We start from the raw sequence: 115,343 nt of genomic DNA, 5'->3' as shown, positions 1-115,343 counted from the left end.
ACGCTCTCTTAAATATTCATGTTCAGTTAGAATTCAGGGGATGCCTACACCCGCTTAATACCAAAAAGCAGGAAGCCTCTAGTTGGATATAGCAAGAAGCTCTACCAGTATCAATATGCATGCATAAACCTCCGAGGTTTTTTCAGACTCTAAGAGGTTCATGCATCTTTTTGATTGTTAACAATTAGTCTAAGCGTAGGCTCGATCTCCTTAAGTTTAAGTGAACCTTTATCCATGGTACAAAGCATTTCGATAAACTCTCGCGGTACACCACTTTCATTGATAATTTGCAGCTCATTTTTAAAATTATCCTGTAGTAACATCTTTATGCCTTTATTCAACAGAATAGGCTTAGGAACCGGAATCACATCATCTAACGGTTCTTTTGATCTCATCTTGTGAATGGACATTTGCTTCAATAAAGAAGTATATCTGCTCTGATCAATTATCCCTAATTCTTGAGCTCGATATAACATAGCTGCGATTGATACTTTCCAATATTTTTTCAACTCTATAAAGTGAATCAACTTTGTAGAAGTAACTGTCTTTGCAAATGCCTTTGCAGGTAATAGTAATGCGGATGCAAAGCGATTCGCCTGATTCTCAATGATCTTGAATTCCTCTCTTGAGAGGATATCCTGGTTGTGAATATGATTGTGCATCAAGCGATGGCCAATTTCATGAGCCGCATCAAATTGTCTTCTTGCAGCAGACTCCTTATCATTCCCTAAGAAAATATATGGACGCCCTTTTCTGGATTGACAGAACGCGTCTACTTTCAAACTCTCCATATCAATAGAAAAAACAGCAATACCGTTTCGTTCCATAAGATTAACTATATTATTGATAGGATTTTCTCCAAGTCCCCAAAACTGTCTGACATTCTCCGTGAGAATCTCTATAGAATCATCATCCCAATCAGCTTGATCAAATGAAGATAGATCAGGTAAGTTCAGCTCAGGGAATTCAATGTACTTTTGCAGATAATCATATATATATCCTGCAAGCTTTGATTTATTGTATTGAATTTCCTTGTTTTTCTTCGTTGCTGCTGCAGATGCCCTAAAGAAAGTATTACCTATGATATGTTCTTCATAAGTCTTATAGAAAAAACTCTTAGGGAAATCCAACTCCCGTATAATCCCCATCATCGTACCAGGTTTTGGTTCGTTTTCTCCCAGCTCATATTGAGATATAGCTTGTTTAGAAAGGCCTACTCTAGACGCGAGTTCATTAATACTTAGACCTCTTACTAAACGAGCCTCTTTAAGTCTAGCTGGGATGATTCTCTGATCTTCCTTAATCATAATACTTTCCTACTTTCATACTGACGGATCAAATTTCAGCTTTAGAGGGATATCCTCGTCAGTTTGATGCGCTGTCTCCTTAAACGGTATCTTGATATCCTCACTGTTCTCATAAACATTAATCGGCTTAACATTGTCTAAACTATTACTTAATACCATACTCGTAGTATCCTCTAAAAATATCCAGTCCGTATGATCAGGCAGTAACGCACCTTCTCTGATTGAACCATCATGAGGATCATATACAACAATTAGCCCAAAGGGATAATTCTCCGTACCCAACGGATGTATTGCCCGCTGGTATTGAATATCAATATCCGGAGAATCTTCAGGTAATCCTTCCTCAATTAACCTTGGGATATTAGAGACAGAAAAATTCATTCTGTACGTACTGGCACTGTCAAACATGTCTTTTTTAGTTGCTAATGGTAAGACAAGAACAGATATATTCCTTAGCTTTTCTCTTAATACTATGTAAGGATGGAATCCAGACTTTTTCTTCTCAATCTCGATTTGCATGTGCGGATGTTTCTTAATAGAATTAATTACTTCCGTGTTAACAAGGTCATAACGGTTTTTGGGATTCGAAGTATCTGTTTCTATATCAGAAAATAGTTCTAGGTATAGCTGATGTCTCTTAAATCCTGCTTTAATACCATCACATATAACTGTTCTCTGCTCTAAAAGTAGCATACATTTTTGATATATATCCATACTCATAAAAATTGCCCCCCTCGTTAATGTCCTGACTACTAAGATATACCAAAACCATGTTTTTGTCTAGTTATGGTTATATTTATTTTAATTTGTAAAGTTAGAGCTTATTTTATAGTTGATTGTCAACCCATTATGACCAATTCTACATTGCAGTATTACCAAAAAGAGCAGGATATAACTCACCAAGGAGTTCAACCTGCTCTTGAATAAAACCTCTTCGGTTTCCGAATTGTCTTAACTATTACACAGAATCTACAGGTTGGATTGGTATCTCAGCAATAAAAAGTCTCATTCTTTATTACGTAGATACTGTTGTTTTATACACAAATACAGTTTATTCATCTCTACCTTGCATCATCTTTTTAACCCAATTGGTCAGTCTACCTGATTTATTTTCGGCAGCATACCACTTACCGTTAACAGTAACAACCGCACACTGATCAGTCAACAAATAAAATGTATTTTTTTCAAAATTAGTCAGTCTCTTTTCAGAAAGACTCTTAATAAGATCTTCTAGTTTTGCGCCTTTTTGATCCAACCATTTTTGGAATTCCAGTTCCTCTGTATTAAGCTCTTGATGTAAGCAAAGCCAATTGATTATGAACCATTCTACCTCGTCAAGTTCCGCGGGCTTCCACTCCCAAAATAAAGGCTCATGATCTAGTCCTTCTTTCGGGATATAAATATAATTTGTCTCCCAACCTATTTTATCATCGCTTCTTTTAGCCTTAGTCCGCAGAAAAGGATGGAAAGCTTCAAAATCAAGATCTTCGCCAAAGATATCATCGCTAAGGTTATATCTATAGCTCAGCTTTGTCCAAATAAACTCTAGAAGTATTAAAAACGGATTATGTGTTGTTGAACCATAGAAATTCCAGTTACCTTCCCTATCCAGAGGGCTTATATAAGGCATAGCATCCAACTTTGCTAAAACACTGTTATTACATATAATAAGATCGGGAAAGATAGTTGGACTAAATCCCCTAATACCAGAGTTCTTTTCTATATATTTATTAAATGCTTCTCTTAGGGCAAATTCAGACGAATATCCATAATAACCAAATACTATTCTAACCGGCATCATTTCTTCTATTAACAAACTGTGATAAATCATTTGTTCATGCAAAGGCAGTTCTGTCACTTCTTCATAGTCAGGGAGTTCTTTCTGTACTATATGTCTAAATGCATCTCTAAACGCCTTCATATTTAGCAATTCATTGCTAGGGTCAGTAATTGAGTATATTTGCTTCATTTTATTGTAGGCATCTATTAGGTCATCTTGATACAAGTTTTTTTTAACTTCTAGAACTGCAATTACTTGAGAGAGATCATATATAAACTTGCCTGTATACGGAATGGCTTCGCCTTCTCCCTCTACTATCATACAGTCTATTTCATTACTAAAGGTGCCTTCTTCATTTCGTATTTTGCCAGACACAATTCGTATATCTAATCCTTCAAATATAGCTTTATTCAGGAGACTCGCAGTAAGTCCTTCGTACATATCGCCAATTGTAGGACCATGCTTGATTATGCTGTATTTTTTCAATAATTCTTTCTCCTTGTTCATAAGAGAATTCAATAGATCGGCTACTGTTGTAATCAATTTAAATCCACCTCTCAACTGCATTTTTCTTCCAGTATAATATAAAGAGAGAGCGTATGTTTGCTGTGCTAATAATAATATTCTTATACTTTTTAATAGTTTTTGTCGTGCTAAAAAATGCTTAAATTTTAGCTTTCCTGGAACCACCTCTTCTTCTTCGGTGCTCTCTTTTAAGAGTACTCTCACTTAATCCCGATAATTTCAACAACTTTTCTCGTTGTGTGTGTCCTTAGCATCTCAATTGCAGTATCCATTTGTAGCGTAGTATAATTTATTTGTCCACCCTCTATACTCCGATTGTTGTCTTCCTCCCTTCAACGTCTCTTGCGTTTTTGAGATTAAAAACTCAATTTTTTATTCCATGATTTCAAATCCTATTTCATTAAATTTCTTCATCAGTTGAGAAGAAAATCCTTCAATTTTAGATCTGTCAATAAATACTGATAAATTCCTACGTGCACGGGAACATCCAACATAAAACAAACGATAAGCACTTAATGGGCCATACACTTGGCTTTCTTTAAAACACTTTTTTGCAGTTGTAACAATAGAGTTATCTAAATACGCTTTATATTCACTCGAACATAAACTGTTAAAATACTCGTTATTTTCAAAGTGTTTAAGTAGTTGATTAATTCTAGATTTTAAGTATCCCTGGTGTTCTTTATGCAAAGCACTATTAATTTCAGGTAATTTAAATCCTAAATAAGAAATTGTCTCATTTATCCACTCAACATATTCGTAATAGAAGGATTCAAAATCATTTAGTGACACTTCCATACTGCTCCACATTTTAAAGAACCGATACATATGAACTAATGGCTTTTTATTATTATCCTCAGCTATAAAAAAAACTGTGTTATAACTCTCTCCCTTTACGCCATGTTGTGTTGATACATTTGGTGTTTTTAAATACTGAGCAAGAAAGCGAAACTCTTCTATTTTGACATCTAAAACTAAAGAGTAGTCTTCGTCATCAATAATTGAGCTTATACACTCTGGTCTAACCAGTTCAGTTTCCAAAAGAACATTTAATACTGAGTTTATGCTATATATTCGATCAGTATCATTATATAGCTCCGAAATTTTTCGCAAGAAATTATCCAGCCTACGCTTATCTTCATGTTTTTTTACTGTAAATACGCTATCATTAAATATTTTAGGATTTCTTTTGAACAACTGAACTATATTCCTAAGCTCTTGGCACGATAATCCTCTGCAATTTGGTTAACCATGAATAATAATTTAACTAAAATATCTGGATTATCCAGCGAATCATTTATAAGCACATCAACGGCGCTATATTGTTGTATAAATGAATATCGTTCCATATTGTTGTATTTTCTATAAAGATCCCCTGCTCCAATAGAGTCAAATCGTTTTTGATTAAGCAAGAATAATAATAACGCATCTGGGTAATTCTGTTTCTCTATCCTAAGCTTCTCCGACACATCGTCACATAGCACAATTCGAGGCAAGTGATTAACTGATGTATTCAAACTTTTTTCTGCAGGCGCTTGCTTGTATAAGCTATTATTATATAATTTGTTTAAGATATTAATAACTGAAGGCACTGATCTATAATTGGTGGTCAATTTGATTGATTTGTTTAGGGTTAATAGTTTATCCTCAAATGATCCATCATAATTCCTATATATTTGTTGCATTTTATCTCCCAGAAAATATAGCTCTGTCGATGTAGCATGAACTGCTTGATAAAATAATTTTAATACATTCGCGGATGAGTCTTGATACTCATCAATGAAAATAAGTTGATATTTTTTCGTCAATCTTCTGTTAATTACAGGAAACTTCTCGAAAACTAATTTAGAAAACGTTATTAAATCATCATGAGATAAACCACCATAATATAAAGAGTTAAATTGAGATTCATTGTAGTGAATGGTCTTAAGATTTGCCTTAATAACATCAAGTGACAAACTTCCATTTTTCTCAATATATCTCTCATTACTTCTGATTATCGTTGCATCCCCATCGTCATTGGAAATTCTCCTCATTATTTCAGGACCGTATATCTCAAAGTACAAATTGATTATCTGTTCATGTGAAAAATAAATTTTTAAAAAATTGTGTAAAAACGAATGGATAGTTGAAAAATGAACTCTATTACTATCCATGTCCTTACCCAATTCTTCTGCAGCCCGGTTTGTGTATGTTATACAAAGAATATTGTCATTGGGATATTCAACTAGATGCTTTAAAATCATTGATTTAATTGTTGTTGTCTTCCCACTACCAGCTGGGGCATTAACCAAATATATATTTTCTGTTATTCCTTCAACCATGCCAGCCCCTCCTCAATATAATCTGGCAGCATATCTTTAGTTAAACTGTTTAGAATTACTGAATACATAAAATCTGTTTTTCCTTTTGAACTATGCTCAACAATATCCCTGATTGTATACTGTCCCTGTTCTTGAGGAACAGTAAACTTCAACTCATCATCATTTCTTAATTTGATCCAATCTTCCCGGTTTTTCTCTTCAAATGCCGTTAGATTATAATACTTAGCAAGCATTGCTTCCTCTAACGTACGAGCAAAGCCGTCCTTTTCCCCTTGATAATTTAGATATGCACACCCATCAAATAATATGTTCTCCTTATTTTTTTTCCACTCATATAAGTCTGTTACAGTTGGTTTGGCTTCTGGATATGTTACTTTGTAGAAATTATTAATTGTTGCATTTGTTGTTTCCGAGACTCTTATAAGGCTTTCGATGTTTGCTGATTTAGCATAATCAAGATCCGTCAATATAAGTGTTTTTATTCCCATAAACTCTATGAGCGTTCTATAGTTGTGAGCATATGCCCCTCCAACTTGAACAAATGCAATATATAATTGGTTTAATACTGTAAACTCATCCAATGTAAAGAGTTTTCTAATTAGCATTCTCTCTGTATCACCTTCATAAATAATGACTCTGTCAGCAAAAACTATATCAGAGAATCCAATTTCATAAAACCAATCATAGAAATTATCAAGTATAGGGTCCTTACTCACACTTTCTTTAAAAGATGAAAAATCGAAAATATTGCTTATGAAAGGAGTTATTGGTCGTGCAACTCTAAGATTTTTCATCTCAGTTACTCTGACCATCTCGCTAGAATGAGTAGTTATTATCCCTTGAATCTTTTTTTCTTGATAGTATTTTTTCAGAAATTTCCCAAAAACATTCTGCATTTGTGGATGCATGTGTGACTCAGGCTCTTCAATAATAAAAATGTTAACTAGAAATGGGTCGATATTCCGTTTGTATCTTTCAAGCTGCAAAAGAATAAAAATCATATTACTGTATCCCAATCCTTGTGATGTTTCATTGAGATAATGTCCCTCTAGATCATACTTGGCATGGGTAATTTGGTTTATAAGAGAGCTAATCGTTTCCTCCGATATCTCCAAATCAAGCATTATACTTCCTGTATTCCCCCCATTAGCCTGTGCTATTGATGAAATTGTCTCGGTAAGTCCATCAACCGAAACCTTTCTTACAATGTCTGTTATCCCTAGATCTTCAATAGGTTGAAGTATTTTGTCTGGTAATGCTCCTAGAAATGCTTTCCATGCATCATCTTGATGTGCAAGATCAAGCACATTTTTGCTTATACTTTTTGAGTGACCTATATTCTGATCCTCTAATGGTCTCCCCGCATAAATATTGTATAGATTGAATAACTTACGAAAATGAGAAAGTTCCATTTCATTTTTATTTTGAAATTGCCTATCAGAAAAATAACACTTCTCAATAATACTAGAAACGTATGTACCTAATATTTTTTCTTTGAAGAAACCAACCTTTGTAATTTTATCCCTTTCTTCAGAGAGCTTTTCATATCTACTTCTCAACTTCTCAAAGTCCTTGTCCAGTGACTGGCTAAAAGTAGCAGAAGTTACCTCAAATGAGTATTCAAAATATATTGAACATTGATCAGGATCGAAATCCATAATGTAATCGGCAAAATTTCTTATATCTTCATCGACTTCATAATCAACCCTTATTTTAACTACTGTAGGTGAAACAAGAAGTTTGTCTTTCCCCGGAACTGCATCTAAACAAAAAAGATCATTTACTATTGCTTGAATCGTCTTCTCCCTATCTTCATTTCTTTCGAAATGTTTAATAAAAATAGAATAAGCTTGGTCAACCCATTCTTTTGAGAGAGCCACAGGTATATCAGAAACACAATATTCCGTTTTCGCGGTATTTAGGATATTTTCTAAGAGCTCAATTAAGGATGTTTTTCCACTGTTGTTGGCACCAGCCAACAAAGTGACGTCATCAGCTAATGACAGCGATGTATCTAAGAATCTTCTGTAATTTTGAATCGAAACTTCTTTTAGCTTCACAAAAATCCCCCCGTAGACATGAAATAATGTTGCTATTAGTACCATAAGACTACTACATGTCTATAGTACCATAACAGTAGTGAAAACATTGGAATAAATGTGTGGTATTTGTATTTATATGAAATAAAAAAACGCCCAATTAAAGGCGCTTTCTTGGAAGTTCTATCTCATAATTCTTGACTATCATCCACTATCCATCCGCGTGTCTACACACTCGACGTCAAACCAAGGTCCAGCACGACCGAAACCTCGATTTTGTCTTTCAGCACCTTATTTTTGAAATCTGCACCATCCTTCGTGAAGACCATAAAACCCGTAAATTGTTGAAATCAAAGGAATTCTACGTATCTATTCGTTGCATTCCTAATACGACATCCACATGTGTAAAGACTGGGGAAGGGACTTCCAAAACTACTCGCTCTCATCTATAACAAACTGTCAACTCTACCCGATTCCCTTCCTGGTTATACACAATCCGCTCCACCAGCTTCTTCAACGCCCTATTCTTTTCCTCACTCGACAATGCTAAATCCCACAACTCCCTAAACTCGCCTATACGCTCATATATCTGCTCCACAGTCGGATAATTCCCTTCATCTACTACAACCTTACTCAAATCCTCCAACTTCTGTATCTGCCTTGCTCTTACAGCTTTACGCTCCAAAAATAACTGCTTCGTTATCATGTCCTCTTCATACGATTCATGCAGCTTGTCCAGCGCCCGCCTCTGTTTCTTCAATTCCTGTTCCTTCACCTCAATGATCGTCTTTGTATCATTGTAACGACTGCCATGCATTTCAATCTCCCGCAAAATATTTGGGTCTACATAGATAATTCGATCATACAGAGCATTGAAAAAATCAACATCCATTACCTTGCCTCGCTGCTCAAATTTGCTGCCATCTTTGAACTGGTGATAGCACAATGCACTCCAGTGCTGCCCCTGCTTCTTATTCTCACCTACTCGAAACCTCATCCGCGAACCGCATTTTTCACAATAAAGCAAGCCTGACAAAGGAAAAATGTTACGTCTTGAATTGGAATTCAACATGCGATTCTTAAGCAGCCGCTCCATAATGACTTCATGAGAGCTGGTCTTCACCATGCCGAAGTAACTTCTGCATTTCCTTACGGGACTCTATCTTTTCACCAGAGGCCACTTCTTCATATAGACTATAGGTCCAATTTCGATTCTCGGCCAAGGTCAGAAGGGTATCCCTATGCTTCGAGAGAACGTCTTCAAACTCACCATCGTCCCGTGATTTTCTTAAATAAACCGCTACGTGTTTAATGGTTTTGCATTCCATAATAGCTTCTACTCCAAACTTGTTAAATTTTTGCCGCCATCCAAGTAGAATGTTGAGCATTTTTGATGACACATCATCGAATGTGACAACTGTTAAATTTTGGAGGCGTAATTCATGAAGAAATGTGAATATGTAATCAAAGAAGTTAATCAGCCATCTGGCAAAGCGTTGCGGCAATTTCATGAGCATGTGGCCCGGATATTGAGCCAAACTGTCCAAGCCGAGGCCGATACCTCTCCCCAAAGTGCATCATTCTACGCAAGACAGTCAGAAAAATTAACAAAATAAAAACAAGCCGGAGCACATGACCAATCCATGCTCCGACTTGTTCTATTTCAGGTTATTTTGAATGAATTCCCGTTCCGACTTTTTCAGATACCTTAGAGAATTCTCGAAGGAATACAGGTACATGGAGCGAAGCATCCTCAGCTTTTCGACTGAGCCATCCCCAATCACTTGCTTAATGGCCGGGATCATTTGGCTGTTCGTTACTCCGAATTTTCCCGGCTTTACAATATCTTCAATGGCAATTGGCCGCTCTTCTTTGCCATCATTTAGTTCTTGCTGCAAAGGGTTACTTGAAGGATACGACTGATTCCGCTTCCTGCTTCTAAACTACTACAGGACCAAGGGGCGTAAGTCCCGCAGCGTGAATATTATGTTATGTGATGTTAGGTTCTTCTATGAAATTACCTTCTAGGTCAACCAAATAATAAACCCATGCTTAATCTATCTTTAGATTATTATTTTTTTTGTGAAGTAATTCGACTCCAATAATTGTTCGTGAATTTTTGCCATGTCAGCACTACGAACAGCTCTTAAAGCATTAATGAACGGTATACCAGTATTAAGTGTCATTATTCTTGCAGAATGCAAAAAATTTTCATAGCCTTCAAGAACAGGATTACTGGACAATTCCCTCAAAGAAAATCGAGCAGTAAAAGGAGAAGGTTCGGTTGATGTTAATAAATTTATTATTTCATAACTCTCTTTTTTTGCTCTTAACTGTCCGGCAATGCTACCAGAAACAGCATTCCAAGGAGGAAGAGACCCTCTGTTCATTCTGAAAGTTTCAATCAAAATTCCTTCAAGAATTTTAAGTTGTTCTCTAAAACCGTCTCTACCAAAGTCCCGAACTTTAACTTCAGCAGGATCGTATCCAAACCATTCGTAAATATTCCTCCTTGTAACCGCTTGACTTAACGGCGATTGAACAAAAATTGAAAATCCTATTTTATCATAATTATTAAAATACTCATTTATTTTTTCATATTTACAGCTAGAAGGATCTACAGGAATTAATCCATTATGTTGTTTAAAACGTTCAGTTAAATCTACAGCTAAACCAATATAGTATAATTCTTGTGTATAGTAGTTCCAAAAGCAATATATACCAGAAGATGCCCAACCATAACTATCATTTGGTGAGCATAAATCATCAAGAGCCTCTGCTATTTGACGCACTTCGTTACGATGATATGCGTCCATTATTATAGTTCCAAACATATTTCTTCTCCTTGTTCTCTACTAAAATTGTTAGCTTTAAGATATTAGCTCTAAAGAAAAATCAACTATGAACTATCATTTCATTTTAAGCCCTAATTTCACATAACGTAATATTTACGAAGTTCGCCAATCTACAGAGTACATTTAAATATACGAATAAACCGGGACTCAATTGTATCAATAAACTCTCCTCATATTATACTATGAATTGGAAGAATTTCACGAACATTGCTCTTATACTTCAAACAAAAAAACTCCTGCATAAAGCAAGAGCTTCTATAGAAATTGATTCAAACAAACATCCCATCAATGACAGGTATGTGTAAATCAACAACTAGCTATACTATCAAAAAATCGATAGCCATACATAGAAAATTATGACTTAAATCCGTAATTTCACATGTCAATATTCACGACTTCTTGCTCAATTTTTCTGCTTATATTTATGAAGTAACCGAATAACATTTTGAAACATAGCGAATTCACTTTCCCAAAAAAGGGAAAGTGAATTACCGTATTCAACAAACTTGAAATCTTGGGGTCCATCTAAATGGGTGTACAGAAATCACCTTGTTCTTCTCTTTCATCGCAGCGCTTTACAACTACCCTAAAACTAACCAACTAACTCATACTACCTAAACAATTTATTTCCAGTTTTATGGCTGCAATATAGCTAACCCTGCCTCCATCTCCCTCCCCCCCATAAAACACCCTCACACGCCCACTCTCATTCCCCTTCACCCTTGCCTCAACCAACTTCCCATGCTCCCAGCTCAAATCCACCTCAATATTCCCTTTCGCCTTCAGCCCTTTCACACTCCCAGTCGGCCACATGGCCGGCAGCGCAGGCAGAAGATGAATCTCGCCTTCGTGGCTTTGCAGCAGCATCTCCGCAATCGCGGCGGTGCCGCCGAAGTTGCCGTCGATGACAAAGATATTGGCCTCGGCACCGGCTACGCCGGATTTGGAGTAGGTGAACATGTTGTCGAAGCATAACTCCCCGATCAGGTGGGCGATATGCTGAACGGCTTGGTTGCCGTCATGCAAACGGGCATAGTAGAGTCCGAATAGGGCGGCGGTGAATTCGATATCTTCCAGGTCAACCCGACTGTTGCGATTCTCCAAAGTTACTCGGGCAGCCGCACTCAGTTCCGGCGTATGGTGCGGCGTGATCTGGCTGCCTGGATACAAGGCAAACATATGCGCCAGATGGCGATGCTCCGGCTGTGCTTCCTCATAGTCCTCCAGCCATTCCTGCAGCTGTCCTTGCTTGCCAATCATCAGCGGGGGAAGCTGATTCAGCGCAGTCCGCCACTTCTGCTGAAGCTCCTCATCCACGCCCAGCGTCTGCGCGGCTTTCACGCAGAACTCCAGCAAATCCCGAACCAGGACCTGGTCCATCGTCGGGCCCATGGACAGATGCTGATGCCCTTCCTCCCGATTACCGGTAAAGAAGCTGTTCTCCGGCGAATTCGACGGTCCCGTCACCAGCCAGCCATGTTTCGGATGTACGGTCATGTAATCCATGAAAAATGCCGCCGCTTCCTTCAAGACGGGATAAGCCAGTTCCTCCAAGAACGTCTCATCGCCGCTGTATGCATAGTGCTCCATCATATGCGTCGCGATCCACAGCCCACCCGTCACGTTCAGGCCCCAGGAGGTCTCCCAACCCGGTGACGCGAATCCCCAGGCATTGGAGAATACATGGGCTACCCAGCCGTCGGCATCATAGTAATGGCGGGCTGCCGAGCGGCCAGATTCGGACAACTGCTGAATATACTGCATCAGCGGCTTATGGCTCTCGCTTAAGTTCACGACCTCCGTCGGAAAATAATTCATCTGGGTGTTCATGTCCAGGTGATAATCGCAGCTCCAGGCCATCTTGTTGGCCTCGCCGTCGTTCCAAATCCCTTGTAGATGCATCGGCAGGACAGAGCCTTCCCGGGAACCGCTGATCGTCAAATACCTGCCATATTGGAAAAACAGCGCAAACAACGCCGGGTCATCCAGCTGACCTTGCTTGAACCTGACGATCCGCTCGTCCGTGGGCAGACTGGAATACTCCGATTTACCCAGATCCAAATTCACGCGTGCATACAGCGTTTGATAATCCGCTAGGTGATCTGCACGAAGCGTCTCGTATCCCTTCAGGGTAGCCTGATCCAACTGCAACGCGCTTTTCGCTCGCCAGCCCTCGCCTTCTTGACGGTAATCCGTATTCACCGCAAAATAGATCGCCACCTCATCCGCCCCGATGACGGTAATGGTATCTTCCGTGCAGCTCAACTGCCCGCCTTCCGCTGCTACACGAAGCATGCCATGGCAGGAAGCGCCGCACTCTCCATTGCTATGTATGCCTTCCAGTGCTTGTCCCTCGAATTCGATCGTGTCCTTCCCTGCAACAGCCGTTTGAAACGGACCATTCTCGCCCTGAATCGAAATGCGGAATGACACGCCTAACGAGCCATGACTGCGTATCCGGGATACGATCACCTGATCGACATGGGAAGCGAACACCTCCCGCGTCATCTCCAATCCTGCCGTCTCGCAAGTGGAGCGCACAACCGCCTCGTCCAGATCCAGTTCGCGGTGGAACAGGGATTCAACGCTTTCATCCGAATACCGGCCAGCGGCTGGACTCGCGATATGGTCAAAATCCAGAATGACTTGGCACAGCCCTAAGTTCGTACCAAAATTTCTTTTTTCCGGCTGCAGATGCTCCTTAGCCAGTCGATCTCCCCCGGCATAGTCTCCTTGGAAGAAGAGCTTCCTCATCTGCTCCAAATCACGTTTGTTATTGCTTCGCCCTTGGACCGGTTCCGGCTGCCCGGACCAGTAGGTGGTTTCGGTTATATTCCATACCTCCCGATGGGGAGCAGATCGGACCACATTCCCCATTCGGCCATTGCCGATCGGCAGCCCTTGTGACCAGTCTTGAGCCGGTTTCTTATACCACAGTTTCATATTGGACATGTTGCATTCTCCTCTTTATGTGAAATTCCACTTCTTATGTGACTGCATTACGCTCCCGTGCATAAGCAAGAAATCGCGATTCCCGTGATGAAGCCGGAGAATCGCGATGAACTTGTATTCATACATGATGAAACCTATGACTTCTTGTTATGGATTGCGAACGATCTTCAAGAGCTTGGATTCAGCCGCTTTTAGAGTCACATCCAGCGAAGAGCCTGTAACCGTCCGCGTTTGACCGCTCCACAGATCCGTCACCGTATACGTTGCCCCTGCTTCGGTCGAAATGCCTGCACGCGCCAGATCTACGGTGTGTTGCGCCGGGTCTTGCGTATAGTTAAACACGGTTAGATAGTGAGTATCCTCATCTGCTAGTACAAACACATTCGTTGCCTGCGTGCCAGTGTTGCCTTCTACAGGTCTAAACGCCTTGCCTTTCAGCGCAAGCTCATTCACTTCCGGGTTGGTCAGCAGCGTCTCCATGTATTGCTGTGCCGTCGCATCGGATACGTCATCCGAATTCATAAAGACAGTTCCCGAGATGACAGATGCGTTGACCTTGGATTGCGCTCCTTCCAACGAACCACCCTTGGTCAAGTGCATGTAATCCGGATCGGTATAATGATAGATCGTTCCGTTCTGCCACCAGCCGTACGTAAGATTGTTCAATTGATATTCCGTGCTGCCAAGGCTACCGTCGATATCACAAGAGATGCGGCGGCTATGCGCATATTGGCTTGGGAACAGCGGCGCGATGGAAGCACTGATGAACATCGAGCCATCCAGTACCTCATTCAGGTATGCCATTCCTTGATTGTATGCCTGTATGCCGGTTTGAATCTTGGGATCATAATGCTTGCCTTCCATGGCCCCGTGGCTTAGAAAATCGATTTTGATATACTCAAAGCCCTTGCTCTTGAAGTTGTTCATGTAATAATCGATCCGCTGCTTCACGCCAGGATGCGTCGGATCCACGGCAAATGCACCATCCAGCGTCGGCAGCACATTACCTTCCAGGTCACGCAGCACAATGTCACCGTACTTATACTGACCATTCGTCCCTTCCACTTCTTGCTCCATATTGTCGCCCCAATACACAAATGGCGAATAATAGATGCCAGCCTTCTGTCCATTGTCATGAATCACCTGAACCAGATCGCCCAGCTGTTGATCGGTCATGTTATCCCAGTAAGAATCCATATTGATGTAGATATCGCCTTCATTGTTAAAGGACTTATCTTGAATGTGTTCTTTGAAATAGTTGGAGACCGAAACCGCCTTATCGTAACTCAGACGACTGTCATAAGCTCCCCAGCTGTTCCACCCTACAGGTACGCCTTGCGGAATGTCCTCGCCAAAGGCTAACGGAGGCTGGATCGCTGCATTCACATGGCCAAACTCCTCAAGCCCGGTCCGGTAATCCTCGAAAAAGCCGACCATGATCCTTGGCGAAACAATCTGCTTGCCCGTTACCTTACCATGTGAAATCGTATCCCACGTGGAAGTGGATGACGTAAATCCGCCATATACGCGTAATTTGTTCAATTTATCATTCGAACCGCTCCAATAGACGCCGGTCTTCCACGTGTCATGCGTCACCGAGCCGATGACCAGGCCGTTCCGGCTCGTATTGTCATAGATGGCCGTTAGCTCCGAGCTGATGTACAGCTCGTTGTTGAGGCCCGTATTCATCGTCTTCGCTTGATATCTGGACCAAGCGTCATTATCAAATGGAACGACGAGGACCCGGTTGTCATCATAACTGCCGATATCGATCCCGCCTCTGGCTTCCATCACGATGGGTGCTATATTCGCTGTAGATAGCTCCGTATTGTTGTGTGAGGCTACGGTTTCCGTAAGTAAATACGGTCCGTCATTATAGATGTAATAGATTTGACTAAGCGATGGCAATCCGCCGTGCTCATTCACAACCGTCACCTTGATGCCTTCACCGGTGGCATCCTGAAACGGGACAACCTGATTTTTATAAAACTTGTGATGTTTGTAATCTGTACTCGCAACCATCTGGTCGAGCTCAATCTCACTGTATAACCCCTTAGCAACCGCCTGGCCGTTCCAATTGTATTGCGATAACCCGGTGGAGGTATTGTAGAGCAGCTCATACGTTGGGTTAGATACTTTGAAGCCATTGGCATACTCGGTTAAGGTGATCGAACCGTAGTGGGTGGTTTGTTTTTGGTTACCCAAATCCCCAATGTTTCCATCGTTGCCTGAGCCGTCATCGCCCGCAGAATGATAAGTTAGCTCAATCTTGTCAAAATCAGGAGAGTAACCGCCTGCATCATCGAACAGGATCGTGTTGCTGCCCTGATTTAAATAGACTTGAATCTGATACGTGCCAACCGTGTTCCAGTCCGCTGTTTTCGGAAAACTGAAATTCTCATTCTCTGCTCCGTTCACGGAGATCGACGCCGCGCGGGAATCCCCGGAGATATAGAACATATTCATATTGTAGACACCGGCCGTGTCAACTTGGACGTCATTAAACTTCAGCGTGGAGCCGCCATACAGATTGCCGACTTTTTTCCCGCCTGAACAAAATCCGCAATCCGCAACCTCTGCGTTACCGGTGAGCGTATTGTTAGCTGACTCGGCCTCGTAAGAAAGAACACTGCCGGCTGCTGCCGTATCCAGTTGCTCCTCTGCTGCAGCGATTGAGCTCCCTAGCGTAGACCCCATAAGTAGAATCGATAAGAACAATACGAATGACCTTCGGAAGAACCTGTATGTTTGGATATTCACTGAACTTCTCCTCCTCTTCTTTATTAATTTCGGATTAACTTCAGGATTTTCGACTCGGCTGGCGCCAGTTCCACAGTGAGTGTACCCTCCGCTTCGCTTACCGTACCTTCCCATAAATCCAGCACCTTGTAAGGAGCATGCGCATCGAGCCCACAGCGTTCCAAGGAAACCGACTTCTGTACGGACTCGGCCGCGTCAAAGTTAAATACGGCAAGATAAGCCGCTTGCGCTTCGCTCGGATGTGTCAGCACGAACGTATCCGCCGCCTGTTTTCCTCGATTCCCTTCAACAGGCACAAAGGTTTTGCCCAATCTGGCAACCTCGATAATCTCCTCATTCCCCAGCCAGTTCTTGGCACGCCACGCTGCTTCTTCATTCCGGAAGTCATCGCCGAGCAGCAGCACCGTTCCCGAGATAACGGACGCGGTCAGACGGCTTCGCCCTTCGTGACGGGTCGTCGAATCCTGATTGAAACTCTTATAGATCACCGCATGATCCGGATCGTTGAAACGGTAGAGCGCATCGTTCATCCACCAGCCATGCGTCAGCGAGTTCAGCAAATACTCCGTATCCTGTATCGTTCCGAACACATCGCAGGAGATTCGGCGGCTGTGCGCATAGGAATAAGGGAACAGTGGCGCGATCGACAGATTGATGAAGAACGGTCTGCCGATTCGCTCAGGAGAGAGCTTCTCTACCAAGTACGACAGGCCATAGTTGTAGGCGGCGATTCCCGTTGTAATATCCGGGTTGTGATGCTTCCCTTCCAGAGCCCCATGGGCCATGAAATCCAGCTTGATGTACTCAAAGCCCTCGGAGACGAATTTATCCATGTACCAATCGATTCGGGCCAGGTTCCCGGGATGCGTCGGATCAATGGCCAGCCCTCCGGCAATATCCGGCAGAATCTCACCATGAGGGTCGCGAAGCAATATATCCGCATACGTATATTTGCCGTTCGTCCCTTCCACGGCTTGACCAAACTGAGCCGGGCTTCCCCAGAATGCAAACGGCGTCCAGTATGTACCGGGTCTGTGTCCGTTCTCGCGGACCCTTCTCAAGGCATCCTCCATTTCGGCTGGCGTAAGACTGTCCCAGAATGCATCGAAATTAATGTACAATGTGTTCTCATTGTGGAAGCCCTGCGGCTGAACCTCTTGCTTCAAAAAATCACTGGTTGCCGTATACAACTCATAATCCAGCGTGCTCATCGCTGCCGACCAGCTGTTCCAGCCCATCGGAACGCCGCCTTCCCATGCCAGAGCTGGAGCTACCTTCGTGTTCGCTTCCCCATACGCCTCAAGCCCTGTCCGGTAATCGCCATAATCCCCTACCATAACTAGCGGCGATTCGATGCGCGTTCCGATTACGTGGCCATGCGGCTGGGAATCGCGGGTCATGATATCCGCTGCGCCCGCGTACAACTCCAGTTCATCGAGCTTGCCTTCCGTCTCTCCCTTGACGCGAATCCCCGTCTTCCACACATCATGACTGATCGAGCCTAAGATCAATCCGTTGCGGCTATCCGGCTGGAACAAGGCCGTCACTTCATAACTTTCCGTCTCCAGTGGGGAAGTCTCCGTAAGATAGCGCACCCATTTGTCATTATCATATGGCACGCGGAGCACATGCAGCGCTTCTCCTGGAGCCGTCTCGCTCCCACTCGATACGGCTTGGGTACTCACAACGGCGATGCGGTTGACCTTGATTTCCTCCTGCCCCGTGATGACGATCCGGGTGATGAAGAAGGGAGAGCCCTCGTAGACATAGAAATGCTGTTCCAGCACTGGAAGCAGGTCGGATTCATGCTGGATCACGGCATGCACGCCTGTTCCGAATTCATCCTCAATCTTCTCCGGCTGTCCAGCCAATACGTGGCGGTCATATTGCCCCGTGTGATATTCCCGGCCATGCCAGCGGAAGCCGCTGCGCACATCTCGCAGAGCAAACCCCTCGCTGCCTGCGTATGCATACTCGCCCTTTTCCAAGTTCACCTCAAGGGACATCAAGCCATTCGTTACCCGAACGTGAGTCTCGGCATTCACCCCCACTTTCACGGCCATATCGCTATTCGTTATCACCTGTAGATTGCCTCCTTTACACTTGCGTCTGCGCTGCATGATCGGCCTTTAATGAAAAAACCTTTCTCAGCTTGCTACCATTATAGAAGCGTAATAAAGCGCTTACTATACAACGATCTTCCGATCCATATCGGGATGTAACGTTTCTTGAGCGCTGCCGTTGTTAAAATGCAATATGACCCTTTCCGCTGCAGAATACCCAAACAAAAAGGCTACCCGAGAGCCATACATCGGTCGGGGTAACCTTCGTGATCGCAACTGCTATATGGTTTTAGTCCAACCCTTCTATTCACGTGACATAATAAAACTCTTCATGCCATCAGGACCCATGAAGCTGGCAAATTGACCGACCCCAGGCTTATCCTGAATCTCGGTAATGGAATGCGCACCAAGCGTCCGGGCTTTGATTAAACTTCGTCCACAGTCTTGAGCGGTGTAATAAACATTCCATTCCGATCTGGCTGTTCCATGATCAGGAGCAACGACGGACATGCCGCTTTCATCTTGGCCACGATTCTGGAAAACAATCGTTGAATCCTGTTTTCGGTATTCGAGTTTCCAATCGAACAGCTTCGAATAGAATTCTCCCGATACTGCTACATCGGTTGTTGTTAGTTCCAGCCAGCCCGGCAACCCTTCTGTTGTCATATCCGATCTCACATTATGGGCCTCCTTAGTTGATTGCAAAGTGATCACGGCGCCCATCGGATCCTGAATGGTAGATAAACGCAAGTTCATGACATCAAAAGGTTCTACCAGCACCGTTCCACCCAAAAGCCTTACCCTTTCAACGGAAGCATCCAGATGCTCAACATGGACATACAGGCTGGTGTGGGGCTTAGCTCCCTTAGGTATGATAGGCGAATCAAGTGAAGTCAGGCTGCCCCATTCTTGTTCGCCTGATCGCATTTTGGTCATGACTCTTCCCGGCAGGAACTCCTCCTTAAATCTCCAGCTGAACAATTCTCCATAGAACGCCTTTGTCTTATCGATACTCGGTGTCTTTAAGTCCACCCAGCCAATCGGCCCGTGGCTTGGTTAGGGACCATTGAATTTCCTCCTCCAAGCGCAAAAAAGCGCACACTCCTCCAAAGGAATGTGCGCGTGTGCGCTAAATGATATTTATTTCATATGTAGAGGATACCATGGCACAACATGTAATTCAATTGTATGTGCAACATTAAGCGTGCTCCCACCAGATCTCCGCGCACTTCGGCAACCTACTCACTCTCTTTGACCTCTCTTTTCCAACTCACTCAACAACTTGACTTCCGTTTCTGACTCCATGTATCCATCTGTACAAGAAACACAATAGTAGGGAGAAGGCCACCATCATGAAGTACGTGTTCAAATTGAAAAATTGATTGTTCATATGGATCGATAAAATACCGGACGTAATGGATTCGATATAATGCCAGTCCACTTCGCCCCACCTCAATTCGATTGCCTCGGCTTGGATCTCTCTATAAATGTCGAGTTTATGAAGCTGATATACATAACCCGCTATGATATAGCCAGCCAGAGCTAAGACCATCTGGGGCAATAATTTAAGTGAAAGGGTCATTGCTTTGAAGATTCTTATCCATTGGAAGACCATCACGACAAACAAAATACATAGGGGGATGAGCAGTAATATCGCAGGATTGCCATTGCCGGAACTCTGGCCAGGTTCTGGTGTCATGGCATTTCCGAAAAGAACTAATAGAGCAATGACCATTGCGTTTATAATTAACCTAACGACCGGTCTAACTTGCAATGCTTCTCTCCCCCTCCCATTGTCAATCCTTGCAAAATGCCATGATCTCGCCATGAATGATGTCCGGCATCTCATGGTTGATGGCATGGCCTGCATTCTTCACGATTCTATGCTCCATTCCATACGCTCTTAATCTAGCCAGCGCCTTCGGATAGTGGCTCAATATATCTTGATCACCAACTAGAAAGAGTGCCTTATCTTGGATGGCTTGAAAGTCCACCTTAGAATAGATCTTGATCGTATGTTTCATCATGGAACGGTTATTGAAGAACTTCAGCAAATAGCTCCAATGCTGCATCAGATCGGGATGATTCTCGAATGCATCCGAATTCGTGCCGCACAACCTCCTCAGCAGCTTGCGCACATTGCGGTCCGATGGGAATAACGCCTCCGGCAGAAATGCCTCATCATTTTGCTCATGACTTCAAACGAGCTTCCATGGATGCTGCCAGCCATGCATACGATTTTTCGGACCCGATCCGGTCTGGCCATCGCATAATGATACGCTAGGTAAGCTCCGTACGAAACGCCCGCAATGTATACGGATGACATGTTTAAGGATTCGAGGATCTCGTCCAGCCACTTGGTTTTGTCGAAAGACTGAGCATACTGGCCATTGGGTTCGCTTTTTCCCGACCCTCCGATATGATCAACAGCAATAAAAAGTAGTGATTCGACAGCTCCCTTGCGTTATATATCCACATCAACGCAGAGTTATCCGCCGTACCGTGCAGCAATAGCAGTGGTGGCCGATCAGGTGAGCCCGCCGTAATGATGTGGGTAGTACCATAGGTTGTATGAATATCTTGTTCCGTATAAGCCACGTTCCAACCGCCCAACAGTCGATCATAAGAAGCATAAACGTACTGCCTTCCAACATCCAATTTAAAACGCTTCAATCCGTACTTCCCCTCCACTTCGTCTACTAAACCTCACCTAACTTTAATCTCATAGCGATCAACATGCCCTTGATCATCAAAATAAATATAGAGCGTTTCATCGTGTACTGCCATTACAGCACGCGCCGTACCCAAATTGTAAACCGCTTGTCTGGAATTATCCCCAGCGAACATCCCATTGTCATCCGCCCCGAGCCGCTCCATCACTTCCGTTTCATTCAACCCGATTAAGTCCTGTTTCCGCAGAAAATCATCAACCATCAACGCGCGCTGCTCCGGATATCACACCCAGCGATCATAATCAAAGAACTGCTGCGAATGGTTAGATCCTATCTCGTAAAGCGAAAAACCCAGAATCATGATGCCAATGATAACGGTTTGCCACACATGAAAGCTCGTTAGCTTGATCCAGGGCATTTTGGTTAAAGCAATGGTTATCAGGATCAACAACAGTACAGGAAAAATGAGAAGCGATATGGACATGAAGGACATTATGACATGAAATTTAACCAACAACGGGATAACGACTCCCGCATAAACCACGAGATATACCAGCACAACAACACCTAGAATGGCAGCGTGTGCGTTCCAGCGGAACGCGATTTCTCTATTGAACAACCGGATCCCCCCTTAGCACGCCGATCTTTCCACAGGACGTAAAGCTCCAAATCACGATGCAGGTGGATATACCATTCATCTCCATCGTGACAGAGATAATAGGGCTGTTCAGGATATCTCACAACCCATGCATCCCACCTTCATCCCGAGTTATGAACAATCGCACACCGTGAACCTCTATATGCTTGCTCTATGGAAATCAGCAGCCTCTCCACCAAATCGTGTAAAGATTGACTTCGGGTACGATACGGCGGTGGGCGGCAGATCATCTTCGGCAAAAAAAGCCAGCTCGCACATCTCCTCATTCTCTACATCAAGCTCGCCGGACAACACCTTGCACTCGAACACGATCGTCAAATACTCGACCTGATGTCCATTGCTGTATGTATAACGTTTCTCCTTGCCGCCATATACGCCGAGAATGCCTACCGGATCGACCGTAAGTCCGGTCTCTTCCTTCGCTTCTCGAATCATCGCTTCCGCTGGAGTTTCACCTAGCTCGATCGCCCCCGCTACCAGCCCCCATAACGTCTCGTTATGCTTCCTGCAGAACAGGATACGATCCTCTTCATTACGAATGATCGCCGCCACCGAGGGCATGAAGATCAACTGATCGCCAATCTTCTCCCGTAAATCCCTGTAATAATCCGACATTCCCATTACATATCTCCCTTTCTCTTCACCGCTGATATTACTTGCGCGATATGGTGATGGTTATGCCACACGAACCGCTGTAAGGCAACATCGAGTGTAATGACGCCGAGCGCTTGCGTACTCATCGTCCTCCGGAACATCTCCGGTGTCATATCCTTGAGCAGCATCAAAAAGCGGAAGTGCAGCGTCTCCAGCAGCGTCAGCGAATTCTCGATCGGCACCTCGCGATAATCACTCAGAGCCGCCCAGAGATCCTCGCGATATGAACTGGTCTTCGGTTCGTCTTCGGTCAGCGCCCGTTTGAATCGAAGATAAGCGTTCATGTCGTTATCCGCGAGATGATGAACGATCTGCTGAATACTCCAGCCCCCGTCACGATAAGAGCATTCCAGGTCATCAGGACGCAGGCTCAGAATAATCTGCCGCAAGTGCTGCGTAATGGCCGGAATCTGTTCAATCAACAGCTTCCGCTCCTGTACGGTTGGTTCAGCGATAGGCTCGAAGGAACCTATCGGATAACGGCTGCTATCCACGATTCGTCTCCTCCTCGTCAATAATTTCCCCCTCTATTTCTCACGCATAATCATCCAGCTTCTACCGAAAGGGTCTGTCAAATCCATGAACCAGGCAAAACCTTCATCTCTCACCCGCAGCACCGACGCCCCAGCATCTTCAATGTAGCTACGCAGTTCCTCGATCTCACGCTGTGTGCTGAAGATAAAGGATGCTTCCTGCCCCAGTGACTCCGAAGAAGAGGGTTTCTCCGTACACTCGAGGATGAGGTTCGGACTATTATATAGCGTCAGCATATAGAAGTATTCTTCCTCTATCAGCGCCTTGAATCCTAAGTAATGAATGTACCATCTCGCTGCTGGCTGTAGATCTTGCTTATGAAAGGTCATTCGGATATCGTCCAGGCCGTTCAGTACGGGAATTGGCACGACCTCGGCTTCTTCGGGTGAAGCCAGGACAGGCACCGGTTTATAACCGTGCTCCAAATAAAGGGCCCGTACTTCTTCCTTATGAATGGCCCGATTATAGATGCGCAGATCGTCAATGCTCCCGTTAAAATAAAAATACGGCTCCTCGGTAGATTTTCTCCCGATATAGAGCGGCTCTTCCGGGTAAGGAGTATAACTGCCCTTTCGCTCTGCAACCATCTCTCCGTCCACGTATAAACGATATTGCCCGTCGGCATATATTACAACTACATGGTACCAATGCAGCATCTCAAGGCTCGCATCCATGGAGAGGTCGGGCTCGTGTAAAAAGCCGTGCAGTGTCAGTCGTTTGTCTCTCGTACTTAACTGGATCGATCGTTGCTCATGATGACCATCCTGAGATACGATGGCGCTATGCCAGCCGCGCAGGATCGTCTGCGGATCGTAGCAGCACCAGACGGAGAGCGTATAGGCCTCCTCAAGGACGGGCGGCGGATCGATTACGACGTACCCGTCCCTACCGTTCAGCGCGAGCGACCTGCCAGCCAGACCGAATCGGTCAACGCCATACGCTGCGCCTACCATTCGCCCATGGTGCTCTTCGCCGTTGCGGTCGCGTACATCACCATCGAACAACAACTCCAGCACGAGTCCAGACCTCAGGTCGACCTGATTCCCCGACCGACCGAAAATCTCGTCAATTGTGATGCCGAACAGATCAGCCAAGCCCGGCATGAGCATAAGATCCGGGCACGATTGCCCGTTCTCCCACTTGCTTACCGCCTGATAGGTCACGCCCAAGCGATTAGCCAACTGTTCCTGGGTCATGCCTAATCGCTTGCGATGCAAGCTGATATTTTGACGGATTGGATGATTCATTTCATTCATTGTGATCACCACACTTTCCTTTGATGCCTTTACTATAAACAATCTATGATCGGAAAGTTATCACGCTGTAGTAGAGTATGTAAGCCGTGTGCTCAACCTGTGGTTGAACGTGTTCGTCCATGTAATGATCTCATCATCAGCACGCCAGCTACAACACATAGCAGCAAATGGGTCTCTGACATCAACAGCATGTTCATCATGAAGGAATCTCTCAGACCCAGCCACTCCACCCAATAAGGACCAGGTATAAACACTAGAATCGTTAATAGAACTGCGGGTAATAACATGCCGTTGATCCGCAAGGAATCTGTCAACACGGCACGTATTGACCGCCACTCCAGCAGAACCCCTACCAGGAATCCCCATAGGTTCAGTTTCAACAAGGGCACCAATAGGTCTGTTAGCCGCTCCCTCGCAATCCGGATCTCTTCGATCGTTACCGTCATCAAATAGAACAGCACGGCCATCGCGATCACGACAACGCTTGCGGTAATGACTTTGGTTAAGCTCATTCTCATGTCGCTCCCCCCACATTCTACGCATATATATTCCTCACACGCCTATCCATATCCTCCCATCAAAGCCAAAATGACTGCATTCATGACCAACGATTCGACATCTAAAGATAAGGCTACAATCCATAATATTGTTAATATGCATCACGCCAGATCATACGATATGATATGGACGAATCAGGAAGGGAGGCATGTGCACTTCCACTTCGAGATTGGCAATCCGACACACAACACAAGGAGGATATGTAATGAGAATGAAGAAAATGACCAGCCTGATTATGATGCTAACCTTTTTGTCAGCAGCATCCTTGTCCCCTTCGGGCGAGCGGACTAATACCGCGGAAGCTTCATCCGGCCCGTTAAAGATCATGAGCTTCAACCTGCGGTATGCCGCCAACGACAGTCACCCTTGGGAGACGAGGCGTCCGCTCGCGAAGAACCTCATCCTGGACAAGCAACCTGACGCGATCGGAACCCAGGAAGGGCTCCATCGTCAGATCATGGATCTGGATCAGGACTTACCCGGTTATGATTGGATTGGCGTCGGCCGTGAAGGTGGGGCGTTAGGAGAGTATATGGCGATATTCTATCGGACGGATCGTCTAAAGCCGCTCGAGCAATCCCACTTCTGGTTATCCGACACGCCGCAGATCATCAGTTCGACCATCTGGGGCAACAACATTCCGCGCATGGCAACTTGGGTGCGCTTTCAAGATCTGCAGACCGGCAATACCTTCTACATGGTCAACACCCACCTCGACCACCAATCCGCGGTCGCCCGGCAGAACAGCGCGGAGTTGATCACGAACCAGATCCAGTCCTTCGCGCCGAATACGCCGATCGTGCTGACAGGCGATTTCAATGCCAGACCGGGAAGCTTGCCGCATGCCTATTTTACGGAGAATGGCCTTTCGGACAGCTTTGACACGGCTGAGCAGCGGATCAACGAAAATCTGGGCACGTTCCATAACTACGGAGATCCTACGGGGGGCGGCAGCAACAATCGGATCGACTGGATCATGCACAACCCAGGCTGGAACATGCTCAGACACGAGATCGTGAATACCCAATTCAACGGCCAGTATCCAAGCGACCATTATCCGGTCCTGATCGAGGGCAATTTGCTCGATGATAACACGGACACGGGTGAAACCGTGCCGAATACTCCCTTGACGACCCTGCTTCAGGTCACCGAGATCGTTGGAAATTCGAGCGACTCGGGAAATTATAATTACGTCGAGATCTATAATCCGACCGATCGGGAGATCGACTTGGAAGGATATCAGGTCTATTACTATTATGACGCCGCGCTACCGTTCGACAAATCCAAGTCCAACCGCTGGGTGATCACGAAAGATACTTACAGTACGGATTCGATCATCCGACCGCAAGAGACGAAAGTGATCTGGATCAAAAAGCAGCCCTGTTGTTATCAGCGCGGGATGAACGATTTCCTGAACAACTACAGTTTGACCACCAATGACCTGCCGGCTTCGAAGCTGCTCGCAGTCTTCACGCCGGGAACGAATCAAGGACTTAACGGCACCTCCACCACCGGCCGCTCGCTCGGCATCGTATCCCCTGGCGGCGCTCATCTCGTAGGCGTACAGTACAATCAAGGACAGCTGGACTTCGGGCAGAATCAATCGGTGACTTATCGGGAACCGGAGCCGCTGAGCAGCATCATGATGAAAGGGACGACGCACCAAGTCCCTTCACCGGGACAACCATAAGCTGCCCGGAAACATACCTGGAACAGAATGATTACGCCTTCCACAATCCTCGTTCAAATCGAGGTCTGTGGAAGGTTTCTTTGATTTCGGGAGAAACAGCATAATTTATATTACATAATACGTTATATTAAATTACATATATATTGTTTCATTTCTATTACATCTAGTATAATGACTGAAACCTATAATATAATCATAGAAACGAGGTAGATTTCATGACATCAAATCATCGTAAACCCCGTTTTAACATGCTGACAGCTGCCCTTTGCAGTCTCACTCTGCTGGGTGCTGTCCCCGTGCAGGCGGCATCCACGTCCTTTCCCATCCTGCAAGCGACAAGTTCCGGCGAAGTCAAAGCCGATTATTACATCCCCAGTACGGTGGACAACATAAGCTGGGGCTTCCTTCCAAACCGGGACAGCCGGCCGATCATGACCGTGCCTTCCGGCAGCACCATTACCTTCGATACCATATCGCACGAAGGCCTTCTGGAGGATCAAGGACGCAACCCGGAGGAATACTTCGGCTCTTTCGGGATCCGTCCCGACCAGGTATTGAACGATGCCAAGGCGATTGCCGCCTCGGAGCTTCCTCATGATTTCGATAAGGATGGACCGCATGTCGTCACCGGCCCCGTTGCGATCCGGGGCGCCGCGCCAGGTGACGTTCTGAAAGTCGAAGTACTCTCCTTGATTCCGCGCGTACCTTACGGTGTCATCTCCAACCGCCATTACAAAGGAGCTCTTCCTGGCGAATTCCCTGAGAACGACGGCTCTCTGGAAGGCGCCAGCGCCGCACATCCCGAACGCTACCAAAACGTCTCCACCTTCACGCCGGTGGAGGAAATCAACGGCAAGCTGTACGGCGTGCTGCCGATTGAATCTGGGGGCCGCGTACGCTTTCCGCTCAAACCGTTCATGGGCTTGATGGGCGTCGCACCCGATACCAGCGAGAAAGTCAGTAGCGTCCCTCCGATCGAGACGGGCGGCAATATCGATATTAACGAACTGGGCGTCGGCTCTACGCTCTATTTGCCCATCCAAGTGGAAGGCGGGTTGTTCTACACCGGGGATCCGCATTTCGCGCAAGGGGACGGAGAAGTTGCGCTGACGGCCATGGAAGCTTCGCTTCGCGGAACCTTCCGGCTGACCTTGCTCAAGAAGGGAGACCCTTCGCTTCCACGGAACGAATTGACGCAGCCGTTCGGCGAAACCGAAGATTACTGGATTCCGGTCGGATTGGATCCCGACTTGGATGAGGCCATGAAGGAAGCCGTCAGGGAGGCGCTCGGCTTCCTCAATGAGAAGCTGGGGATGGACCGCGCCACGGCGTATGCTACATGAGCGCGGCCACCGATTACGAGGTCTCCCAGGTGGTGGACCGAACCAAGGGAATTCACGCCCTCATTGATAAACGGCATTTCATCGAGAATCTGAAGCTTTCTGTTGTCATGAACGGCAAAATCATAGAGTCGCATATTATGGATGATCAATTCTACGTACCGGCTCGTACGCTAGTGGAAAGCCTGGGTTATGAAGTTCGCTGGGATCCGAAGCAACGCGCGGCGATCGCCACTGCCGCCGGGAACGCCGTCACGATACCTATCGGACAGCCGATTTATACGATAGGAGACAAAGCCGTGTATAACAAAGACAGCTCCATTTTGAAAGACGGCGTCACCATGATTCCCGTCAAGACGATCCCGGCCCTGTTCGGCGCTCACGTCAACTGGACGACCAAAGGCAGCCTTCTGCAAGCGTACATTACCCCTTCGTTGAACTAAGCCGAATGCCATAAATAGCGGTGCACTTAGACTTTCCAGGTCTTGGTGCACCGCTATTTTCTTGGTACATTGACTTCGACACATCCATAAAGTGTGATTTGTATAACAAAACATACTTTACTGACTTAGAAGACAAATCATATTTATGGAGGCTCATGATGAAACATCCTAAAGGCAAATATGCGTGGACAGCGAAAATTGGCGAAAAAGGACAGATTGTTATTCCGAAGGAAGCAAGAGAGCTGTTTGGGTTCAAACCAGGTGATACCTTGCTCCTGCTGGGTGATGAAGCTCAAGGCATAGCCATTGTGAAGAATGATATGTTCACGGAGCTGGCAAACAAAGTATTTGGCCCCCCGGGCAAGGAGGAGACCGAATGAGTGCAGTTACCATCAAGAAACTAACGAAGAGATTTAAGAAGAGAACCGCCGTTGACGGAATCGATCTGAAGATCCGGGAAGGCGAATTCTTTGCTCTGCTTGGTACCAACGGCGCCGGCAAAACAACAACGATCAAAATGCTTTCCTGCCTGCTGGAGCCCACGAGCGGAGACGCTGAGCTGATGGGTAACAGCATTATGAAGCATTCGCATGCCGTCAAACCAATCATCAATGTATCGCCGCAAGAGACCGCCATCGCTTCGAAATTATCGGTACTCGAGAATTTAGAACTGATCGCTAGAATCTATGGTTCTTCTGCCTTGGAAGCGACTAGGAAGGCTCATGAAATGCTTCAAACTTTTCGATTGACCGAACGGGCCAAAGACAGAGCGGCCTCTCTATCCGGCGGTATGCAGCGTCGATTGAGCATTGCGATGGCATTGATAACGAAGCCGCAAATCCTCTTCCTCGATGAGCCAACGCTGGGGCTTGACGTGCACGCCAGACGCGATCTGTGGAATACGATTCGGGAATTGAAGGGGAAAATTACGATTATATTGACCACGCACTATCTTGAAGAAGCCGAATCCTTGGCAGATCGAATCGGTATTATGCACCGAGGAAAGATGGAGATGGTGGGAACCGCTGCGGAAATAACGAACGCAACCGGCACGAATAATTTGGAAGAGGCATTTCTCTCTATCGAAGATAAGGAGGTCGTGTAAATGGGAGCGATCGCATTTGGAGTACGCAATCGGAAGGAAATCTTGAGAGACCCCTTAAGCATGGTGTTTGGACTTGGATTTCCCGTCGTTCTGATTCTCTTGCTAACGTTTATGAAACAAAGCATTCCGGGAATGTCGGAGATATTCGCCATCGAGAACTTCGCGCCAGGTATGGCCGTCTTCGGGTTATCTTTTATCGCATTATTTACAGGGATGCTGATCGCAGGCGACCGGAGCAGCTCCTACTTAATGAGACTGTTCGCCTCGCCTCTGAAAGGGTCCGATTATATTATCGGGTATACCTATCCATTATTGCCGCTCGCCATCCTGCAGACGTTGGTCTGCTTCGCCACGGCCATCCTGGTGGGACTGACGGCGAGTATAAATATTCTGTTTGCCATTCTTGCGCTTATTCCTGTTGCTGTGCTCTTCATCAGCATCGGATTACTAATGGGAAGCATGTTAAACCGCAATCAGATGAACGGTGCAGGCGCGATTCTCACCAACGGCTCATTATGGCTAAGCGGAATACTATTCCCACTGGATATGATCAGCGGAGCATTTAAGGTTGTATGCTACTCTCTTCCGTTTGCTCACGCCGTTGACTTAACGAAAGCGGCGCTATCCGGCCATTACGCGGCGATTCTGCCGCATCTAGGTTGGGTCATCGGGTATGCAACCGTCATCTTGGTTATCGCGGTTATTTTGTTTAAGGGCAAAATAAAGGGCTGATTGAACATCTGATCATGCGGAGCAGTAACGGACATGAACATCGCTGCTCCGCGGATGATCCTTGATTGTAATGAAATGACGTCTATCAAATTGAGGTGGACTTATACTTCTCTTGCAGGTTTTGCTTCGCAATGTAGAAGATTTGCCCCATATGTTCAGAGTAGTGGGTGGCGCATTGATGCAGAATCTCGAGGTTGGATTTGTCATTGCCGCGGACACTCTGCGTCTCTTCGAACGCTTCCGTGGACATGGAGTGAATTGTATCAATAACGAACTGCAGCCGATCAATCACGATCCGCATCAAATCATCACGGCTTACAAAGATTTGCGTCAATTCTTCTTCCCGGTTCCGCTGAATGTCGTGGCGAAGAATCCCTTTGGCTACCCGTTCCTTGATATTGCCTTCGATATGTCGAACCAGCGTTGAAATACTGAAGCTCGATTCATGCGGCTGCCAGTTCACCTGCTCATCATTCAATTGCTCCAGCACGTTGAGTGTGCGACGACGAATCTCCTCGAACTTGTGAATGAGCCATTGTCGATTAAAATCCAATTCCATACTTAGTCCCCCCTGTATTCTTAGTATCTGCCGCTCAAGGCTTCCTTGCCGACCAAATAAACTTCTGCTCCCTTACAGCCAGCCTGCCGTCAATTTGATTCTCTTTGACCTTGGCTTCAAGTTCTTGCTTCCGTTCCGATACCGTATAATCCGGATTCCCCGGGATATCTGACAAAAATATCGCGAATTGTTCCGGATCCGGAAACAGCCACATCGACTCGTTGTACTCTTCGATAACGATATGCATCAAGTGCTGCTCCGCTAATCGACGCTTCACGGCTGTAACATCCGTATGTATACCCATGATGATCCCGCCTGAGGTCAATATTCGCGGATGATCAATAATGGAGGTTGGTCCTCTGCGGTCATAGATCAAGTCAAACTGACCATCATGGAATGGCAATTCGGATTTAGTTGTTGCGTAGACGAACTCCACATTCTCTGCCTGGCTCGATTGAAGCAAGGATTGTGCAATTCCGATCATCTCCCTGGAATTATCGAAGCCGATGATTCGCTCAGCATGCCCGGCCATGTTCAATGTAAATTCGCCATGCCCACAGCCTGCATCCAGCACGGATCGAGATCGTTTCAGTTTCTCTACCAATCGCTCCTCGAATATCTCTTCTGCCGATCTTCCAACAACCGTGAATTGCGCCCTTCCCTTGTATCCGCCGTTCCTGCGCGCGATCATGTCATACCATTCAATTCCCATAGAAGCCCTCCGCATCATAAGTAAGTCATATGATATTCCAGAGATATTCTAACAGTATTTTCCTGATATTAGTATAAAATTTGCGGATATTTCTAGATATATTTTATAAACCCGCGCTTCGCTCCGGCAAAACCAAGGTTTTCATAGAACCGATGGGCTTCGATTCGTTCGTTGCTCGATGCAAGAATCAAGTAATTACACTCATGTGTCCGCCCAAAATCCTCTAGAGCCTGCATGAGCTTTTTTCCAATTCCTACTCCTTGATGAAACGGGGAGACCACAACGTTCTCGATCAGCAGAAAAGGCCTTCCATTCCCCACCAAATCGATGCAGGCGATCCCCATCGCGGTGCCGATTAACTCCTGATCACGATATGCGCCAGCTACATAATATTCCTGTCTTGACCTGAGCAGCTCCAGTTGTTCTCTCATCGTCGTTACATCGGAATCTTTGCCTATAAACTCTGTGAATAATGCGGATAGCGCTTCCGCATCATCGGTGGTTACCTTTCGAATCTCGATTGTCATCTTCATATCTCCAGACGGATTAATTTAATTGGTTAATACAGGGTTCAACAAGAATAACCATGACGCGTTCTCATCGGTGGGAAGCAGTATAATGGGACGTCTCTTGTCGGCAAATCTGATGCGAATACAATCGCTCTCCATGCTGCGCAGCGTGCTTATGAGATATTTCCCGTTAACGGTGATGCGAAAATCTTCTCCGCTCCTGGACTCCCAAGCCAATCCATCGCACATATCTCCGATCTCGGACGTATCCGCCGATAAGACCAATCTAGGTTCTGAAGCTTGCAGTGTAATTAAACGCTGCTCGGCTAGCACGGATACACGATCCACCGTCTGTCTGAGTATGCTCAGATTCACCGTAACTTCAGAAATATACCCGCTAGGAACGAGATCTCGGGTAGGGGGATATTTCCCTTCGATTAAGGCCGATTGCATGCAGAGACGATTCGTCGAGAAGTAAATCTGATGAGGATAGAACTGAATGGTTACCGGTTCATCACCATCCTCGCCAAGTAATCTGGATATCTCCAATAGATTCGTACCGGGCACGATCACACTCGCAGACACGCCTGCTTCGTTCTTAATAGCAACGGTGCGAGTCGCCATCCGAACGATGCCGTCCGTGGCAATCATCGTAAGTCGCTCTCCCTGGATAACAAGCGACACTCCCGTTAGAATCGGTCTGCTCTCGGATGTAGAGACCGCAACGACAACCTGTTGAATGACTGAGATTAATAAACGGCTTGGCACTTGGACGGTAGGATACAACGCGACTGATACTGGCGGAACGATGGATGGGAACTCCTCCGCTTGGGACATTCCACTCAACCGAACGAACGTACCCCCAGCAGAAATATGTAACATGGATTGTGACTTAGCCTCCAGAATCACGTCGTCATCGTTCATTTTTCGAACCAATTCATAGAGATATTTGGCATGGCAGACTATGCTTCCCGATCTAACCACATGCACTGAACCATCCTGTATATCGACCTTATATTGAAGCGTAAGGCTTGTATTACTTCCCCTGAACACGATGCCCTCACTGTCGGCGTGGATGTATAGGCCGGATAATAAGGAATTCGGACTGTGACTGGGAACCGCTCGATACACCTGCTGCAGCGCCTTAACCAGAACGGACTTGGATATATGCACCAGCAACCGACTCACCCGTCCTTTTCATTATAGTAATGCGATTCAATGATCGTCCTGAACAAAGCAGATCGCGAAATCTCGCCCTTCTCGCACTCCCGGTCAATCTCCTCCCAAATCTCCGCTGTCAATGTTAAAGAAACTTTCTTTGTCACCCCTATTCCTTTTCGACCAGCTCCTTCACGGTGACCACCACGCGTGAACATGAAACCGAGTTGTCCTTCTTTATTAGAGAGTCCGATCTTAATATTCTCATCGTCCATTCGTCATCAACACCTCAATATTGATTTAAGTAACCAATATCAAATTTGTTTATATTAATTCTAGCATGATAATATCGCACTTACAATCTAACAGAGACATATATACTAAAAAAAGAAACAGCTCTCTCATCAAGTGCTGTTTCTATTCTTTGCTTTATATGATTATCATCATTTTCCTTCTTCCCGGTGTTAATTCCTCAACACCGCTGCGACACCGCTACGCAAATCCTCAAAAACCGGCCTCTGCACCGAACTGATCTCCTCTAATGCAATCTCATGAAGTGCCTTGAATTCCAGTTGTAACGATTCTTTGTTTGCGTCTTGGACAATCAGTATTCTGCCTTCGTCCTCTGTTTTTCCTTCCAGATCGAAATCCCCTCTCTGTCTTGTGAAATTATTGGATACGATACTGCGCTACTACTTCTCCCTCTGACCAAGAGGTGATCCCGATTTCCTCGAAACCGGCTTTGGCATAGATCTGTCTGCCAAGCTCATTGCCGGGCTCGTAGCTCAGCATCATCATATCTGTTCGGTCCGGTTTGTTGCGTATCGCTTCCATAACGAGTTGCAGCGCTTGTTTGCCATACCCTTTGCCTTGGTAATCGGCATCGATCATGAACCGATACATCCAGTAATGGCCATCATCCGAATCTTTGCCATACATCGTGAAGCCAACCATCGTTGTATCATCATAAATCGCCATGGCTTCAAAGTTATCCAGAAATTGAACCTGGGCAATGGAGTACAGATTAGGAGCTATGAAGCTTTGTTGTTCGGTCTTAGCTTTCAATCGTATACTTTGAGTCCAATTGTCTTTATCGATAGGTTGTAAAGTTATCATGGGTATATCGTCTCCATTTCGGTTATCAGTAGGCTTATACGTTCATATTCGAGTCTATGATTTTGAATGTACTACTAGCTTACTATGCAGACAACTTAAACATAAGGAGCTAAACGGATAAACTCAAATTATTCTCCGATATAAAGATCTAAATACTGCAAATACCGTCCATAATACCTCGAATTACAAATACTGGATATTGCAATTGTCGAATTCCTCCTACTATTGGCCTGCACATTTTTCTTCTTCATTACATCTAATATAGTGAATCTATTACTTGTAAAGAGGTGATCTTTATGGCCCAAGTAAATGCAGTGCCTTCACCTGACTTAGTATTAATCTACTGGTCTCGTAACCCCCTGGTTTCAGGCTCAGCACGAAGAATCGTATCCGCAAGGGTAATTGGAAGCTCTGAGCCGTGCAGACGAAACCTGCGAGAAGGTCGTTTGCTCAGCACGGCCTTAGCCTGCTTGCTTGATCATGATGTGGGTTTCGAAATTGTATTCAGTAAAAGAACAACTAGCATAAGCGGATACTTGTTGTTACAGCGCCATCCGTAACGATGATGATCAAGAGTAGCAAAATTTGCTGTTCCTTCTTATCGACTTCAGCCGACCATATATGTCGAATTACCCAGGAAATAATTGCCCACAAAACTTCCAATAATGCAAAAAGCTTGCAGGATTGATTTGATCCTGCAAGCTTTTTCATACCTAACTCATATCTCCATATTCTCTATTTATTTTAATTGAGCAACGCTGACGGCAACTTGCTCCAACTGCGTCTTTGTCAGACTATGGTCCGGTGAACTGATGGTCACGAACCGATCGTCGAGTTTGAAGGTCAGCATATCCGTACCATCAGGTGTATACCACTTGGCTTTGACACCATTCGTTAGGGTTACCGGCTGACTATCGTAGCTGTAGGAATAATCGCGTGGGGACACGTTAACGGTCATGTGTTTAAAAATCAGGTTCACTCCGTCACTGGACGCGGCCGCCTTCTCATAAGAATCACCCTTCACCATCTGATTGACGACATAAGGCGTTTTGAATCCATCAAATTGAGCATAAGCAGCCTTGATTTGCTTCAGCTGTGCTTCACTATACTTCACGGATACACGCTCAGATACCTCGCCCTGGCCAGGAGGCGTGCCGATGATGACCTGATTGTACTTGGGATCGTAACGCAGCGGCACATCTAATACGTCAGCCAGGGCACGCACCGGCAAATAGGTCGAATTCTTATACGTAATCGGCGTTACGTCTTTGCCCTTGTCATAGATCGAGCCATCAACCGAAATACTAATGCCATGGTTCAGATATGCCGAGATTTTCTCCAGATTTGCGCCGGCGTAGACTCCAGCTGCTCCGGTTAAGGTCATGCCAAGTACGGAGAGGGCTACCATCGATTTTTTCCATTGTTTCATATCCTTCATTCCCTTCATTTTATATCATGACTGAAATTCAATAACCTGTGTTACCATCAGTGCTTTCTCATCATCAATCGTTATACCAAGTTTCTTGCCAGATGGACTCCAGCTTAAAGGATAAGTAGGATGGGCAGCAGGATGAACCGTTGAATAGTACGGCGCCATCCAGCTTACCTTGCCGGATGCCGTATCAAAGACATAGACCCCGTTCATACCACTCTCTTTCTCGGTGTAGACATCAAACCCTAATTTGGAGGAATCCGGTGCCCAGGAAAGATACGAGATCAGATCTCCCTTACCGACCAGCGACCCCTGAAGACTGCCGGCAGCGTCATAAATCAATAGCTCGCTCCCTTGTTCTCCACCCGATTTGGTCGCCGTGGATACGGCGATATATTCACTGTTCGGGGAAATTTCGAAGCTCCAGACGTTGTCGATCAGGTGTACCGGCTTCGATAGCCCGGGTTCTACAACCTTCAACACATGATGTTTATCCGTGTAGTAGATCCGTCCCTTGCTTGCCCCGAACTGGGTGTAATACTCCACGTCTTCATCGTCGATGTCCAGAGTCGTATAGGTTCCGTCCACGTGAATCAAGCGGATGTCCCCTTTACCGTTCATTGAACCAGCCGCAAGAACATACGTGTTCGAATCTAACCAACCGCCAATCTGCATGTAGTTATCCCCTGTTACCGGGATCAACTCACCAGTATTTAGGTTCTGGATGGCATTATCCGCCGTGTACTTATCTCTCCATGTCTGAATGAAGCTGTGTTGTCCATCTGGTGACAGCGTTTCTTGCACAAGATGCTCAGGCCGCTGACTCTCTTCATTCGTTAGCTGACGACGTTTACCCGTACTTAGTACCACGACCTCCGAGGTATACCGAAATTCTGGTTCCTCGGTGTCCGTTGCTTCTTTCAGCATGTCAATCGTCGTAACCCGGACTTCATTCTCCGAGAGCCACTCCTCAATGTTCGAAGAAACGATACCCCGTGCCTGATTAACCACTAATTCCCTTGGCGCCTTCCCAGATGGCTGATCCACCACCGTGAGCTTACGCTCACCCGTTTCACCCCCCGCATTCGATGCAGGCTGCTGCTCCGTCCCACCCTCAGATTCTACCACCGTCAATCTCTCCTGTGATTGGCACGCGGTTACAACTATAGCGAGCAGCACCAAAGCCCCTACCCGCAGTCCTTGCTGCAAGATCCTCCGTCTCATGAACAGGTCCTCCTTACCCTTCATCCCCCAAGGAGTTCATGACAGCAGCCTTCCCCTCGCTGCCAGCTCACCTTTCCCTGTTGAACTCAGTATATAAAACACATATCTCGATCATTTATCGGGCTTGTAACGAACTTGTAAACAATGTGCATCGCATTGTAAACAAAAAACTCAGACTTCTCCTCAAAGTCTGAGCTGCTAGCGGTGATTTTAATCATGCGCGATATTCGGATCGCGAACCGGCAAGGTAATGACGAAGAGCGAACCGTTCGGTCCGGTCTGCTTAAGCTCAACGGAGCCGTTCTGCTTGATCGCCAGACTGCGCACAAGCGACAACCCCAGTCCAGTACCACCATGAAGACGTGAACGATCACCGCTCACCGTGTAAAAAGGTTCAAAAACCCGCTCTCGCGCTTCTTCCGGAATGCCAATCCCCGTATCTTGTAACTTGATCGTCATGGAATCCGGTTGCCCCGGGGAGGTTCTGACCTCATTCGTCATCATGACGGAGCCGCCCGGCTTATTGTATTTAATCCCGTTATCAAGCAGATTCACAACCATATGCATTAAATTCTCCGGGTCTGCCCATACGGTTCCTTCGGTTAAATTCGCTTGTATGGTGATATCGCGCTGATCCGCCTTCCCCTGCAAACGCATTACGGCTTCTTGCAGCAGCGGCTTCAAATCTACAGCTTCAGCTTTCGTCTCGAATTCATAAATATCCATCGCGGATAACTGCAGTGCCTTCTCCACAAGCCCGTACAAGCGCTGCGCCTCACGGCCAATCTGGAGTCTCGCCTCCTCCAGCAACTTGGGATCGTCCTGGTACATCTCGAGCAAATCCGCATAAGCGAGGATAGAGGTCAACGGTGTCTTCAATTCATGACTAATGTTCCCGATAAACTGCTTCTGCTGCTGTTCGAGCTCTTGCAGACGAGCGATCGCCTCTAGCAGCTTCGACTTCTCTTCCGTCAATTGGCTGACGGAGGACGAGATTCTTCCGCTCATCTCGAATATGCCAAGGGCCAGCTCGCCCAGCTCATCGCTGCGCTTCACGGTCGGTTCAGTCAGATATATTCCTTCGCCGATGCGCTGTGCGGCTCGGTTCAGCCGACTAATGACGTGCACTTGACGCCACACATACAGGAAGCCGATTAGAAAACCGACAACCAGCACCGTAATCCCCGTTACGATGAATAAGCTCTGGATGCGATCATAGAAGGCATGCTGTTCTGCAAGGGAAGCATGGAATTGAATCGTACCAATCGATTGTTCCGTGTTGCGGAGCGGAGCAAGATACAACAGCTGATCCCCTTCGGTTATATAGGCCGAGCGGCCGACTGCTGTCTGTGCCAGTGCATCGCTCACGTCCATTTTGGGCTGAAATGGAAGAGAAGTGCCCACAAATACGCCTTCCTGATTATAGAGAGTAACCGGCAACCCGCTCTGCGAACCAAGTTCAACGGCTAATCGCTGGCCCGCTTCTGTGAGGAATTCATCCCTTTCCAGCTTGCTGTCGAGCAGGAACTCCTGACGAACCCGCAGATTAGCTGCCTCCGCTTCTTGGGCGAATGATTGCTCTAACCGAGTCCGCTGGTCCTCTCTAATACCTGCAAGAACAAGTACGCTAAGCACCACCAACACGGAAGTGAGCAGCAGGGCAAGCAGAAGCGCAACTTTCCACTTCAGGCTTATGCGAGGCCGTCTCCTCATGTTGATATCTCCTTGCTCTTATATCCAATCCCGTACACCGTCTGGATCATATCTTGCAATGGGCCGAGTTTCTTGCGTAATCGCTGTACATGAATATCCACTGTCCTCGTTCCTCCGGCAAAATCCATATCCCACACCTGCTCAAGCAAAGCCTCCCGCGAGAAGACCCGCTCCGGATTCCTCGCCAGCAGTGCTAACAAGTCAAATTCCTTAGGTGTTAAATCCAGTTGTTTGCCATCTGCGTGGACCGTGTGACTGATCAAGTTTATGATAAGCCCGGATAGATATATGTTCTTCTCCTCTGCAGTTGTAGACACAGCCGAAGAGCTATTCGAACTGCTTCTTCGGAATAGTGCCTTAACTCTCGCCATCAGCTCGCGCATATCAAACGGCTTTGTCATGTAGTCGTCCGCACCCAGTTCCAGTCCGAGCACCTTGTCCACAATATCGTCCTTGACCGTAAGCAAGAGGATAGCCGGTCGCGCTTGATTCTCCAGCTTCCTGCATACCTCATAGCCGCTTAACTTAGGCATCATCACATCGAGAACCATCACATCCGGATCGAAGGCAGCCACTCGCTCCAATGCTTCCTGACCATCTCCCGCCAACTCAACCTCATAGCCCTCTCTGCGGAGGGCATAGGCTACGGCATTCGCGATACTTCGTTCATCGTCTACTACAAGCACCCTCGTCATTGTCATAGCCCCTTTATTTTACCGATTACAATCAATGCCAGTTCAATGATGTTATCGTATTCAGCGCGCTTTTTCAACAAACACTCCGCCTTAGATCGTTACAATTGTAACTATTCCTTTCTATCTAGGGTTGCCATAATATCATTAAACGCTTGAAACATAGGAGGATATGATTCATGGCTATTGCAAGGATGAATAACATCATCAAACGTTATGAGAAACAGCGGGTCCTGGACCATGTCGATCTGGAGATCAGAGAAGGCGAGATTCTGGGCTTGCTCGGCCCGAACGGTGCAGGCAAAACGACGCTCATTCACGCCTTATCCGGGTTAATCAACATCGATTCAGGCCACATCGAATTATTCGGCAAACCGCAAGAAGGAACGATGTTAGACACGAAACGCAAGATTGGCTTGGTTACGCAGGACATCACGATATTTGAAGATCTAACCGCACGCGAAAACCTTGCATTTTTCGGCGGGATTTATGGACTGAAGGGTACTGATCTGAAGTTGAAAATACAGGAGACGCTCGAGTTTGTCGGTCTCGCCGACCAAGCCCATCGACGTCCCGGCAAGTTCTCGGGGGGCATGAAACGCAGACTGAACATCGCCTGCTCCATCATTCATCGACCCAAGCTATTGATTATGGATGAGCCTACGGTCGGAATCGATCCGCAGTCGAGGAACCATATCCTGGAATCCGTTCGCGAATTGCAGCGACAAGGGACCACCATCCTCTACACCACCCACTACATGGAAGAAATTCAATCGCTCGCATCCCGGGTCGTGATTCTGGATCAAGGCCATGTCATCGCTCAGGGAACCCTGGATGAGCTCGTTACGAATATTCAACATGAAGAGAAGATTAAGCTGGAAGTTGTGGAATTAACGGATGTATTGGTTGCGAATATTCAGGCATTGCCTGGCGTGAAGCAGGTGATATTGAAAGGTTCATTACTCGAAATTATCTCCCAAGCGAGATCCGGAAATTTGGATCGTATTCTCTCCTTGGCTAAGCAAGCCGGTGGCGTCATTTCCATTCAAGCTGAGAAGCCGACACTGGAGGATGTGTTTCTTACACTGACCGGCAAGCAATTACGCGATAAGGAGGACTCCTGATATGCTTCTATTCAGAATGACATACTTCGCATTATTACGATTAATAAGAGAACCTGTCGGTCAGCTTATGCTCGTTGTTCTCCCCCTCGTTATCATTAGTGTCATCGGCTATGTCATTGGCGCTTACCAAGGGATGGAGGGAGTTCCTCCACTGGACCGGACGGCCGTGCTCACGATCATCGGCGTTCAATTCTTTGGAGGTACTTACTTGATGAGTTACCTCAACGATGATCTGCTCCAGACGCGAAAATGGAGAATCTACTCTCTTCCGATCCACGTTACGACATATTCAAGTTCATTAATTCTTAGCTGTTCCTTGTTCAGCACATTGCAAGGACTCGTCTTAGTATTATTCACAACCTGGGTGTTCGGCGTTGAATGGGGACCCCTCGCGTGGGTACTGCTCGTTCTGTTCATCTTCTCCCTGTTCTCACAATTCGTTCACGTTGCGCTAACCTTATCCACCAGCAATTTCAAATTGGCGGAACGCTTGTCCGAAGTCATCGGGTTAGGTTTTATGGTTCTGACCGGATTAATATTCCCGATGCCAAACACAAGCTTCTTTGACTTTATGTCATCCTACGGAAATCCAGTGTCTCTCGGTGAGATGGCCATCTTCGGGATGCTCGATCACCATTCCAAACAAGAAGCCTTTATTAGTATGGGTATCTTGTTAGCAGCAGCCCTGTGTTTCATGCTCATTAGCGCATGGCTCGGAAGGAGAAGGCTCGTATGACGATATTCGCCTATACGATCTTACGCAGTATTCGCAGCATACCCACGCTGATCCTTCTATTCGGAATTCCTATCGTAATCATCTTCCTGCCCATGGGAGAGACGTTTGCACTCCCCATCGGTCTTCACTATTACGGGATTCTTCTTCTATTCTCCGCTTCCAAGCTGGTCCATATCCTCATGGAAGATCGGAAGAAGAAGATCATGACCCGGATCGGAGTCGCACCGATTACCCATCTGCAGTACCTGACTCAGAACCTATTGGCTTTTGCACTACTGCTCATCGCTCAGAGTGCGATCATTACGGTCGGCGGCTGGCTCTATCACGGAGATGGGGTCTTAGGGAATGCCGCAGCACTGTTTATGATATACGGCATGTTCTCCATCACGGCTATAAGCTTCTCATTGGCTTGGTGCTCCCTGTTCCGTCATCCAGAGTCCTCGACTGCCATCATGTTGGGGATCGTCCTCGTCATGGCTTTGCTAGGCGGGACTTTATTTCCGATCGAAGTCATGCCCAACTTGTTACAGAGAATAGCGATGTTCTTTCCGACGTATTGGCTGCATGAGGGGATGAGCATGGCAGCGGAGAATAACCCATTGGGGGATCATCTCATTCCGCTAGGCATGCTGCTGCTCTTTACCTTGGCATTCTTGCTGATCGGAAGCAGAAGAAAGCTTGCCTAACTCTTATGGTATGATGGGAGTGTAACCACTGCTACTTCACAGGAGGGTGCAATGAAACAAGACACTCATTCATGGTCTCCCAGGACAGCCGCCATCATCTGGCGAATACTTGCTATATGCTTTATGATCACGCTGTGGTTATTTGGAGATGGAACACGTGAAGGAATTACGCTCATCTTCCTGTTGGGGATCATGGCGCTGGCCAGATGGCGCTTCGACTTGCCCGCCTGGACCACGTTAATCGATCAGGCCGCATGCCTATTATTCATTCCGCTATGGCCTGAAGCCTGGTTGGGGTTGGCTCTACCGCTGTTCGAAATAGCGCTGGCCGGTCAATTATGGCTGATACTGCCAACCATTGCTGCTTGTATAGGTTATGCCAAACTCGATGTCACGCTTTATTTCATATACTTTCAATCCTTAGTATTAGGAAAGATCACATCATCTTGGCAAACCGGAATCCACCATTACCGAGAGGAAGCCGACCAAGAGCGGCGCGATCGGTACGAGTTGGAGATGTTAAAAGGTGAGCTGCTGGCGGCCAATGTTCAAATTGCTCAGCTGGCAGAACTAAAGGAACGAAGTCGCATTTCGCAGAAGCTGCATGACGATGTCGGTCATGAGTTAACAGCTGCCCTGCTTGCATTTCAAGCCTTCGAGCAATTATGGAAAGAACAAGACGATGGGGCAACCGAGATGTTCGAGCAGGCACTGCAGCGCCTGCGTAATAGCTCACAGGAGCTGCGGGAAACCGTGCACAACATGAAACCAGTCCACGTCTCGGAGATTAGCGGTATCGAAGACATCTGCCTTAATTTCAACGCCATACCGGTACAGCTTCATATCTATGGCGATACATCCGAAGTTGCCGTATACTTGTGGATGATTCTGCGATCCTGTCTTAAGGAAGCCCTGACCAATGCCGTGCGCCACTCGCAGGCAAGCCGGGTCGAAGTATCGCTGGATGTGAGCGATTCCATCGTCAGGCTGAGCGTGGAGAATGACGGCGTTATCACGTCCTCAGATGAGTCGGGAATCGGCTTGCGGAATCTACGACAGCGAGCACACTCTGTAGGCGGTACCATCTCGACCAACACCAATCACGGCTTTCAATTGGTCTGCGTATTGCCGATCCGGAAGGAGGGAATAAGATGAAAATCATCGTCGTGGACGACGATCCATTAGTTTGTCAGAGCCTTCGACTGCTTCTCTCCCGAGAATCGGATATGGAGGTAATCGCTATCGCCTCCGACGGTGAAGAAGCGATTCAGCGGTGTGCCGAAGAGTTGCCGGATATCATGCTGATGGATATTCGCATGCCTGGAATGGATGGCATTCAGGCGACGAGACAGATTAAACAGCGCTGGCCGCAGGTGACGATCATGATGCTCACTACGTTTCAAGATGAGCAGAACATCCGCTTAGCCCTGCTCGCAGGGGCGGCAGGTTATATGTTGAAGTCCACGCAAGTGACCAGCATGGCCCAGCAATTGCGGACATTGGCCTCCGGTACTTCGGTTGTGGATGTCAATGTGCTCAAGACGCTAACAACACCCGAGCAAGACGATTTGTCCGGGCTCACGCCGCGAGAGACCGATATTCTGGAACTCGTGGCGCTCGGCTGCTCGAACAAAGAGATCGCCGAGCAACTGTTCATCAGCGAAGGGACGGTACGCAACACGTTGTCCATCATTCTTGACAAGCTTGAACTAAGGGACCGCACACAGTTGGCTATTCACTATTGGCGGAGATCTTAGTTAATAAGTATCAAGGGTTGTACGTAACCTTAGGCGTTGTGTTGTCGGATCACGAATTTCACGACTTCCTCTGTATATTTGACTGGCTCCTCTAATCTCGGAAAATGCCCGCTTCGTTCAAATAGAACAACACTTCCGCTCGGAACCGCCTCGAGATAAGCTTGCCTCTGCTCCTCGTTGCATACCGGATCATGCCGACCTGTAAGCAATATAGAAGGTTGTGACAATGCAGGAAGTTCAGGTATCAAGTTCTCAAAGAACATCCCTTCCTCTTCCAGCTTTAAGACATGCTGTTGATTCTTCTCCCACATCGCTGAATCAGGGACAATCCGATCAACGAGTGTATGATAGCTCTCCGGCTGAATGCCGCGAAAGTAGATTTCGTCCTTTCTCATACCCAGAGCACTGCCGATTTCCCCCCAGGCATGCCATAATTCCTGTGCCGTGTATTGACCTTCAAGATAATCCAGGCAGCGCCCGGCCTTTTCCCGATTACGCTGGCTATCATAATAAGTCGCCGCCGCTCTGATCAAAGTGCGCATCGAGCTTCGAACATCGAAGCACGGGCCTTCGAAGATCACCCCTGTGACGGATTCCGGGTATCGCAAGGCATAACGAAACGCAACCATTGCACCGAAGGAATGCCCTAGTACGTACCACTGCTCTATGCCCAGCTGAATTCGGATCGCCTCACAGTCCTCGATAATATCGTGCAGGCCGAAGGGTTCGTTCGCCTTGAGCGGATCTGACCGTAGAACCCCACGCTGATCGAGTGCAATTACCCTCATATGGAAGGCAAGCGCCCCTGCCTGATAATAACCAAAATCAACGGAGCTAGCTCCTGGCCCCCCGTGCAGGTACAGCAGAACCGTTTCCGCCGCCGGATTGTGATCTTCGACATACAGTCTTGTACCGCGCAATGTCATCATGGTATTCATAAACTTCGCTCCCCGACCGTACCGTAAGAAATCTTCATGTTCGGTGCATAGGTTAACCACGAATCTTCGTTAACAACCTGGCTCAATTGAAGCTCAGCGGCGTATTGCGCCTGTGCTTCCTCCTCGCTTAGTCCCCTCTCGATGAGGCGGTCAATCATGTTGTTCTCATCCGGAGGCTCAAGGCCAATCCCGTCATCCCTAAGCGCGTCGAACAGCCTTTTCTTAGCGGAAGCCTCCATATTCTGATCCAGAAAATTCACCTTATCACTCACTCGGCATGCCACATCACGCAAGCCGAGCTGACTCATGAGAAGGGGAAGCTTCATGCCGATATTACCGTCTCTACCATTACGATTGGCGTCCAGTTCATACAACTTCTGCAGAACGCCGAGATTAACCCCATCCGAGTGCGGGAAGGATCCAAATTCCTGATTGGCCGCACCGGCAATCCAATGAGGTTCGAAGCAGATAACCCGGCCGCCATCCACGACGCTATCGATCATGCGCTGCAGAATGTCTATCGGTTGCTCCATATGCAATAAAAAAGCATGACAAATCGCGATGTCATACTGCCGTTCAGGCTTCATATGTTCAATATCACCCTGAATAAATATGGTGGAATATGACGTGTTGCCGAATAGCTCAGCTGCCTCACGCAAAAGTTCCCGGCCTTTATCGATCCCCGTGTAGCTTGAGCCTTCCGGCAAAAGCGGAAGCAGCTTGGCCCCTAAATATCCATACCCGCAGCCGTAATCAACCACCCTTACAGGGGCCTCTATTTTCCACACCCGCTGAACCAGAAATTCCAGGTAATCGTCATTGTAATATAACCATCTCGTATTTCTCAGATATTCGATCTTGGAGTCCCAATAATATTCCGACATCCGAAGCAATGCCCCTTCCCTAGCGATTACAATCTCATATCATATCCTGTCTTCACGCCTCGTTTGAACCCGAGCCCTTCATAGAACTGATGCACACCTTCATCCTGTCTGCTGGTCAGCAGCATGATTTTATAGCAGTTCAACTGCTCGGCTAGTTCAACAGCCTTATTCATGACCAATCGGCCAAGCCCTTGTCGTCGGTAGTCCACATGTGTCACAACATTCTCAATCAGTGCATAGGGTCTGGCGCCCCGAGTCAGATTCTTCAGAATATTCAACACACATGAAGCAACTAATCGATCGTCCTGCTCCACCACGATGATGTGGAGGTACGGATCTTTCATCATCTCGCTCCATAGACCATCTAACTGGTCATTGAACTCAAGCTCCGGGTCTTCGGCGATAAGATGCCTGTATAACTGTAGCAGTTGCGGCAACTCCTGCGGTTGAATGGAACGGGCTGTGATCGTTGACATGGGATACCTCCTTGGTAAGTTAATAATCAGCTAAGTATGCAATAAACGGCGTGTCATCCCTGATTGTAATCCATCACTTCGCCGGACCTATATTCAGCCTTAATCATTCCCATTAGATGTGATCCGATCTCCTCGGTAGATAATAAGTATCCTGTATCATGTGCCTGTTGAAAAGCAGCTGCCATCTCAAACTCCTGCACATCCTGCGCTCTAGCCGTTCGCTGCATGTCGGTTTCCACCATTCCGGGACTTACCGCGATCATTTCTACCGGATATGGCGCGGCGGATTGCTCCAAACCTACGCATTGAGTGAACATATTCAGTCCAGCTTTGGACGAACAATATGAACTCATTCCCGGAGCCGGGTGGCTGCCTGAGCCGGACGAGATGTTAATTATCTTTTTTCGTAATGAAAAGCGAGAAGTGTATCGAATAAAACTTGAACTTAGTATCATTGGCGCGATCAGGCCGATCTGTACGTTCAACTCGATCTGTTGGCTGTCGCAACTCTCAATCCGCTTCAACGGCTCCACCATGCCAGCATTATTAATCAGGCACACCATCTTAGACTGCGACAAATCCATCGGTGTAAGAATTGACTCCATTAACGTCTCCAGGCCCGACGTATGTCCAAGATCATATGTAAAGTGATGATACCGTTCATGATGAGCGAGTAAGTTCGATTCGTTTCTGGCAATCCCGTGCACGTAATGCCCCTCATCAAGTAGAAGCTGTGCCAGTTGCTCACCGATACCTTTGGATGTACCTGTAATGATAAAATGATCAGGGCTCATGGAACTACCACCTTTTCAAGGTATTTGATAAGTCGTGTTCAGTCAGCAACCACTCAACAGCACTGCGGGTTCTAGCTCTTATTAAAACTCCAGCACATGTGTGGCATGTTCCTGGCTATCTAACCTCGTAAATCCTAACCGTGCATAAAATAAATCCGCTTGCGCACTGCCTGTGTTTAGCACCAGTCGCCTATAATGTCTGCTGGACTCATCGATGACGGCCTCCAACAAAGCTCTGCCGATGCCTTGTCTTCGATACGCATTTAGCACATACATCCGTCTAACTCTACCGCTGCACTCATCCGAATAAGGGTCACGATTCAAACCGCAGACTCCTGTAAGCATTCCATCAATACGATATTCGAACAACGCTTCATCCGGATGTTCAAACCGGTTCTGGCCCGTGCTGTAATCATCGATCAAACGCCTAATATGCCGATGACCCTCGGATAAACTCTCTGCCAACAGCTCAGCATAATCCTCCGGTTTTAAACGATTCACTTTGTGTATCATTGCGTCACCTGCCCTGTCCCATTTAATACTGGAAAAACATGTTTAATAAACCTACGCTTCTGATTTCGAGACTCATATCATTCTGAGCATACCTATCTTTCACACGCATGAATATGCCAGCGCTTCGAATGGCGCGCGACTTCCAATCTATGATCTGTCCATTTCGTGAAAATTCTTGCCCCATCTCCGTATACACTCGTTCGATGCCGTGATTGGCGGATAACCACTGATAGTAATCCTCCTCGGTTGGACAGGTAGCAGCTAGAATCACAAGCAATAGAATGCACACGGTAATGACTTTTGAAATCGTTATCTTCATTACTCTTCGTTCCATCTTCCAATCTGCATTGTTCCTGATTCTCACCCCTGCGAGCTCCCTCTCTTTATTATTCGAATCAGCTCTAACCGCTTTTCTTCACCGCGAGCCAGACGAAGGATGTTCGGCCAGTGCGCAATCAAGGCCAAGATCAGATACAGATTTATAATGTTACTTTCGTTTGCCTATGTATAATAAATGGGAGGAAACCCCGAGGATGCTCGGATTCTCCGCTTCACGATAAATGATATTCATGATCTCCTGGAATTCTTCCTCACCGCGGGTACGCCAGTAACCCAATTGTTCTTCTTGAAGCGCCCCCGCTATGCTGGACGAGCCGATCAATTTCACGGTTTCGAAACCGTGTGATTCCATAAAGGGACAAACATCGTTGATGTCAAAATAAAAAGCCCCCGTGAATCTCCCCTCATCCGTATGGTTAAATCGGCCGGTTCGAACGAACTCTTGTATGTTGTGAACATTATCGTTGGGCTTCCATTGCTGTGGATGCGAGATGGAAGTAATGAGATGGCGAATCCGTGTCATAACCGCCACGAACACATAAGCTCCGGATTTCGTCACGCGATTCAATTCTTGGACAGCCGCACTTCGGTCTTCCTCCGCCTGCAAATGGTAGAGCGGACCCATCATCAAAGCCGCATCGAACCGTTCGTCCGGAAAAACACTCAAATCTCTTGCATCCACAGCATGAAAACCTTGAAATTGCCCAGCCAGATTTAGCTCTACTGCCTTCTGTTTAGCGATCTCTACCAGCCTCGGCGTCAAATCGGCAAGCGTTACGTCGTAACCACGCTGCGCCAGTGCCATCGAATACTTGCCGGGACCCGCCCCATTATCCAAGACGTGCCCCTTCTCTGGCAGCAGACGCATAATATGATGGGCATTCACAAGATATTCGATCGGCTCCCGGTCAAGCCTTCCCCATTCATCAAACTGATTATAGTAATCAATGATATGATTCACGTTATGTCTCCTTTTTCAAGCACAGATCTATATCAATTTCCTCGATCATCGGATGATCCAGCTGCTGCAGGAACTCGATAACTTGCTGCTGTCCCGTCAACTTGGCCATGTTTATCCACCTCATCCGTTAAAATAACTCTGCTGCGCCATCCACTGCTCCAACTCCACCTGGCCCTGAACACCTAGCAGTCGATAGAAATATCGATATACCTCTCGGTATAGAGACAAATCCGGCATTTCAAGCAAGCTGGTGTAACCTGCGATAACGTGCCGCGAGGATTCCAAATCGAGCACATATTCCAGACTAATAAAATCGAATTCCCTTGGTGCGATCACATACGCTTCAGTATCCACGATAGCACGAATTTGTCCGTGGTGTTGCAGAAATTGAGACGGATCCAGATCAACTAATATCGGGCAAAAATGTTCCGGAATCGGGAGCGCCGCAACTTTAGCGACCATCTCATCCAGCCGGTCAGATATTGCATCGTTCGCCTGATAATCCTTATTCACAAGCAATCTCATTGTTCTAGCCAGATCCTGATGAAACCTCCCCTTAGCTTCGCATTTCGTCTCAGCCGCATTCCCATACCAGTCGTATTGGATGAGATGAACCTTGGCTAACCACACCCCAAATGAATAGAGCAATGACTCCGGCTGATGAATGAAATCCCGAAGAACCTCGCCCTGCATGCTTTCCACAATGATCGTTTCCCTACCATCAAGTTCACGGATATCGAATACGTGCGGCGCCGGGATATCCGGTATCGTGTTGAGAATCTGTGTGTTCCTGTGAAAATAAATCATAAACCGTGGATCGATGCCGAATAGTTCCCTACACCCAAGCCAAAACTCATGATCGGGCTCATGATGCCAGCGTGAGGCCCGGACGACCCGCTCATGAGTCACCGTTTTTACTAACCATACATCACTCGCGTGATCAGAATAACCCGGATCTAATTCGGTTATCTCCATAATCGGTTCGTCGAATAATAAATGAAGGTGCTTCGCTGTGGTCATGTGATCACCAACTGACTATAGAATCGTTACTTCAATTTCACTGACATTATACTTTCACTACGTGAGTTCTGGCTATGATATCATACAGCGATCTCTTCTTCTTGGTGAAGATTGGGGTTACGATATACGTAATCATTAGACCATAGATCATTCCGCCTATGATGTAATATCGAAGTGGCACCGCGCCATCCCCGATATCAACTAGTCGATACACTAGATAATGCGACAATTCCCAAGGCAGGAATTTCAGGATCGTTCTAAATGTTGCATGGAGGAAGGTGAGCGGAAGCCCTTTATCATCTACGACTTGAATTCCCACTTTCTTCTTGCCGAATGACTGTTTGCCAATCGAAGAATCACTGATAATGAAATAAAGAGAAACCGGTAAGGTGACTATCGAGAAACCAACAAGTTGAGCAATAACTAGAGAACCTGCAAACAACTCCTGTATCGATGGCACAATGATCATGCTGAATATCACGACCACACCCAAATAGGCAAGAATCCACATATAGTCGAGTGAAAAAGCTTTTACACGCAGCCATAATGTCGCACTCATCCCATCACCACTCGTTCCAGATGGTTACGATCAATACCCGCATCTGTATAATGCATCCGCATAAAGTATCCTCTCTGCTCAGCCCAGCGCTACGATCTCTTGATAAAGCGCTCTCAGGACGGACATCGCTTCTGCTTCATATTGCATAATCTCCTTAATGCGACTTACCGCCTCCGCACGTTCCGCTTCATTTAGCAGCTCACGAGGCTGCTCATACGGATAGGTCTGCACCAGCTTCTGATAGATTACAGCTATCTTGGCATATAGTTCATGGGCATGAACCAATAAAGTCTCTGAAATGCCGAGGTCCAGCGTTCTAACTTCCTCAAGGAAACGTACGGCGTGAGTTCTCGCATCGGCAAGTGGCTCCAGCGTGAGACTGAACTGATATTTTTCCAATTCATCGCCTTCCAGAGCCTTAATCCAGCCAGCGTATCCATGTTGTCCAGTCACATAGGTATCGTGATACCATTCAATGGACTCCTGAGCATGCGTATGAATGACATACTCCAGCGCATCTCTCAGCGCTAGCAGTGGATGGACCGCAGCCATACGCTCTGCCCAATGCAGCGAGATTAATCTCCAATGATCTGGATGACTTGAGCCAGGAATGTGACGACTTCTGCAATAATGGCAAGGACAATAGGAATATCCGAGCTGATCCCACGGAATCACGTGATCACTATTCTCATGACCGTTACTGGAGTGCCAGGAATGGGTGTAATAGCCCTGCAAGTCATAACCGTATACGATCGAGGTTTGATTCTGGATATCCAGATTTTTGGCGAATACCGGAACCCCTCGGTTCAAGGCTGCCTTGGCTTTATTCCACATCTCCATCTGAAGCTGCGCTAACTCCTGTCCCTCGGCATACCGATGCTCCCCCTGAATATCTAGTCCGATATTTCGGGCAAGATTAAAGATCTCGGAATCCGGCGGACCCGCGTTCGGCTTGGTATAATACTGGTCATGCACGAGCAAAAAAGCCATACCCGTCATACCGTAAATCCACGACGACGAAATCGGGATCGAATAGTAATGGAATACGGACTGCAGTGCGCCAATCTGGGAGGCCTCAAGCCGCTGAAGTGATAGTTGGATATCAACGTTTTAGGATAAATAAGATCCATAGAAAGGCTCCCTTCCGATTAGGAAAAAGACGACTTGATATCGCTCAGCACCTCGTGAAACCACCGATATGCCACATCCACGTGGGATTGGATATCTTCAACGGTTGATACTTGATGAAGTTCTTCCAATTGCTTAATGACGGAGGCTGGCAAATGTTTCGAAATACTTACGATATAATAATCATGATTTATCGGTTTATAACGAATTCTCAATATCTCGATTAACGGTGCCAGTATAAATTTGTGATAATAGCCCAATGCTTCGAGCAACTTGTTCCTGGTTATGTACTTCTCTACTCTCGCTCTCTGATTGATCGTATTCTCCAGATCGTACAGCCGCGTTCGTAATCGCTTATTCCATTCATCCCAATCCACTTTGCTGGTCTGTACCAAGTTGTGCTTATCGAACAGGATCATCGGCACTTCACTATCGTTCTCTTCCAAGAACTCAGCCATTTCACGGCCACTCTGAACGTTAACATCCAGCAGTAATGTGGCGGGTGTATCCCTTAGATGGAATACTTTGTATCTCCGATGCGGATCAGAACTCGACTCTTCATAAGACATATCCAGAGAGGCCAGCTCCGACAATAATTCTTCCACGTATTCTAACACTTCGTCCTCTGATCCGGACTGTACATGAATCACGATATCGATATCCGATAATTCGTCCGCATGGCCGGTTCCATCCGAACCTTCCAGCCATACAGCTTCAACCTGTGATTTCCCCTTCAAGCCTTCTACCAAATGCTCCACAATTCGTGATCTGGATGGTGTATGCATGATATGTTTCTTCCTCCATATGTTTTATCTTCGTTGTTATACGTTATACGTTATAAATACCTGTACCCTGCCCATGAGCACTAAGACTCACCCGCTGGAGAGTGTATATTGATTGTCGCGGTTGTCATCGTTTGATTATCCATGCCCAACACTTCGATTCCGATATGATCATGAAATATCCGATCACCGAATTCCCATGTATAGGACCATCCATCACTCTCATCCACATCGTAACCGATCAATACGCGTTCTTTTCTCGTCTCCGTTCCCGTAGGCGCGATCCAGAATAACACTGTTTGGGCGTTCTCCGCTTCCACCGTGATGGTCATCTGCGTAACCCCTTCATGAACGAGCCACCAGTTGCCATCGAACGGCAAATCTGCACGAACATCATGAATCTTAACCCGATAATCATCTGTTTGTTCCTGCTCCGCCTTTACTTGCTCAACTTTAGCCGGCTCAATCCGGTGGTCCACAACAGGTTGTCCAGCATGGTCAACAGGTGAGCACGATACCAGGAGCGGGAACAACAAGGCGCAACCTATTATTCCAGCAATCTTCCGTGCCACCCCAAGACCTCCTCTCTTCATTTACTCTTACGTACTTATACAACGGCTTGTATACACAACTGGTTATGGCTTCAACTCATCCTTTTTTCTAAAAAAGTGAATCATCGCGTATTTAAAGCCGTTATCATTCCGTGCTCAGTTTCAACCAATGGACTAATTCGGAGCATATGCTGCTCGACGAGTCGCCCATCGGCATATGTGCAACGGTGCTCGTAACAATCCGTATCGTGCATCATGCGTTCCAGCGATTCGGGAATATTAGCCGCAAGTCCCTGATTGGATCGGTTCAAGATCCAGTCGATCGATTTCCAATCCAGAATGCCTTCGACCGTTAATCTCGGTGTCTCATATTCAATATGTTCCGGTATTTCCGCAAGATACAAATACATGCCGCCGAAGTTCGCCCCATTCTTCGTCCACGTGACGATGCCTTTGAATGTTAGTGAGCAATCGACGATTCCTGTCTCTTCTTCCAACTCTCGAACCATTGCGGCTCTCGGCTGCTCCCCCGGCTCCAGCTTACCGCCGATGCCGTTCCAGCATCCCATCCACGGCGCCTTCGCTCGATTCAGCAGCAAAATCTGATCCCCGCGCTTAACAAAACAAATATTATAATTCAGCATGGTCTGTCGATTCCTTTTATCGTAGATTTCGGATTGTGCTCTACCCCTCAGAATTTCGCCTGTTCACGATGGTCCAGCTTCTGATTCAGTTAATCCAGCGAACGCTGCATGCGCTCCATCTTCCTCAGGGATGAGTTCTGATTCCCAATGATTCCAGCCAGTCCAACTAGCAATACAACAACGATAAAACCCATCATAAGAGACAATCTCCTTCCCTTTATGTAGTAGCGACTGAAGTGAAGACCTGAATCGGCCCGTCCCAGTCCGCTTCTCGAATTTCCTCAAAAGTCTGATCCGTGTACCTTCCTATGGCCTTCTTCCAGAACGTCTGAGCTGGAAGGTTTGCTTCAATCTGACCCACCTTCCATATCCCTTGAAACCGGCTAAACAGTGCAAAAGCTGCTTGCTGTCCGACCCCATGGTTTCGGTATTTTCTCATCACGAAAAATTCGGCCATAGAATATATGGGTATCTCATCTTGTGCGCCAATCTCTCGAACCAGTGCGAACCCGGCCAGCTTCCCGGCTACTCGAATGAAGAATGGATACCTGCTCGCTTCCGTCCAGTAATGATCCAAGAATCTATACTCATAACGTCCGCTCTCATGAACGTCCATCGGTTCAAATTCGCTGAAATCATATTGGTACAATTCGAGAAGATGGCTAAGAGTAGCTTTCCGCTCATATTCGACTTGCTCTATGGTGACCATTGCTTACCTCCTCTTATAACGCCCCATCACCGATCTCCCTGGCGATTACTCTCGCAATCGAGGAATCGGCCTGGATGTTTAGCGGCAGCGCGATAATCTCAAATCGATTCAACGCGAGGAGCTGCTCCACTCGAGTCAGATTCTCAATGATCAGAACATGGTGATGGAATAAATAAGAATGAATATCAAACGGATAAGTATCCGGCGAAGGCGTGTCCAAGCCGATCATCTTTACCTTTCTTCTTACCAAGCATTCCGCGAACCCCTGTGTTAACACGGGATAGTCGTTAAAATAATCCGGTTGACCATAATGGCGGCTATGGCCTGTATACAGAATCACGATCTGTCCTTCTTGAATACGATGCTCATATTCTTCCTTGTACTCCACGGTCTTGCTTCCCCTTACATCCAGCACGCAACCTTCACCTATGAAGGTGTCCAGAGGAAATTCATAAAGGTACTTCGGTATATCCAGTAAATGCATCGGGCCGTCGATATGGGTACCTGCATGCATATTAATGGTCAGTTCATGATTATTGTAGTTATCTCGCGGATCTGCTGGAGTGAATCAAACTTGTCTTTGCATCCCCCGGGTAAACCGGCATGCCATCTTGAATGCGATGACTAAGATCGATCATTTATGACCTCACACCTCCGTAACCGATTTCAAGAGGACTCGGCCCAGGATATGTTCTATCTTCGGCCGGGTCACGGTTCATCTCTTGCTTGGTTAAATTATCCACTTCCTCCACTGAATCGTCAACCCAGCTCCATCTTCGGTAGCCATCTCCTCGATACCATAGTCCATCTTTCTTTCCATTTTTCAACTGATGGTGCTCCAGACCATTATGTAGGTTGATCCGTCCGACGTACCAGGAAGCATTCGATTATAATTGAATAATCCCTTGTTAGATGAAATAAAAACAGACAACATGACCCACACCATCATGGTGCGGGTCTGTGTCTGCTTAGTGGGACTTCCTGGATCTACGCAGAAAATCAAGCGCTTCTTCCATCTTGGATGTATAGGAATCCGATTGAGCTGAATTTAACAGCTTGATATCGCTGCTCCCGTCTGTACGGAGCGATTCACGATGACGGAGCACGTGCGTTAGCCGCTTCACCGTACCCTGATTACCGTCGATGATGTGTATATGTGACGGCAATATTTGTGATAACAACTCAGTATAGAAGGGGAAATGGGTGCATCCCAGGACCACTGTGCCATAATCCGCGAGATTAAAGTCGGCAAGCTTGCGCTTGAAATAGTCCTCTATGGTCTGACGATCAAAATGAAGCGCCTCGCAATACTCCACCAGTTCGGGAAGCGGCAGCGAATCTACCATATGCTTCTCGTCCACGCGCTGAACCAGATCCCGGTATTTCGTCTCTTGCAGCGTTAGCGGCGTTGCGAATACCAGTATTCGCTTGCCCGTGGCCCGATTGATCTCGACCGCAGGCTTGACCGCAGGCTCCATGCCGATTACCGGAATCGCGTATTTTTGTCTAAGGTCCGAGATCGTGAGACTTGTCGCCGTATTGCATGCGATCACGATCGCCTTAATGTCATCCTCTGTCATGATCGATTCTATTGCCTGATGTATATACGATTGTACGTCCTCTTTCGGCTTGGTACCGTAGGGGACGTGCAGCGTATCGGCATAGAACAGAAAATCCTCACACGGAAGCATGTTCAAAGCGGTTGATAACACCGTCAAGCCGCCTAGCCCCGAATCAAAAAAAGCTATTCTCATCCTTCTCACCTGTCACTTGAATATTCATGTCATGGAAATGCTCTGCTATTTCTCCAGTATGACCAGCGAGTGCGACGTAGCGACGGCCCCGCTGCTCATCGGACGCTGACTGGCAACCTTCCAGCCCTCCATCAGCAAGGCGTTTAACTCATCCACATTATTCTTCTTATCCGTTAAGTAATACACTACGATGCTTTTTGCATAATGTCGCCCTTCTTTCTTCTAGAAAAATAGGATACTACACTCTCTATCATTCTACCATCTAAGCAACCAACCGATATGGAGGTGAACCGCTCTAATTCGAACCTCGCATCACCTAGGCGTCTTCTTATACACTCTCGCCCAGCGCCGCTAACAACGCAAGTGCTTCCTCATGGTCGGGCTCAAGGACGAGCGCTCTCCGGGTATAGCTAACGCCAAATCATCCATCTCCAGCTCATAACAGCAGATCGCAAGACAATACAATACGGTTGGCACAGGCTCTTCTTCTTCGACTTCGACCGACTGTTCCAGGAACCATTTGGCATCTTCATAGCAGTCCATCTCGAACAGAATCAATCCAGCGTCAAGCGCAAGATCGTAACGCTGCTCCATCACATAATACGCAGACCACATCTTATAGATACCATGCTTCAGATCAAGAAGTTCCTCGTCATTGGCATCCGGCAGCAATGCCGAGATGGCTTTGGCACTCTGAATGAAGAATTCCGCATCGTAACCGCCGAGCCGCCAAAAGCCGAGTATTTGCTGCATCCCCATCGTATCAATGCGTTGATCGACCCATTCTTTCATGCAGTAGAATTCGTCCGGGCCGAAACGCTCAATGAATTGCCGGTAAGCTAATCTCGTGTTCACATAGCGTCCGGGCGCGTCCAGCATTAAGAAGCAGCCGATGTTAATGTTCTTATAATGGTGGGGAGGGAACAGGATCTCTCCGCCGCGCTGTTCGTATACGTATTGAATCGCATGATAATTAGTGGTTAATGAGAAACTGCCATGAAAAATCAGCTCCGGCGGACCTGCAAATTTCCAGTTATCCAGACGATGGTCTCCTTTATCAGCCGTAAGAAGCACCATACCTGCAGAAGACCATTGATCTAACCGATCCAGTAACGTCAGACCATTGGTTGGAAAGAGGATGTGCGAATCCTCGAGTTCCTGTTGGTACAACGCGATCACGTCACGGTAGGGATATGTTGGTTCTTCATACTCCGGCGCGCGCTGGTAGACGTACTCCAGCTTCATGTTCTGCAATATATCCGAAGGCGGCATCGACTCCGACCCTTCCGGAAGCTCAACCAGCACATCGCTTTCAAAAATCTTCCCGTCCCCGACATAAAGCAGTTCTTGCGGGATACCGTCGAAGAAGTAATTCGCCACAATGATTAACGGCTGCGCCAAGTCACCTGCCTGTATCGTCGTCTCGGAGACGACGAGCGCAAGATCGGTGTCATGCACAGCATCAAAGGTAGCGAAATCCAGCAAACCCTGTTGAATATAGCCCTGCAGTGCAGGATGCTGACGCCAGGCCTCTACATTTTTGGCTGCCAGATCGGTCATCACATATCGGAAGGGGGGAAGCTCAATCCCTGTATAATCCTTTAACTCGCACAACTCATGCAGCACGTGAAAGGCAAATCGACCTGCTCCCGCACCAATCTCCAGAATCGTAACAGGCTCCATTGAGTCATTCAGGTTTACGCGATCGCGAAGGAAACCGAATATCATCTCGGCATACGCCGTGGCGATCATTGGGTTGCTGGTTATATATTGTGGCACTTGGTCGTTATTCCAGGCTTCATTCCAAGCTCTTCATAATACTTGCGTTGCAGCTCCCATATAGGAGCTTCGGTAAAACGGTATCGCTGCTGTTTCTGATTTGTCATGAATTGGACCCTGCTCTCTCTTGAATCTTGATATAAAAAAATCTCACTGCCAGCAATCGTACCATATTCCCGCCCACTTCGAAAATCCTGAAGCTTACAGATCATCAAGATCATAGGCTTATGCACCTGGTCAAGCGCTGCTTCATATGATGGAGCAGCAGAGAGGTGGGATGTTCATGGGGATGACAAAAGATCAAGTGCAGCGAGCCATATTCATGGCAGCCGTCTGTTCTGAAACCTACACCCAATTCATGAACCCTGACGGTTCATTCGTCCTGCCATCCGCATACACGCTGTATGACACGATTGAGGCCAAGTCGCTGAACCGAATATGGGAACCCTTCGGATTCATCATCCAATCCGATACGGAAATCATCGTAGCGTTCAGAGGTACCAGCTCAACGACCAATTGGATCGACGACGCCATGGCTTCGCAGATCCCGTTCAAATATATTAAAGAATCTTGCCTTACCCATCGAGGTTTTACCAATATCTATGCTTCTGCTCGTAAGCAGGTTCTCTCCGCCCTGTCCAAGCTCTCATCTGACAAAGCGTTGTTTATTACCGGCCATAGCCTTGGCGGTGCATTAGCGACGATGTGTGCAGTGGATATAGCTTCGAATACCGATTATACTCCCTTCTTGTTCACCTATGGCTCGCCGCGAGTTGGTGATTCGGATTTCGTCAGAGCTTGCACGCTGCACGTTCCGAACAGCTATCGTATCGCCAACTTGTATGATGTGGTAACGTATGCTCCGCCGTTAATTCTCAAGCTTCCAAGGCAAGACACCACCTTTTACTACAATCATGTCCCTATCTTGTTCCAGCTCGAATTCATGAACGGCTCCATTGCAGCCAATCATATCATTAGCAGCTATTTCACGGCGCTGGCTGAGCTCGATCCCGAATTTACAGGAAGGCTATGCTCAGCCAACCCCGGATTCTGCCCCGAGACGGAGGCGAACGTACCGAAGGTCCAGGTGCCGGTTAAATAAGATACAAGTCGAACAGGCGTCCACTCCGGCAAGAAGCCATGAGGAACGCCTATCGCATTATGTGATTACGTTCGCGGCTTATCCCTTTAACGATCCGGCAAGCGCTCCCGTTATGAAATACCGCTGCAAGAAAATGAACAATAGGATCATCGGCAAGGCCGTAACCAAGACACCTGTCATGAGCAGCGGGTAATCCGTCATATACTCGCCTCTGAATTGCAACAGCGCGAGTGGCAGCGTAAGTTTGTCCTTACCGACCAGAAGCAGCATCGGGAACAACAGGTCGTTCCATACGATCACGAACAGGAACGCCGACGTTGCCGCCAGATACGGTGCGCACAATGGAAATACGATCCGTGCCAACAATCTGTACTCGCCTGCTCCGTCGATCTCCCCCGCCTCCAGGATCTCCTTCGGGAGCGTCTTCATGAAGCCGGTCAGCATGAACACGGATAACGGCAGCAGCACCGACACCGTTACGAGAATGAGCCCCATATGGCTGTTCGTCCAGCCCAGCCGCTGCAGCATCGAATAAATCGGAATCATGTTGACCTGCGAGGGTACCATCAATCCAATCGCGAAGAGGGAGAAGAGAATGCCCCCGACAGCATGCTTGCCATAACGCATTATTGCATAGGAGATGCTGCCGGCCAGCAGCAGTACAAGCAGTACGCTGGTAAGGGTGACGATGACGCTATTTTTGAAATACGTCCACATCGGCTGCCTGGTGAACAAAGTCTCGATGTTATGCATGGAGAAACTGCTCGGCAATCCCATCGGATTGGCGTAAAACTCCGGCGTCGTCTTGAACATCGTGAATACCACGATCAGCAGCGGGCCGATGATGATGACGGCGAACACCACAAGCAGGATTTTGCCTAATACGTTGATCATATCCCGCACCTCCCTTTCGCTAGTAGGATACCCGATCCGTCCGCAGCAGCTTGAACTGCAGGAACGTAATGATCGAGATCAGAATCAGGAAAAAAACGGACGCGGTCGCAGCTTTGCCAAACGCATAGTTCATGAACGCTGAATTGTAAATATAGGTGGATATGATTTCGGTCGAGTAGGCGGGGCCACCGCCCGTCATCGTGAACACCAGGTCAAACGCCTTGAAAGATTGGATCGTCGTATATGACACAACAATGGCGGCCGCAGGCGCAAGCAGCGGCCAGGTGACGCGCAGGAACAGACCAACCTTCGTGGCGCCATCCAATCGAGCCGCTTCAATCAACTCGGGCGGAATCGCCTGCAGCCCGGCTACGAACAACACCACCATCTGCCCGATATGCGCCCAGGCTTGCACAGCCGCAATCGAGAAGATCGCAAGCGACGCATTGCCGATCCAGTTCTGGGTCCAGCTCTCCAGTCCCATCATCGTCAGCAACTGATTCAAAGCACCGGTGGACGGATCATAGATGAATGACCAGATGAACCTACCGAGACCGATGACAGAATTGTAGGCACGAAATAGAGCGCGCGCAACATGACGTTCACTTTCGACTTCTTGTTGATCTGCAGCGCCAACAGCAGCGAGACGACCGTCTGGACAATGACAACGAACAGCATGAACTTGAGATTGTTCATCAGCGACTTGCCGAAGATGATATCATCCTTCAGCAGCTTGTAATTGTCGATCCCGACATACTGATAGGACGGCGATAAGCCGTCCCAATTCGTAAAGGAATAATAAAGCGCCGTTATGGTTGGATACAGAAACAGTACGGCATAGAGCAAGACCCCCGGAAGAATAAACGGTATTAATCTAAGATGCCTCTTCATGGCTTATCGTCCAATCTGTTGATCGACGATCGCTTGCGCATCCGCTGCTGCTTGGGACGGCTCGATACCGCCAAGCACGGCTTGGATGGAGCTGGTTATCGCTTTCTGAACCTCGGCGTTGTTAATCTTGAAGCGAGGCTGGAAGCGGGTCTTCTTGCTGGTCCATTCACTGACTGCCTTTAATTCATCCGATGTGTACTCTACCCCGTCGACCGTCACGTTCTGTCCCGTTCCATTGGCGTATTCTGCCGCAACTTCAGCACGACTCAGATACTGAAGGAACAACTTCGCTTCCTCAGGATGCTTCGACTTGCTATTAATCGCCAGCATGTACGTGGTTGTGTGAATCCCCTCAAATACAGCCTCATCCGCAGCTACGGTTATCGGTGCCAGCAAGCCTTGTACCAGATTCGGATTACCGGCTTTGTTGCCCGCTAGCTGGAACGAACCTGTGCCGAGGATAGCGGCTTTCTCTTGAATAAAGAGCGCATTGGCTGCATCGGTCTTCGTGCCGACGGCGTCTTTCTGGAAATAACCCTTATCGTTCAACTCTTTGAACTGCGTTAACGTCTTCACCCACCACTCCTCGGTCAGCTTCGTCTCGCCTGCTTCCAGCTTGCCGAAGATCTCTTCGTCGGGCGCATTGTTCATCACCATCGTGTTCATAAGTTGTCCCGGACCGATATCCGCACCCGGGAACGCGATCGGTATGTATCCGGCCTGCTTCAACGTTTCCATCGCAGCCAGGAACTGATCCCAGTCCTGTGGTATCTCGATGCCAAGTTCGTCGAAGATCGTTACGTTATAGATCGGCATATTATACACCAGTTGATAGGGGATGGCATATTGCTTGCCGTCTTTCTGCCCAGCTTCGATCAAGGATGGCGTGTAGGCCGATACAAAGCTCTCCCCGCTTAGATCCAGGAACAATCCCGCCTTGGCAATCGCCTCGAACTGCGCGCCTGGGAAGGCGGTGAACACATCGCCTACTGAACCGTCAACCAGCTTCGCCTGAGCGGTTGCCTGGTATTGATCGGAAGGAAACACCTGCGGCTCTACTTTAATATTCGGGTGCTCCGCTTCGAATTTCTGGATAATGCCGTCTAAGACGCCACGTCCTCGCCGCGCCAGTGGATGAAGCTGAGCGTTACGTTACCATTCCCAGCACCGTCACTTCCGCCGGAGCCTGATGAAGCATCTTTATTACCGCCGCAAGCGGAGATCACCATGGTAAATACGAGAATCATCGATATCCATAATGATGCTTTGTATGACTGTCTGTTCATGCAAACTCCTCCTTCGTATCGTGAAATTTATATAAGTCCGCGTTCCGCCAGTTTGGCTTGCAGCACCGGCATTAACAGCTTACCGGTGATCTCGGCTTCTTCCAGATGCGGATAACCGGAAAGAATAAACGAAGTGACCCCGATGTCAACGAATTCCATTATTCGTGCCGTTACTTGTGCCGGCGTTCCGACAAACGCCACGGCGCCGCCGCCGCGGATCGCAGATAATCCGGACCACATATTCGGCGCAATTACATAATCGTTCTCCACTGACTGACGGAACAGATCCATCTGCCGCTCCTGTCCCTTGGCATCCGTCTTGGCATGCAACTTCTCCTTCGACTTCACTTGCTCCGGATCCGCCTTGCTGAGAATGCGCCATGCAGCATCCCAGGCTTCTTGCTCGGTCTCTCTTACGACTAACTGCGCGCGCATTCCATACCGAAGCGTCCGGTCAAGGCCATCGTTCTCCCGCTGCTCCTGCAAATACCCTTCCATCTCCGAGATTTGCTCTTGAATCCAGTCGAGCGGTTCGGCCCACATCAAGTAGACATCAGCGGTTTTGGCAGCGGTCTTCTTGCCTGCCACCGAACTCCCGCCAAAATAGACCGGAGGATAAGGAGATTGGTACGTGGCCGGTTTACACGTGCCACCCTCAACGAAGTAATGCTTCCCCTCATAGTTAAAGCCCATTCCATCCTGACCGTCGTGCTTCCACACGCCTTCAACGACCTCCAGAAATTCCAGCGTCCGTTCATATCGTGCGTCATGCTGATCATAGAGAATATCCCCACACGCCTTTAAGTCCTGTGGGTAATGCCCGGTCACTACGTTCATCATGACGCGACCGCTTGACATCTGATCCAGGGTCGCTGCCGTTCGGGCTGCCAGTACGGGGGAGATGAGTCCTGGACGCAAAGCAACCAGGGCTTTCAGTTTCGTTGTTTGCGAGGTAATCCATGAGCCGACAATAAATCCGTCCCAGCAATCGCCGCCTGCCGGGATCAATGTGAATTCATACCCGGCTGCCTCTGCCGCCTTCGCGACTGCTGTCAAATATTCCGGTGATGCCGGACGCTGCGGGGCGATGCCGATATATTCGCCGTCTCCCGTCGTAGGAATAAACCAGCCAAGTTCTACTCTTTGTTTGTGTGACAAAATGTGTTCCTCCCTCAAGCTACGTCGTTCCTTCTGCATGTTCATATACCGTTGTCATGTGTGATAAAGCGAAGCCAAATGTAATATATCCTATATAATTACTTGGAATAGTATGATATAAGTAGATTATATCGACGACATCCCATTCGTCTATGTCATTTTGTTGGTTGTTGCATTTGTCATTATTTGATGAAGGTAGCTTCTGCAGCTTATACAGGCGATTTGCGGTTTTTTTTACTACCAGAAGATTTGGTAAAAAGAGGTGTTCATCATGTTTACGAATATGCGGGAGGATGCCCATGAGTGGTTGCATATCCATTACTTTACGCCAACGACCTTCGAAAAAGCCGGTCCCATCTGGCCGATTCGACTTGGCGCCAATGTCGCCAAACCGCATTATCATATCGGACCGCGGATATCCCCTTACTACTATCTGCTCTGCATCTTAGACGGGGAAGGGACATTCCGTCAGAGCGGGGGAGAGTACCCGCTGCGCAAGCATGATATCTTCTGTCTCTTTCCCCAGGTGACCCATGAGTACTATACGAATCCGGAGAAACCGTTAAGAAAAGCATTCATCGCCTTTGACGGCAAGCATGCGTTATCCAGTCTTAACCGAATCGGTCTTACCCCGGAAAAACCGCACGCCGCTTCGCGCGTGAATCAAGAGACGCTGGACATTATGCAGTCTTACTTCAACCATGACACAACGGACTATACGCGGGTCAGCCACCTGTACCAGCTCTTCCACCAGCTATCGCTCACCGTACCCGACCGGAAGACTCAGCATACTTCAACCCCTCCTAGCTGGCTGGAGAAGGGGCGGGATTATCTAGAAATTCATTATGCGGACCAGATTACGATTGAGCGGGTCGCTCATCACGTCGGGATCGAGCGCACGCATTTCTCCAAGCAGTTCCAACGCGAATACGGCTGCTCTCCGATCCACTATCTGCAGCGGCTGCGGATGACGGAAGCGGAGTTGCTGCTGCAGGGCACCGATTATAAAATGAGCGAAATCGCCCACTCCGTCGGGTATTCGGATCTGCCCACCTTCTCCAAAGCATTCAAGAAACATTATGGCCTGTCCCCCCATCACTACCGACAGCAGTTGCAGTCGGAATGAACGACATGACAAAGAACCTCCAAATGAGCTTTGGAGGTTCAGGGGAGAATGGGGCATTTTTTTCACAACACTTATAATAACCCCTCGTGCAAAAACGGGTTTGAACGCAGGATATCCTTCATTATGCGAAGCGTGTCTTTACTGAACATAATCGCCTTCGCTCTGTAGAACAACAATCCACGGATACAGGCCATGGCTTCAAACCGTGCCAGCTCTTCCGCGGAATACGGATATTCTTCCAAGATCGCTTTGTAATATAACGAGCCGTATCGCTCGCCCACAAATATCCGTATCAGCAACAACGACCAGGCGATATCGTACCTTGCATCCCCCCGCTGTCCGTTCGTCCAGTCGATTATGGAGTATGCCCCTTCATGAACTAACACGTTCCCCAGGTTCATGTCACCATGAATCAGAACATCCTGTTTCAGTTCACTTCGTTCCACCAATTGAACAAGAAGTTGAAACAGATCCGCGTGATGTTCAATCGAAGGATAGAAGTAGGGGATGAAATCAAACGTCGGTGCAAGTTCAGGCTCTATGTCGCTCAGCGGCACCTGATGTATACTCGACATCATCTCCACCAGCTTCCGAATGATGGCAGGGCTTAGTTTGGCAAGCGGAGTTCCATCATAGGTGGTCAGCAGCACCTGATTCTGTTCGGAATCGATTCCCCAAGCCACGGGTAGGGAGACGGGGAGGTCATGATGATGCAGCACTTCCAGCAGTTTGTATTGCCGCTCTATGCTCGGCTTGGAACTCTTATTCCATATTTTTAGAACATAGCTGCCGATCGGCGCGTCGAGCTTGATCACCTCGGCCTCCAATCCGGCTTCCAGTGCAGTATACATCACTTGATCATGGTTCTCCAGCAGCATCCCCAGTTCAGGTCTGCGCTCTATCCAGCGGATTGAGCTTATCGGATCATTCATATGTATCTCTCCTTCTCCCTAATTACATAAAATGGTCTTTATACCACAATCCCGCGATGAAGATGATCTGAAACAAAAAGAGGAGTGCAAATACGGCAATCGTCCCGATGGCAAGCAGCCATAGTGAAAGTTTTAAGCTTCGTTTCAAAAACGTCCTCATCTTTCCTCCTTGTGCCCTGGTTAACAGATTTCGATCAAATCCCGCAGATGTGTGATCTTATGCTTCGGGACTACGGTAAGGTTCTCATGCCAAGGCTGATTGACCTCGAACCAGATCGTCTGCATGCCGTATCCCCCGGCACCTTGAATGTCGTTCACCGGATGATCTCCGATATAGAGACATTCGTCTGCGCTTATCCCTAGCTGCGCAACAGCCATCTCAAAAATCCCGGCATGCGGCTTCTTAACTCCCGCTTCTTCAGAGACAAGGATCACATCGAACCAGTCACGCATGTCAAGCTGATCGATTTTGCCGTATTGGATATGGGTCTTGCCGTTCGTGATCAGCCCAATCTTATAGTTCTCTCCAAGCTGACGAATGACTTCCTCAGCCCCCTCCATCAAGCAGGCGCTCTTCACATAGTGCTCGGCATAATAATCCAGCAGCTCCGCAATCCCAGGTTTCGTCTGCCACGGCAGTTCTTCCAGCAGTTCCGTAAAGAGTTCCTGCTTGTCCTTATACCCGTCTTGATCCAGTTCGATGATACGTTCGATCATGTCTGCTGGGTTATTTACGTGGCTAAAGTATTGGAGCACGACGGAATCGATAAACCTCCTAAAAGTGGTTCCCCTGTCCAACAACGTGTTATCCAGATCGAAAATTATGGCTTTAACGTTTCCCAATCCCATTGATATCTCCTCCCGACTTTCTTGTCCTTAACCTAAGAAATGCCTGTCGTGTTCTGCAAGACGATGCGCCACCCGTCCGGGTCGCTGATCGTAATCCCTTGCTGCTTCCAATACGGATTCTCCGGCTCAACTTCCGGATAACCCATTGCATTCAATCTCGACACGACTTGATCCCTGATCTCCACATCTGGGATGTAGAACACCAACAAATTATCATCGGATGGAGGTGGTGCAGGTACGGCAGCCTTATATTGCGTAAATTCCAAGTGATAGTCCACATTCGGCAACCCGAACATGACGCCATCATAACCTTCATGATCCGCAAATTAAGCCACGATCTCCAATCCGAGACCGGTATTGTAAAATTCAATGATTCTCTCAAGCTGATGTGTTGGTCGTGCGACCCGAAATTGAACGGCAGGAAACTGGGCTGACCATGGTGTATTCATAAATTCCTCCTCATCGCGCCTAAATCTACATTATTTTTTCGAACTGAACCCTTTTTACAAGCAGCGGTTGTTCAATTTCGATCTTTACCAGTTCTCTCAGTTCCAATTCTATTAATAATTTAGCGAATATGCGTCCAATCAATATGCTATCTCCGAGTGCCGTATGTCTTTGGATATCGGAGTCATCAATTTCCAGATGTCGTATCAACAAGTTCGTGGATATCACGTCCTTTATTTCAGGATATAGATAGGTGAACAATACTTTTGTATCGAGGATTGAATTGGACAGCATCATGATTTCGTGTCTCCTGCATTCATTCTGCAGCAGCGGCCAGTCGAACTCGTATCCTGCTTGCGTGACCAAAACCGTTCCTTCCGTGAAGTCAACGAAATCCTGAAATATTTCGGAGAACGATGGGGCCTGCTCAACATCTTGATTGTAGATACCCGTAAGTCGCTCGATGGCTGCGGGAATGCGTTTGGAAGGCTTGACCAACGTCTCCAACGTCTTCTCTACCTTGCCTGATGACGCATCCAGCAGAATGGCGCCAATCTGAGTAATCTGGTCTTCCATTTCATCCGGTCCGGTTGCTTCCACATCAAAGATGCAGTACCTACGGGAATGCATCTGATCAATCAAAAGCTCAGATATCGTGTATTCCGTGTCAGAAACGATTTCAATCTTCATTTTATTCTTCCCTTTCACCTGACCTAAATAAGATGATCCAAAGGTGACCGCTCCGCTTCTTCCCAAAACAATATAGGCCATAACCTCATTTCAATCTTAATACCATTAGAGTCTCATCCCAATACTGGCCCTCATATTTTAATGCTCGAGGTTCTACACCATAAACTTGGAATCCGATGGATTCATATAGTTTCTTGCCAGGCTCATTCGTTACCACGACGGTGAGTCCTATTTGCTCTAAACCTTCTATCTCTTTGGCTTTCTCTATTAACCCTGCATCAATTGACGACCAATTCCCTTGCCCCGCATATCGGAACTTACATACATGCCAAACACATTTCCTTTATGAGCCGTTTTCGTTCCGACCTCCCGTACAAATGTAACGATGCCTGCTAACTTCCCGCTAGCTTCAAATGCTCCTAAAACAAACTTATCCTTACTAAGTTTCACCCGTTCCATCATCGTTTCCATTGAAAAAGAGGCTTCCCGTTCATACGTTGATCCGAACGCATAGGCATCCGTCTGTAGACCCTGCAATCTTAACTCTTGATACAATGAAGCATCTGATTCATGAAGAACTCGTATTTTCATGATGACAAACTCCGCTTCTATGTTTTTTATTTTGTATCTACTTCCTTGTTCGGAGAATCCACAATGACGATGGACTTAGGGATTTGAGCTAATCGGGTCAATGAAATTCTCACACCTTGCCCTTTTTTCAGTTGCTGCAGCACCCCAGGCACGTGTACCCTATACTTCTTCAGTCTCCCGTCTAATTGACTCACATGAACGGTCTCACCTTGTTGGTGGACGATTTGTCCTTGAATTTCTCTGGTTGCGGATGTAATCATATCGGTAATAACGATGCCTACGAAGCCTGCGTACCCCAAAACGACTATAAACCATATGAACCCAATTCCTGAAGGTGAGTATCGGTCGTGATGCAACAGAAATACAACAATGGAAAGAAACAATAGGATAGTACTCAAATACAGGTATCGGATTAACCATTTATTGACGTTCAGATCCATCATGAAATCCCCCTTGATTGTTATTCACGCCGTTTGCGCTTACCTTACTCCTTATCTTTCTAGCATATGAACTTACAGTTCGTAATATGTGGAAAAAGATGCTAGATTGAAGTAGTCATTCATATTTTCATATGTTTACTTACGACCTGAACGCATTGCCTTAACATGTTTCAGACGTTGATCCTGCTTCATTTCTTGGTATTCATCCGACTCCACAGCGTACAGTGCAACTTTGCCTTCGGCATCATGATGCATACCCCAGCCATAGCGCTTGCCTAATGATGAGGTCCTAAGGCATGGCTGGCCCTTGCTGAAAAACTTCGTCCGCTCCACCTGTCTTTGTTCTTCAGTTATATCATTTCGCTGCGCGAATATTTCGAACAAAATCTCTTCTTGGGTGTAGCGGTACGGATGCCTGGCAATCATCTCATACTGTAAGACTGGTACCGTCTGCTTACCGTTCTTGGTCTGAGGGACCTCAGCCGCTTCGACCGGACAATCCTCTGAAACCTCGATAAACGTATCATAATAGTTCATGTCTTTCATGGGGATGTGACACCTCCTGTAAGTCCACTCTGCCGTATTTCCTGAATTCCTGCCTCAGTTTCCAATAAATTCAAGGAGATTCCAATGCCGGATCTTCGTTAACTCCCCATTTATTTTTCGTTTCCATTTCCATTAGACTTAATATTCATGAACGAGAGTGAAATAAAGATTATCTTCAAGAACTTGCATCTCATAAGGCACTCCTTCTAAGAAAGTGACGAGGGATCGATGACCCCAGCTCGCAAACCGTACCATTTCCGAAGCTGATTGATGTGGGCTTGATGATATCGACAATGGTCGGCTATATGCCATAACCCCCAGCGTATGGTTGCTTCCTTCTCTTGGTCATGTCCAAAAACGACAACACTGCTCAGATCAGCATCTGTCAATTGTGTACATGCGTCTCTCAGCATGTCCAGTACATCTCCATGCGTCGAGGTCAGCTTGTTCCAAGACACCCCCTCGATCATCGGAAGCTGTTGATGTTCATCCATCATGGGTCCATAGCGGTCTTTTAACGATTGAGGAAGTGGCTCCCCTTTAATCCGATAAACCCAGTTCAAATCAACGTAGGTGATGTGCCTTATTAATTGAGCGGTGCTATTATATTGGCGATGAGGCCCCTTGTAATCTACTTCTTCTTGCGACATACCCGCAGTGATCGAGTGGAGTCGTTGGCTGTTCTCTTTTACCACTGAGTACAGCATCCCAACGATAGGCGACATATTCGCTTCTCCTGACAGATCGTAAAGCATCCTCTCATTCCCCCAGCTCTTCGTGTTACTCTCTATTTTCTCCTCACATTATATTCCTAAATCCATATTATCCCAACACGTATCGAGACACAATAAAAAAGGCCCCCATTCGGCAATCACCGAACAAAGACCTTGGTATTCGCACATGCTATTCTGAAATTTACTGGTTCATCTGCCCGCCATCCACTGTGTAAATGGACTGCGATACATACGAAGCATCGTCCGACAGCAGGAAGATCGCTACATTCGCTACTTCATCTGCCTCTCCGTATCTTCCCATCGGCACAGCGGCACCGAATGCTTTTCTGGCTCCTTCAGCATCCTGGGGAACCGTATTCTTCTCGATTTGGCGCATCATGCGCGTATTAATTACACCAGGAGCAACCGCGTTTACTCTCACCCCGAATGGAGCCGTCTCCAGCGCAACCACTTTCGTCATGCCAATCACGGCATGCTTCGAGCTATTGTAACCGACAAAGCCTGGCGAACCGATAAGACCTGCACCCGAGGCGGTATTGACGATACTGCCGTATCCTTGTTTTTTCATGACAGGAACGACATACTTCAGGCCGAGGAAAGCACCCTTCACATTGACATTGAGGACCAAATCAAATGTTTCCGTTGGGTAATCCTCAACATTGGCTGTGATGCCTTCAATCCCTGCATTATTGAAAAAGCCATCGATTTGACCGAACTTCTCGACCGCTGCATCTACATAAGCTTTGACTTCATCTTCATTCGCCACATTGGCTTGCAGCGCAATTGCTCTCGCATCATCAAGACCAAGATCGGCGATCACTTGCTTGACGGCATCCAGATTTAGATCGACGAGAGCAAGCTTCGCCCCCTGTTCCGCCAGTTTCTTCGCGGTTGCAGTTCCGATTCCGCCTGCTGCACCCGTAATGACGACTACTTTTCCTTCAAACTTATTCATCGCTGTATCCCTCCATGTTGGATTGGTTATTATTGAGCGGTGTATCCACCGTCTACGGTCAGGGTATTGCCCGTCATGAACGAAGAATCATCCGATGCCATAAAGAGAACCGCCTTGGCCATTTCCTCTGCTTGTCCGAGGCGCTTCATTGGGGTGGCCGCAGCTAAAGCTTGCTTGCTCTCCTCCGGAATGATTGGCGTATCAATAAAGCCGGGCAGAGTGCGTTGATCCGAATATTCTGCTCGGCATACTCCAGTGCAAGTGATCGCGTTAAGTTAATAACGCCGCCTTTGGCAGCATTATAAGCTGCGGAGCCTGGAGATCCGACCCAGCCGTACATCGATGCAGTATTTACAATTTTGCCGCCGCCTGTCTTCAACATTTCACGGATTGCTTCACGAGCCACCAGAAATACCCCATCCAGATCGACATTTACCGTATTGCGCCATTCGGAATATTCCAGATCATGCGAAGAATGCACGCGCCCGATCCCTGCATTGTTGAAAACCACATCGACTTTGCCGAAGGTATCCACCGCTTGTTGGAAAATATGGGCTACTTCTTCTTCACTCGTAATATTGGCCTTAACGAATAACGCTTCGTGATTACGCGCTTTCAGCTCAGCCTCAAACGCCTTGCCTTTATCCTCATTTAAATCCACAAGCACTACCTTGGCTCCCTCTTCAGCGAATAGAAGCGCTGTCGCCGCACCGATGCCCGATGCACCACCGGTGATAACCGCAACTTGGTCTTGTAATTTTCCCATCTTGGAACCCCCCATGAAATTTATTAGAATAGTACTATCGTTGTTAGATAGTAATAATTTAAGATTTCAAGAATAGTACTATTTTGTTCTCAAATTAATTGTACTATTCTGTTCACATTTCACAATCATTAAGATGTTACGAAGTGTTCAATTGGTCAACACTTAGAACGAAACTGTCTTTTTTGGAGGTGCTCTTTTTCGTGAATCATGAACAAACGGTGACAACCAAGCGTAAAAATCGTACACAAGAACATCTCAAATCCGCCTTTATCAAACTGATCAAAGAGAAGGGATATCATACCGTAACCGTGAAAGATATCGTGGAGACGGCTGCCTATAATCGCAGCACGTTCTATGTGCACTATCAGGATAAAATCGAATTGGCGGAGGATCTGTTGACATCGATGCTGTTGGGACTGGAAGAGGCGGTTGGCAAGCCGTACATCCCTGGGCATAAAGTTTATACAGCCAATCTGGGGGCGCCATCCTTTAATATTATTGCTTACATTTACGAGCATCGTGACTTTTTCGAGCTCGTTAAGTATGAGGATACCTTACCCGGATTGCACACCAAATTCCCGCAAACCTTCGTGAAGATATACAAGGAGCGCTTTCGGTTCGAGACGATTGACCAGATTCCGGTTAATATGGATTACTTTAAGCGGTATACGGCCTATGGCTTTCATGGGCTGATCTTGAACTGGATCCAGAATGATTTCAGGGAATCGCAGGAGGATTTTATTCGAGAGGTCATTGATCTAACGAAGACGCATATGTATTCCGTGGAGTATGTGAAGGGATAAAATGAAAAAAGTCCGGTAGGGTTAACGGTACCGGACTTAAGTATTTTTGTGTATCGCTATGTAAGTATTGTTATAGAAAGGGACCCAAGTCTTCCACAAAGCCTCGAAATCACGAATCATCACTTTGCGATTATAGTATGTTTCATCACAATTGATGGTATGTTCCAGCGAATCTGCCAAATACATGTGTTCTTGATCATAACCCACCACGGGTACAAAATGCAGATACCTTTGCTGCGGATAAACTCGAATGAATACAATGACCGGAGTACCTTGATTCAGTTGTTTCTTCAACGTTTGCACGTTGCCGGAATAGAAAGACGCCTCATATCCCAGCTTCTTGAAATAGGTAAGGATGCCCTTGGGAACTATGGTGCCGTCCGCTAATTTTTTGGGGAAACGCTTATAAAGTTCGTTGCCATCTGCCTGTATTCCGAAATGTCGCAGTACATATGCACTGGAAAAGGCTGCGCACTCATTATGATGCTGAATATCCATGCGATTTGAAGTTTGAATGACAAATGAGAGCGGAATGTCGCTTATATCGCTTAAGTCCTTTCTAGGAAACTTAAAATAAGTGGCGATTAAACAAATTATTATCGTAACGATGACGATATTCAAGATCAGGGTGATTCCCACTGTGCTCTCCTCCGGAATGAATTTGTTACAACGAATGTACTCAACTCTTCAATTGAAATCAATGTGCGGCCAACATATCCCGGTCTGCCCCAGACAATAAAACGACTCTTCTTCTCTTCCTATATCTTCTGATTGTTCTTGCATCCAGTTCAAGTAGTTTGGCAACCGGTTCAACGTTCAACCGTATACACATTATCATCTCCAGTAAATACCATTTTTTCCATCTTTAATTTATCATAAAAACCATAATTTATATAAAATTAAGATGATAATATGTTTCAATATGTAATAATAAGGTCCAAATGCTTAGAGACTTCGCTTTTGCACAACTAAAAAACGACTGCCCTTCAGGCAGCCGTTTTCCAGAATGTTATCGGTTATTTTTGAACGGACAGGACGAATTTTTCAAGTGGTCCGGTATCCGTTATGAGCTGATTACATCCATGATTATCGATACATACGTAATGGCCAACGGAAGCGTAATGATCTGGAGATGCACTTGCCGACTTCCTCTTCACCGAGAAGAAAGCAAGCTCCTGATGACGATTACAGAACAGGCAGTATCCTTTTTTATTCGTTGGCGTAATTCTTCCTTCGACGCCGATGAACCTTCCTTCGAACGGATAGACAATGAATAATCGGTTCGTGGCGATATCAACCCAGCCAAGGTAGGTCACATATCGATAATCAATCGATTGCAGATCAGGCACTTTCAATTTTTTATGTTTAGGGAATAGCTTCTGAATCTGCTTAAGCGTAATGGGTGGAAATGGCACCAGATATGGCGCTACTGTATTAAGATATCTCTGAAACTCTTGCGCCGTCTCGAGCGTGGATATGGGTTCCAGTATCTGCCGCTGATCCGCAGTCAGGCTAGAGAAAGCTTCTGTCACTTTTGCTGCGGCACGATATCTTACAGTCTCCAGTACTTTCCGGTCCGCCACGGTTCGCAGCGTCTTTTGAAGGAATTCCGCTTGTTTCTTAATAATGTTATACTGATAGTTTCTAATAAATGGTGTATGCATAGGTCTTCAGCTCCCTTATTAATATAAACATTCATAAGGTGCAAAGCCTATTATTAGAAACGATAAATCCGTTTGGGCGATCGAATCCATTCTCTCGCACCCCACACAAAGTATCGCCCTAGATTAGGCTTTGCGTGAGGACTTCCTAGCTAATGAGCAATTCCGCTTTGCCATCTCTATAACCCCCGATCACATATTATGCGAGAATTATAGCGGAGAATCTCATTTGACGCAACCAATCTCATTGAGGGGATTCCTGGCCCGTGAAGAACTCCGTTACCTCTGCCTTGTTTTTGAAGATAATGATTCTCTTGTTCTCTCCATGCTTGCTTAACAATTGAAGGATTCCCGGTCTTTTGTCTCTGCGGAAATTCCAAGTCCATTTCACAAACTCCCAATCTAATCGCTCCGGGCATCCCTCGTTTAAGTCCGGTCTTGTCTTCCCATGATACTTAATCCTGCGTTTAATTACCCGGTACGTCGTAATCCATGGCGACAAATCAAAAAAAATAATGATATCCGACCTGTTCATTCTGGTCTCCAGCGTTCTGCCATAATGCCCATCGATGATCCATTCATCCTCCGACACGATTTGATCCAAGAAGTGATCCCATTCATCATTGGGCGTGGGCGTCCACCCGGGCTTCCAATAATATGCGTCTAAATGGTAAACGGGCATTTGCCATTTATCTCCGAGCGCTGCTGCAAACGTGGATTTTCCTGAACCTCCCGAACCAATAATCATGATCCTGGTCAATTGAGAACCCTCCAATGATGACTAGAGTAATTTCTTAATGAGACTATCCGTTATCTATCCAGTATCGTTTAATGACATTTCCATCCTCTTCAATATAGTCATGATCCGAAATTCCGCCATTGTGAATAATGGTTTTTTCGGAAGCTACGTTGATTTGATCACATACAACTAGTACCTTGTCTATCCCTAATCGTTTGGCTTGCTCAAGCGACAGCTGCAACAGGTTGGTTGCATACCCCTTCCTTCTTTCGGAGGGACGTATGCCATAACCTATATGCCCTCCACTGTTCATTAGAGATTCTGTCAATTCATGCCTGATATTCACTGCTCCCAACACCCTATTCTGTTCAGAGACTAACCAAAAAGTCGAATCGGCTACCCTTCCATCACCGAGGTTTTTGCCGTTCTCATTATCTTGTAGCCATCTAACCATTCCTTCAAAGTCTTCTGGATCTTTACTTATGACCCAGGGGACCATGTCTTCTCTGCTTTCTTTCCATTCCATATAAAAGTCCAAATACTCGTGCTTTAATTCAATGGTTGGTTTCATTAAGCGAACGGGATTCATCGTCTATACCTCCTTTATATAGTTGATTCTTGATCACGATCCCTCACTAAGAAGAACTGCAGCGGCCGAAAATTAACCGAGAGCACCAGGGATGGGTTATGCCTCCTCTGCGCTTAAGCAATTACCTGCACACACGCTCCCCGTATTCGCGAGGTCACTCTAACCGTCAATGAACGCAACGCAGCCGCTATGCGATTATATGAGCAAGCAGGCTTCGAATACCTAGGTATCAGTAAAATGGGTCGCTGCGGTTTGGAGCTTGGCATGAAGCTTGTCCTGCCATAAGCACCATACGATCCAGCCTCAACATACCCTTGAATCTCTACAAGCCGCGCCCCCAATCCCGGTCCGTGTGCTCCAGCATCTGATCATCCTCAGGAACACCAAAACGTTTCATGGTCAATGCCGCCGCCGTACCCAAGCTTCATCTCATTTTGGATTGAAGAGAGGTCAGACGTTTCATCCAGCGCATGAACAGATAATCCTGCTAAATTGGGTATCGGGCTTCCCAGCATACCACATCTCGATGTGTGTTTGAGCATGGATAACCTGGTACATGGCAAACACCTGTTGATCCGCTTGCTCTAATCGATATTTTGTCATAAAGCCATCCCTTTTCTCTCCTCGTACTCCCTCTTCAAAATGCTCATGTAAATACTATCCGCATATCTTCCGTTGATGTAGGTTCGCTCTCTAAATCGTCCTTCTTCTTTAAAGCCGCATTTTAGATAACACTGGTAAGCTCTTGTGTTAAAATCATTCACCTCCAGTTGCAAGCGATTTAGATTTAACCGGTTAAACACGAATTCTTGCATTAGCATGATCGCTTCCGTCCCATACCCGTGGCCATGAAATTCCTTCATCCCGATCACAATCCCGAGCTCGGTGGATCTATTCTTCCAATCAATGCGAAAGAGATCAATTTGTCCTATGTACTCCTCAGTATCTTTATGAGCGATGATAAAACCTTTTTGATCCGTTTCTCCATTTAGCACGGAGTTTAGATATTCTTCCGTTCCGTTTAAGGTAATTGGATATAAAAAAGCATCGGATAAGTTATCTACGATCTCAGGGTCATTGCACCATCTTCTCATCGACGGCAAATCCTCTGCCCTGTATTCCCTCAACATGATTCGTTCTCCATAAAGTCTAGGCATGGTACACTTCTCTCTCCTTTTGTGTATAGTGAAGTCGGAATTTAGAGCTTGATAGGGATGATTCAACGGCATACCATTCCGTCACGATGCGGTCATTCTGAATAACAAGCAGCGCATCGGCAGAAGCCCCAAACATGTCCATGGCCTCTTGAGTATACGTGATGAGTTGATCAAAACGGTTATGCTTGCTCATCGGCATTTGCATTCTTTTCTTCCTCGGAGTGGATGTTGAATTACTTTAGAACGGTGTAGGATTGGATTAGATTTGGCTTGGATTTTTGTGCTATGGGATCTTCTTTCAGGTCACTCATTGAGAGATGCAGCTTCAGTTCCTGACTGTGGATAGTGCCCGGCTCTTCCATCTCCTTCGCCAGCTTTAGGGAATATCCATTTCGTTCCATCGTTTGGAACCCTACTCCCACGGCAGGAGAATTCTTGATATCCGTAGAACCTGTGAGCGCTACTATTGCGTATTCTCCATTGGAGTGAACCCATTCGCCAATAGAATAAGTCTCTGGCAAAGACTGAGCTAATATCAAGTGTTCCTCATTGCCAATATCGAGCTGGATTATCCGTCCATTGATTCCTCGATCCTGGATGAAATACTCCAGCGCTTCTTCTTCGGTAGAAAAAAGTGGATGCTCTGGCCTCTCTTCGCGCTGGCACCCCAGTAACATTAGCACTGTTTGGATGAGTAGCAGGATTACTCCCGTCTTCTTATTCATTCGCCCGTCTCCCTACTTGTCACGGCTTTGAAGAGCGCGATTCCGCTGATCATACCGAACACGACATTCCCGCCGTGCATCGTCGCTATTTGGTAGATCTCCATATTGTGAGGGATAAATCTGCCGGAGAGGGGATAAATCAGCATGAGAAAGCTAGGTACGAAGACCAATATAAACAACGGCCAATACATGCGAAATTTTTTAGGAAGGCCCTCCAACAGTGCAACGTGAACACCGTACAGCAACGGAACCACGCAATATGCCCAAATCAGTCCATCTTTACGGAACGTCATATACGCTTGTTGCTGGTAATGCCTGAATACCAAGTGGCCGAGATACACCAATGCGGCTGCCACGATGAGCCAGACCGCGTAATATACCACCTTAGACTGTTTTTTGTCCATCCAATCGCTCCCATCACAGATTGTTTGTAATCCAGTACCGGCATGTCTGATCGACCGCGTCTTGCCATTCGCCGCCGTTTGCTTCAATGACTCTGCGAGAGGCGATATTTCTTTCTTCGCAGGTCAACAGAATCTCGCGATGCCGAGCCGCCTTGCTTCCGTGACCAAAGCCCCCAGCGCTAATGTACCGTAACCCTTGTTACGGTCGGCTGGACGGATGGCATAACCGATATGCCTCCGTGGACCAACAGGTTGTCGTTAAGCCTATGCCGCAGCTTGCCGTATCCCACGGGACGTTCCCCATCGTAGAACCAATACGTGGTCTGCGGCACCAAGCCTTCTGCCAGGCCGATTCCCTGCGACATTTCATAGTACCGATTCAGCTTGCCTTGAAATTCCTCGAGGTCCCTGGAATAAAGACTATTGACGAAGCCATTTTCTCCGCTCCCCATCTCTTGAATCATGAGGTGAATAGCCTCGTGTTCTTCTGGCTCTAAAGCTCTGATGAAAAAACGCACCACATCGCCCCCTTTTTCCCTTGTTAGGTGCAATTCTGGTTTGGAATCTTTATCCACTCATCGTATATTTTACCGGTATGTGGTACTTCGCTCAATCATTAAAATGGATTTAGTGGAAATCTATTTCTATCAGTGACTTACGAAATAAAATAGAACGTGAGGAATCCGTATGAATATGGAATTAATCAAATCTCAAATACATTCGCTTCAACAAGATATTACCTCGATCGACAGGAATGCTAAAGTCAGTATGGTTACGGAATCAGATATATTGAAACTAAACGTTGAATCAACCACGAACGACAAGTTAACCATAGTGGTCAAGGATTTCGACCTTAATGAGGACTACGAGCAATTTTCACCCATTAGTGAATCGAAGTTCTTATATCTGGAACATATTCACATATCATATGAAGGCGTTAAATATCTGGAGACTGTATTAAAATACCTAGACTCTAGAATAGTGCTAATTCTTCTAGTACCAGAACCTGTGTATAGTGAACTGAGTCCATCTATACTGAACGTCCTAATCAGTGTCTACGAGGATTTCATGATTCAGCTTGATCTTCACGGAGTGAAATACAAGGTCTTGAAATCAGTCGAAACGATCATCTGAGGTGAACACAACAACGAATGGCAGTGCCAGGGAGACGATCTCTGGCACTGCCATCTTTACTTGGATTCGAATTTATTTCCGAAGTCCTCACATCTCCTCGCCCACGATCTGCCGCTCGATCTGTTTCATCTCGTACAGGTACCCCTGCTTCACCATCAGCTCGTCGTACGTACCGGACTCCACGATCGTGCCCTGGTCCATGACCAGGATCTGATCCATCTGATCCAGACCCGTCAGGCGATGCCGGATCATCAGCACCGTATCGTCCTTGGCCTGCTCAAACAACTGCCGCAGCACGCGCTGCTCGGTCACGGCGTCCAGCGAAGCCGTAGGTTCGTCCAGCAACCATAACCGGCCGCCCTTTAGCATAGCTCTGGCCATCGCCAATCGCTGCTTCTCGCCATCGGACAGGTTTTCTCCTTTTTCCAGCACCTCATCCTCCAGCGTCATCTCCTGTAGCTCCACCTTGCCCAGCACCTCCAGCAGCGCCGAATCCTCGCGATGTGTTCCACCGAGCAGCAGATTATCCCGAATCGTACCACGGAAAAAATGGTTGTGTTGCAGCATGACGTTCGCTGCCTGCCAAATGCTGTCTTCCGTCAGCTCCCCGCCGGGGATATCTTGATACAGGATCTGGCCATAGGTCGGCACATGGAACTGAAGCAGAAGCTCCAAAATCGTGGTCTTCCCCGCTCCGCTGGGTCCGACGATGGCCGTCTTCGATCCCGCCGGCAGACGGAACTGCACGTTCCGCAGTGTCGGACGCCAATCACTGCCATATTGAAAGCAGACCTGCCGCAGCTCAATCGAGATCGCTTCATCGAGCGATAGTGGTTTGGCCCCGGGCGACACTGCCTCATTCCTATCCACAGCACCGTCATCCGAAAGTCTCACATTCTCTGCCAGGCGTTTCGCCGCATGCTCGCTGTCCTGCTTGTACAGCGGCAGCGTAGCCATCGGCGCCGCTTCCTCAAATACCGTCATCGCCAACAGCACCAGCATCGCCAACAGCACGCCCGCAAGCGCACCCTCCGCAATCAAATACGCCCCTAGAGCCAGCACACCCCAGGAAACGAGAAACGTGACAAACAGATGCAAGGATTGTCCGCGCAGCAAGAGTATCCCTGCCCGCTTCTGCCCTTCCGCCAGTGCAGCCGAAGCCTCCATGAGCTGCAACTCACGGGGTACTAGCTGACCGTACAGCTTCAGCTCCCGATATCCGTATAACGCCTCCGTCAGCTCCGTCGACAGCGCTGCCCGCTGCTGCCTGACCGCTCCGCGGCTCCGGCGCTGACCAAACAGCACCAAGGCAGGCACAACAACGGCCGTCAGCAGCATGCCCACGACTAACAGAAATGCAATCGCCAGCGAATAGGTGGAAGCAAACAAGACCGTCGCCAAGAACACCGCGACTAGAATAATCGGCGGGTAAAACACCCGGAGGAAATAATGCTGCAAACTCTCTACATCACCGACGATGCGTGCCAGCAGATCGCCGCTTCGCTGTTTGCGATGGATTCCCGGCGTGAGCGGCGCCAGCTTCGCAAAGAAGGAAACGCGCAGCCGGCTAAGCAAGGAGAACGTCGCCCGATGCGAATACAGTCGTTCGCCATAACGACTCACCGCCCGCAGCAAACCGAGCAGCTTGACGACCGAGATCAGGACGATCAGCGTATACAGCGGCGGGGCAAACACCGTCTGCGCGATCAGATAACCGCTGGCCGAGAACAGGATGACGCCAGCTAAGCCGGCAATAAAACCGCCGAGAATCGCGAGGACGATGTCCTTGCGCTCCTGAATCATCGCTCGGGTCAAAATCGTGAGCTCGTTCATGATGTTCTCCTTCCCCGCTGAATGTTGACCATCTCCGCATATTGCGGCAGTCGTTCAAGCAGCTCCTCGTGGCTGCCACTGTCGATCATCGTCCCATCTTCCATGAAGAGGATCCGGTCAGCATGCTGGATCGTATGCAGCCGATGCGCGACCGTGATCATGGTCACCCCTTGAGCAAGTTCCGCGATGGATCGCTGCAGGATGCGCTCCGTGCGCAGATCCAGACCGACGGTCGGCTCATCGAACAGAATGACTGCTGGGCGGTTCAGGAACGCACGCGCCAGGGCGAGGCGTTGCTTCTCTCCCCCGGATAGTCCGCGCCCGCCTTCGCCGACGACCGTGTCGTAGCCTTCCGCAAGACCCGTGATCAATGCGGCCAGCCCCGCCTGCTCAGCCGCATGTTCCATTTCCTGCCGCGACACGGCTCGGTTCGTACCAATCGCGATGTTCTCTGCAAACGTACCGGCAAAAATAAAGGGGTGCTGCGTAATATAGCTTACCTGCTGGAACCAGGAGGCTTCTTCCGTCGACGCAAGCGTGCGTCCGTTCACGTGAACCTCACCGCCAGACGGCTTCAGCAGGCCGGAGATCAGATGCAGCAGCGTTGTTTTGCCTGAGCCGCTCCTTCCGACGATTGCCACTTGTTCGCCCGGCGTCATGTTCAGCGTTCCTACTTGGATCCTGAATCCCATCGGTCCATCATATTGGAACGACAGGTCACGCCATCCAATGGTAGGAGCAGCGCCGTAGCCAAGGCCAAACCCTCCGATGCCTGATCACCTTCGGATGCTTCAATCTGCTCAGCAACGCCCGGTGCTCCCTCAGACGTTAGCATTGCCTCTACCTGCCGTGCCGCTCCCATGCTGGTGCGTCCGCTGTGAAACGCGGTGCCCATGTTTTTCAGGAGATTATAAAACTCCGGCACTAGCAGCAAGATGAAGAAAGCTGTTTTAAAATCCATCGTCTTAAATACAAGCAGCCGCAGCGCCAGCTCCAGCGACACCAGCCCAATGCCCAGCATCACGATCAATTCCAGCATAAACGCGTTCGTAAAAGCCACGCGCAGAATCCCCATCGTCGCATCGCGAAACCCGAGGCTGCTTCGTTCGATCTGCTCTTGCTGCCGCTTCACCCGGCCATATAGCTTTAGTGTAACCAAGCCCTGCAATGAATCCAGAAATATGCCGGAAAAGCGGGCAAGCTCCGCAAACTTCTCCTCTGATTTGGTCCTAGTCTGCAATCCGACCAGCACCATAAACAATGGAATGAACGGAGCGGTCATCAGCATAATCCAGCCCGAAGGCGCATGCTGCGTAAAGACCACTACCAGAATCATGATCGGAATGATCGCCGACTCCACCATGCGCGGCATGTACTGGCTGAAGTAGCCGTCAACTTCATCGACGCTGTCCAGGGCGAGGCTTACTTTTTCCCCGGACTGGCGACTCAGCGAAGCAGTCAAGGAATCGCGAAAGAGCTTGCGCAGCACCTCGCCTCGCAGCGAGGTTTTGGCGCGTGCGGCCATATTCAACCCGATGCGCCCATTTCCGTACGACAAAGCAGCACGTATCGCCATGACCATTAGTAATATGCCGAGCAGCGCCAGAATGGAGCTGAAGGACACCTTTTGCACGAAAATGAGGTCGATGATATCGGTGATCAGCCCCGCTTGTGAAATCATGGCTGTACCGAGCAGGAGGGAGAGGCCGCCAAGCAGCATGATGCTTTTTCTAAACGATGATATTTGCCGGGACAACAGGCTCTTTTCCCTACGCATGGCGACTCCTCCTATACCTTGTTATTTGTATAAAGCAGCTTGTCTCACGCCTCACTTCTTCCCCTTCACATAATCCGCATCGAACAGGAACAGCTTGAACACCAGGATCAGAGATGGAACGAGCAGACACAATCCTCCGATGAAGGCAAAGACGAGCGCCATACCCATCGATTCGTTGGTGGCCCCGCCCTGAATGGTGATGTAAGGGTCAAGAATATACGGGTAATGCCCGATACCGTACGCGAAGAACGCACAGAAGAATTGGAGCATGACACTGATGAAGGCCAGTCCGTAGCGGCGTTCGTTGTAGAGCAGCCACATCGCCAGCATGAAAAATCCGACAGACAGCGCCAGCAGCCACCATAAATCCATCATGTTATCGAAATGCCGTTCATTGTGCTGACCGAGAAAAATAAACGCCGTCAGCGCCGCGATGATCGTCGGCGTGCTCCAGAACAGCGCATAGGTCCGCATCAGCTTCAGGGCCGACTTGTCGCCGGCTCGCGATGCGTAGAAGGTCAGAAACGTCCCGCTGATGAATAACACCGAGACGATCGCCAAACCTACGATGCTCCAGGAGAGCGGACTCGTAAACAGGGTCAAATATTCCAATGACACGACGCCGTTCTCCTCCACGATGAACCCACCTTCGGAGAGCGTCAATGCCACCGACAACGAGGCAGGAATCAGCAAACCTGTCGCACCGTACAGGAACAAATACAGGAGGCTTTCCTTCGAGCCGTAGTTCTCAAAAGCATAGAACGAGCCGCGAATCGCCAGCAGAATCACACCAATGCTGCCCGGTACCAGCAAGGCGGAGCGTAATAGTATGCCGTATCTGGAAAGAAGCCAATAATGCCGACGAAGAAAAAGACAAAAAACACGTTGGTGATTTCCCACACCGGCGACAAATACCTGGAGATCAGACGGTTCACCCGGTGATCCTGCTTCGTCAGACGAGCGTAGAAGCAAAGAAGCCAGCGCCAAAATCGATGGAGGCGACAATTAAGTAGCCGTACAGGAACAGCCACAGCACCGTAATGCCGATTAATTCGTAGCTCATGATGCAGGTCCCTCCTTTTCCGTGGACTGGAGATGCTTCTCCAGCTCAACCTCCGCCGGATTGTGACGGAAGAGTCGGCGCAGCACGACCGCGCAGATGATGCCGAGCACCAGGTACAACAACAGGAACAAGAAGAACATGATTCTTACGTTCGGCGAGGATGTCGCTGCTTCCTCTACTCGCATATAGCCGCGAATCATCCAGGCTGACGGCCGATCTCGGCGTAGAACCAGCCCAGCTCCACCCCCAGGAAGGCAAGTGGCGCGCCGAGTGCAACGCCTCGCAGAAGCCATTTGTTGTACGGGTTGCGTTTTTTCCAAAACAAGAACAGAAAATATAGCAGGGATACAGCGAGCAGCACAAAGCCAATCATCGCCATGAAATCGAACATATAGTGGACGATCAACGGCGGGAGTTCATCCTCCGGGAATTCTTCCAGCCCCGTGACCTCCGCATTGAAATCGCCGAAAGCGAGGAAGCTGAGTGCCTTCGGAATGCGAATCGCTCCAAATATCTCCTGTTCGGCATTCATCCATCCGAGCAGGAGCAGGTCCGCACCGCTCTCGGTTTCAAAATGCCACTCCGCCGCTGCCAGCTTCTCCGGCTGGTGCTCTGCCAAATATTTGGCTGAGACATCCCCTGCTGCCACCGTCAGCACACTGAAGAACAACACGACCGACATCATCAGGGTCAGGGACTTCTTGTAGTAAGCACTCGGTCCTTTGCGCAAAATCGTGAAGGCTGCGATGCCTGCGAGCAGCGCCGCCCCGGTCAGATAAGCTGAGGTCAGCACGTGAAAGACCTTGGATGGCGTGGCCGTATTTAGCATCGCGCTGATCGGATTCACTGCCACGAAATGTCCAGCCTCCATCACGAACCCTTCCGGCTGGTTCATAAACCCGTTCACCGTAGTGATGAAGAAGGCCGACATGCCCGCACCGATGACGATTGGGATCGTCAGCAGCCAATGCACGTACGGATTTCGGAATCGGTTCCAGGTGTACAGGTAGATACCGAGGAAGATCGCCTCGAAGAAGAAGGCGAACACCTCCATAAATAGCGGCAGCGCGACGACGTTGCCCGCCAGCCGCATGAAGTTCGGCCATACGAGGGCCAGCTGCAAGGCGATAGCCGTGCCGGTCACAACGCCGACGGCCACCGATATGATGAAGCCGCGCGTCCATCTTTTGGCCATGAGTATGTAATGCGGGTCTTTCTTCCGGATGCCGACGAATTCGGCAATGGCAATCATGAGCGGAACTCCGACGCCGATCGTTGCAAAAATGACGTGAAAAGTCAGGGTAAGACCCGTTAACCATCTGCTCCATAACACCGTATCGATCTCCACGTCTTACGGCCTCCTCTCCCTAACTCTCGTAAAATATTTCACTACCTCTGCCTTCATGCTGCATTGTGCTCAGTATAATCTGTACATATTGAATGTGCGTTAGATCACAAGTGTTTTCAAGAAACATTCACTTCTTTCTGACAACGTCGTGAATTTACAGAAAGCAATCCCTTCGAGCCATTGCTTCCCACTACGTTATGTGCTTGATAACGGTCATATTCACATTACACCCGCCGTCGGTCCTCTGAACCAGCATGAACAAGACCTGCCTTGGGGAACCGTGAGGTCTCGGGGCTTCGTCAATCTCGCTAATGCACACGATCTCTGCCATTCCGTCCCAGAAAATGATCCGGTTCGTTTCTTCAGCGACTATGTGCTACAAATTAAACACACCCTTCCGTTAATACCTGAGATGTGGCATGACAAGGGAATAGGATGTAATTTATTTCATGTTCGTAGTAAAATAAAGTAGCTATGAAATTTATCCCAATCGTATAATTTTTGAAATGATGAGGTGGTTGATTTTAAATGAAGATTCATAGACAAAGATTTAGTATTGTTCTAGTTATGCTGTTAGTCATCGGCACACTTCAGAATTTAATAGTCCCGATGAAACCCGTACAGGCTGGGGGAGCGAATCCGTTTATTGGGGAAATTCGCTTATATCCTTATGGCGCAGCACCTAGAGGGTGGGTGAGAAGCGAAGGACAAGTGCTGCCCGTTCAGCAGAATACAGCACTATTTTCTTTAATCGGGGTTAGATATGGCGGAAATGGTACTAGTTACTTTATGTTGCCAGATCTGTCGGGTAAAGAGCCTATAGCCGGGACGGCCTATTACATCAGTTTGCAAGGCAGTTATCCAAGCAGAGATACATTCAACGCTTCGGCTATGCTTGGTGAAGTGCAAATCTTCCCGTATGCCTTTGCACCAGCTGGATACCTGTCCTTGGAAACGGAACAAACGCTCAAGTATGCTGACAATCCTATTTTGTATGAATTATTCGATTCCAGCGGCAATCAAGCGGATATTATTTTGCCAGCAGTTTCCCCGATTTTGGGACAAGACGTAAAATTTAATCTGGCAACCGAAGGTGTCGCTCCATCCCCAGCAGGCACATCCGAACATTACTTGGGTGAAATTGGTCAATTTTTATTTGATCCAGCAAAGCATCTGCTCACCCCAACGGATGGTAGTGAAAGACTGATTACCAATGCGCAGGCTTTATTTTCATTACTCGGCAACACGTTTGGAGGGAATGTTCAGACCAATTTCCATTTACCGAACATACCGAATAGAGGTGCACTGCAGCATTACATTATGGAACAAGGCATCTTCCCTCAACTCTCGGATCCGGTGGGATCATCGGATTATTATTCAACCGACATAAACACGCTGCTCAATATATCCGCGGCTAATGGGGTGCTGGCTAACGATACGAATGCCCAGGCGGCCCACTTAATTACGGGTCCGCAGCACGGCACGCTTGTGTTGAATTCGAATGGCTCCTTCAGTTACATACCCGTGGTCGACTATGCTGGGACGGATAGCTTTGTTTACAGGCCTATGCGTGGGATACAAAGCGGAAATGATACCACTGTCACCATTACAATTCGAGATAGCAATCCGGTCGGAGTTTCGGACCGATATAGTGCGACACTCAACACTCCATTACATGTCACTGCAGCGAATGGGGTGCTGCTGAATGATCGTCATGCGAACGCAGCCACCTTGATACGCCACCCAGTAACGGCAGCTTAGCATTTAATCCCGACGGAAGCTTCATTTATACACCGGCAGCGAATTTTTTCGGCAATGACAGTTTCCTCTATAGACCGGTAAGGGGGATAGTTGAAGGCAACGTTACCATTGTCATCATTGAGGTTACGGACCCAGAGCCTCAGGTGGATGGTGTTACGGATGGCGGGGTATACAATCAGGACGTTACCGTCAACTTTTCCAACGGCACCGCCGTATTGAATGGAAGTTTGATTACAACCGGAGAATCGGTTTCGGCAGAAGGGCACTACACATTAGTTGTTACCAGCATCAGCGGCAAAACGAAAACAATCCAGTTTACGATCGACAAAACCGCTCCGATTGTGACTGGTGTAACCTATGGCTCAACTTATTTACCGAACATTCAGATCAGTTTTAATGAGGGTACAGCAACGCTCAATGGCTATCCGTTCACTAGCGGTTCAACAGTTTCGGCCGAGGGACTATACACCCTGATCGTGACAGACAGTGCTGGGAATACAACAACCGTTGAGTTCACCATTCGGCTCCCAATTGTTTCGTACGATAGCAACGGTGGCACAGCCGTACCTCCGGAAAATGTAGCATACAACGGCGCTGCGACTCCACCGTCGGATCCGACACGTACAGGCCATACTTTTGAAGGCTGGTATGAGGACAGCAGGTTAACGACAGTGTATGACTTTACAACACCAGTGACAGCGGACATCTCGTTATATGCGAAATGGATTGTAAATTCAACGGGTACGCCTACCAATCCTGATAACGGCGGAGGCAGTCCTGGAGTAAATGAGAATAATGGAGGATCGCCTCCAGTTAAGGAGAAGGAGAGCGAGGAAGAGAATACGGCTGAGGCAGAGGAACATAACGAATCCAGCGAACCCGCTCCTGATCCGAGTATTTCAGTGACGGATATTGCAGGCCACTGGGCCAAAGCCGCCATCATAAAAGCGATTGAGCTCGGGGTTGTGACTGGATATGCTGACGGAACTTTTCAACCAGACAAACGAATCAATCGCGCTGAGTTTATGACCATGCTGGGAAGAGCCTTAAAACTTCCAGATTCGCAAGATCGTCTTTCTTTTTCCGATACGAACGAGATTCCGGCCTATGCACGCCCCTACATATCTCAAGGGGTTAAACTGGGGATCATTAGTGGATATGCTGACGGTTCATTCGCCGCCCGAAAGGAATTGAGCCGGTCCGAAATGACTGCGATGATCGTCAGGGCTGGCGGAATTGAAGTGATGCCTGATGCGAAGTTATCTTTTGCTGATGCAGAGGATATTCCATCCTGGGCCGTTCCTTATATTGCTGCCGCGGTAGACAAAGGACTGGTTGAAGGCGTGGGACGTCATCGGTTCGCCCCTCAGCAAACAGCAACGAGAGCTGAAGCAGTCACGCTTGTATTGGCACTTCTTGAAGATCGTTAGACGATCCTCTTATAGAGGAATTTTTGTACTACCTGAAGATCCTCCGTTTGGGGAGGATCTTTGTTTAGCAATAGTTTGCTAGTCCACGATGAAGTTTGTTATGACTCGGCGGATTATTTCTCTGTCCCTTTTAGTTCTTTTTTCATTACAAACCACTGAGGTTCTAAAGTAAGATCTACTTGCTGATGATCCCACTCCCCATACCTGACGATCTCACCTTTGGACACCACCGCTCCTTCATCATGCAACTCATAAAAAGCTTTGTCCGCTTTGGTGTCCAATACCAAACGATCTGCCCGATTCAAACTACCTTCCAGTTCCCCGAATCGAATGGTTATCGATTCATATGTTCCATATTGCTGAGTCTGTTTAAACATTTCATCATGTGCTTCCATCATAAATCGATGATACTTCTCTTTGTCCTGCCAAACCCCAAAAATATGAGCTTTCGACCATGTGTCTGTTCGCTCCCATCCACCGCATTGTGCAATAAATCCGGTAACATCAGACAGCAGCCCCCACCTTGGTTGAGTCCTGAAGAAGGCATCTTCTTTAGCTTTTCCCACTCTACATTCAACCCATTTGAAATACATGTATGTCACTCCTGTAATGCTCGCTATTTCCTCGAACGAACCTTAATCATAAAGTTTTTTTAAAATATCTTTTCTAGTTATCATTTCATACGTTCTTACAAAGAACCAAATAAAGCCTGCATAAAGCCCGACGAATGGATATTGAAATGATGCAGGTTTATTTCCTTCGAATTTAAAATGACCGATCCATGATAAAACATAATGAAGTAAACCAAGAATCAGTGTCATCCATAAATTAATGAATAAGAATACCCAGCCATTCTTTAATATAGTCGATTCCGTTTTATATTCGCCAGTGCTTGATCTTAATAATGGCGACCTCTTCCTGATTTTATATGATTTCAGAAAAAACAACCATCCTTTATGCTGAGTATGACAAAAGCACATCAAAAATGGAGGAGGAGCTACAGTTTATGCAGATCAGGAAAATCCCAATAAGATTGTACCCGTTATAACATGTCCCGGTAGACGCTGATCAGACCGCTTTCCATGTAGCCTCCGTTTAACAGCGTACCGAAAAACAGCGAACGGCCCCTCCTCGTCCATAAGGAATCCATTCGCTGTTTTTATTTTGCTTGCCTATAACGTTAAATAATAATGAAAAAATTCTTCGTCCTTCTTAAATCCAAACTGTTCATATATCCTCTGTGCCCTTACATTATCACTTGCTGTGGAAAGGTCTAAACCTTTTGCTTCTGTCACTCTTGCATATTCTTTGGCTGATTCGAGTAATAACCGAGCTGCTCCCAGACCTCTATGCTCGTCAAGTACATATAAATCATTAAGTATCCAAGATCGCTGCATGGAAATCGAAGAAAAGGAAGGATAGAGCTGTGTAAATCCAATTGCTATATTCCGTTCCATATCTTTAGCAATAAAGATGATTGATTCTTTATGCTCCAAGCGATCCATCAGGAATTTTCGAGCATGCTCCATATCCGATGCTTGTTTATAAAAAACTCTGTATTCGTCAAACAAATGAACGAGCTCATCCAGATCATGAATCGTCGCCTGTGATACCCGTAAGATTTTATTCAATTAATCCTCAGTCCTTTTATGTATGGTGTACAAAAGCTAATCAAGCCTTACGCAACCGGATAACTGCTTAAGGATGAAAACGAAGATGCTATTTTCTTTGCAAAATTGATGGGAGGCTCCACAGATTGGATGTGAATATACATGACTGTAGGCCTTGTATATAACCAATGATTATGCAAAGCACTAACGATCATTCCTTGTTGAATAATCGAATGCATAAAGCGGGGGATCTCTTCCTCTAAAAGTGCAATTTCAGCCAAGCATAACGCATGACCACTTTGATCCAGTGATTCAAACAAGACATCTACCGGCACAACCGACCTGCTCATGCGTCCTTGAACAACTACCTTAAAATTGCGATTTAATGATACAGAACAAACATCTTGGGTTATGGTGCTTTTTCCTTTAAGAATTTGAGCAAATTGTTCACAAACAGAATGAAAGTGAAGCATATTGTTGACCCCCTCTTACAAGAAAAAAATCTGTAATATATATTCAATGGAATTCTTGAACATGTATACCTTCTTGTAATGAGGCTAGCTTTTATCTACATACTGCTTATATTGAACCGATTGCCATCCCTATCATAAAAATGAAAACTAACCAGCCCTCTTGTTATAAATCCCCCCATTTCAGATGTTTCCACACCGCTATCTATTAAGTATTGATGGTACTTGAAAAATTCTTCCCTGTCCTTAATCCAACAAATGGGCTGCACTTGCCCGTCTACTTTTCCAACATAAGCCGCATCAGGCTTCTGCTCGATGACCCAATATGAATCTTCCTCCGAATGGTTTAACTTCATAGCCATAATGACAAATTGATGATTATGATCACGCTCCATGATTTTCATCCCCATCATTTGTTCGTACCACCTGACTGATTCTTCAAGATCGCTTACGCCTACTCTAATCCAGGATGGCAGCAGCACCGAAGCAGGTACAGTCGAATCCTCTTGCAGCGTTAATCTAATGCCTTCTGGAGTAGCCCATAGATCGAAGTATCTTGTCTTTGGTCCATCATATATTGGTGAAACCCTAACTCCATCATCTGATAAAGCTTGATGCATGTTCTCTAGATCATGGGTTCTAAAACACAACCGAATATTGGATTCAACGCTTCCCCTCTTGGCAAAATGATGCGGCAAGTTGGAATTTGTAAGATATGTGACCAACCACGTCCCGTAATCCATTTGTGTCATTTTGCCCTCTAGACATCTGGGATCTACTTTCCAGTTTTCTTGCCTGATTACTTTCCAAGAGAAGTACTTCTCGAACCACTGTATCCCGTTATCATAATTGTCCCACAACACATCGATAAACTGCCCGTCAAAATAAAGCGTTGGTACAGAAGAATGAGCTGACATTTTTTCCTCCTTGAATATTACTCTTCCCTATTCTTTTCACATCTTTGAAATATTCTTCCTTTAGTTTACTTATCCCTTCTTTATCTGAGCCTTTTCTTCGAAATGGTTCCGATCCACATCCATAATTGTCATATTTCCATGTTTCAATCCATTGTAAGATGGGTAATTGCTTTAAACATATTATTGCATATTGCAGCTATACGGCCACACTCAAAAGGGCGGTGAGCTGCTTTCGCATTTTGCATATATCCATTGGGGTTGAGCGACGTAACGGCGTAATGACTTAGCTTCTTTCCTTCTCAGAGGTATGACGGGGATACATATTTGTGGAAGCATACGATCCCGTATACGTTCAGGGGCACACAGGCTTGGAATACTTCTTCGAATGGATGTAGCAAGGGATTGCACAGTTTAGAGAGCTTCAATGCATATAAAGGTGGAATTTTAGATATGTAAGTCAATGCCGTAACGAAGATGTTCAGCTTATTTTATTAGTACCTCAGGGCTTCCTCATATGATCTTTCTCCACCCCTTCATAATGCGCTTAATCCTATTCCATTTTGATTGTTAACTTCATTTCCAGTTCTACATAACAAGGTTGCCGCCTGTCCTACTCTGGAATCACGCTCACATTCCCCTCAACTGTTTTTTGGTTACTGATGGATGATATGCCGAATGCTCCGCATAATATGGATACTGTTTGCAAAAGGAGCGATTGAATGATAGTACTGGAGCATGTGAACAAGATTTACGATAATGGCTTTCACGCGCTGAAAGACATTAATCTTGAATTCAAAAAAGGGGAAATTACCGTCCTCATCGGTCCGAGCGGCTGTGGCAAATCGACAACCATGAAGCTGATCAACGCACTCAATACGCCATCTTCGGGCAAAGTACTGATTGATGGTAAAGACATTTCGAGATTGAATCCGGTTGAACTGCGGCGCAATATCGGCTATGTCATTCAAAGCGTTGGATTATTTCCACATATGAATATCTTAAGGAACGCAGGTGTGGTTCCGCGTCTGAAGAAGTGGGATAAAGATACAACGGATCACAAGGTGAATGAATTGCTTGACATGGTCGGATTGGATCACGCCGTTTATGGCAATCGGTATCCATCCGAGCTTAGCGGCGGACAGCAGCAACGTGTAGGCGTCGTGCGCGCGCTTGCGGCTGAACCCGATATCATCCTGATGGATGAGCCGTTCTCTGCACTGGATCCCATCAGCCGTGAGCAGCTTCAAGATGAGCTAATCCGGCTTCAGCAGGATCTGCAGAAAACGATTATTTTTGTTACGCATGATATGGACGAAGCTATTAAAATTGCCGATACCATCGTTCTGATGAAAGATGGCGAAATCGTTCAAACCGGTAAACCGGACACCATTTTACGGCATCCCGCAAATGATTTTGTGCGCGACTTTATCGGTTCGAAACGTCTGGAAAATCAAAATGAAAGCGCCTATGAAATTCCGCTTGTGGATGAAGTGATGATTACGAATCCCGTCACGGCGTTCCCGAGCCGGGGACTCGCTGAAGCCATCAAGATGATGGAGACGAAGCGGGTCGATTCGCTGCTCATCGTGGACCGTAATCGCCAGCTCCAAGGAGCGGTTTCGATCTACCGGGTTCTCGACCAATACGGCGAGGAAGGCAAGACCGTAGCGGACGTTATGCATCCGGTACGTTTTTCCGTCGCTTCGGGAAGCACGCTTCCGCAAGCCATCGAGATCATGGACAACCATCAACTCAGCAATCTCCCCGTCATCGACAGTAATAACCGGTTCCTCGGATTAATCACAAGAGGCAGTGTGGTTAAACATTTGGCCGAAGTCTATCCGACGATGGTCCCTCCGGTGCTAAGCGGAGAGGGTGAGTGATATGGACGCATTCTGGAGCTTCATTACGGATCGTTATCCTGACATTCTGAACGCATTGCAGGAGCACCTGGTCCTCTCCTTCTCTGCCGTGCTCCTTGGGACGGCAATTGCCGTACCGATCGGGATTTTGCTGGTATACAACCGGGTAGGCTGGATCAACAGCATCGTATTTTTCGTTGCGAACCTGTTTCAAACCGTTCCAAGCCTGGCGCTCCTGGCGATTCTGATTCCGCTGCTCGGTATCGGAATGAAGCCGGCCATACTGGCGCTGCTTCTGTACTCCCTGATGCCCATCCTGCGGAATACCTATGACGGTTTTCATTCTGTGGATAAAGGCGTGCTCAATTCCGCCAAGGGGATGGGATATAGCACGGCCCAGACGATTTTGAGGATTCAGCTTCCCTTATCGCTTCCTTACATCATGTCCGGCATCCGCATTACGACCGTATACATCATCAGTTGGGCAACCCTGGCTGCTCTGATTGGCGCTGGCGGGTTAGGACAGCTTATCGTATCCGGACTTGGTGTCAACAGACCGGAGATGATATTCATCGGTGGCATTGGTGCTATTCTGCTGGCACTTGTAGCCGATGGCCTGCTTGGTCTGCTTGAGGGCTGGCTAAGTAAACACTACCACCAGAATCAGACCCGGGACGCTGCGATATGAGGAATGTCCATCGTGGGCAGCGAGCCGGACGGAATAAGGAAGGCGTGATGAAACTGAAAAAGCTTAAATATATACCGTTACTCGTCTGGATGATTGTCCTTGCCGGATTAACCTCTGCCTGTGGAATACAGAGCGAGATTACCATTGGGACTCAAACTTATACCGAAACCAAGATTATCGCCGAAATGTATAAGGCGCTGATTGAAGACCAAACCGACCTGACGGTCGATGTTATTCCTGATCTGGCATCAAGTTCATTGGTCATAAATGCCATGAAGAGAAACGATGTTCAAATGGCGACATTATACACCGGCGAAATATTCAACAACCATTTTCCGATCAGTGGTACCAAAGACCGCGATCAAGTCTTAAAGGAGGCGCAGGATGGATTTCAGGAACACTTCGGGTTCACCTGGATGAACCCGCTGGGTTTTGAGAATACCTACGCGTTCACCGTACGAAAGGATCTAGCCGAGGCTAACGGGTATACCCAAATTTCCGATGTCCACAAAGACATGGACCAAATGAAGCTGGGGGTTGATACGACTTGGCTGGAGAGAAGCACGGATGGATATCCGGCGTTCTCCAAAGCGTATGACATCAAATTCGGTCAGGTGTTCCCGATGGAGATCAGCCTGGTATACAGTGCCGTCGCCAATGAGCAGGTGGATATCGTGCTTGCCTATTCTACGGATTCCCGGCTGAAAGCCTATCAATTGCAGACACTTCAAGATGATAAGCAATTCTTCCCTCCCTATGATGCAAGTCCGGTCATGCGTTCGGACCTTTTAGAGAAGTATCCTGAAATTCAGGATGCCATAGCGCCTTTAATCGATCATCTGGATGCAGATACGATGATATCGCTGAATTATCAGGTAGACATCGAGAAGAAAAGCGAGCGGGAGGTCGCAATCGCGTATTTGAAAGAGCAGGGCCTCTTGAAAAGCTAAAGGAGGGTAAGCATGGAAAGTGAAAAGGTAACATTTGCCGATTTTATATCGTATATATCACGAAATCAAGGTTTGCTCTGGGAGTATTTCATCCAGCATATTACGATGGTGGTTATCGGGCTGGGACTGGCATTCATCGTCGGAATACCTCTCGGCATTCTCTGCTCCAAGAGCAAATGGGCTGCCAAGATTATATTGTTCATCACCAACATCCTTCAAGTGGTACCGAGTTTGGCCATGCTGGTGATTCTTATGTTATGGATGGGACTCGGCACGAAAACGGTCATGGTGGGACTCTTCCTGTATTCACTGAATCCCATCGCACGCAATACGTACGTTGGGTTAAAACAGGTAGATCCCAGCTATCTGGAATCCGGAAAGGGAATTGGGATGAGCCCCTTCCAACTGCTCGTCAAAGTGCGTTTTCCGCTGGCGCTGACGTATATCATGTCGGGTCTGCGCATAGCAGCCGTCATCGCCATCGGTGTGGTCACAATTGCTCCCCTTGTGGGAGGAGGCGGGCTGGGACGGGAGATCTACGCTGGATTGAACAGCAATAACTCGCTTCGGATCTTTGCAGGCGCCATTCCTGCGGCCGTGCTCGCAATCGTTGCGGATATCGTGCTTGGCATGCTACAGCGCAAGCTGGATCTGGCTAAGCGAAAGTCAGCCGGCGCGGCTTCCTCGCCTGCGGGAAATGCAGAATATTAACTGAGGAGTGTACAACGTATAACGCGTACTTTGGGCTCTTTAGGGAGCGTCCTACAAGATCTAATATATTGTGAGATGCTCTAATTTCCCCGAGTTCCTATAAACTTCTAAACTTCGTTGCTCTATACCATTGTTCCTGTATGGTATTTGATTCAAATCAAAGTGTTCTTCCGCAATTGTCCAATCACTCTCCTTTTGTCGATCATATCTTGAATATATCAAAACAAGAGGAGTTGATATTTTTGGCACAAATTCTCGATAAAGCTTCCGTCCAGCCGCGCAGTAGATTCAACTTAGCAAACTCAGTGATTATTCGACGTTCACCAGCAAGATCGCGTCTTGCAACCATTATTTTACGAATACCAGTAAACTCTCGACCAAATCGGGTAGATTTGGTCGCAACTGTGGGAGTTCGAGGCGTCACTGGCATTGCACAAATACTTTTTAGAATCTTCCGCGATGGAAGAGAGATTTTCAACACTCAACAAGGTATCGAATCTGCCCAGTCTGAACAAAATTATGCAGTTACGTTCCAGGCGGAAGATAGAAATCTATCAGCCGGTGCCCATGTTTACACAGTCACAGCAGAAAATCTCACTGCAAATACAAGAGCCGATGTGGTTGGGCCTATATCGTTTAGTGGGTTAGCCGTTAAAACGAGAAATTAACCCCATATTTGGTGGATAGAAAAGAAAAGTAATAAGCAGCTCGTTCCTTTTTAGAGGACGGGCTGCTTTTGCTCTTCAGGGCCCACAACGTGAATGCATGCATGCTAGACAATTCTGGGATTCGAGAAGGGCAGCTGGAACCCCGTTTTCTTACAGACCCGTTCAATCTCCTCGACTGGAAACGATGTAGTTCTGTTCTTCGAAACGAGATTTGTGTAGAAATCATTGATCACTACAGCGATTGGAGCATACCGCATTATAATCTCCGCTGCTGAATCCATCACTTCTAGGGACTGGTCATTCTTAGCACAACGACGTATGAAGTCTATACGTTCAGAACGGTTCACCGTACCCGTCAACTCTGCTACAAGCCAGTTTACCATTTGTGTTACTACATAACATCCATCATGCGTTTTGTTCAATTCATAAAACTCCAATTCGGAATCAGACAGTTCAAATCGAGAAGACGTTGCAAGGCCGAAATCCGAAATATATACACGGTGTCCGTCGGTTAAAACATTGTTAAAGTGAACGTCGAAATGTAGTAATTCGTTCTCATTCATAAAGGAGACCGTGGACAGCAAGTTTGAGTCCAACAAGGCAATCGCTGAATTGGCTGCATTCTCACCCATAGCGACCTGTTCGGTAAGCCAATGATGCAGGTTGTAGGGAATGTACTCACAGAACAGTACAACATCATAGTTGGATTCCTCAAGCGCTTCAATACGATCACCTATTTTTGCAGTACCCCAGAACTCAACCATTTGGGAAACATCGCTCAGTTCCTCAGAAATTGGATTACGCCGTTCTGGACTTTTTAACATCCGCCAGTGATACATTAAGGGAAAGTTCTCACACTGTCTCGCTAGAACCCAGTTGGTGGTCATTGTATGGGCGGCAACCTCACGCCACACTCCACTACCCGGTGAGCCAATCCCATAGTGACAATATGAAGGAAGATGGAACACGTTTCTAGTAGACATGAAATTTTCGGGGTTGCTTTCTAATTCCGTAAGCGGCACCATTTTTATGAATACGGGTATACCATCAATTTGTAAGAAGCTGTCGTACCACCAATGCCAGTATTTAGAACCGTAGCTTGTTCCACTCGCTTTCTAAGCTGTTCATTACTAAGCAGATTTAAGGCAGTGGACACGGCCGTATAGCGAGCAAGTCGAGTGTCATGTGACGAAGATCGCTCTTCAAGTGATAATTTCATAAGAAATATGCTCCTTTCGTTCTGTTGATGGGGTAATCTCTTCATATAACGCTCTGAATCTCTTTCAAATCCATGTTGTTTGAGGGTCGGTGAATGCCGGTCTGATGGGCGAATAATATGTTATACGAAGTCGACACCATCCCTGTCCAACTCTCATAATCTATTTAATAGTATCATACAAGTCTACCTCAACATCATGTACTCCCTTGATTCCCCATTCATCCGAGATCTCCAGATGCCACGCTCTTTGCAATCTTTCAAGATTATTCCCCTCAATCCAACGATGAAGCTTTTCATATGTGCTTCTGATTTCATAATTTGGCCCCTCGTGTCGTATTACTGCATATTTTTGTTCAGGCACTATTAAAGAAACCATGCCTTCGGGAACTTGTACGATTTCGTTCACTTCAACACATACCCAGTAACCATCTTCCTCTTCGGAGAAGTCCCCAACGATAAATGCACCAACTAATCTTGCTGGACTTATGATATCATGAATCTCATTTAGTCTTTCTTTAAGTTTGAAAGAAGCTTTTGGGATTTCATTCACATATTGATCACCAGGACATATTACTCTTATTCCAACTAGCCTCTTCTCACTGAGTTCAACTACTTTCACAGGACTCACTCTCTCTTATTATTAGTTTTAGATTTTTCTAACCTTGGGAGAACAGATCAATTTTGCTGAAAGACCGCATGCCGTCAAATGTTGCTTTGCCTTTTCAGTTGCATCGGGTTCTCACCATTGGGCATTAGCCCGGCAGTGGAAATGCGGGGTTATCAGATGTCGCCGCCTTCCTTAAGTACCTTTCAAGAATTTAGGTTCTGATCGGTATTAGAATTTCTACATCTTCTTCTTCGACTTGATCTTCAAAGTAAAAAATCTCTATAGGACACGTGTTTTCCAGAAATCTCTGAACATATCCTTTCTCATTCATCCATTTAAAAATTCTATCGTACGCCTCACCAATCGATTTGTTGGTACAATTAATCTTTGCATAGGTTTGGAAAGGCAAAGTGAATCCAATCATGCCCTCCGGAATATCAGTCAGATCACTGACCTAAGTTTTTTTCTGACATAATTAGCTTCATCATTTGTGCTTTGAATTTAGGAGTATTCGACATAAGATCATCCTCCTGTTCTCCTCATTCAATACATTATTTTCGTTTAACATTATGTTAGCTAAAGTGACTGCCTCCCAGTAGAACTCACAAATTTCTTTCTACGATTGGTATATAGATCTCAGCATTATTGAAGTGTTGTTCTTCTCCAAATTTAAATACTTCTAGTGCTAGTGATCTTGTATTATTCTCAAGACCATTTTCTTTTAAATATTCCTTGCTAAATGCATAAGGATCATGATCTGTTGATCTCACCTTAACATATTGTTGACTTGGTACTTGGAATCCAATCATCCCGTTTGGTATATCTTTAATCTCTGCTACTTCCATGCAGTAAATATATGTAAATAAAATGTCATTAGCAAAATGAGGACATACATATTCTTGCTCATTAATAATACCTTTGATTTCATTCCTTCTTGTGAGAAAAATCTGGTTTGCTTCTTTAATTCTTTCTGGATCAATTCTTTGGAATACATTAGTCACTGGAACTCCGATAAAATGCTTGGCTTCTAAAGTAACGATTTCAATTTGATTTGTTTTCATCATAATCTCTCCCATTGATTATTTTTATTATAGTCTTGCAGTTATTTCAGCTAACGTTTCTGTATCTACGAGCCCGAAAGACTTAAAGGAGCGTCAGCGACTGGGTGGCTTCTCCACTTAGCCTTGCAGGGTTGTCTGCTGATTATGCCTCATCGAATATTCAAATATCTGAAGTTATATTTTTCTGTTTTTGATGTACTTATAATCTCTAAAAATTCCATTTATAAAACACAAGAGGAGTACTGCTAGTGCAAAGATCCATGTAAATACCATTAGCCATAATATTGCACCACCCATTTTTAGTAGTAATAGAAATGCACCAATATAAAAATTAATAACAATTAAGGGATAATTCAGACTTGCCAAGAAAGTAATCTTACGAAAATAAAATATTACAAATAATACATAGCCAATCAGGATTGGGAAACATATTATTGAATATCTGAGTCTGCTCCAATCGAATTCTCTTCAACTCCAGTCCGGACCGAGGGCCGAATGGCCCGAAGCGTGAAATGGTGTTATACGACGATACTGCCTTCTTCGAATCCATTTAACAAGTATGTCTTAACTTCATTCAGATCTTTACATATTAAATCTGGGCTTACTCCCTTCGGCAATGATTTGTTTAACCGGTTTAGCCAAACTACGCTGATGCCCAGGTTCTGAGCACCCCCAACATCACTAAGTATTGAATCTCCAATATGAATGACTTCCCCAGCTTTCAAATTACTTCTCTTTAGTGCTTCATAAAACATTTCAGATCTTGGTTTATATGACTTTACATCTTCGCTTGTAATGATATCTGTAACTCTAATTTTGTGGTAATCTATTGCTTTCAAAATATCATCAGAATCAATATTAGATAGAATGTATACGGGAGTACTTTCGAACGCCTGAAGAAATGGAATCGTGTCTGGATACAATCTAGGCTTGATCCAATGTTCAAACTGAATTTGTATTAGTTCTTCTGCTACAATATCCGATTTAAAAGTCTCTATGGTCTTCGATAAAGAATTGATTCCAATGTCTCTTTGCAATTGAAATGAATCTCCATAACTATCCTTGAAAATACTTGAAAATTCTCTCCACCAGTAGCTTCCGATTTCTCTTGAATTGCATTCAACCTCGGCATTTCCATGAATCCGATTGCAAATAACCGGAATGATATCATCATCTTCGTGAACCAATGTTCCATAGAAATCTAGAAATATTGCCTTGAATTTCAAAAAATCAGCTCCTTTCATGCTCTCGCGATATTGTTGTATAACTCCCTTTATGTGATGTCCCCCGCATCCTGTGTTACTCTCAATTCCACTTTGTATGTTCAGATTTATATGTTCCATTCTGGAATATTAAACAATTCAATTGCATTCCATAGGCACAACCACCATCAATGCCTATCTTGCCTTCACTAAACCAGATATCAGGTATTTCATGAATGTCCGATGTCCTGGTATGTCCAAAAATAACATTCTTTCCATATTGAATATTTGATTTAATGAATTCTTCCTTGATATACATGAAATCACGTTCTGGCTGATTTCTCCAATCTTTGTAGTTAGGATTTAATCCCGCATGGACATAAATGTGATCCTTATCTTCATGGTATAAAGGCAAGTCTCCTAAAAATTCTAGATGGTGCTGATAGTGTGTACGGATCGTTTCTATTGCCCTGTTCAAGTCAATAATGTCAGTGTTCGAATTACAATAACTTTGCAGGGTCTTCAGTCCACCATGTTCAATAAATTTAGACCTTACAGCGTTACTGTCGTTATAGATTAGATCATATAATCGCTGATCATGGTTGCCACGTAACGCTATTGCATTATGATTCCTAACTAATTCAATTACTCGATCAACTACCGACTTGCTGTTAGGGCCTTTATCAACATAATCACCTATTAGAATAAGCTGATCCTCTATCGAGTTGTAGTTGATCTTAAATAACAGTTGATTAAATTGATCAATACAGCCATGAATATCACTGATTATTATTGTTCTCTTCATAGGATCTCCTAGTTGATTTAATTGTTCTGGGGGATTTCACCTAACCACGAACTTGCGACCGCGAGTTGAGTGAGTTTACTCCATAATGAGTAATATTCGCCTGACCGAGGCACAGCGATGCATGAATATGATGTTATAAGATATCCCTGACCTCTTTGCTTTAGCAAAACTCATTGTTTCAAGATTTTAATATTACAAATCCTCTTTTCGACTTAATCAGTACTTTGATATATCTTTCGCAATCTATGTTTGTCTAATATTCTTTTATCGTAATATATTAAATATTCTTTATTCACCTCCAAAAATTTTGTCAGATCTAGCGATACTGCAATTGTTCTTTGACTACCACTTAAATTAGTCACACTCATTTCATTCTTACTTATACTTTGTATGATTACCGCTTCAAACGTAGAAGATCTGTAGGAATTCCAAAACCAAATCAATCCAATAGTTATTATTAAAAATAAAATAGATCTTTGAATTAATCTTTTCATTCTCATTTCCTTTCAAAGGATAATTTATATTAAATATTGTTGTTTACCGGGGATTTCTTATAACGTTCTTGTATCTACGAACCCGAGCGAACGCGAAGCAGCGTAGATACGGTGTTATCCGTAGAAACCGGCCTCTTCGACGCTTCTCTCAAGAGTTCTTAAAAAATCCCACTCTATATACATCGTCATGAAATAATTCAATTACATATTCATTCTCTTTAAACAACTATACATCATCTTCAATACATCTTTAATATTCTCCAACCAACTGACTAATATAGGTATAACCCAAGGTTCATTGTATTCTAGTATTCTTTAAGTATTTTTCCATACTAAAACCATTATGATAGTGATTCCTCCAACTTCTTCGAAATTTGATCTCTATTATTCTTTTCAAATTGATGGTTTGCAGATCTCTTATTCATGTAAATTTCTTTGGATTTTATTGATTTCATTTGTTTCAGGGTCATATTTGAAAAAGTATAGTATCTTTTCATCATCTTTATAAAGCCAATAACCGTCTTGGTTACTACTTCCGTTTGTTTGTCCATAAATATCAAAGCCATTTGGTACAACTAACTGAGGCTGAGCAGGACTTACCGATCTTAATTCTTGTTTTATGTCAAAATTTTGATAGATTAAAAAACAAATAAAAATAACTAATCCTGTAATAATTAGATTTGAATTCTTCATAGTTAGCTCTCCTTTGATCTTATTCTGTTTTTGAGGTTTCACATAACGTTCTTGTATTCACGAACCCTCACTGGCTTAAGGCAGCGTCAGCTGCCGGGTCCGACGGACTTAGCCCGTGCAGGGTTGTCTGGCCTGCTCATACTTCACCGAATTGCTTCGGGCAGACCAAGGGGGCTTGCCCCCAGCAGCGTCAATACTCTGTTATGTGATGCCATACTCCTCTTCGATAATCCTTATATAATCTAATCATTCCACAATCTTGTTACTTCTTCTAATTCTAAGTCCTCGAATTGCATTTTATAGATATCTGGTTTCTTTAATTGATTCAAAAATTCAACCCAAAAGTTGGATCAAAATGATTCATCATCAAAGTCATTACAAGACCATGAGTCCCCACTGCTATTTTCTTCCCTCTATGCTCTTTTAATATGGATTTTAGAACTGAGATTGCTCTTTTCTGACAATCAGCATTAGACTCTCCACCCGGCAAGGTGTAATCAGGGTTATTGAAACTCTCTCTGATACTAGACATTAACTCTAAATTTTCAATAATATTAGCTGCAAAATGACGTTCTCTAAGATCTTCAAATACTTTAATATCTAAGGTTAAGTGCTCGGCCAATCCCTCAACACTAAGAATTGCTCGAGTATAAGGACTTGATATAATCATGTCTATTCCTTCACCTATAAGTAACTTCGTTACTTTTTCAATATCGATCTTTCCTTTTGGGGTAAGCCCTCTTGTTCTTTCATTTCCTTCATTGTATGGTGATTCTCCATGCCTAACCATATAGATAATTGTCTTCATACAGGCCTCCTTTAGATGCTTTCATTAAATATAACACTGTGATTTCACATAACGGATATGTATTTCTGACGTCTCCACAAGGGGCAAATGCCCGTAGCGTGAATATGGTGTTATACGATCCATTCTGCAAAAAACTCTGATCTTCAAAATACCAAAAAACCCATATGTATCAAGGGATTCTGGCGATTTTTGAGGAGCGCGAATATCCTTCAAATAACCCGGTTCTTCGTGAAAGTTATACGAAAATGTATAACTGATTGTTATACAAATCCCGCTCCCCTCCTTCGCAAATCCGCTTTGGTTCGCATAACTCCTTAGGGAGGAGATGCGAAGTGCGGGGCAAGGAAAGCTTTAAACTAAACTCAGATTGGAACGAAGGTGAACCTCTTCCTCTTGCATATCAGGACAGCCTCTCGGCACCTTCATCATAATAATTTCGATAAAGATCATTATTATTCCTTGTGTTAGGTTTGGTTTAACGTTTATTTCGATAGCATTTCATCCTCATTTATAAATGTATATTCTACTGTGTAGGTACCTTTGGCGAGTACTTTTAAGGGTGTGCCTTGATCGAGTCTAGTACTGGTGGTGAATACCACTCGTTTAGTCTCTCCGCTTTCGGTGACACCCTGCTCCCTATACTTATATCTTCCGTCATCATCTGCAGGTTCATTTTGAACCTCAACATACACATATTCCTGTTCAATCCATGGATTAAAACGATCGAATGGCTCGCGAAACAAGAGATATAGCCCAGCAAAGGCAACGACTACAACGAGACAAGACATGAGGATCTTCTTTATCATAACTTTTCTTCCTTTCTATAAAACATTTGTGACGATGCTTTTGTAATACCGAATGGTAATCACGGCAAACATCAAATAGATGATAATATACGCCGCCATACTAATGATGATTGGGGTAAGCATGCTTGCGGCCATGAGAACAGAACCTACGTTAAGAGCAAAAGCAGCGTGAGTTAACCCAATTCCCAGAGGAATTAAATAAACAAAGAGCTGTTTACGGATGATGCCTTTCATCATATCGTTTACTTGAAATCCGAGTTGTCGCAGTGTCCGATAGTGGTTTTTTTCATGTTCAGCCTCTGTCATTTGTTTAAAGTACACAATACTTCCCGTTGAAAGGATGAATACCAAACCTAAAAAGCCGGCGATGAAAACGAGCAGCCCGAAGGTTTGACGAGATCCCTCGTAGGCGGAATAAAAGTCCGTGAGATACCGGTCACTGTCCACATTCGTTAGAAAGATATCAGAGGCGGTATCTGATTGCTCACTATCCAATACGTTAAAAACATCAAAGGTCAAAAACTCTTTGGATTCATCCTCCTGAATGCTGTCTCTCATTCTCTCGAAGGTTTCTTCAGAAACAAGTAATTGATCGCCATAGAAAATGTAATTCATCACGTTTTTAAGCTTAGACTTGGAGACCGTTAGTCGATTTGCTTCATCGTTTGATGCGTACTGCACGTCTTGTGGAGATAAAACCTCCCTTCCTTCTATAATGGCTCGCGAACTATGATAGATGGCTTCCCCATCTTGGGGACGCTCAAGATCTAATCCAACCTGCGCCATCTGCTCTGCTGAGAAAAGCAAAAACGTTCTGTTAGGATAATCTGCATTTGAATCCTGATCCACCCATGCGCCGTTAAATCGAATGGCATTGACTTGATCATAATCGAATGCAATCTGCTCCTCTTCTAACTTACTTGCTATCCGAGCTGCTTCCTCCGGCATATTCTCCACTGCAAAATCAAAAGGCATCGACAATCTCACATCGTTTTCGGTTGAATAATATAAGGAATAGGAAAGTGAAATCATCGTAATCGTCATGGCAGACAATATCGTGATTACAGTTAACGAATTGGCGTGACCTTTCATTCTGTGCATTAAGGGGGCTACCGACAGGCTATTATACAAGCCGAGATTTCCATTTTGTTTTTTTCGAAAAACATATAATATCCAGCTTATGGTCGTATGGAAGACTAAATAGGTTCCGAGTATGGTACTGGCGAGAACTAATAGCATAAGATACATCAGCAAATCTGCATTGTCTACAATCAAGGTAGACACATAATAGCCAAAGCCGATTAGACCTAATCCTGTTAACCCTAAAATGCCTGAAACGATGCTTGGACGTTTGACAAATTGATCATGTTGATGATTTGCTTGAAACAATTGGAGTAACGTACTGCGGTAAACCGTCCATATAATTTGTAAGGATGTGACCGCAAGCAAGCAAGTAAAAACAGCAATCGTTTGGATGAGTGCTTGGCCGGAGAAGGTTAAGCCAAACATAACTTCAAGACCGATCAGGTTCATAAACAGGATAAGAAAGAGACGCGAGAGCAAAGCTCCGACTAGCGTTCCGATCAGTAAAGCGCCTAGACCAAGAATCGTGTGTTCCAAGATCAGTACCCGAGCGACCCAAGCCTTAGACAAGCCAATTAATTGATACAATCCGATTTCTTGACTGCGCCTTCTAATAAAGATGCTCGTAGCATACATCGTAAACACAATCGTAATAAGAATGAGTAATATGCCAGCGATTTGAAAGGCCGTTGAGAAGTTCATACTAGCTTGAACCATTTCAATAACGGTTTGATCATTTTGCAAGGTAGAAAAGATAAAATACAAACTTATGCTGAAAATCATTGCGAAAAAATAGAGATAATACATTTTGATATTTTTTCGCATGCTGCGGAACACTAATTTCTGTGTGGTCATTTCTGGTGACCTCCTCCAAGAACGGCTTGCATATCAAGAATGTCCTTAAAGAAGGATTCTCTCGTTTTCTCTCCCCGGTACAATTCCGAAAAAACTCTTCCATCCTTTAGAAAAATCACACGGTTACAATAGCTGGAGGCCAATGGGTCATGCGTAACCATAACAATGGTGACTTGTCGTGTCTGGTTAATCTCATGTAAATTTTCCAATAGATTGGAGGCAGCTTTTGAATCAAGGGCCCCAGTGGGCTCGTCTGCAAAAACAAGTGAAGGCGAATGAATTAACGCCCGTGCTGCAGAGGTACGTTGCTTTTGGCCGCCTGAAATTTCAGAAGGGTATTTATCAGCTAATTCCTTAATACCTAAAATTTTGGCAATGGCATTAAACTCCGCTTCAGCTTGATTTTTGCTTATTTTTGTTAAAGAAACCGGTAGCAATATATTTTCTTTTACCGTTAAGGTATCAAGCAAATTGTAATCCTGAAAGATAAAACCTAAATGTTGACGACGAATGCTTGAAAGCTGGATATCCTTCATTTTGGAGATTTCATGCTCTTTTATGAAAATCCCCCCATCTGTGGGACGGTCAATCGTAGCTAACGTATTGAGAAGCGTTGTCTTGCCTGAGCCTGAAGGTCCCATAATCCCAACAAACTCACCCTCTGTCACCCGAAGGTCGATTCCTTGTAACACCTGTTGGGCATTTCCCTTTACACCATAAGATTTACGTAGTCCCTCCGCAATCAAAACGGTCTTCGGTGTGATTTGATTTTTCATCCCATACACTCCAATCAAGTTGTTCTATACACAGTGTAATTCTTTTGTGCCTCTTGGTCGTAAGCTTTAGGTGATAAAAATGGGATCCAATGTGATATTTTTGTCACCTTGCCAAAATAAAAAGCAGTCAGGTTTACATATCCTAACTGCTTCATTCCTGTCTACTTAAACTAATGATCGTCTAATGCGTTCAAATGGATTATTACTAGAGAATATCATCAAAATAGAGGTACCTTCGCCAACGGCTGAAGCCACCTCAAGTCGAATGTGTAACTTCTTGCTTATTTCTTTTGCAAGATAAAGCCCCATTCCAGTGGCTGTGTGCTGAACCCTCCCATTTTCGCCAGTAAAGCCTTTATCAAATATACGTGGCAGGTCATGTGCTTGAATGCCGGGCCCTTCATCTTTAATCGTTACCATGACGGATTCAGTTTCTTGGAGATCAATGTGAATGGATACATTTCCGTCTGTTGGACTGTATTTAATCGCATTCGTTAAAAGCTGTCTCATCACAAACCCGCACCACTTTTTATCCGTGTACACAATAGACGCGGTGTCTCCCGTCACCTCAATGGATATATTTTTTTCCATACACCATGTCGATAACTCGCGAACCTCTTCTCTTATCAAATCTTGCACTCTCTGCTTTTCCGGGAGCAAATCTGAGTCTAAGTTGGCTAACCGCGAAATATAAAGCTGCCGGTCGATCAATAAGTGCATCCTCAACCAGGGCGCATTTAGCTTTTGTGCCAACTCATTAGAACCATGGGCATCAAGGATGATCTTCATCGTTGTAAGGGGTGTTTTCACTTCATGAACCCATGAGGAAAGGTCATCATGTTCCATGAGTTGGGTGGACTGATACTCACGATGCTTGTGTTGGTCATGCTCATGAATGTTTTGTAAAAGGGCATACATCATACCCTCAGGAAAACGGCTGCGGGGTTCGGGGATGTTTTCAAACCAGTCATCTCCCACATCGTTAGAAAGGGTACGCAAAGACTTATAATAGGCCGTTTCCTTCTTATATCTCCAAATCAAAAAAACAATACAGATGGTGAGAAACAAAGAGTTTAAATAGATAAGTGAATGAGGCTCCACACCTATACCGGCGTCAAATTGTATCAAAGCGTTGGTGAGTAGAAGCAGTAACCCCATCAAGCCGATCCAACTTTTTTTATAAACGAGATAAGCTATGAACAATGTGAAACCTCCTAAAGCGTAACGGCCATATACCCAAGACCTTTTTTAGTCACAATCCCTTCGGCTAAATGGAGAGAAGTAAGCTGTTGCCGTAATCTGGTGATGTTGGCAGTGAGCGTATTGTCATTAACATATTGATCATCATCCCAGAGCATTTTCATCAGTTCATGACGTGAGATGATCTTATTATTAGACCTTACTAAAACCGAAAGAATAAAAAGTTCATTTCTTGTCAGGCCAATGGTTGTCCCATCCTTATGAATTTCGCCACTTTTTAAATCAATCAGCGCTTGATTCCACTCCATTACATCGGAGGATGCTTCTTCATACGTATACGTTCGACGAAGAATAGCCTGAACCTTGGCGAGAAGTACATCCATATGAAAAGGTTTCTGAACGTAATCGTCCGCCCCTAAGTTCATGGCCATCACCATATCCGTCGGATGATCTCTTGATGAAAGAAAGATAATAGGAACTTTGGACACTGCTCGTATTTCTCTACACCAATGAAAGCCGTCAAACCTTGGAAGCTGTATATCAATAATCACTAAGTGAGGCCGATGCTCTACAAAGGCATCCATCACATGCGAGAAATCACTTGGGTAACTTACTTCATATGACCACTGACTTAATCCTTCTCTAAGTGCTTCTTGGAGAAGAGGGTCATCCTCAATAATGAAGATATTCATATTCATTTATAACCCTCCTTATATTATATTATATACTTAATTATTCTAGATAAATCACGATCAGAAAACTAGCGTTATTAAACCTGAATTACGAAAGTAAAATCATATAAAGAGTGCCCTATCTTTGGGAGCGGAAAGTGGGCTACAACAATCGGAGGCTAGTGAACGCCGCCCAGTGTCCCGGCAAGACAAGCTCGTTGGAGAGATTTTCAATGAAAATGAGGAAACTATCTATTGAACAAAGTATGCGGTTACTCTTATAGCGGAATCCGAAACCGAATTGGGTGTTCGGTACGTCAAAAACGAAATTTAATCCATCTCGAAAAGGGCTACAATCAAGCACTTTTTCTTTTTGAAGTTCAACTTTCATAACGATTCTGAAATAAAATCCCTTGATTTTGCTGATTGAATCCATGTACATAGCCATATATTTAGGACCACCCCCTCAAGAACCTAGTAATGCGGCTATTTGAAATTCTTGTTTATTCTTATTTAATTGCTTCAAGTTCTTTTAAAAGCAGTGCATATTGCTCATCCATAAATGTTTTTTGCTCCCCTCATAAAGAAACTGTTTTATTAAATCAGAATATCAATACAAATAACATAAGTTTTATTATTTTTATTTAAATAACTGGAGTATATCTACTCCATTGTTTTCAAACTCTTCTCAATCTCCTTTGCTTCCTTTTGGTTTGATGCTGGTAAACTTATGACTAAATTTGATTCTTTAATGTCTTTTTTAGTTAATTTCCTATATAGAGTTGGTTCTGTAATTATTATTGTAAATTGACCTTCATTTTTATTTAAATAAATATCTCCAAGTACTATTCTTTCTGAACCATCATAAGCTATCAATAACGAATTATGTTTGAATAGTACTTTTTCGAAACTAAACTCATTAATTAATAATGAGCCTTCATAGTTATCGTCGTCTTCATTGTAATAAGCCTTTAAAGCCACTTCCACTTTCTCACTTATATCTGAATCTTTGCTGTACATATATGACGGTGAAGATATTTCTACTTCTTCACTTCTGTTGCATCCTGAAGAAATAATAGTACTAAATAATAATATTATTAATAAAACTTTTCTCATTATGCAACCTCCTAAATAATTCTAACGGGGCAAAGATTGTCGAAATCCTGCCCCGTTAGATTCTCTTTAATATTTAAATTTACCGGAAACATTTACTTGAACAAGAGTTCCGCTCTGGTAGCCATAATATAACGGTGACAAAGTATTTTTAGCAAGAGAAATCAATCTTGCTTCGTCATAAAAAAGTTGCCAGCTTGACCAAAAATTTGTCCAAGATAATTACTTGGTGTATGTCGTACTGCATTTTTGTAATAAACAACATTAAGTTGAGCTGAGGTGTTTTTCTTAGTTGATGTTGCCATTGGTGCCCAGATATATTGAAAACCATTCCATTGCTGATGGACCACACCTCTTAGAGTTATCCTTCACAAATCATTTAATTTGAATATAAGAATTGAATTCACTTTCTGGGTCTTCACCCTTAAATCTTTCATCATAGACTTCAAAACATACAATGTCATATTGTTCATAATTATTTGATGCTAGCCAGCTAATAAGATTATGGAATGTTTCACCAATCTTACTTAATGGGCCTTTATGCGTCATTCCAATATAACGACCAGCTGGTATTACATAAGAAAACATACCTTCTGGAATTTCTATTAATTGTTCAACTTCTATCCCAGCTAAATACCCATGTTCATTCCTCTTAATAACTCCAAGAGTTTCAGGAGTATTTTTACGACCATGTATTTCTTGAATTCTGGAAAATAAAATGGGCCATACCTCTCCAGGATTTATAGGTTCACCTATGTTTCCCACCCCAATTACTTTCTTCTCTTGAAATTCATAAACCTCAGGTTTCATGTATACCTCCGTATTTTTGGATTTTATAAGTTTTCGTGGTGTTTCAGCTAACGTTCTTGTATTCACGACGTCCAACTCCCCTCAGCCCGAAGGCGACGCGGTTTAGGGAGTTGGATGTGTCCGGCTGATTCTTCTTCCCTGAATCTGAGTCTGCTCCAATCGAGTCCACTTCAACTTCTGTCCGGACCAAAGAGAGAATGCCCCGGATGCGTGAAATAAGTGTTATGTGATGCCGGAAGCTTCTTGAGTTGTTTCTAAAATCTCTTAAATATTATGAATTCTCTTTGTTTCTTTTATTTGTTCTATATGGTGGTACGAATGATTTATATCATGATTTAATGCATCCCTTACAGTCGCTTTTCCATTTTGATGAACTAGAATACGATCCAATGAGTTAGGGATGACTTCGCATAAGTATGATATGTATTCCCGTATAGTACTAAATAACTGCAATTCGATTCTTACATTTCTTTGGTAATGATTCATTGTTTGATTCCAAACCTGTGCATCGAACTCATTAAAGATATATTTCTCACCAGTGTTGGCAAGTGCATATCGATTTATTTGAAAATAATTGAGATCGCATTCAACAATATGATGCACGATCTCTCTTATCGTCCACTTTCCTTCTCCTCTAGATAAATCCAGATCTTTCTCACTTAAGCTATCTAATACTTCATGGAGTACCTTTGGTGCATCCTTATATGTTTGAACTACTTTTAAGTCTTCTTCTTTCATAATTAAGACTCCATTCTTGAATATATACTGCTTTCTGCACCCTTGATTTATCTCCTTACTTAGGCCAACCACCCCAGATATCAATTTTATTTCCCGCTGGATCGTAAGCATAGAAATTAAGACCGCACCCACCATTATCCTCTATATCCGAAAGGTGAGCCCCGTTATCCTTCATTTTTGAATAGAGCAATTCAAAATTCTCAGCTTCCATAGTCAGAACACATTGCTCTGTCCCATTAATCTCCATGTAATTCACGTTATGCGGTTCCTTCGACTTAATTAGAAAGATACTCTGTTCAGGACTGATTTCTAGCTGTGCCTGGTTCTCATGGACCGGTCTTCTAAGACGTAACCCCAGATAATCCATATACCACTTGGCAGACTCCTCGGTATTTGTTGCGGGTAAATAAACACAGTCAATTCCTTTTACTGCTGCAGCCGATTTTTTCATGGATTCAGCTCCCATCTTTTTAGTTGACATCATGCAGGGTGTGTGATTTTAAAGTTTTCTTGCTTTGATAACAAAGGTTACAGGAAACATCTTCGCTCTTTTTACAAAATCATTATTTTCATCGTGCAATTGTATTATTTCACCCTCGGTTTCTTCAATCATTTGTTCAATAACAAACCCTGCTTTGGCCAACGCATTTACATAGGTTGATAGTTTGCGATTAGATAAGGTTAGCGCGCCTTGACATATATCAGGAGAAACGGAATACCAAGATTCATCGAAATAACACTTGTTAAAAACAAATCTATTATTCTCTTCAACAACACATTTGTGTATAGGATGAGACCAACTGAAAATAAAGATGCCGTCTTTTTTAAATAAGAAGCGATTCGGCGAAAAGTACCTACAAGGTCGGTAGTCCAACCTATGGCGTAAATTGAATAAACAAAATCAAAATAATCCACGGGTATGTTACATTCTTCTTCCATGGGAGAACAGATCAATTTTGCTGAAAGACCGCACGTCGTCAAATATTGCTCTGCCTTTTCAATTTGTTTTTCTGATATATCCATCCCCCATAGTTCAGATGCTTTGCGATCCCCCTGATATTGCAAGGATTGACCGTTTCCGCAGCCTATCTCTAACATCTTTTTTCCTGAGACATCGCCGAAAAGTTGACATTTTTCTTCTGAGATAAATGCTCCATAAAAAGGAAGCACGATTGCTCCTAAAAAGTCATTTCCTTTTGTATCCCAATAGAAGCTGTTAGTTCATAAACACTATGCTTGAAGTACATTTCAAGAATTTAGGTTCTGATCGGTATTAGCATTTCTACATCTTCTTCTTCGACATGATCTTCAAAGTAAAAAATCTCTATAGGACACGTATTCTCCAGAAATCTCTGAACATATCCCTTCTCATTCATCCATTTAAAAATTCTATCGTACGCCTCACCAATCGATTGGTTTGTACAATTAATTTTTGCATAGGTTTGGAAAGGCAAAGTGAATCCAATCATGCCCTCCGGAATATCAGTCAGATCACTGACTTCCAAACAAGCAAAATACGTAGCAATGATTCCATTACACATATACGGCGAGATCAATACTTCCTTGTCCTTGAAATTTATAATTTCATTTCTTCTTTCAACAAACTCCTTTTGTACTTTCAGGGCAGCGTCAGGAAATCCACTGGGAAAATTAGCTGTAATGCTCTGACCGATCAACGAATATTCCCTAGTTGTTAATTCACATTTAAATTTCTCAAGTTTTTGTCTCTGCATGATAAGCATCTTCCCTTCAATTTGGTTATTGACCTTGCTATGATTTCTGATAACGTTATTGCACTCGCGAACCCGTGAGACTTAAAGCAGCGGCAGTGACTGGCTCCGACGGACTTAGCCCTACAGGGTTGTGAGCTGAATCCGCTTCTCTGCTTACATCAACTTGCGAACCAAGTTATTGAGTTAGAAAGGACCAAAAACCCACCTCTGACTCTAACCTTGGGGTGGGTTCTTACTTTCTCTTGTTGTTATTGATGATGATAAAAGGGCAAGCCAAATAAAATAAGATCGTCTAAGCATCCTTTACTTGCATGGCCTCACCTCCTTTCGGAGGGAATCCATGCCCACCAAGATTAGATTTTCTTTCCTATTGTACCATCATCTACCACCAATAGTAAGAACAAATGTTCGATTTTATTAATTAATCTTAAATCGTTTAACTTCGATAACGCTCTTGTATTAACGACGCCACACCGATTTAAGTCCCGAAGGGACAGCCGCGATGCGGCTAGGTGGGTGCTGGTGTGTCCGGCTGACTCCGCTTCTCTACTACTGCCAATGACTTCTCCAAGTCCTCATCTAACTCCTGCCGGACCAAATGCCTCGAAGCACAAACGCCAAGCCTTAGATAACGCTTATCTTTTCTTGGGCGTTTGTTAACTGAGTTTCTTCCATAATTATACATCTGTCAACCAAAGGGCGATAGCCCCGCTGCGTAAATACAATGTTAAATGATGGATCGTAATTGATATTGGTCAAAGCCATAGGATTGACCGTCTCTCACCACATGAGTTGTCACTATATTACGACACAGACGGACTTGTCATTATTGAAAGCTTAGACCTTCCATCCTCCTGGTCGTTCGGTCTTTCTTGCAGCAAGTATCAGCGACGATTAGAATCACGATTCTTCGTGGATCGCCTCCTTTGTGGTTTGTCCAATCCGGTCTATGATGCCCCCCTCTGTCTGCGCTGCATGCGATTGATGAAGCTGCGACTTAGTAAACTCCAATTTTAAGACTTAAATGAACTTGTCGATCGGCAGAAAGAGGGGTCCCATGAGAGTGGGACCCCTCTTTCTTGGAAATCGTGTTAGTGGTGATCAATAATTTCTCGATTCAAAGGCGATACCTTCTTCTATTCTGTTTTCGATGATAGTTTTAAGGATCTGATTTTATAACACCATGATCGATAACGATATTTTTGCAAGTCAAATTACTAATGCTTTCTTACAATTCCCTTTCTTTCGAAGAAAGAAAGATTTGCTTTAATAACTGTAATATCAATATTCAGGATTTCAATTCCCGCTTTACTTAGTAGTCTTCGTGTCTTTCTATTGCTTAGTATAATTTGATTATCATTGAACACCCCGTTTGTGAGAAGATGACTGCCGATTGCTTTAGCGGAATCCTTACTTTTGTCAAGAACGTGTTTACTTTGAAGAGAATCCATCCACTCTTCGTATGGAACCAGTTTGAGAGAATAATTTAATTCCAGCGCAGCATGATAGAATGTCTGAAAACTTATTGTTTCTGTTTGAATCAGATGAAAATTTTGACCTATATGTTCGTTTTGCTGCGATAAGTATACGACCGACTTGCTGACATAATCCACGGGTATTATTTCAATTTCCGGACTGCTGTCAGGAAATACTCCTGCTTCGATGCTTCCAAGGAACAGATTCCAAATGAAGTCGTTCGGTTGACATACACCGCTTTTGCTATGACTGAAAACCCTCCCGCATCTGTAAATGCTAACAGGAACACCTCGGTCACGTGCGATTTGAAGAATATGTTCCGCTACCCATTTGCTTTGGACATATCCTATGCCTATATTCGTGTTGTAACCTGGCATTTCTTCTTCCAGTGCTATTGTAGAGTCGTTGTGCTCCGATGCAAATACAGCCGCAGTCGAAATAAAGTGTATAGGTTTGACCCTATATAAGGTTGCAAGACGGATGATTTCCTTCGTTCCAAATACGTTTGCGCCTTTGTTAACTGTATAAGGATAAAAGAAATTAACTAATGCGCCGTTATGGTAAATGACCGAAACTTTCCGAGCCAAGTCTAAGAATTCCCCCTCGGATAAACCAAAGTTGACTTTGGACAAATCTCCAGCCACTGGAACAATCCGTTCACCCATCTCGTCTTTCCAAAGTTCGTAGAAAATCATGTTGTTCTTAATCCTGAGCATCGCCTCCTCGGTATCAGTTGCCCTGACTAGGCATATACCTTAAGGGAAGTTTCAAGTAGCAACTCTTGAAGAAGATGCGCCCCAAGGAAACCAGTAGCTCCGGTTAATAAAGCAGCTTGTCCATCAGTAATGCACTCATCCATAATTACTTTCGGAATAATTTCCGGTTCCAAATACACTTCCTCTCTCAAATCGAAATCTTTAACAGATTCTGTAACGTTAGCGACTCCGTAACACTGGATATCTGCTATGGTTTTCGCCATTCCCTCGATTGTCGGATTTTCAACCAAAACTTGAATGGGGATTTCCAACTGAAATTCTTCCGCGCACTTCGACATTAACCTGACTACCAATAGAGAATGACCGCCAAGATGAAAGAAGTTGTCATTAACGCCCATGCTATCAAAGCCTAAGATTTCAGCCCATAGACGATGAATGATGATTTCCAACGGAGATTCAGGCGCCCGATAGGGAGTGTCCAAGGTAATCTTAAGATCTTTGGATCTTTCTTCCAACTCATTGCGATTCAGTTTCCCATTAGGAAGAAGCTGGAATCCACCAACGCATATAAAATAGGAAGGGACCATATGAGTCGGTAGTTTTCCTTTAACCCATTCGCGCAATTCCTCATCCGGTAGTTGTTCAAATTGAATTGTAGAAAAAAATGCGATCAACCGCTTGTCGCCCGGAATAAATTCTTTTGCAATACACACAGTATGGAGAACTAAAGGATGCCCTGAAATAACGGACTCTATTTCCCCAAGCTCGATCCGGTAGCCACGGATTTTCACTTGGTCGTCGATCCTCCCTAAATACTCCAAGTCCCCATCCGGCTGCCAGCGTACCATATCCCCGGTTCCGTAAAGACGCTTGTTCCACTGCGGATGAATGATGAACTTTTCCGCCGTCAGCTCCGGACGATTCCAGTACCCATGTGCCAACCCGTCCCCGCCGATGTATAATTCCCCTGCCAAGCCCACGGGCACCGGCTGCATCTCACCATCTAGCACGTACACTTGCGTATTAGCGATCGGTCGCCCGATCGGAATACGGGTTTCCCCGTCCCATGGAGGAATCAAATAACAGCATGTAAACGTCGTGTTCTCCGTCGGGCCATAGCCGTTGATCAATTGAAGCTCCGGATTTGCCTCCTGTGCCTTGCGCACATGACCCGGAGATACCACATCCCCGCCAACCAGCAGCTTCCTTACGCCTCCAAACACATCCGCTCGGGTATCAACCATCGTGTTAAACAGCCCGCTCGTCAGCCACAA

At 45.7% G+C, this 115,343-nt stretch carries 120 protein-coding genes and 10 pseudogenes; 21 read left to right on the top strand and 109 right to left on the bottom strand.

What is annotated here, in order from left to right; genetic code table 11:
* Positions 1-158: 158 nt before the first annotated feature.
* The 23 genes from JCM10914_RS13105 to JCM10914_RS13005 form a co-directional block, all read right to left on the bottom strand.
* Positions 159-1,307, bottom strand: a complete 1,149-nt coding sequence (locus JCM10914_RS13105) for an ImmA/IrrE family metallo-endopeptidase (RefSeq protein WP_023961612.1) — start codon at positions 1,305-1,307, stop codon at positions 159-161.
* 15 nt (positions 1,308-1,322) lie between these two features.
* The gene (locus tag JCM10914_RS13100) at positions 1,323-2,027 is read right to left on the bottom strand and encodes a hypothetical protein (RefSeq protein ID WP_023961610.1); all 705 of its coding nucleotides are present in this window, start codon (positions 2,025-2,027) and stop codon (positions 1,323-1,325) included.
* Between the two features lie 331 nt (positions 2,028-2,358).
* On the bottom strand, positions 2,359-3,816 hold the full coding sequence (locus JCM10914_RS13095) for a DUF6602 domain-containing protein (RefSeq protein ID WP_023961608.1): 1,458 nt from the start codon (positions 3,814-3,816) through the stop codon (positions 2,359-2,361).
* A 168-nt stretch (positions 3,817-3,984) separates the two neighbouring features.
* Positions 3,985-4,809, bottom strand: coding sequence for a hypothetical protein (locus JCM10914_RS30245; RefSeq protein ID WP_023961606.1), 825 nt, complete (start codon positions 4,807-4,809; stop codon positions 3,985-3,987).
* Positions 4,810-4,814: 5 nt separating this feature from the next.
* Positions 4,815-5,936: a UvrD-helicase domain-containing protein gene (locus tag JCM10914_RS30240; protein WP_023961604.1), complete on the bottom strand. Its 1,122-nt coding sequence runs from the start codon at positions 5,934-5,936 to the stop codon at positions 4,815-4,817.
* Positions 5,921-7,996: an ATP-dependent endonuclease gene (locus JCM10914_RS13085; RefSeq protein ID WP_023961601.1), complete on the bottom strand. Its 2,076-nt coding sequence runs from the start codon at positions 7,994-7,996 to the stop codon at positions 5,921-5,923. Before JCM10914_RS13085 ends, JCM10914_RS30240 begins: the two co-directional genes overlap by 16 nt.
* A gap of 421 nt (positions 7,997-8,417) precedes the next feature.
* Positions 8,418-9,047 carry a zinc ribbon domain-containing protein gene (locus JCM10914_RS13080; RefSeq protein WP_370570246.1) on the bottom strand — a complete coding sequence of 210 codons (630 nt, stop codon included), beginning with the start codon at positions 9,045-9,047 and terminating at the stop codon, positions 8,418-8,420.
* Positions 9,048-9,078: 31 nt separating this feature from the next.
* The gene (locus JCM10914_RS13075) at positions 9,079-9,522 is read right to left on the bottom strand and encodes a recombinase family protein (protein ID WP_148300208.1); all 444 of its coding nucleotides are present in this window, start codon (positions 9,520-9,522) and stop codon (positions 9,079-9,081) included.
* A gap of 516 nt (positions 9,523-10,038) precedes the next feature.
* A complete protein-coding gene (locus JCM10914_RS13065; protein WP_023961593.1) occupies positions 10,039-10,809 on the bottom strand; it encodes a GIY-YIG nuclease family protein in 771 nt (256 codons plus the stop codon).
* A gap of 621 nt (positions 10,810-11,430) precedes the next feature.
* Positions 11,431-13,782 carry a glycoside hydrolase N-terminal domain-containing protein gene (locus JCM10914_RS13060; RefSeq protein WP_023961591.1) on the bottom strand — a complete coding sequence of 784 codons (2,352 nt, stop codon included), beginning with the start codon at positions 13,780-13,782 and terminating at the stop codon, positions 11,431-11,433.
* Positions 13,783-13,929: 147 nt separating this feature from the next.
* On the bottom strand, positions 13,930-16,542 hold the full coding sequence (locus tag JCM10914_RS13055; protein WP_023961589.1) for a carbohydrate-binding protein: 2,613 nt from the start codon (positions 16,540-16,542) through the stop codon (positions 13,930-13,932).
* Positions 16,543-16,565: 23 nt separating this feature from the next.
* The gene (locus tag JCM10914_RS13050; protein ID WP_370570245.1) at positions 16,566-18,605 is read right to left on the bottom strand and encodes an alpha-galactosidase; all 2,040 of its coding nucleotides are present in this window, start codon (positions 18,603-18,605) and stop codon (positions 16,566-16,568) included.
* Positions 18,606-18,908: 303 nt separating this feature from the next.
* Entirely contained in the window at positions 18,909-19,637 is a 729-nt protein-coding gene (locus JCM10914_RS13045; RefSeq protein ID WP_148300207.1) for a VOC family protein, read from the bottom strand.
* A 238-nt stretch (positions 19,638-19,875) separates the two neighbouring features.
* A complete protein-coding gene (locus JCM10914_RS13040; protein WP_036718062.1) occupies positions 19,876-20,379 on the bottom strand; it encodes a hypothetical protein in 504 nt (167 codons plus the stop codon).
* 22 nt (positions 20,380-20,401) lie between these two features.
* On the bottom strand, positions 20,402-20,722 hold the full coding sequence (locus tag JCM10914_RS30235; RefSeq protein ID WP_231638637.1) for an alpha/beta fold hydrolase: 321 nt from the start codon (positions 20,720-20,722) through the stop codon (positions 20,402-20,404).
* A 5-nt stretch (positions 20,723-20,727) separates the two neighbouring features.
* A complete protein-coding gene (locus tag JCM10914_RS30230; RefSeq protein WP_370570244.1) occupies positions 20,728-21,024 on the bottom strand; it encodes an alpha/beta fold hydrolase in 297 nt (98 codons plus the stop codon).
* Entirely contained in the window at positions 20,934-21,278 is a 345-nt protein-coding gene (locus JCM10914_RS30225) for an alpha/beta fold hydrolase (RefSeq protein WP_023961580.1), read from the bottom strand. The genes JCM10914_RS30230 and JCM10914_RS30225 overlap by 91 nt, the downstream gene beginning before the upstream one ends.
* Before the next feature lie 33 nt (positions 21,279-21,311).
* A complete protein-coding gene (locus JCM10914_RS13030) occupies positions 21,312-21,542 on the bottom strand; it encodes a hypothetical protein (RefSeq protein WP_148300206.1) in 231 nt (76 codons plus the stop codon).
* Positions 21,543-21,560: 18 nt separating this feature from the next.
* Positions 21,561-21,896 (bottom strand): hypothetical protein, encoded by a 336-nt coding sequence (locus tag JCM10914_RS13025; protein ID WP_023961576.1) that lies wholly within the window; start codon positions 21,894-21,896, stop codon positions 21,561-21,563.
* Between the two features lie 177 nt (positions 21,897-22,073).
* Positions 22,074-22,556, bottom strand: a complete 483-nt coding sequence (locus JCM10914_RS13020) for an NUDIX domain-containing protein (RefSeq protein ID WP_023961574.1) — start codon at positions 22,554-22,556, stop codon at positions 22,074-22,076.
* Complete coding sequence (locus JCM10914_RS13015; RefSeq protein WP_023961572.1) at positions 22,556-23,083, bottom strand: YfiT family bacillithiol transferase; 528 nt, start codon at positions 23,081-23,083, stop codon at positions 22,556-22,558. The genes JCM10914_RS13020 and JCM10914_RS13015 overlap by 1 nt, the downstream gene beginning before the upstream one ends.
* A gap of 33 nt (positions 23,084-23,116) precedes the next feature.
* The gene (locus JCM10914_RS13010) at positions 23,117-24,379 is read right to left on the bottom strand and encodes a LamG-like jellyroll fold domain-containing protein (RefSeq protein ID WP_036718059.1); all 1,263 of its coding nucleotides are present in this window, start codon (positions 24,377-24,379) and stop codon (positions 23,117-23,119) included.
* Between the two features lie 92 nt (positions 24,380-24,471).
* On the bottom strand, positions 24,472-24,897 hold the full coding sequence (locus JCM10914_RS13005; RefSeq protein WP_036718056.1) for a hypothetical protein: 426 nt from the start codon (positions 24,895-24,897) through the stop codon (positions 24,472-24,474).
* Between the two features lie 245 nt (positions 24,898-25,142).
* Between JCM10914_RS13005 and JCM10914_RS13000 the strand changes: the two genes are divergently transcribed.
* The 6 genes from JCM10914_RS13000 (at position 25,143) to JCM10914_RS12980 (ending at position 30,247) form a co-directional block, all read left to right on the top strand.
* Positions 25,143-26,627 (top strand): endonuclease/exonuclease/phosphatase family protein, encoded by a 1,485-nt coding sequence (locus JCM10914_RS13000; protein ID WP_023961566.1) that lies wholly within the window; start codon positions 25,143-25,145, stop codon positions 26,625-26,627.
* Positions 26,628-26,842: 215 nt separating this feature from the next.
* Positions 26,843-27,970, top strand: a complete 1,128-nt coding sequence (locus JCM10914_RS12995) for an acetamidase/formamidase family protein (protein ID WP_023961564.1) — start codon at positions 26,843-26,845, stop codon at positions 27,968-27,970.
* A complete protein-coding gene (locus JCM10914_RS30220) occupies positions 27,967-28,410 on the top strand; it encodes a copper amine oxidase N-terminal domain-containing protein (RefSeq protein WP_231638636.1) in 444 nt (147 codons plus the stop codon). Before JCM10914_RS12995 ends, JCM10914_RS30220 begins: the two co-directional genes overlap by 4 nt.
* 158 nt (positions 28,411-28,568) lie before the next feature.
* Positions 28,569-28,790, top strand: coding sequence for an AbrB/MazE/SpoVT family DNA-binding domain-containing protein (locus tag JCM10914_RS12990; RefSeq protein ID WP_023961560.1), 222 nt, complete (start codon positions 28,569-28,571; stop codon positions 28,788-28,790).
* The gene (locus JCM10914_RS12985; protein ID WP_023961558.1) at positions 28,787-29,515 is read left to right on the top strand and encodes an ABC transporter ATP-binding protein; all 729 of its coding nucleotides are present in this window, start codon (positions 28,787-28,789) and stop codon (positions 29,513-29,515) included. Before JCM10914_RS12990 ends, JCM10914_RS12985 begins: the two co-directional genes overlap by 4 nt.
* A complete protein-coding gene (locus tag JCM10914_RS12980) occupies positions 29,516-30,247 on the top strand; it encodes an ABC transporter permease (protein WP_023961556.1) in 732 nt (243 codons plus the stop codon).
* Between the two features lie 85 nt (positions 30,248-30,332).
* Here the strand turns inward: JCM10914_RS12980 and JCM10914_RS12975 are convergent, their stop codons facing one another.
* The 11 genes from JCM10914_RS12975 to JCM10914_RS12925 all read right to left on the bottom strand — a co-directional run bounded on the left by JCM10914_RS12975 (position 30,333) and on the right by JCM10914_RS12925 (position 39,365).
* Positions 30,333-30,806 carry a DinB family protein gene (locus JCM10914_RS12975; protein ID WP_023961554.1) on the bottom strand — a complete coding sequence of 158 codons (474 nt, stop codon included), beginning with the start codon at positions 30,804-30,806 and terminating at the stop codon, positions 30,333-30,335.
* A 34-nt stretch (positions 30,807-30,840) separates the two neighbouring features.
* Positions 30,841-31,518 (bottom strand): class I SAM-dependent methyltransferase, encoded by a 678-nt coding sequence (locus JCM10914_RS12970; protein WP_023961552.1) that lies wholly within the window; start codon positions 31,516-31,518, stop codon positions 30,841-30,843.
* A gap of 92 nt (positions 31,519-31,610) precedes the next feature.
* Positions 31,611-32,045 (bottom strand): GNAT family N-acetyltransferase, encoded by a 435-nt coding sequence (locus tag JCM10914_RS12965; protein ID WP_023961550.1) that lies wholly within the window; start codon positions 32,043-32,045, stop codon positions 31,611-31,613.
* A 24-nt stretch (positions 32,046-32,069) separates the two neighbouring features.
* Positions 32,070-33,200, bottom strand: coding sequence for a DNA polymerase III subunit beta (dnaN, locus tag JCM10914_RS12960; protein ID WP_231638643.1), 1,131 nt, complete (start codon positions 33,198-33,200; stop codon positions 32,070-32,072).
* A gap of 11 nt (positions 33,201-33,211) precedes the next feature.
* Positions 33,212-33,460: a ribbon-helix-helix protein, CopG family gene (locus tag JCM10914_RS12955; RefSeq protein WP_023961546.1), complete on the bottom strand. Its 249-nt coding sequence runs from the start codon at positions 33,458-33,460 to the stop codon at positions 33,212-33,214.
* A gap of 394 nt (positions 33,461-33,854) precedes the next feature.
* Positions 33,855-34,301 (bottom strand): GNAT family N-acetyltransferase, encoded by a 447-nt coding sequence (locus tag JCM10914_RS12950; protein WP_023961545.1) that lies wholly within the window; start codon positions 34,299-34,301, stop codon positions 33,855-33,857.
* A gap of 519 nt (positions 34,302-34,820) precedes the next feature.
* A complete protein-coding gene (locus tag JCM10914_RS28870) occupies positions 34,821-35,012 on the bottom strand; it encodes a hypothetical protein (RefSeq protein ID WP_023961544.1) in 192 nt (63 codons plus the stop codon).
* 28 nt (positions 35,013-35,040) lie between these two features.
* On the bottom strand, positions 35,041-35,730 hold the full coding sequence (locus tag JCM10914_RS12940; RefSeq protein WP_036718051.1) for a hypothetical protein: 690 nt from the start codon (positions 35,728-35,730) through the stop codon (positions 35,041-35,043).
* 24 nt (positions 35,731-35,754) lie between these two features.
* Positions 35,755-36,957, bottom strand: a complete 1,203-nt coding sequence (locus JCM10914_RS12935) for a hypothetical protein (protein WP_023961542.1) — start codon at positions 36,955-36,957, stop codon at positions 35,755-35,757.
* 210 nt (positions 36,958-37,167) lie between these two features.
* A complete protein-coding gene (locus JCM10914_RS12930) occupies positions 37,168-38,670 on the bottom strand; it encodes a cell wall metabolism sensor histidine kinase WalK (RefSeq protein WP_023961541.1) in 1,503 nt (500 codons plus the stop codon).
* A complete protein-coding gene (locus JCM10914_RS12925) occupies positions 38,667-39,365 on the bottom strand; it encodes a response regulator transcription factor (RefSeq protein ID WP_023961540.1) in 699 nt (232 codons plus the stop codon). Before JCM10914_RS12925 ends, JCM10914_RS12930 begins: the two co-directional genes overlap by 4 nt.
* Positions 39,366-39,541: 176 nt before the next feature.
* Here JCM10914_RS12925 and JCM10914_RS12920 point away from each other — a divergent pair, with 176 nt between their 5' ends.
* The 5 genes from JCM10914_RS12920 to JCM10914_RS12900 are packed head-to-tail and all read left to right on the top strand — an operon-like array spanning position 39,542 to position 43,665.
* The gene (locus JCM10914_RS12920; protein ID WP_023961539.1) at positions 39,542-40,486 is read left to right on the top strand and encodes an ABC transporter ATP-binding protein; all 945 of its coding nucleotides are present in this window, start codon (positions 39,542-39,544) and stop codon (positions 40,484-40,486) included.
* A gap of 1 nt (position 40,487) precedes the next feature.
* Positions 40,488-41,222, top strand: a complete 735-nt coding sequence (locus tag JCM10914_RS12915) for an ABC transporter permease (protein ID WP_023961538.1) — start codon at positions 40,488-40,490, stop codon at positions 41,220-41,222.
* Positions 41,219-41,908 (top strand): ABC transporter permease, encoded by a 690-nt coding sequence (locus JCM10914_RS12910; protein WP_023961537.1) that lies wholly within the window; start codon positions 41,219-41,221, stop codon positions 41,906-41,908. The genes JCM10914_RS12915 and JCM10914_RS12910 overlap by 4 nt, the downstream gene beginning before the upstream one ends.
* Positions 41,909-41,959: 51 nt before the next feature.
* Positions 41,960-43,063 carry a sensor histidine kinase gene (locus JCM10914_RS12905; RefSeq protein WP_036718047.1) on the top strand — a complete coding sequence of 368 codons (1,104 nt, stop codon included), beginning with the start codon at positions 41,960-41,962 and terminating at the stop codon, positions 43,061-43,063.
* Complete coding sequence (locus JCM10914_RS12900) at positions 43,060-43,665, top strand: response regulator transcription factor (protein ID WP_023961535.1); 606 nt, start codon at positions 43,060-43,062, stop codon at positions 43,663-43,665. The genes JCM10914_RS12905 and JCM10914_RS12900 overlap by 4 nt, the downstream gene beginning before the upstream one ends.
* 29 nt (positions 43,666-43,694) lie before the next feature.
* Here the strand turns inward: JCM10914_RS12900 and JCM10914_RS12895 are convergent, their stop codons facing one another.
* The 18 genes and pseudogenes from JCM10914_RS12895 to JCM10914_RS12810 all read right to left on the bottom strand — a co-directional run bounded on the left by JCM10914_RS12895 (position 43,695) and on the right by JCM10914_RS12810 (position 57,603).
* On the bottom strand, positions 43,695-44,603 hold the full coding sequence (locus JCM10914_RS12895) for an alpha/beta fold hydrolase (protein WP_023961534.1): 909 nt from the start codon (positions 44,601-44,603) through the stop codon (positions 43,695-43,697).
* On the bottom strand, positions 44,600-45,487 hold the full coding sequence (locus tag JCM10914_RS12890; RefSeq protein WP_023961533.1) for a methyltransferase domain-containing protein: 888 nt from the start codon (positions 45,485-45,487) through the stop codon (positions 44,600-44,602). Before JCM10914_RS12890 ends, JCM10914_RS12895 begins: the two co-directional genes overlap by 4 nt.
* A gap of 26 nt (positions 45,488-45,513) precedes the next feature.
* Entirely contained in the window at positions 45,514-45,963 is a 450-nt protein-coding gene (locus tag JCM10914_RS12885) for a GNAT family N-acetyltransferase (protein ID WP_023961531.1), read from the bottom strand.
* A gap of 53 nt (positions 45,964-46,016) precedes the next feature.
* Positions 46,017-46,757, bottom strand: coding sequence for an SDR family NAD(P)-dependent oxidoreductase (locus tag JCM10914_RS12880; protein ID WP_023961529.1), 741 nt, complete (start codon positions 46,755-46,757; stop codon positions 46,017-46,019).
* Between the two features lie 81 nt (positions 46,758-46,838).
* Entirely contained in the window at positions 46,839-47,270 is a 432-nt protein-coding gene (locus tag JCM10914_RS12875) for a GNAT family N-acetyltransferase (RefSeq protein ID WP_023961527.1), read from the bottom strand.
* 22 nt (positions 47,271-47,292) lie between these two features.
* Positions 47,293-47,634: a hypothetical protein gene (locus JCM10914_RS12870; RefSeq protein ID WP_023961525.1), complete on the bottom strand. Its 342-nt coding sequence runs from the start codon at positions 47,632-47,634 to the stop codon at positions 47,293-47,295.
* A gap of 123 nt (positions 47,635-47,757) precedes the next feature.
* A complete protein-coding gene (locus JCM10914_RS12865; protein WP_023961523.1) occupies positions 47,758-48,570 on the bottom strand; it encodes a bifunctional 2-polyprenyl-6-hydroxyphenol methylase/3-demethylubiquinol 3-O-methyltransferase UbiG in 813 nt (270 codons plus the stop codon).
* Between the two features lie 120 nt (positions 48,571-48,690).
* Positions 48,691-49,590 (bottom strand): phosphotransferase, encoded by a 900-nt coding sequence (locus JCM10914_RS12860; protein WP_023961521.1) that lies wholly within the window; start codon positions 49,588-49,590, stop codon positions 48,691-48,693.
* A 46-nt stretch (positions 49,591-49,636) separates the two neighbouring features.
* On the bottom strand, positions 49,637-50,149 hold the full coding sequence (locus JCM10914_RS12855; RefSeq protein WP_023961519.1) for an RDD family protein: 513 nt from the start codon (positions 50,147-50,149) through the stop codon (positions 49,637-49,639).
* A 78-nt stretch (positions 50,150-50,227) separates the two neighbouring features.
* Entirely contained in the window at positions 50,228-51,148 is a 921-nt protein-coding gene (locus JCM10914_RS12850) for a hypothetical protein (RefSeq protein WP_023961517.1), read from the bottom strand.
* A gap of 149 nt (positions 51,149-51,297) precedes the next feature.
* Positions 51,298-52,062: a nucleotidyltransferase domain-containing protein gene (locus JCM10914_RS12845; RefSeq protein ID WP_023961515.1), complete on the bottom strand. Its 765-nt coding sequence runs from the start codon at positions 52,060-52,062 to the stop codon at positions 51,298-51,300.
* Between the two features lie 80 nt (positions 52,063-52,142).
* Entirely contained in the window at positions 52,143-52,631 is a 489-nt protein-coding gene (locus JCM10914_RS12840) for a hypothetical protein (RefSeq protein ID WP_023961513.1), read from the bottom strand.
* A gap of 101 nt (positions 52,632-52,732) precedes the next feature.
* Positions 52,733-53,254 (bottom strand): 8-oxo-dGTP diphosphatase, encoded by a 522-nt coding sequence (locus JCM10914_RS12835; RefSeq protein ID WP_023961511.1) that lies wholly within the window; start codon positions 53,252-53,254, stop codon positions 52,733-52,735.
* A 217-nt stretch (positions 53,255-53,471) separates the two neighbouring features.
* Positions 53,472-53,963 (bottom strand): GNAT family N-acetyltransferase, encoded by a 492-nt coding sequence (locus JCM10914_RS12830; protein ID WP_023961509.1) that lies wholly within the window; start codon positions 53,961-53,963, stop codon positions 53,472-53,474.
* Positions 53,964-53,976: 13 nt separating this feature from the next.
* On the bottom strand, positions 53,977-54,447 hold the full coding sequence (locus tag JCM10914_RS12825; RefSeq protein WP_231638642.1) for a cyclase family protein: 471 nt from the start codon (positions 54,445-54,447) through the stop codon (positions 53,977-53,979).
* A gap of 154 nt (positions 54,448-54,601) precedes the next feature.
* The gene (locus JCM10914_RS12820; protein ID WP_023961504.1) at positions 54,602-54,790 is read right to left on the bottom strand and encodes a hypothetical protein; all 189 of its coding nucleotides are present in this window, start codon (positions 54,788-54,790) and stop codon (positions 54,602-54,604) included.
* Between the two features lie 141 nt (positions 54,791-54,931).
* Entirely contained in the window at positions 54,932-55,717 is a 786-nt protein-coding gene (gene murI / locus JCM10914_RS12815; RefSeq protein WP_036718044.1) for a glutamate racemase, read from the bottom strand.
* Between the two features lie 328 nt (positions 55,718-56,045).
* Positions 56,046-57,603 (bottom strand): annotated as a pseudogene (locus JCM10914_RS12810) (class I SAM-dependent methyltransferase).
* Between the two features lie 176 nt (positions 57,604-57,779).
* On the opposite strand from JCM10914_RS12810, the gene JCM10914_RS12805 reads away from it, so the two are divergent.
* The gene (locus tag JCM10914_RS12805; RefSeq protein WP_023961496.1) at positions 57,780-58,598 is read left to right on the top strand and encodes a lipase family protein; all 819 of its coding nucleotides are present in this window, start codon (positions 57,780-57,782) and stop codon (positions 58,596-58,598) included.
* A 78-nt stretch (positions 58,599-58,676) separates the two neighbouring features.
* Here the strand turns inward: JCM10914_RS12805 and JCM10914_RS12800 are convergent, their stop codons facing one another.
* The 5 genes and pseudogenes from JCM10914_RS12800 to JCM10914_RS12785 form a co-directional block, all read right to left on the bottom strand.
* Positions 58,677-59,492, bottom strand: coding sequence for a carbohydrate ABC transporter permease (locus tag JCM10914_RS12800; protein ID WP_023961494.1), 816 nt, complete (start codon positions 59,490-59,492; stop codon positions 58,677-58,679).
* Positions 59,493-59,511: 19 nt separating this feature from the next.
* The gene (locus JCM10914_RS31815; protein ID WP_370570243.1) at positions 59,512-59,979 is read right to left on the bottom strand and encodes a carbohydrate ABC transporter permease; all 468 of its coding nucleotides are present in this window, start codon (positions 59,977-59,979) and stop codon (positions 59,512-59,514) included.
* 14 nt (positions 59,980-59,993) lie between these two features.
* Positions 59,994-60,383 carry a carbohydrate ABC transporter permease gene (locus JCM10914_RS31810; RefSeq protein ID WP_370570240.1) on the bottom strand — a complete coding sequence of 130 codons (390 nt, stop codon included), beginning with the start codon at positions 60,381-60,383 and terminating at the stop codon, positions 59,994-59,996.
* 3 nt (positions 60,384-60,386) lie between these two features.
* Positions 60,387-61,669 (bottom strand): annotated as a pseudogene (locus JCM10914_RS12790) (ABC transporter substrate-binding protein).
* Between the two features lie 27 nt (positions 61,670-61,696).
* Positions 61,697-62,827 (bottom strand): LLM class flavin-dependent oxidoreductase, encoded by a 1,131-nt coding sequence (locus JCM10914_RS12785; RefSeq protein WP_023961484.1) that lies wholly within the window; start codon positions 62,825-62,827, stop codon positions 61,697-61,699.
* 271 nt (positions 62,828-63,098) lie between these two features.
* On the opposite strand from JCM10914_RS12785, the gene JCM10914_RS12780 reads away from it, so the two are divergent.
* Positions 63,099-63,953, top strand: coding sequence for an AraC family transcriptional regulator (locus JCM10914_RS12780; protein ID WP_023961482.1), 855 nt, complete (start codon positions 63,099-63,101; stop codon positions 63,951-63,953).
* 71 nt (positions 63,954-64,024) lie between these two features.
* Here the strand turns inward: JCM10914_RS12780 and JCM10914_RS12775 are convergent, their stop codons facing one another.
* The 12 genes and pseudogenes from JCM10914_RS12775 to JCM10914_RS12730 all read right to left on the bottom strand — a co-directional run bounded on the left by JCM10914_RS12775 (position 64,025) and on the right by JCM10914_RS12730 (position 70,903).
* Positions 64,025-64,885, bottom strand: coding sequence for an aminoglycoside phosphotransferase family protein (locus JCM10914_RS12775; RefSeq protein WP_023961480.1), 861 nt, complete (start codon positions 64,883-64,885; stop codon positions 64,025-64,027).
* 22 nt (positions 64,886-64,907) lie between these two features.
* Entirely contained in the window at positions 64,908-65,045 is a 138-nt protein-coding gene (locus JCM10914_RS28865) for a hypothetical protein (protein ID WP_156332318.1), read from the bottom strand.
* Positions 65,046-65,065: 20 nt separating this feature from the next.
* Entirely contained in the window at positions 65,066-65,734 is a 669-nt protein-coding gene (locus tag JCM10914_RS12770; RefSeq protein ID WP_023961478.1) for an HAD family hydrolase, read from the bottom strand.
* Positions 65,735-65,766: 32 nt separating this feature from the next.
* Positions 65,767-66,183: pseudogene (locus tag JCM10914_RS12765) on the bottom strand (VOC family protein).
* Positions 66,184-66,208: 25 nt separating this feature from the next.
* Entirely contained in the window at positions 66,209-66,871 is a 663-nt protein-coding gene (locus JCM10914_RS12760; RefSeq protein WP_158442466.1) for a PolC-type DNA polymerase III, read from the bottom strand.
* A gap of 85 nt (positions 66,872-66,956) precedes the next feature.
* The gene (locus JCM10914_RS30215; protein ID WP_231638635.1) at positions 66,957-67,088 is read right to left on the bottom strand and encodes a GNAT family N-acetyltransferase; all 132 of its coding nucleotides are present in this window, start codon (positions 67,086-67,088) and stop codon (positions 66,957-66,959) included.
* Between the two features lie 50 nt (positions 67,089-67,138).
* Entirely contained in the window at positions 67,139-67,462 is a 324-nt protein-coding gene (locus tag JCM10914_RS30210) for a GNAT family N-acetyltransferase (protein WP_023961472.1), read from the bottom strand.
* 26 nt (positions 67,463-67,488) lie between these two features.
* The gene (locus tag JCM10914_RS12750; protein ID WP_023961470.1) at positions 67,489-67,905 is read right to left on the bottom strand and encodes a hypothetical protein; all 417 of its coding nucleotides are present in this window, start codon (positions 67,903-67,905) and stop codon (positions 67,489-67,491) included.
* 132 nt (positions 67,906-68,037) lie between these two features.
* Positions 68,038-68,448, bottom strand: coding sequence for a DUF6157 family protein (locus tag JCM10914_RS12745; RefSeq protein ID WP_023961468.1), 411 nt, complete (start codon positions 68,446-68,448; stop codon positions 68,038-68,040).
* A gap of 206 nt (positions 68,449-68,654) precedes the next feature.
* Entirely contained in the window at positions 68,655-69,203 is a 549-nt protein-coding gene (locus JCM10914_RS12740; RefSeq protein WP_036718039.1) for a DinB family protein, read from the bottom strand.
* 160 nt (positions 69,204-69,363) lie between these two features.
* Positions 69,364-70,137, bottom strand: a complete 774-nt coding sequence (locus JCM10914_RS12735; RefSeq protein ID WP_023961464.1) for an SDR family NAD(P)-dependent oxidoreductase — start codon at positions 70,135-70,137, stop codon at positions 69,364-69,366.
* Positions 70,138-70,166: 29 nt separating this feature from the next.
* Positions 70,167-70,903: pseudogene (locus JCM10914_RS12730) on the bottom strand (SDR family NAD(P)-dependent oxidoreductase).
* Between the two features lie 200 nt (positions 70,904-71,103).
* Here JCM10914_RS12730 and JCM10914_RS12725 point away from each other — a divergent pair.
* A complete protein-coding gene (locus JCM10914_RS12725) occupies positions 71,104-71,706 on the top strand; it encodes a TetR/AcrR family transcriptional regulator (RefSeq protein ID WP_023961458.1) in 603 nt (200 codons plus the stop codon).
* Between the two features lie 36 nt (positions 71,707-71,742).
* Here JCM10914_RS12725 and JCM10914_RS12720 read toward each other — a convergent pair whose 3' ends face one another.
* The 14 genes and pseudogenes from JCM10914_RS12720 to JCM10914_RS12655 form a co-directional block, all read right to left on the bottom strand.
* Complete coding sequence (locus tag JCM10914_RS12720) at positions 71,743-72,345, bottom strand: C39 family peptidase (RefSeq protein ID WP_231638634.1); 603 nt, start codon at positions 72,343-72,345, stop codon at positions 71,743-71,745.
* Positions 72,346-72,722: 377 nt separating this feature from the next.
* On the bottom strand, positions 72,723-73,370 hold the full coding sequence (locus JCM10914_RS12715) for a FusB/FusC family EF-G-binding protein (RefSeq protein ID WP_023961453.1): 648 nt from the start codon (positions 73,368-73,370) through the stop codon (positions 72,723-72,725).
* A gap of 241 nt (positions 73,371-73,611) precedes the next feature.
* Positions 73,612-74,127, bottom strand: coding sequence for a DNA topology modulation protein (locus tag JCM10914_RS12710; protein ID WP_023961451.1), 516 nt, complete (start codon positions 74,125-74,127; stop codon positions 73,612-73,614).
* Positions 74,128-74,170: 43 nt separating this feature from the next.
* Positions 74,171-74,695 carry a GNAT family N-acetyltransferase gene (locus tag JCM10914_RS12705; protein ID WP_023961449.1) on the bottom strand — a complete coding sequence of 175 codons (525 nt, stop codon included), beginning with the start codon at positions 74,693-74,695 and terminating at the stop codon, positions 74,171-74,173.
* 599 nt (positions 74,696-75,294) lie between these two features.
* Entirely contained in the window at positions 75,295-75,852 is a 558-nt protein-coding gene (locus JCM10914_RS12700) for a GNAT family N-acetyltransferase (protein ID WP_036718035.1), read from the bottom strand.
* Entirely contained in the window at positions 75,845-76,057 is a 213-nt protein-coding gene (locus JCM10914_RS12695) for a hypothetical protein (protein ID WP_023961447.1), read from the bottom strand. The genes JCM10914_RS12700 and JCM10914_RS12695 overlap by 8 nt, the downstream gene beginning before the upstream one ends.
* Positions 76,058-76,085: 28 nt before the next feature.
* Entirely contained in the window at positions 76,086-76,577 is a 492-nt protein-coding gene (locus JCM10914_RS12690) for a hypothetical protein (RefSeq protein WP_036718032.1), read from the bottom strand.
* Positions 76,574-76,981 carry a hypothetical protein gene (locus JCM10914_RS29255; protein WP_036718031.1) on the bottom strand — a complete coding sequence of 136 codons (408 nt, stop codon included), beginning with the start codon at positions 76,979-76,981 and terminating at the stop codon, positions 76,574-76,576. The genes JCM10914_RS12690 and JCM10914_RS29255 overlap by 4 nt, the downstream gene beginning before the upstream one ends.
* 123 nt (positions 76,982-77,104) lie before the next feature.
* A complete protein-coding gene (locus JCM10914_RS30205) occupies positions 77,105-77,200 on the bottom strand; it encodes a hypothetical protein (RefSeq protein ID WP_231638641.1) in 96 nt (31 codons plus the stop codon).
* A complete protein-coding gene (locus tag JCM10914_RS30200) occupies positions 77,161-77,499 on the bottom strand; it encodes a GNAT family N-acetyltransferase (protein WP_231638633.1) in 339 nt (112 codons plus the stop codon). Before JCM10914_RS30200 ends, JCM10914_RS30205 begins: the two co-directional genes overlap by 40 nt.
* A 703-nt stretch (positions 77,500-78,202) precedes the next feature.
* A complete protein-coding gene (cydC, locus tag JCM10914_RS12670) occupies positions 78,203-79,948 on the bottom strand; it encodes a thiol reductant ABC exporter subunit CydC (RefSeq protein WP_023961442.1) in 1,746 nt (581 codons plus the stop codon).
* Positions 79,945-81,725: pseudogene (cydD, locus tag JCM10914_RS12665) on the bottom strand (thiol reductant ABC exporter subunit CydD). Before cydD ends, cydC begins: the two are co-directional and overlap by 4 nt.
* 51 nt (positions 81,726-81,776) lie before the next feature.
* Positions 81,777-82,788 (bottom strand): annotated as a pseudogene (locus JCM10914_RS12660) (cytochrome d ubiquinol oxidase subunit II).
* Positions 82,785-84,136: pseudogene (locus JCM10914_RS12655) on the bottom strand (cytochrome ubiquinol oxidase subunit I). The pseudogenes JCM10914_RS12660 and JCM10914_RS12655 overlap by 4 nt, the downstream one beginning before the upstream one ends.
* A 528-nt stretch (positions 84,137-84,664) precedes the next feature.
* Here JCM10914_RS12655 and JCM10914_RS28395 point away from each other — a divergent pair.
* Entirely contained in the window at positions 84,665-85,897 is a 1,233-nt protein-coding gene (locus JCM10914_RS28395; protein ID WP_023961431.1) for a tail fiber protein, read from the top strand.
* Between the two features lie 143 nt (positions 85,898-86,040).
* Positions 86,041-87,327, top strand: coding sequence for an S-layer homology domain-containing protein (locus JCM10914_RS30195; RefSeq protein ID WP_023961429.1), 1,287 nt, complete (start codon positions 86,041-86,043; stop codon positions 87,325-87,327).
* 113 nt (positions 87,328-87,440) lie between these two features.
* On the opposite strand, the gene JCM10914_RS12640 is transcribed toward JCM10914_RS30195, so the two are convergent.
* The 5 genes from JCM10914_RS12640 to JCM10914_RS12625 form a co-directional block, all read right to left on the bottom strand.
* Positions 87,441-87,920 (bottom strand): DUF4937 domain-containing protein, encoded by a 480-nt coding sequence (locus JCM10914_RS12640; protein ID WP_023961428.1) that lies wholly within the window; start codon positions 87,918-87,920, stop codon positions 87,441-87,443.
* A 42-nt stretch (positions 87,921-87,962) separates the two neighbouring features.
* Positions 87,963-88,307: an Mpo1-like protein gene (locus tag JCM10914_RS31380; protein WP_081739783.1), complete on the bottom strand. Its 345-nt coding sequence runs from the start codon at positions 88,305-88,307 to the stop codon at positions 87,963-87,965.
* 192 nt (positions 88,308-88,499) lie between these two features.
* Positions 88,500-88,958 (bottom strand): N-acetyltransferase, encoded by a 459-nt coding sequence (locus JCM10914_RS12635; RefSeq protein ID WP_023961427.1) that lies wholly within the window; start codon positions 88,956-88,958, stop codon positions 88,500-88,502.
* A 47-nt stretch (positions 88,959-89,005) separates the two neighbouring features.
* The gene (locus JCM10914_RS12630) at positions 89,006-89,410 is read right to left on the bottom strand and encodes a DUF1259 domain-containing protein (protein ID WP_036718025.1); all 405 of its coding nucleotides are present in this window, start codon (positions 89,408-89,410) and stop codon (positions 89,006-89,008) included.
* Positions 89,411-89,505: 95 nt separating this feature from the next.
* The gene (locus JCM10914_RS12625; protein WP_023961425.1) at positions 89,506-90,324 is read right to left on the bottom strand and encodes a VOC family protein; all 819 of its coding nucleotides are present in this window, start codon (positions 90,322-90,324) and stop codon (positions 89,506-89,508) included.
* A gap of 719 nt (positions 90,325-91,043) precedes the next feature.
* Here JCM10914_RS12625 and JCM10914_RS12620 point away from each other — a divergent pair.
* The 5 genes from JCM10914_RS12620 (at position 91,044) to JCM10914_RS12600 (ending at position 95,203) form a co-directional block, all read left to right on the top strand.
* Positions 91,044-92,207 carry an ABC transporter ATP-binding protein gene (locus JCM10914_RS12620; protein ID WP_023961424.1) on the top strand — a complete coding sequence of 388 codons (1,164 nt, stop codon included), beginning with the start codon at positions 91,044-91,046 and terminating at the stop codon, positions 92,205-92,207.
* 1 nt (position 92,208) lies between these two features.
* Positions 92,209-92,874 (top strand): ABC transporter permease, encoded by a 666-nt coding sequence (locus JCM10914_RS12615; RefSeq protein ID WP_023961423.1) that lies wholly within the window; start codon positions 92,209-92,211, stop codon positions 92,872-92,874.
* Positions 92,871-93,824 carry a glycine betaine ABC transporter substrate-binding protein gene (locus JCM10914_RS12610; protein ID WP_148300205.1) on the top strand — a complete coding sequence of 318 codons (954 nt, stop codon included), beginning with the start codon at positions 92,871-92,873 and terminating at the stop codon, positions 93,822-93,824. The genes JCM10914_RS12615 and JCM10914_RS12610 overlap by 4 nt, the downstream gene beginning before the upstream one ends.
* 12 nt (positions 93,825-93,836) lie before the next feature.
* A complete protein-coding gene (locus JCM10914_RS12605; RefSeq protein ID WP_023961421.1) occupies positions 93,837-94,535 on the top strand; it encodes an ABC transporter permease in 699 nt (232 codons plus the stop codon).
* A 242-nt stretch (positions 94,536-94,777) separates the two neighbouring features.
* Entirely contained in the window at positions 94,778-95,203 is a 426-nt protein-coding gene (locus JCM10914_RS12600; protein WP_036718021.1) for a hypothetical protein, read from the top strand.
* Between the two features lie 104 nt (positions 95,204-95,307).
* On the opposite strand, the gene JCM10914_RS30185 is transcribed toward JCM10914_RS12600, so the two are convergent.
* The 21 genes and pseudogenes from JCM10914_RS30185 to JCM10914_RS31805 form a co-directional block, all read right to left on the bottom strand.
* Positions 95,308-95,967, bottom strand: coding sequence for a serine/threonine-protein kinase (locus JCM10914_RS30185; RefSeq protein WP_231638632.1), 660 nt, complete (start codon positions 95,965-95,967; stop codon positions 95,308-95,310).
* Between the two features lie 263 nt (positions 95,968-96,230).
* Positions 96,231-96,422, bottom strand: a complete 192-nt coding sequence (locus tag JCM10914_RS30180; protein ID WP_023961419.1) for a hypothetical protein — start codon at positions 96,420-96,422, stop codon at positions 96,231-96,233.
* Between the two features lie 160 nt (positions 96,423-96,582).
* Positions 96,583-97,041 (bottom strand): GyrI-like domain-containing protein, encoded by a 459-nt coding sequence (locus tag JCM10914_RS12590; RefSeq protein ID WP_036718020.1) that lies wholly within the window; start codon positions 97,039-97,041, stop codon positions 96,583-96,585.
* A gap of 199 nt (positions 97,042-97,240) precedes the next feature.
* Entirely contained in the window at positions 97,241-97,465 is a 225-nt protein-coding gene (locus JCM10914_RS12585; RefSeq protein ID WP_269433884.1) for a GyrI-like domain-containing protein, read from the bottom strand.
* A 166-nt stretch (positions 97,466-97,631) separates the two neighbouring features.
* A complete protein-coding gene (locus JCM10914_RS12580; protein ID WP_036718017.1) occupies positions 97,632-98,090 on the bottom strand; it encodes a GyrI-like domain-containing protein in 459 nt (152 codons plus the stop codon).
* A 518-nt stretch (positions 98,091-98,608) separates the two neighbouring features.
* On the bottom strand, positions 98,609-99,316 hold the full coding sequence (locus JCM10914_RS12575) for an HAD family hydrolase (RefSeq protein WP_148300204.1): 708 nt from the start codon (positions 99,314-99,316) through the stop codon (positions 98,609-98,611).
* Positions 99,317-99,395: 79 nt separating this feature from the next.
* Positions 99,396-100,097: a metallophosphoesterase family protein gene (locus JCM10914_RS12570; protein ID WP_023961414.1), complete on the bottom strand. Its 702-nt coding sequence runs from the start codon at positions 100,095-100,097 to the stop codon at positions 99,396-99,398.
* 911 nt (positions 100,098-101,008) lie between these two features.
* Positions 101,009-101,284, bottom strand: coding sequence for a hypothetical protein (locus JCM10914_RS12565; RefSeq protein WP_036718013.1), 276 nt, complete (start codon positions 101,282-101,284; stop codon positions 101,009-101,011).
* A 242-nt stretch (positions 101,285-101,526) separates the two neighbouring features.
* Positions 101,527-102,092, bottom strand: a pseudogene (locus tag JCM10914_RS12560) (histidine phosphatase family protein).
* Positions 102,093-102,574: 482 nt separating this feature from the next.
* Complete coding sequence (locus JCM10914_RS12555) at positions 102,575-102,898, bottom strand: YxeA family protein (RefSeq protein WP_231638631.1); 324 nt, start codon at positions 102,896-102,898, stop codon at positions 102,575-102,577.
* A gap of 15 nt (positions 102,899-102,913) precedes the next feature.
* Positions 102,914-104,836: an FtsX-like permease family protein gene (locus tag JCM10914_RS12550; protein WP_023961411.1), complete on the bottom strand. Its 1,923-nt coding sequence runs from the start codon at positions 104,834-104,836 to the stop codon at positions 102,914-102,916.
* Positions 104,833-105,612, bottom strand: coding sequence for an ABC transporter ATP-binding protein (locus JCM10914_RS12545; RefSeq protein WP_023961409.1), 780 nt, complete (start codon positions 105,610-105,612; stop codon positions 104,833-104,835). The genes JCM10914_RS12550 and JCM10914_RS12545 overlap by 4 nt, the downstream gene beginning before the upstream one ends.
* Before the next feature lie 165 nt (positions 105,613-105,777).
* Entirely contained in the window at positions 105,778-106,815 is a 1,038-nt protein-coding gene (locus JCM10914_RS12540) for a HAMP domain-containing sensor histidine kinase (protein ID WP_023961407.1), read from the bottom strand.
* Between the two features lie 11 nt (positions 106,816-106,826).
* Positions 106,827-107,510 carry a response regulator transcription factor gene (locus JCM10914_RS12535; RefSeq protein ID WP_023961405.1) on the bottom strand — a complete coding sequence of 228 codons (684 nt, stop codon included), beginning with the start codon at positions 107,508-107,510 and terminating at the stop codon, positions 106,827-106,829.
* Between the two features lie 636 nt (positions 107,511-108,146).
* Positions 108,147-108,599 (bottom strand): hypothetical protein, encoded by a 453-nt coding sequence (locus JCM10914_RS12525; RefSeq protein WP_036718010.1) that lies wholly within the window; start codon positions 108,597-108,599, stop codon positions 108,147-108,149.
* A gap of 372 nt (positions 108,600-108,971) precedes the next feature.
* The gene (locus JCM10914_RS12520; protein ID WP_231638630.1) at positions 108,972-109,472 is read right to left on the bottom strand and encodes a GyrI-like domain-containing protein; all 501 of its coding nucleotides are present in this window, start codon (positions 109,470-109,472) and stop codon (positions 108,972-108,974) included.
* 198 nt (positions 109,473-109,670) lie between these two features.
* Positions 109,671-110,144, bottom strand: coding sequence for a DinB family protein (locus JCM10914_RS12515; protein ID WP_036718006.1), 474 nt, complete (start codon positions 110,142-110,144; stop codon positions 109,671-109,673).
* A gap of 55 nt (positions 110,145-110,199) precedes the next feature.
* Complete coding sequence (locus JCM10914_RS12510; RefSeq protein ID WP_036718004.1) at positions 110,200-110,595, bottom strand: VOC family protein; 396 nt, start codon at positions 110,593-110,595, stop codon at positions 110,200-110,202.
* A 48-nt stretch (positions 110,596-110,643) separates the two neighbouring features.
* Positions 110,644-111,365 (bottom strand): annotated as a pseudogene (locus tag JCM10914_RS12505) (class I SAM-dependent methyltransferase); the annotation flags it as partial.
* Positions 111,366-111,400: 35 nt separating this feature from the next.
* The gene (locus JCM10914_RS12500) at positions 111,401-111,877 is read right to left on the bottom strand and encodes a GyrI-like domain-containing protein (protein ID WP_036718002.1); all 477 of its coding nucleotides are present in this window, start codon (positions 111,875-111,877) and stop codon (positions 111,401-111,403) included.
* A gap of 1,217 nt (positions 111,878-113,094) precedes the next feature.
* Positions 113,095-115,343: pseudogene (locus JCM10914_RS31805) on the bottom strand (thioester reductase domain-containing protein); the annotation flags it as partial.

This window comes from Paenibacillus sp. JCM 10914 (assembly GCF_001315105.1).
Lineage (GTDB): Bacteria > Bacillota > Bacilli > Paenibacillales > Paenibacillaceae > Paenibacillus_AQ.
This window is presented reverse-complemented; position numbering and strand designations above follow the sequence as displayed.

Excerpts from the sequence above, each read along its gene's own strand:
- JCM10914_RS13105 (WP_023961612.1), bottom strand. The coding sequence starts at position 1,307 with ATGATTAAGGAAGATCAGAGAATCATCCCAGCTAGACTTAAAGAGGCT.
- JCM10914_RS13100 (WP_023961610.1), bottom strand. The coding sequence starts at position 2,027 with ATGAGTATGGATATATATCAAAAATGTATGCTACTTTTAGAGCAGAGA.
- JCM10914_RS30240 (WP_023961604.1), bottom strand. The coding sequence starts at position 5,936 with ATGGTTGAAGGAATAACAGAAAATATATATTTGGTTAATGCCCCAGCT.
- JCM10914_RS13080 (WP_370570246.1), bottom strand. The coding sequence starts at position 9,047 with ATGTTGAATTCCAATTCAAGACGTAACATTTTTCCTTTGTCAGGCTTG.
- JCM10914_RS13065 (WP_023961593.1), bottom strand. The coding sequence starts at position 10,809 with ATGTTTGGAACTATAATAATGGACGCATATCATCGTAACGAAGTGCGT.
- JCM10914_RS13060 (WP_023961591.1), bottom strand. The coding sequence starts at position 13,782 with ATGTCCAATATGAAACTGTGGTATAAGAAACCGGCTCAAGACTGGTCA.
- JCM10914_RS13050 (WP_370570245.1), bottom strand. The coding sequence starts at position 18,605 with ATGGCCGTGAAAGTGGGGGTGAATGCCGAGACTCACGTTCGGGTAACG.
- JCM10914_RS13020 (WP_023961574.1), bottom strand. The coding sequence starts at position 22,556 with ATGGGAATGTCGGATTATTACAGGGATTTACGGGAGAAGATTGGCGAT.
- JCM10914_RS13010 (WP_036718059.1), bottom strand. The coding sequence starts at position 24,379 with ATGAATGAAATGAATCATCCAATCCGTCAAAATATCAGCTTGCATCGC.
- JCM10914_RS13005 (WP_036718056.1), bottom strand. The coding sequence starts at position 24,897 with ATGAGAATGAGCTTAACCAAAGTCATTACCGCAAGCGTTGTCGTGATC.
- JCM10914_RS13000 (WP_023961566.1), top strand. The coding sequence starts at position 25,143 with ATGAGAATGAAGAAAATGACCAGCCTGATTATGATGCTAACCTTTTTG.
- JCM10914_RS12995 (WP_023961564.1), top strand. The coding sequence starts at position 26,843 with ATGACATCAAATCATCGTAAACCCCGTTTTAACATGCTGACAGCTGCC.
- JCM10914_RS30220 (WP_231638636.1), top strand. The coding sequence starts at position 27,967 with ATGAGCGCGGCCACCGATTACGAGGTCTCCCAGGTGGTGGACCGAACC.
- JCM10914_RS12990 (WP_023961560.1), top strand. The coding sequence starts at position 28,569 with ATGAAACATCCTAAAGGCAAATATGCGTGGACAGCGAAAATTGGCGAA.
- JCM10914_RS12985 (WP_023961558.1), top strand. The coding sequence starts at position 28,787 with ATGAGTGCAGTTACCATCAAGAAACTAACGAAGAGATTTAAGAAGAGA.
- JCM10914_RS12980 (WP_023961556.1), top strand. The coding sequence starts at position 29,516 with ATGGGAGCGATCGCATTTGGAGTACGCAATCGGAAGGAAATCTTGAGA.
- JCM10914_RS12975 (WP_023961554.1), bottom strand. The coding sequence starts at position 30,806 with ATGGAATTGGATTTTAATCGACAATGGCTCATTCACAAGTTCGAGGAG.
- JCM10914_RS12970 (WP_023961552.1), bottom strand. The coding sequence starts at position 31,518 with ATGGGAATTGAATGGTATGACATGATCGCGCGCAGGAACGGCGGATAC.
- JCM10914_RS12965 (WP_023961550.1), bottom strand. The coding sequence starts at position 32,045 with ATGACAATCGAGATTCGAAAGGTAACCACCGATGATGCGGAAGCGCTA.
- JCM10914_RS12955 (WP_023961546.1), bottom strand. The coding sequence starts at position 33,460 with ATGGACGATGAGAATATTAAGATCGGACTCTCTAATAAAGAAGGACAA.
- JCM10914_RS12950 (WP_023961545.1), bottom strand. The coding sequence starts at position 34,301 with ATGATAACTTTACAACCTATCGATAAAGACAATTGGACTCAAAGTATA.
- JCM10914_RS28870 (WP_023961544.1), bottom strand. The coding sequence starts at position 35,012 with ATGAAAAAGCTTGCAGGATCAAATCAATCCTGCAAGCTTTTTGCATTA.
- JCM10914_RS12940 (WP_036718051.1), bottom strand. The coding sequence starts at position 35,730 with ATGAAACAATGGAAAAAATCGATGGTAGCCCTCTCCGTACTTGGCATG.
- JCM10914_RS12935 (WP_023961542.1), bottom strand. The coding sequence starts at position 36,957 with ATGAGACGGAGGATCTTGCAGCAAGGACTGCGGGTAGGGGCTTTGGTG.
- JCM10914_RS12930 (WP_023961541.1), bottom strand. The coding sequence starts at position 38,670 with ATGAGGAGACGGCCTCGCATAAGCCTGAAGTGGAAAGTTGCGCTTCTG.
- JCM10914_RS12925 (WP_023961540.1), bottom strand. The coding sequence starts at position 39,365 with ATGACGAGGGTGCTTGTAGTAGACGATGAACGAAGTATCGCGAATGCC.
- JCM10914_RS12920 (WP_023961539.1), top strand. The coding sequence starts at position 39,542 with ATGGCTATTGCAAGGATGAATAACATCATCAAACGTTATGAGAAACAG.
- JCM10914_RS12915 (WP_023961538.1), top strand. The coding sequence starts at position 40,488 with ATGCTTCTATTCAGAATGACATACTTCGCATTATTACGATTAATAAGA.
- JCM10914_RS12910 (WP_023961537.1), top strand. The coding sequence starts at position 41,219 with ATGACGATATTCGCCTATACGATCTTACGCAGTATTCGCAGCATACCC.
- JCM10914_RS12905 (WP_036718047.1), top strand. The coding sequence starts at position 41,960 with ATGAAACAAGACACTCATTCATGGTCTCCCAGGACAGCCGCCATCATC.
- JCM10914_RS12900 (WP_023961535.1), top strand. The coding sequence starts at position 43,060 with ATGAAAATCATCGTCGTGGACGACGATCCATTAGTTTGTCAGAGCCTT.
- JCM10914_RS12895 (WP_023961534.1), bottom strand. The coding sequence starts at position 44,603 with ATGAATACCATGATGACATTGCGCGGTACAAGACTGTATGTCGAAGAT.
- JCM10914_RS12890 (WP_023961533.1), bottom strand. The coding sequence starts at position 45,487 with ATGTCGGAATATTATTGGGACTCCAAGATCGAATATCTGAGAAATACG.
- JCM10914_RS12885 (WP_023961531.1), bottom strand. The coding sequence starts at position 45,963 with ATGTCAACGATCACAGCCCGTTCCATTCAACCGCAGGAGTTGCCGCAA.
- JCM10914_RS12880 (WP_023961529.1), bottom strand. The coding sequence starts at position 46,757 with ATGAGCCCTGATCATTTTATCATTACAGGTACATCCAAAGGTATCGGT.
- JCM10914_RS12875 (WP_023961527.1), bottom strand. The coding sequence starts at position 47,270 with ATGATACACAAAGTGAATCGTTTAAAACCGGAGGATTATGCTGAGCTG.
- JCM10914_RS12860 (WP_023961521.1), bottom strand. The coding sequence starts at position 49,590 with ATGACCACAGCGAAGCACCTTCATTTATTATTCGACGAACCGATTATG.
- JCM10914_RS12855 (WP_023961519.1), bottom strand. The coding sequence starts at position 50,149 with ATGAGTGCGACATTATGGCTGCGTGTAAAAGCTTTTTCACTCGACTAT.
- JCM10914_RS12850 (WP_023961517.1), bottom strand. The coding sequence starts at position 51,148 with ATGACGGGTATGGCTTTTTTGCTCGTGCATGACCAGTATTATACCAAG.
- JCM10914_RS12845 (WP_023961515.1), bottom strand. The coding sequence starts at position 52,062 with ATGCATACACCATCCAGATCACGAATTGTGGAGCATTTGGTAGAAGGC.
- JCM10914_RS12835 (WP_023961511.1), bottom strand. The coding sequence starts at position 53,254 with ATGCTGAATTATAATATTTGTTTTGTTAAGCGCGGGGATCAGATTTTG.
- JCM10914_RS12830 (WP_023961509.1), bottom strand. The coding sequence starts at position 53,963 with ATGGTCACCATAGAGCAAGTCGAATATGAGCGGAAAGCTACTCTTAGC.
- JCM10914_RS12825 (WP_231638642.1), bottom strand. The coding sequence starts at position 54,447 with ATGCATTTACTGGATATACCGAAGTACCTTTATGAATTTCCTCTGGAC.
- murI (WP_036718044.1), bottom strand. The coding sequence starts at position 55,717 with ATGAGAATAGCTTTTTTTGATTCGGGGCTAGGCGGCTTGACGGTGTTA.
- JCM10914_RS12805 (WP_023961496.1), top strand. The coding sequence starts at position 57,780 with ATGGGGATGACAAAAGATCAAGTGCAGCGAGCCATATTCATGGCAGCC.
- JCM10914_RS12800 (WP_023961494.1), bottom strand. The coding sequence starts at position 59,492 with ATGATCAACGTATTAGGCAAAATCCTGCTTGTGGTGTTCGCCGTCATC.
- JCM10914_RS31815 (WP_370570243.1), bottom strand. The coding sequence starts at position 59,979 with ATGATGGGACTGGAGAGCTGGACCCAGAACTGGATCGGCAATGCGTCG.
- JCM10914_RS31810 (WP_370570240.1), bottom strand. The coding sequence starts at position 60,383 with ATGAAGAGGCATCTTAGATTAATACCGTTTATTCTTCCGGGGGTCTTG.
- JCM10914_RS12780 (WP_023961482.1), top strand. The coding sequence starts at position 63,099 with ATGTTTACGAATATGCGGGAGGATGCCCATGAGTGGTTGCATATCCAT.
- JCM10914_RS12775 (WP_023961480.1), bottom strand. The coding sequence starts at position 64,885 with ATGAATGATCCGATAAGCTCAATCCGCTGGATAGAGCGCAGACCTGAA.
- JCM10914_RS28865 (WP_156332318.1), bottom strand. The coding sequence starts at position 65,045 with ATGAGGACGTTTTTGAAACGAAGCTTAAAACTTTCACTATGGCTGCTT.
- JCM10914_RS12770 (WP_023961478.1), bottom strand. The coding sequence starts at position 65,734 with ATGGGATTGGGAAACGTTAAAGCCATAATTTTCGATCTGGATAACACG.
- JCM10914_RS12760 (WP_158442466.1), bottom strand. The coding sequence starts at position 66,871 with ATGAAGATTGAAATCGTTTCTGACACGGAATACACGATATCTGAGCTT.
- JCM10914_RS30210 (WP_023961472.1), bottom strand. The coding sequence starts at position 67,462 with ATGAAAATACGAGTTCTTCATGAATCAGATGCTTCATTGTATCAAGAG.
- JCM10914_RS12750 (WP_023961470.1), bottom strand. The coding sequence starts at position 67,905 with ATGATGGATCTGAACGTCAATAAATGGTTAATCCGATACCTGTATTTG.
- JCM10914_RS12745 (WP_023961468.1), bottom strand. The coding sequence starts at position 68,448 with ATGAAAGACATGAACTATTATGATACGTTTATCGAGGTTTCAGAGGAT.
- JCM10914_RS12740 (WP_036718039.1), bottom strand. The coding sequence starts at position 69,203 with ATGCTTTACGATCTGTCAGGAGAAGCGAATATGTCGCCTATCGTTGGG.
- JCM10914_RS12735 (WP_023961464.1), bottom strand. The coding sequence starts at position 70,137 with ATGAATAAGTTTGAAGGAAAAGTAGTCGTCATTACGGGTGCAGCAGGC.
- JCM10914_RS12715 (WP_023961453.1), bottom strand. The coding sequence starts at position 73,370 with ATGCATACACCATTTATTAGAAACTATCAGTATAACATTATTAAGAAA.
- JCM10914_RS12705 (WP_023961449.1), bottom strand. The coding sequence starts at position 74,695 with ATGAATCCCGTTCGCTTAATGAAACCAACCATTGAATTAAAGCACGAG.
- JCM10914_RS12700 (WP_036718035.1), bottom strand. The coding sequence starts at position 75,852 with ATGCCTAGACTTTATGGAGAACGAATCATGTTGAGGGAATACAGGGCA.
- JCM10914_RS12695 (WP_023961447.1), bottom strand. The coding sequence starts at position 76,057 with ATGCAAATGCCGATGAGCAAGCATAACCGTTTTGATCAACTCATCACG.
- JCM10914_RS12690 (WP_036718032.1), bottom strand. The coding sequence starts at position 76,577 with ATGAATAAGAAGACGGGAGTAATCCTGCTACTCATCCAAACAGTGCTA.
- JCM10914_RS29255 (WP_036718031.1), bottom strand. The coding sequence starts at position 76,981 with ATGGACAAAAAACAGTCTAAGGTGGTATATTACGCGGTCTGGCTCATC.
- cydC (WP_023961442.1), bottom strand. The coding sequence starts at position 79,948 with ATGAACGAGCTCACGATTTTGACCCGAGCGATGATTCAGGAGCGCAAG.
- JCM10914_RS28395 (WP_023961431.1), top strand. The coding sequence starts at position 84,665 with ATGAAGATTCATAGACAAAGATTTAGTATTGTTCTAGTTATGCTGTTA.
- JCM10914_RS12640 (WP_023961428.1), bottom strand. The coding sequence starts at position 87,920 with ATGTATTTCAAATGGGTTGAATGTAGAGTGGGAAAAGCTAAAGAAGAT.
- JCM10914_RS31380 (WP_081739783.1), bottom strand. The coding sequence starts at position 88,307 with ATGTGCTTTTGTCATACTCAGCATAAAGGATGGTTGTTTTTTCTGAAA.
- JCM10914_RS12630 (WP_036718025.1), bottom strand. The coding sequence starts at position 89,410 with ATGCTTCACTTTCATTCTGTTTGTGAACAATTTGCTCAAATTCTTAAA.
- JCM10914_RS12625 (WP_023961425.1), bottom strand. The coding sequence starts at position 90,324 with ATGTCAGCTCATTCTTCTGTACCAACGCTTTATTTTGACGGGCAGTTT.
- JCM10914_RS12620 (WP_023961424.1), top strand. The coding sequence starts at position 91,044 with ATGATAGTACTGGAGCATGTGAACAAGATTTACGATAATGGCTTTCAC.
- JCM10914_RS12615 (WP_023961423.1), top strand. The coding sequence starts at position 92,209 with ATGGACGCATTCTGGAGCTTCATTACGGATCGTTATCCTGACATTCTG.
- JCM10914_RS12610 (WP_148300205.1), top strand. The coding sequence starts at position 92,871 with ATGAGGAATGTCCATCGTGGGCAGCGAGCCGGACGGAATAAGGAAGGC.
- JCM10914_RS12605 (WP_023961421.1), top strand. The coding sequence starts at position 93,837 with ATGGAAAGTGAAAAGGTAACATTTGCCGATTTTATATCGTATATATCA.
- JCM10914_RS30185 (WP_231638632.1), bottom strand. The coding sequence starts at position 95,967 with ATGGTTGAGTTCTGGGGTACTGCAAAAATAGGTGATCGTATTGAAGCG.
- JCM10914_RS30180 (WP_023961419.1), bottom strand. The coding sequence starts at position 96,422 with ATGAAATTATCACTTGAAGAGCGATCTTCGTCACATGACACTCGACTT.
- JCM10914_RS12580 (WP_036718017.1), bottom strand. The coding sequence starts at position 98,090 with ATGAAAACAAATCAAATTGAAATCGTTACTTTAGAAGCCAAGCATTTT.
- JCM10914_RS12570 (WP_023961414.1), bottom strand. The coding sequence starts at position 100,097 with ATGAAGAGAACAATAATAATCAGTGATATTCATGGCTGTATTGATCAA.
- JCM10914_RS12565 (WP_036718013.1), bottom strand. The coding sequence starts at position 101,284 with ATGAAGAATTCAAATCTAATTATTACAGGATTAGTTATTTTTATTTGT.
- JCM10914_RS12555 (WP_231638631.1), bottom strand. The coding sequence starts at position 102,898 with ATGATAAAGAAGATCCTCATGTCTTGTCTCGTTGTAGTCGTTGCCTTT.
- JCM10914_RS12550 (WP_023961411.1), bottom strand. The coding sequence starts at position 104,836 with ATGACCACACAGAAATTAGTGTTCCGCAGCATGCGAAAAAATATCAAA.
- JCM10914_RS12545 (WP_023961409.1), bottom strand. The coding sequence starts at position 105,612 with ATGAAAAATCAAATCACACCGAAGACCGTTTTGATTGCGGAGGGACTA.
- JCM10914_RS12535 (WP_023961405.1), bottom strand. The coding sequence starts at position 107,510 with ATGAATATGAATATCTTCATTATTGAGGATGACCCTCTTCTCCAAGAA.
- JCM10914_RS12525 (WP_036718010.1), bottom strand. The coding sequence starts at position 108,599 with ATGAGAAAAGTTTTATTAATAATATTATTATTTAGTACTATTATTTCT.
- JCM10914_RS12515 (WP_036718006.1), bottom strand. The coding sequence starts at position 110,144 with ATGAAAGAAGAAGACTTAAAAGTAGTTCAAACATATAAGGATGCACCA.
- JCM10914_RS12510 (WP_036718004.1), bottom strand. The coding sequence starts at position 110,595 with ATGAAAAAATCGGCTGCAGCAGTAAAAGGAATTGACTGTGTTTATTTA.
- JCM10914_RS12500 (WP_036718002.1), bottom strand. The coding sequence starts at position 111,877 with ATGCAGAGACAAAAACTTGAGAAATTTAAATGTGAATTAACAACTAGG.